Below are 111888 nucleotides of genomic sequence, written 5' to 3' on the forward strand. Positions count from 1 at the left end.
CCCACCAGCAGATAGGGCGGCTTCAGGCCGCTGCGTGCCAGAAGTTCGTGCTGCTCGGCGGCGATGGTGCAGGGGTCGCGCGGCGCGGCGGTGGCCGGCGTGCGGCCATAGCCGGGGCGGTCGGGGGCGACGACGGTCAACGCGCCGGCCGGCAGCGCCGCCCGCACGCGCTGCCAGACGCCCGAGTCGTCGCCCAGCCCGGCCTGCAGCACGACAACGGGGCCGGTGGCAGCCTCGGGCGGCGGCGCATCGCTGGCGCAGGCGGGCAGCAGCAGGCAGGCGAGCAGCCGGGGAACGGTGTGGCTGGGTTTCATGGGCTGCAGTGGAACGCATGCCACCCCATGGCCAGCCAAAGACGCAGGCACCGGGCCGCGGTCACCGGGCCTGCCCGAGGTAGGCCTGCAGCCCGATGCGCCCGGCGCGCATGACACGCCGGTGGTTCCAGCGGAACAGCGGCGCGAGCACCGGCGCCAGCCAGCGCAGCAGCCCCGGCGGCAGCGTCACGCGCCAGACGAAGGTCACGTCCGTGTGGCCGCCGGCCGCGGGCGCGGCCTGCTTCATCAGCCAGATGCCTTCGCCGGCCAGCGTGCCGCCCGCGCGCGCGCGCAGCCGCTCCTCGCGCACCACCTCGGTCACCTCCAGCGCCAGGTGCAGCCGGTAGCCCAGCCCGGTGCGGAAGTGGATTTCCTGCACGCGGCCGACGCCGGCCGCGTCGCCGTCGCGCAGCCTTCGCACGTCCACGACGCCGGGCCACCAGCGGGGCCAGTGCTCGGTCTGGGTGATGGCGCGCCAGACGGCTGGCACGGGGGCGTCCAGGCGCCAGTGGCTGACGAGGTCGAAGTAAGCGGTCTGGGACATGCAGCAGGAATACGCCCGGGATGGTCAGCATGGATGCCGCAGGCTACGCTGCATCCACAATTCTTCACGCTGCGTAGAGCTTCTCATGCCGTCGACCCCCGCCACCCCCGCCCAGGCCCGCGCCATCCGCCGGCGCCTGCTGGAGCGCGTGGCCGACACCGACGACAGCCACCTGACCGTGCCGCCCGGCGCGGCTGGCTGGCAGCCGTTCGGGGACGGCGTGCAGATCAAGGTGCTGCGCGAGCACGGCGGCCTGCTCAGCTACCTGCTGCGGCTCGCGCCCGGCGCCCGCCTGGAGGCGCACCGCCACCCGGCGGACGAGGAGTGCGTGGTGCTGGACGGCGTGCTCAAGGTCGGCAGCCGCACCGAGGTGGGGCCGGGCGGCTACCACCTGGCGCGCGCCGGCAGCCTGCACGCCGCGATCAGCACCGACACCGGGGCGACCCTCTTCCTGCGCGGCGCCGAGCCGCACGCGGACCAACTGCTGGTGTGAGGTTTGACATGGCCTATCCGCAACCGACCGAGCCCGACGAGCCGCTGCCCGAGGCCGCGCTGCTGTTCGACGCCGACCCGGACGACGGCGAGCCGCCGGACGCCGATGCGCAAGCTTCCGGCGCCGGCCCGGCGGCGCGCCTGGCCGGCGGCCCGACGCCCGAGGACGGCCAGCTGGAGGCCTGGATCGCGGCCATCGTCGACCACGACGAGCGCGCGCTGCTGGCGCTGTACGAGGCCACGCTGTCGCGCGTCTACGGCCTGGTGCTGCGGCTGGTGCGGCGCACGCAGCTGGCCGAGGAGGTGGCCGAGGAGGTGTTCTTCCAGGTCTGGCGCCAGGCGCCGCGTTTCGACGCCGCGCGTGGCCGGCCGCTGACCTGGCTGCTGGGCATGGCCCGTTCGCGCGCCATCGATGCCATCCGCCGCGAGGCGCGCTTCCAGCACGAGGAGCTGGACGACGAGACCGCGCCCGCGTCGGCCCCGACGGCCGAGTCGGGCGACGAGCTGCTGGCCGTGGCGCAAGGCCATGCCGAGCTGCACCGCGCGCTGCTGCTGCTCAAGCCCCAGCCGCGCCAGCTCGTCGCGCTGGCGTTCTTCAACGGCCTGTCGCACGAGGAGATCGCCAGCCAGACGCAGCTGCCGCTGGGCACCGTCAAATCCCAGATCCGCCGCGCGCTGATCACGCTGCGCGAGGCGCTGGGCGACACTGGCGCCCACGCGCTGCCAGCCTGAGGGGGCCGCCATGACGACGAAGCCCACCACCCCTGAACCCCAAGACGACGACCTGAGCCCGCTGCTCAGCGAACCCTTCGCCAGCGCCTGGGCCACGCCGGCGCCGGGCCTGCCCGGCCGCATCGGCGAGCGGCTGGGCGGGCGCCTGGCCCGGTCGCTGCGGGCCGAGCAGGGCATGTGCACGGTGCGCCGGCGCCAGTCCGAGCCGCACCCGCTGGCCGACGGCGTGCAGCAGCGCTGGCTGTACCGCGCGCCGGGCGACCGCGTGCTGCGCCCCGGCGAGCCGCGGGCCGCCAGCGTCGTCGAGCTGGCCGCCGGCGCGCAGTTCACGCTGCCGGCGGGCGGGCCGCGCGAGTTTTTGGTGTTGCGTGGCAGCGCCGACGTGGACGGCGAACGCCTGAGCCTGCGCGACTTCCTTGTGCTGCCGGCCGGCAGCACGCCGCGGCTGCACAGCACCGACGGCGCCCATGTCTTCGTGCGCGAGGCCGGCGGCGCCGGGGCCGGGCGCACGCTGGTGCGCGACCGCGAGGCCGGCTGGCCCGAGTTCGCGCCCGGCATCCGCCGCCGCGTGCTGTGGACGGCCGGCGGCGAGGCGGCGCTGCTGTACCGCGCCGACCCCGGCGCCGCCGTGCCCGGCCACAGCCACGGCCACGACGAGGAATGCCTGATGGTGCAGGGCGAGCTGTTCCTGGACGACCTGCTGCTGCAGCAGGGCGACTACCAGCTCGCGCCGGCGGGCACGGGCCACCGCATCACGCAGACGGACACCGGCGTCATCATCTACGCGCACGGCGACCTGGATCTGCAGTTCAACGGGACTTGAGCGGCATCAACGGCGGTTAGGCCGGCCTTTTCGGCCTTTATCCGGCCTTCGATTGGCCGAGCCCCCGGCACCATGGCGGCACACCAGAAGTCCGCCGAGGTCATCATGAATCAGCCCCCACGCTCACTCCGTTCGCTGCCCCCCGCGGGGGTGTGTCAGCACCTTCGGACGGCCGGGCGGTGCTGACATGCTCATCCCGCTGCACCTGATTCCCGTCCCCTCCGACGAACCCCGCGGCCTGGGCGACCCGGGCCATGCGTGGCAGGGCGACGGCGGCCTGAAGATCGCGCCGGGCGTGCACCTGGGCGACATCCGCGCGCTGGGCCTCACGGTGCATGGCGCCACCAACGGCCCGGTCAGCACCGCCAGCCTGCTGCGCTTCGGCCAGCTGATGAACGACGCCGGTCTGGCCATCAACCCCACCCGCATGCTGTACGACCGCCACTACGCCTACGAGCGCCTGGCGGACGGGCATGGCAGCGATCACCCCGGCCTGCGGGAACTGGCGCTCGACTTGTTCGAGGCCTACCAGTCGGCCGGTGAGTGGATCGGTCTCGCGCATTGATGCCCCTCGTCCAGCCGCGCGGCGCTGGACGCGCGCGCGGCTAGCCGGTCCCCCGAGGGGACGGCGATGCTTGCCGGATTGACCGGCAAGCGTCGCCACAGGCGGGCCGGCTTGGGGCGGCCCGGCGCTCGGCCCGCCAACGCGGGAAAGGTGGTTGAGGCCACCTCAGGGGTTTCCCGAGGCCGAAGCCTGTCTTTCCGCACTCGGGGGCGCGGGTCGTCCCGCAGTACGCTCGCGGTTTCGTCTTTTTGCCGAACCGCTCCATGAACCGTCACTCCTTCTCGCTGCTGGCCATTGCCGCGGCGCTGGCCACCACCGCCGCCCATGCCGACGAAGGCATGTGGATGCCCAAGCAACTGCCGCAGATCTCCAAGGCGCTGAAGGCCGGCGGCCTGGCTCTGGACCCGGCCAAGCTCAACGACCTGACCGCCTTCCCGATGGGCGCCGTCGTCTCGCTGGGCGGCTGCACGGCCAGCTTCGTGTCGCCGCAGGGCCTGGTGGTCACCAACCATCACTGCGCCTACGGCAGCATCCAGTACAACTCCAAGCCCGACCGCGACCTGCTGAAGAACGGCTTCTACGCGACGACGCTGGCCGACGAGCTGCCCGCCGCGCCCGGCAGCCGCATCCTCGTCACCGTCGACATGAAGGACGTGACGGCCGACATCCTGAACGCCAAGACCACGGCGCTGACCGGCAAGGCGCGCACCGACGCCATCGAGGCGACCGAGAAGAGCCTGGTCGCCGCCTGCGAGGCCGACGCCGGCCACCGCTGCAACGTCTATTCCTTCTTCGGCGGCCTGCAGTTCCAGCTCATCAAGCAGCTGGAGATCCGCGATGTGCGCCTGGTGCACGCGCCGGCCACCGGCGTGGGCCTGTTCGGCGGCGACGCCGACAACTGGATGTGGCCGCGCCACACCGGCGACTACAGCTTCTACCGCGCCTACGTGGGCCCGGACGGCAAGCCGGCGGACTTCAGCAAGGACAACAAGCCCTACGTGCCCAAGCACCGCCTGCAGGTCGCGTCGCCCAAGGCCAGCCCGCTGAACGAAGGTGACTTCGTCATGGTGGCCGGCTACCCGGGCCGCACCAACCGCCACCGCCTGCCCACCGAGGTCGACTTCGCGTTCGGCTGGCAGCAGCCGGCGCAGTCCAAGGCCATGGGCGAGTCCATCGCCATCATCAAGGCCGAGACCGCCAACCGCCGCGACGGCGAGATCAAGATGGCCGCGCGCATGCAGGGCCTGCAGAACTACTACAAGAACCTGGAAGGCCAGCAGCAGAGCTACGACGGCAGCGACATCCTGGCCCGCAAGCAGGCCGAGTTCGCCAAGCTGAAGGGCTGGGTCAACGCCGACGCGAAGCGCCAGGCGAAGTACGGCGCCGACGTGGCCGCCACCGAGAGCCTGCTGGCCGAGCGCCAGGGCATCGTGCGCAGCGAGCTGCTGATGAACTTCATGGCCCCGTCCATGCTCAACGCCGCGCGCCAGCTCTATGAAGTCGCGCTGCAGCGCGCCAAGCCCGACGCTGCGCGCAAGAGCGGCTACCAGGACCGTGACCTGCCGCGCCTGAAGGCCGGCCAGCAGTCGCTGGACCGCCGCTACGACGAGCAGACCGACAAGCGCCTGGTCGCCCACTTCCTGGCGCAATACCTGGCCCAGCCGGCCAACACGTTGAACGCCGCCTGGCTGAACGCGCTGGGCCTGAAGGCCGGTCAGGACGAGGCCAGCATCCGCGCGCAGCTCGACCCGCTCTACGCCGGCAGCAAGCTGTCCGACACCGCCACCCGCATGAGCTGGCTGGACAAGGACGTGGCCGCCTTCAAGGCCAGCGACGACGCCTTCATCAAGGCCGCCGTGGCGCTGTACGAGGACGACGAGCGCCGCGAGACCCGCGACAAGGAGCTGGCCGGCAAGCTGCAGAAGGCCTATGCCGGCGTGCAGCAGGCCATGATCGACTACCACGCCAGCCGCGGCGAGGCCGTCTACCCCGACGCCAACAGCACGCTGCGCATCAGCTTCGGCAAGGTGCAGGGCCGCGACACCGGCCGCGACGGCGAGACCTGGAAGGCCTTCACGACGGTCAACGGCATCGTCGCCAAGCACAAGGGCCCGGACGAGGCCGGCGGCGAGTTCAATGCGCCGGCCGAACAGCTGGCCGCCATCAAGGCGCGCAACTTCGGCGACTACCTCGTCAAGTCGCTGAACTCGGTGCCGGTGAACTTCCTGTCCACGCTGGACACCACCGGCGGCAACTCCGGCAGCCCGGTGCTGAACAAGAAGGGCGAACTGGTCGGCCTGCTGTTCGACGGCACGCTGGACGCGGTGATCTCGGACTGGGACTTCAACCCCAAGATGGTCCGCAGCATCTGCCTGGATTCGCGCTACATGCTGTGGCAGATGAGCACCGTCGACAAGACGACGCGACTGCTCGATGAGATGGGAGTCAAGTAAGCCGCAGCGCCCCAAGAAAAACGCCTCCTCGGAGGCGTTTTTCTTTCATGCGGGCCGAGCGCCGGGCCGCTCCCAAGCCGGCCCGCCTTGGGCGATGCGCAAGCGGCTCGATGCCGCTTGCATCGCCGTCCCCTCGGGGGACCGACCAGGTTCGCCCGCGTTCAGCGTGGCGAGACTGGGCGAGGGGCTACTCTTTCGCGACTGCTTCGACCTGGATGCGAAGGTTGACATCCATCTTGAAGCCCCAGTCCTTGCCCGCGCTCAGGCCGAAATCGTCGCGGTTGAACGTGCCGGACGCGTCGGCGCCGCAGAAGTCGCGCTTGAGCATGGGGTGCGGGATGCACTTGAGCTGGTGGATGGTCAGCGTCAGCGGTTTGGTGCGGCCGTTCAGCGTCAGCTCGCCCACCAGCCTGGCGGGCAGGGCGCCTTCGAAGCGGCCCTTGAACGTGGCGGTCGGGTTCTTCTCGACGTTGAAGAACTTGTCGCCGCGGGCCCAGGCGTTCATCGCGTCCAGGCCGAAGTCGATGCTGGCCAGGTCCATCTGCACGTCCACGCTGCCGCTGCCGGCGGCCTTGTCGTAGACGATGGTGCCGCTGCTCTTGTTGAGCTTGCCACGCCAGTACGACAAGCCCATGTGATCGGCCTCGAAGCTGGGGTAGGTGTGCGTGGGCTCGATGTCGTAGGCGACCGGCGCGGCCTGCGCGAGCGAGGCGGCCAGTAGGGCGGCGGCGAGGGCGGGTGTCTTCATCGTGGGTCCTGGGTGAGGTGGGGATGGCTGACACTATGACGAAGCGGGCCACCCGATTTCGACAGGAGCCATCATCGCCGCCACAAACTTCCGCCCACTGCTCGCCGTGCTGACGCTGGCGCTGTCCGCCTGTGCGCCGCTGGCGCCCCAAAAGACCGCCGAGCCCCCCGCCGAAAAGCGCTACACCGCGGCCGAGCTGCTGGCGCTGCAGCCCGCCGACCTTGCCTGGCCGGCCGCGTCCGCCGATGGCGAGCGCGCGCTGCGCGAAGCAGCGCTGGCCGACATCCGCGCGCGCCTCGCGCTGCCGCCCGGTGCCGGGCGCGACGCAGCGCTGCCGAAGCTGTTCGACCTCGTCGCGCAGTACAACGCCGAGATCGAAACCGCGCGACCGCTGCTGCTGCAGGCGCTGCCCACGCTGGGCCCGCGCGATCCCGAGTTCCAGCGCGCGTTGCTGACAGCTGCCCACACGCTGTACGCCGCCGACGCCGCGCCGCTGATCTGGCCGCTGCTGCCACAGCTGACGGCGAGCAAGCCCTTCGCGATTGCCGCCTACACGCTGCTGCAGGCCGACGCCGGCTACGGCGAGCGGCTGCGGGTGCTGGTGCCGCAGCAGTTCCCCGGCTGGGCCGATGACCCGCGGCTGACCGCGCTGATGCGCCGTCTGGAGCCCTCGGCGGCCGCGCCGCCGCCGCTGCCCGAGTTGCTCGCCGCGCCGCTGCGGCCCGGCTTCCCGGTCATCGTCAGCCTGCAGCGGCCGGGCCGCCAGCAGATGGGCCTGGCGCTGGTGCGCGCCGCCGATGGCCGCTTCGTGCGCGATGCCACCGGCCAGCTGTTCACGTCGCTGCAGCTCGCGCTGGCGCGCAGCGGCCTGCCGGGCACGATCACCAACGGCAACACGCCGCAAGGCCTGTTCACCATCACCGGCGCCGGGCTCGCCACCAACCCCAACATCGGCCCCACGCCCTACCTGCACAGCAAGCTGCCGGTGGAAGCCACGCCAGCCGAGTTCGAGCATGCGGACGGCGCCGCCGCGGACTGGACGCTGGCCGTCTACGACAGCTTCCTGCCCGCCAGCTGGCGCGGCTGGGCGCCGTTCCAGGAAGCCTGGCTGGCCGGCCGCGCCGGGCGCGACGAACTCATCGTGCACGGCACCACGATCAACCCCGCCTACTACGCCGGCACGAGCTACTTCCCCGGCACGCCGCAGCAGGGCTGCATGATCTCCAGCGAGACGTGGGACCCGGCGACGGGCCGGCTGCTGGCCAGCGGCCAGCTCGCGCTGGCCCAGGCCTATGCCGCGGCCGGCGCGCGGCAGGACCTGGCCGGCTACCTGATCGTCGTGGAACTGCCCGGCCAGGGCGCGGTGACGCCTACCGAGGCGCTGGCGCTGGTGACGGCGGCCGGCCGCTGAGGCAGGATGCGGCGATGCGCACCGCCACCACCGCCGCCCTGTTGCTGATGCTCGCCACGCTGGCCCGTGCCGCCGACGCGCCACCGGGCCTCGTGGCCAGCGCGGACGGCACGGAGTTGCTGGACGCCGCCGGCGGCCAGGCCTGGTCGCGCTGCGTGGAGGGCATGCACTGGGACGGCCGCGCCTGCCAGGGCCAGCCGGCGCTGTTCACGCATGCCGAGGCGCTGGCGATGGCGCGGGCGCGCAGCGAGGCCGACGGCCGCGCCTGGCGCGTGCCGCGCGTGCCCGAGCTCAAGCATTTCGCCGACCGGCTGGCGCATGCGCCGCAGCGCACCACGCTGGCCCCGGCCGCACCCGCGGGCTGGTACTGGAGCAGCACCGTGCGCATCGACAGCGAGTCGGTGAACCCGTACGCCTACCGCAACGTGCAGCGCGGTGCGACCGAGACGCAGACCAGCCGGCTGGTGGTGCAGGCCGGCTGGGCGGTGGACCCGCGCAGCGGCGAGGTGCGCGGCGACATGCCCAAGCGTGAACGCCTGCCGCTGAGGCTGGTGCGCAGCCTGGCGCCTTGAGCCGATGGCCCCGCGCTGACAATGCGCGGCCATGGACGTGCTCAAGACCTTCGCGCTGTTCGTCGCCACCGCGGTGGCCGAGATCGTGGGCTGCTACCTGCCGTACCTGTGGCTCAGGCAGGGCGCGTCGGCCTGGTTGCTGCTGCCCGGCGCGGCCAGTCTGGCGCTGTTCGCGTGGCTGCTGTCGCTGCACCCGACGGCCGCCGGTCGCGTGTACGCGGCCTATGGCGGCGTCTACATCGGCGTGGCCATCGTGTGGCTGATGCTGGTGGACCGGGTGAAGCCCACCACGACGGACTGGGTGGGCGTGGCGATCTGCCTGGTCGGCATGGCGGTCATCATGTTCGGGCCGCGCCCGGGCTGATCAACGCACGAAGGCCATCTCGCCGTACTCCCAGCGCCAGGGCACGCCCGTGTCGCCGAGGATGAACTCGACCAGCCGCGGGAACGCGCGCTCGGCGCGCACGTCGTTGGCGAGGATGACGACGCAGCGCTTGCCCGCCTTCACACAGACCCAGGTGTTGCCGGTGGCGTCGTCGTGCCCGCCCTTGTAGAAGCCCGGCCCCTGCGGCCCGCTGAAGGTGATGACGCCCAGGCCTGCAGCCAGGTCGGCGCGGCGCTCGGCCGGGGGCAGTTCGGGCTGCAGCGTCGGGAACTGCGAGGCCGTCGTGATGGGCAGCTGCGGTGACGTCAGCGCCGCCGCGCCGGCCGTGGAGAGGCCCACGCCGTTGATGTAGGCCGCGGCCATGCGGGCCATGTCGGCAATGGTGGTGTCCATGGAGCCCGCCACGCGCACCTTGCTGCGTTCGTCGTGGGGTCGGGGCTTGCCGCTGGCGGTCCAGCCGTCGGCGAGGTTGGGGCGGAAGTCGCTGCGCCAGATCAGGCTGGTGCGGTCCATGTCCAGCGGCGTGAAGAGGCGGCGCTGCATCTCGGCGCCCACGTCCAGCTTCAGGCCGCGCTCCAGCACGAACTGCAGCAGGATCAGCCCCTCGCCCGAGTAGGCGTAGCGCGTGCCGGGGTCGAAGTGCATGCGCAGCCGGCGGTCGGGCTCCAGGAACGCGAAGTTGGCGAAGCCGCCGCTGTGCGTCAGCAGCATGCGCGCGGTCAGCTGGCGCCAGCGCGGTTCGTCCGCGAGGTGCTGCCAGGGGCCGGACCTGGGGTCGGCCGGGTAGTCCGGCAGTGGCTGGTCCAGGTAGCGGGCCAGCGGTCGGTCCAGGTCCAGCCAGCCTTCGTCCACCAGCTGCATGACGAAGTGGCCGAACACGGCCTTGGTCAGCGAGGCGCCGTACATGACGGTGTCGGTGTCCAGCGGCTCGCCGGCTGCGTTGCGCTTGCCGTAGGCGGCGACGTGGACGACCTGCCCGGCGTTGATGACGGCCACGGCCAGGCCCTGTGCCTGCGTGGCGGCCATCAGCCGCGCAGCCTCGGCATCGATGGCCGCGCCGGCGGGCAGGGCTGGCGGCGCGGGCTGGGCCAGGGCGGACAGCAGCGGCAGGGCGGCCAGCAGGCCGGCAAGTCGGGTCAGGTGCATGGAACCTCCGGGGCAAGGAGCCTAACGGCTGGTCAAATGCGGCGTCTATGCCCGACCTTCAGCTTGTTCAGCCCACCTTCGAAGTCGCCGACGAACTGCTGCGCTTCGAGACCGACAACCGCGCGTTCTTTGAGGCCCGCATCAACTCACGGCCGCCCGGCTACTACTCGCCCGACGGCGTGCGCGCCGCGATCACCCTGGCCGAGCGGGAGGCTGCCGAGGACAAGGGCTACCAGTTCCTCGTGCGCACCGCGGCGGGCGAGCTGGTGGGGCGCGTGAACCTCGCCGGCGTGAAGCGCAAGCATTTCCAGATGGCCGACCTGGGCTACCGCATCGCCGAGTCGGCGGGCGGCCAGGGCTATGCCAGCGAGGCGGTGCGGCTGGTGCTGCTGCGCGCCTTCGGCGAGCTGGGGCTGGTGAGGATCGAGGCCAACGCGCGCGTCGGCAACGAGGGCTCGATCAAGGTGCTGCTGCGCAACGGCTTCCGCGAGTTCGGCCGGTCCACGCAGAGCTTCGAGCTGGGCGGCGTGTGGTACGACCGCCTGCATTTCGAGCGGCGCGCGTGAGCGCGGCGAGGCTGTTCAGGCCACGGGGTAGGTGCCCGGCTTGAGGATGTCCCGCGTCACGTTCGCCAGCTGCGTGTGGCCGCAGAAGGCCATCGTCACGTCCAGCTCCTTGTGCAGCATCTGCAGCATCTTGGCCACGCCGGCCTCGCCCATCGCGCCCAGGCCGTAGACCATCGCGCGGCCCACCATCGTGCCGCGCGCACCCAGCGCCCAGGCCTTCAGCACGTCCTGGCCGGCGCGGATGCCGCCGTCCATCCAGACCTCGATCTGGCTGCCGACCGCGGCCACGATGGCGGGCAGCGCGTGGATGCTGCTGGGCGCGCCGTCCAGCTGCCGGCCGCCATGGTTGCTGACGACGATGGCGTCGGCGCCGGCCTGCACGGCCAGCAGCGCGTCCTCGACTTCCATGATGCCTTTCAGGATCAGCTTGCCGCCCCACTTCTCCTTGACCCAGGCGACGTCGGCCCAGGACAGGCGCGGGTCGAACTGCTCGTTGGTCCAGGCCGACAGCGAGCGCATGTCGCTGACGCCCTTTACATGGCCCACGAGGTTGCGGAAGGTGTGGCGCTTGGTGCCAGCCATGCCCAGGCACCAGCGCGGCTTCGTGGCGAGGTTGATGATGTTGGCCAGCGTCGGCCGCGGCGGCGCGGTGAGCCCGTTCTTCAGGTCCTTGTGGCGCTGGCCGATGACCTGCAGGTCCAGCGTCAGCACCAGCGCCGAGCACTTGGCGGCGCGGGCGCGTTCGATCATGCGGGCCATCGCGTCGCGGTCGCGCATCATGTAGAGCTGGAACCAGAACGGCGCCGACGTGTTCTCGGCGATGTCCTCGATGGAGCAGATGCTCATCGTGCTCAGCGTGAACGGGATGCCGAACTTCTCGGCCGCGCGCGCCGCGTGGATCTCGCCGTCGGCGTGTTGCATGCCGGTCAGGCCCACGGGCGCGATGGCCACGGGCATCTTCGCGTCCTGGCCGATCATCTTCACGGCCGTGCTGCGGCCTTCCATGTTGACGGCCACGCGCTGGCGCAGCTTGATGGCCTGGAAGTCGCTCTCGTTGGCGCGGTAGGTGGTTTCGGTCCACGAGCCGGAGTCGGCGTAGTCGTAGAACATGCGCGGCACGCGTTTCTCGGCGAGTTGGCGCAGGTCTTCGACGCAGGTGATGACGGGCATGGCGGCAGGCTTCGTGAACGAGGCCGAGATGCTAGGCCGGGCGCGCCGGCGCGGCGCCGGAAAAAACCTCAGGCGCCGGCGGAAGAGTTTTCCGCGTCCAGCGCGCGGCAGTGCTGCTGCAGCCAGGCCGCGAAGGCCTCGGCCGCCGGGCTGGGGCGGTGGATGAGCAGCCCGTAGTGCCGCTCGGCCGGTACCGTCAGCGCGAACGGCTGCACCAGCCGGCCCTCGGCCAGTTCGTGGCGCGCCAGGCTCAGCCGCGCCAGCGCCACGCCCTGGCCCGCCAGCGCGGCCGCCAGCACCAGGCCCAGGTCGACCAGGCGCGGGCCGTCGTCCGGCTCGGCGGCATCGGCCAGCCCCGCGGCGCGCAGCCACGGCGCCCAGGGCTGCAGCGGCGTGCGCAGCAGCGGCAGCGCGAGCAGGTCGGCCGGCGTCTGCAGCGGCGCATGGCCGGCCAGCAGCGCCGGCGAGGCCAGCGGCGTCAGGCGGTCGTGCAGCAGCACCTGCGCGGCGGTGATGTCGCCCGGCACGGCGCCGTGGCGGATCTCGACGTCGGCGCCCGCGTCGCCCTCGGCCAGCAGCGGCACCGACAGCGTCAGCTCCACCTCCACGTCCGGCTGCGCGGCCGTGAAGCTAGGCAGCGCCGGCACGATGAGCTGGCGCGCGAACGTCGGCGTGGAGCTGACGCGCAGCCGCTCGCGGCGCGGCCCGGCGCGCTGGTGCAGCGGCATGGCCTGCAGCAGCGCCAGCGCCTGGCGCACCTGGGGCAGGTACTCGTGGCCGGCGGGTGTCAGCGCCAGGCCGCGCGGCGGCTGGCGCAAGAAGAGGGGCTGGTCCAGCCGCTCCTCCAGCCCGGCCACGCGCTTGGCGACGGCGCTGGCGCTCAGCGCCAGCTCGGCGGCGGCCGCCTCGAAGCTGCCGCTGCGGGCCACCGCGTCGAAGGCGAGCAGCGCGTCGAGCGACGGCAGGCGGATGGGGCGCTGAGGCATGGCGCCATCGTAGCCAGGGCCCGCGGGCCGCGGCGTCAGAAGGTCAGCGTCGTGGGGCCGGCGTCGCGCGACGGCGGGCGCAGGTACTGGCCCAGCGTGCCGGCCATCGCGGCCATGACGCCGGCGGCCAGCAGCCAGGGCTGGGTCTTGCCGGCGTTGCGGTCCGGGCGCGGGCGCGGCTTGGCGACGGCCTGCACCAGCAGCAGTTCCTGCTGGCGCTCCTGGATCAGGAACACGAGCCGGTTGGGGTCGGCAAAGCGCTGTGCCAGTGCGCGCACGGCCTTCAGCTCGCGCTGCTGCACGCGCACGCCCTGCGGGCGCAGCGCGCAGCCCAGCGTGCGGGAGCGCAGGTACAGCGCCTTGGCGGCCAGGCGGTCCGGCACGCAGCCCACGCCGGCGTACAGGCAGCTGGCCAGGTTGAACGTGGCCTCGGCATGGCCCGCGGCTGCCGCGGCGATGTAGGCCGACAGGCCCCGGCCCTCGTCCGAAGGGCCGCCGCGGCCGGTCATCAGCACGCGGCCGAACTGGAAGCGTCCGATGGCGCTGCCCTTGGCCGCCGCCTTCTCCAGCAGCACGCGCGCCTGCACGGGGTCGGCCGGCATGCCCAGGCCCTCGAGCTGGCACAGGCCCAGCATGGCCATCCCGTCACGGTCGCCGCTCTCGGCCGCAGCACGGAACCAGCCGACCGCCCGCTTGTAGTCGGGCGACGCGGCATGGAACAGCACCATCCCCTGCTGCAACGGGTTGACGGGCGGCGTGGTGAGGGACTTCAGCTGCAGGGTGGGGCCGAAGCCGGGATCTCGGGAGTTCATCCGGTAGCAAACCAGTGGCACGGGGGTATCCCTAGATTCTCGGGCAAGCGCATGACCTGGCCTCGCCGGCCCGGCGCTGTTGCGACTTCTTGTTTCCCCTTTGATTGAGCTCGGGCGTGAAATAGTGCACGCTTTTCTCGGGGGGCGGCGGCTCGGCAGCTTGCAGACCCGCCCAAGCGCTCATCGGCATGAGTTTTTCAGCTGCGGTGGCGCATCAATACCGGCTTGAGCAGCCACGCGATCACCCCCAGCAGCAGCACGACGAAGCCCAGCCTGAGCGCCGCGCCGATGGGGCCCACCAGTGTTGCGGGCACCCAGGCTGCCAGCAGGTTGTGCAGCTCGCAGAACAGCCAGCCGCGCCGGACGGGGCAATCCTTCAGCGGCAGCGCGCCGGCGTCGTGGATCGCCAGGCCCTGCGCAGCCAGCATCCACAGCAGGGGCGCCAGCACGATGACGGCCAGCACGCGCACCGCCGGACCGATGGCGCTGCCATCACGGCGCAGCGTCGGCAGGCCGCCCTCGCGGCCGTCGGGGTACAGCGGCTTCATCGTCCGGCCGGCGCCTGCCACAGTTCCACCTTGTTGCCCTCGGGGTCGATGACCCAGCCGAACTTGCCGAAATCGGACTCGTCCACCTTGTCCAGCACGTTGCAGCCTTCGGCCCGCAGCGCCGCCAGCAGCGCGTGCAGGTCGGCCACACGGAAATTGACCATGAACGGCGCGGTGCCGGGCGCCATGTAGTCCGTGTCTTCCTTGAACGGGCTCCAGATCGTCGTGCCGGTGGGGCTGTCGTCCGCCCAGCGGAACACGGCGCCGCCCCAGTCGGTGACGTCCAGCCCGAGGTGCCGGCGATACCAGTCGCCCAGCGCCTGCGGGTCCCTGGCCTTGAAGAAGATGCCGCCGATGCCGGTGACGCGTTTCATGAAAGCTCCTGCGGGTGGGTGACGCGCAAGCGTACCCGCTCGATGCGGCCGACGGCGGGCGGTCAGCGCGGGGTGCCGAAATCCTGCGTCCAGTAGGTGCGGTAGCTGTTGTTGGCGTTGCCGGCCACGCAGGCCACGCCGATGTCCCGGTAGGCGGCGTTCATCAGGTTGGCACAGTGGCCGTCGCTCTTCATCCAGCCGTCCACCACCGCGGTGACCGTGCCCTGGCCGGCGGCGATGTTCTCGCCCACGCCACGCCAGGCGTAGCCGGCCGCAGTGACGCGGGTGCCCACGGTGCTGCCGTTGCTGCCGGTGTGGCTGAAGAAGTTGCCGGCCACCATGTCGTCGCTGTGCGCGACGGCGGCCTGCGTGAGCGCCGCGTTCCAGACCAGGTCGGGCGCGGCGGGAAAGCTGCCATTGGCGCCGCAGGTGGCGCCCTTGCGCCGGTAGGCGTTGACGGCCGCCAGCATGTCGGCCTGGAAGCCGGGCAGGTTGCAGCCGGTGCGGGTGCCGGCGGCCACGGGTGTCGTGGGTGCAGGCGAGGCGGTGGCCGGTGACGAGGGGGCCGGCGCGGCTGGCGATGCGGCCGGCGTGCTGCCGGTGGTGGCGCCCCCACCACCGCCGCCACAGGCGGTGAGCAGCAAGGCCAGCGGGAAGACGGTGAGCGGCGCGGTGCCGAGGCTACGGAGTGAACGCATGGGCGCGCAGCGTCGCACGCCGCGCCTGGGGGCCGGTTACCGTTTGCAGCGACGCAGGCGCCGCTGCAACAACCCCACACAACATGGCGGGCTAACGTTCAAAGTGACGAAGTACGCGGTACTTGATGGTGTTCGCCGTGGCCGCTAGCACTTCAATACGTGCGCCTTTGTAGCCCACTGTGCTTTCACTTGCGTCATATGACACTTCATGGGAAAGAGCGGGCTTGCTCTGATCATTGCTGTGCTGGCGATACACGAACCGCAATGTATTGCCTAAACGGCCGGCGTAGACAAGCTCTTGCTTGAAGTAATGCGACTGCGGGTCCACGTAGTCTGCGGGTTCGACTTTCAATGGGCCAGAGTTGAGGATGGCTTTGCCGACTAGATCACACACACCAAACGTGTTGGGCATGAAGACGCTGTTGTCGGCCTTGTCGAAGCAGAGCTTGAAACCCCGCAGTTTTGGCGCGTCTGCACTGGGCTGGGCAATAGCGAAAGTGGAAATTCGCGGGCCTGCATCGATTGGTTGCAGGACTTGCGGTGGTATCTCCTTCCTGCTGTTTGGAGTCAGCCCCCATGGCTCGACGACGCGGAGACTGCGTTTTGCACTGCCTTGTTCAAACGACAGCAGCGATGAGCCTACGTCCTCGGTTTGGATAGTCTGCAGTTCAGGCTTGCTGATGCTTTTGTGCTCAATGAGGACAGGTGCGTGGGTGGCGCAGCCGGCGAGTGCGAGTAACAGTGCCAGCGGCACGAATGGAATCTTTTTCATGCATCGAATGAATCGTTAGGGCGTGCATTGTGTGGGATGGTGACTGCGCGTCTGGTCACATATCCCACCACGATGGCAGCAGCGCGCGCACGTCGGGCCGGCGAAAGCGCTGGTCCAGCAGCCAGACGTAGCCCTTGTCGTCCACCGAGCGCAGCACGCGGCCGGCGGCCTGCACGACCTTCTGCAGGCCGGGTACGAGGTCGGCGTAGCCGTGGTCGGCGCCGAACATCGCGTCCAGCCGCTCGCGGAACTGATCCTGCAGCGGCGACACCGGCGGCAGGCCCAGCGTGGCGATGAAGGCGCCGATGAGGCGGGTGCCGGGCAGGTCCACGCCCTCGGCGAACGCGCCGCCCAGCACGGCGAAGCCGACGCCGTGGCCGCCCTCGACGAAGCGGTCCAGGAAGCCGCGCCGCGCCACCTCGCCCATCGCGCGGGCCTGGCTCCATTGCGGCACGTGCGGGTGGCGCAGCGCCAGCCGCTGCGAGGCCTGCTCCAGATAGTCGAAGCTGCTGAAGAAGGCGAGGTAGTTGCCCGGGTGCTCGGCGAACTGCGTGGCGATGACGTCCACCAGCGGGTTCAGCGACGCCTGGCGGTGCTCGTAGCGCGTGGACAGCGGCGCCACGCGCACGGTCAGGTGCTCGGGCGGGAAGGGCGCGGGCACGTCGATCCACGCGGTGTCTTCCGGCAGGCCCAGCAGGTTGCGCGGGTAGTCGGGCGGGCCCAGCGTGGCCGAGAACAGCGTGACGCTGTGCAGCCCCTCGAAGCGCTCCTTCAGGAAGAAGCCGGGCACGATGTTGCGCACCGACAGCAGCACGTCGGTCGTGCCGTCGTCGTCGTCTTCCAGCAGCGAGAGGTTGACGGGGGCGTCCAGCGGGGACGGCTGGCGCGTGGCGGCGCTGCGCTGCAGGTCGCACAGCGAGTGCGTGTCCAGCCGGTCCAGCAGGCGCTGCAGCCCCAGCACGTCGAAATAGAACTCCAGCAGCGGGCCCACGTCGAGCGGGTGGTTCTGCACATGCTCGCCCAGCGCCGTGTTGACGCGCTGCAGCGCCTCGGCCAGATCGTCGGGAATGGTCTTCAGCGGCTGGTAGTCGGCCGGCTGCGCGCGGGCCAGCGTGGCCAGTTCGCGGGCCAGCCGGCGCAGCGGCGGCTGCAGCACCTTGGGCGCGTCAGCCACGGCGCTGCGGACGCGATCGAGGCTGAGGCCGGTGCTGTACATGTCGCGCGCCCGGTCGACGAGGTTGTGTGCCTCGTCCACCAGCAGCGCGAGCTTCCAGCCCTGCGCCTGCGCCAGCCCGTAGAGCTGGCCGTGGGGGTCGAAGGCGTGGTGCACGTCGCCGACGACGACGTCGGCCCAGCGCAGCAGCTCCTGGCCCAGGTAGTAGGGGCAGACGCCGTGCCTGAGCGCGATGCGGCGCTGCGTGGGCGCGTCCAGCCAGCCGGCCTGCACGGCCTCGGCGCGGGCGGCGGGCAGCGCGTCGTAGAAGCCGTGGGCCAGCGGGCAGGCGTCGCCGTGGCAGGCCTTGGTGGGGTGTTCGCAGGCCTGCTCCTTGGCCACCAGCGTCAGCACGCGCAGGGCGCCTCGCGGCGCGCCGTCCGATGCCGCGCTGGTCGGCGCCGCCTCGCGCAGCGCGTGCAGCGCCTCCAGCGCCGTGATGCGGCCGGTGCCCTTGCAGGTCATGTAGCCGATCTTGTCGAGCCGCTGGCCGGGCATGGCGCGCAGCAGCGGGTACAGCGTGCCCAGCGTCTTGCCGATGCCGGTGGGCGCCTGCGCCAGCAGGTGGCGGCCGTTGGCGGCCACGCGGTAGACGGCTTCGGCCAGCAGGCGCTGCCCCGGGCGCAGCTCGCCGAGCGGGAAGGGCAGGGCGGAGAGGCTGGCGTCGCGCGCGCTGCGGTGCGCGGCCTCCTGCGCGGCCCAGGCCTCGAACTGCGCGCAGCGCGCCTCGAACGCGGCCTGCAGCGCGGTGGCGGTGAACTTGTCGCGCAGCACGGTCTCGTTCTGCGTGTCGGCGTCCACGTAGACGAGCGCCAGCTCCAGCTCGGCCAGCTCGCGGTCCGCGGCGATGAGCGCGCCGTAGGTCTCCAGCTGCGCCCAGTGCAGCGCGCGGCGGTTGTCGGGGATGAGGTCCACCGGGCCGCGGATGGTCTTGATCTCCTCCAGCCGGTTCACGTCCGCCTCGTAGCCATCGGCCCGGCCGCGCACGCGCAGGTGGCCGTGCACGGCTTCCAGCGGCAGCTCGATCTCGTAGCCGGGCGAGCGCCGCGCCAGCACGGCCAGCTGCATGGCCTGGCCCTCCAGCGCCGTGGCGGACGGCGTGAAGCGCCGGTCCAGGCTGCCGCGCTTGGCGGTGAACTCGCACAGGCTGCGGACGGAGACGGTGTAGGTCCAGTCAGCCATCAGAAGAGCGACAGGTTCTCGCGCTGCGGTTCCTTCACGCGCTCGATGGCTGCCGTGGGCGGCGGCACCTCGCTGGCATGCACGAGGTTGCCGATGCGCACGCCCATCAGCCGCAGCCGCTTGTCGAACTTGACGCGCTTGAGGCACAGGCCCACCGCGTGGCGGATGTCGGCGGCGCTGCTGATAGGGATCTTGACGGTCAGGTCGCGCGTGACGGTGACGAAGCCCTCGAAGCGCAGCTTGATGCCCACCGTCTTGCCCGCGTAGCGCTTGCGCGCGAGGTCGCCGGCCAGGCGCTCGCACAGCTCGTCCATGATCTGGCCCAGCAGCACCTTGTCGTGCCGGGCGCTCAGGTCGCGCTCGAAGGTGGTCTCGCGGCTGACGGACACGGGCTCGCTGTGCGTGACGACGGCGCGGTGGTCGCGCCCGTGCGAGGCGTTGTGCAGCCACGCGCCGTAGCTCTCGCCGAACTGCTCGATGAGCCAGCGCGGGTCCGCCGCCGCGATGTCGCCCACCGTCTCCAGCCCCAGCTTGACGAGCCGGTCGCCGGCCTTGGGGCCGATGCCGTTGATCTTGCGCACGGCCAGCGGCCACACGCGGGTGGGCAGGTCGTCCATCGTCAGCACGCTGATGCCATCGGGCTTGTCCAGCTCGCTGGCGATCTTGCTGAGCAGCTTGTTGGGCGTGATGCCGATGGAGCAGGTCAGCCCCGTCGCGCGGCCCACCGAGTTCTTGATCTCGCGCGCCACCGCCTTCACGCCGCCGAGCGGATCGTGGCCCACGGCGTCGCGCACGCCGGGCACGTCGGTCAGGTCGATGTAGATCTCGTCGATGCCGCGGTCCTCGATGACCGGCGCCACCTCGGCCACCGCCGCCTTGAACAGGCGCGAATACTTGCGGTAGCTGTCGAAGTCGGCCGGCAGCAGGATGGCGTCGGGCGCCCGCAGCGCGGCCTTCATCAGCCCCATGGCCGAGAACACGCCCAGGTCGCGCGCCGCGTAGGTGCTGGTGGTGACGACGCCGCGGCCGGTGTAGTCGCGCAGCTTCGAGTAGCGCCAGCTGCCGTCTTCCAGCTGCTGCGGCGCGTCGGCACGGCGCCCGCCGATGACGACCGCCTGGCCCTTCAGCTGCGGATAGCGCAGCAGCTCGACGGACGCATAGAAGGCATCCATGTCGAGGTGGGCGATCCACCGGTCGGGCAATAACATGGCCTCGATTGTCACTGGGAATAAAGACAGTTTCTGGCAGGGTGGTCAGAATGCGCCGACTCCACGACAGAGACGCCCGATGCGCACTGCGCTGCTGTTCCTTGTTTGCGCGCTGCTGGCCGCCTGTGCCGGCACGCCGCTGAACCCGCCCCGCAACAAGCCCGCCGTGGCCCAGCCGCAGCAGCGCGTGGCCGGCGCGCTGGACTCCGACGTGTCCGTGGCGCTCAGCTTCTCCGGTGGCGGCCTGCGCGCGGCGGCGTTCGCGCACGGCGTGCTGGAGGGCCTGCGCGAGCAGCCGTCCGTGCGCGGGCGCAGCCTGCTGGATGAGGTCAGCTTCATCACCAGCGTGTCGGGCGGCTCGCTGACGGCGGGCTATTTCGGCCTGCACGGCGCCGAGGGCATGCGCGAGTTCCGCGACAAGGTGCTGATGCGCGACGGCGAGGCCGGCCTACGCTTCAGCCTGCTGAACCCGACCAACCTGATGCGGCTGCTCGCCGGCGGCCTGAACGACCGCAGCAACTTCAGCGACTGGCTGGAGAAGGACGTCTTCAAGGGGGCCACCTTCGCCGACATGTTCCGCCACCAGCGCCCGGTCGTCTGGATCAATGCCAGCAACACGCAGTACCGGCTGGCCTTTCCGTTCCACGAGCGGGCGTTCGACGCGATCTGCAGCGACCTGGCCAGCTTCCCGGTCTCCGAGGCAGTGGCCGCGTCCATGGCCGTGCCGCTGTTCTTCGCGCCGGTCGTGCTGGAGAAGTTCCCCGAGGCCTGCCACACGCCGTTGCAGGGCGGGCCGGTGAACCGCGGTGCGCAGCGCGACGACCAGTACCGCCTGCGCCTGGCGCTGCAGCGCGCGCTGAAGGAGTTCCGCGACCCTCAGGCCGGCCGCTACCTGAAGCTGGTGGACGGCGGCGTGACCGACAACCTGGGGCTGGTCAGCATCCTGCAGAGCCGCGTGCTGATGAACACGCCCTACGGCCCCATCACCGAGCAGGACGCGGTGACGATGCGGCGGCTGCTGTTCATCGTCGTCGACGCCGGCCAGGGCCCCAGCGGCGACTGGAGCCGCCAGGTCACCGGGCCGTCGGGCGTGGACATCGCGACCGCGGCGGTGGACACCGCCATCGAAAGCACGATGCGCATGAGCTACGCCTACTTCGTGCCCATGGTGCGCGCCTGGGAGCGCGACATCGTCACCTACCGCTGCTCGCTGCCCGCCGAGCGCAAGGCCGCGATGCTGACGCTGAACCCCGACTGGCGCTGCGAGGACATCCGCTTCGAGGTGACGCAGATCAGTTTTGCCGACCTGCCCGAGGCCGAGGAGGCCGCCCTCAACGCCATCCCGACGCGGCTGAAGCTGCCCGCCGAGCAGATCGACCGGCTCATCGCCGCCGGGCGTCAGGCGGCGGCGGCGGACGCGGTCGTCAACCGCTTTTCAGCGGCGATGCGGCGCGGCGAGTAGGGGCTGCGAACGCGGCCCATTGCCACGGTGTTGGCGGGCCCTCACCACAGCCCGTGCACCTGCGGCGCGATGCGGCGCCGGTACAGGTCCGCCAGCGCGTCCATCAGCGGCGCGGGCAGCGCGGCCAGGTCGGCGGCGCTGACGTTCTCGTCCACCTGGGCCGGCGTGCGGCCGCCGGGGATGGCGGTGGTGATGGCTTCGAACATGAGGATCCAGCGCAGCGCAAGCCGCGCCATGCTGACGCCCTCGGGCAGCAGCCGGCGCAGTTCCTCGACGGCAGCCAGGCCCTGCTCGAAGTCGACGCCCGAGAAGGTCTCGCCCTTGTCGAACGCCTCGCCCTGGCGGTTGAAGCCGCGGTGGTCATCGGCGGCAAAGGTGCTGTCGCGCGTGAACTTGCCCGACAGCATGCCGCTGGACAGCGGCAGCCGCGCCAGCACGCCCACCTGCGCCGCCTGAGCGGCGGGCAGGAACACCTCCGCCGGCCGCTGGCGGAACAGGTTGAAGATGATCTGCACCGACTGCACGCCGGGGAACTTGATCGCCGCCATGGCTTCGTCGATGCGCTCGACGCTGACGCCGTAGTGGCGCAGCTTGCCCTCGCGCACGAGGTCGTCCAGCGCGCCGAAGACCTCGGGCATCGTGTAGACGGCCGTGGGCGGGCAGTGCAGCTGCAGCAGCTCGATCGTGTCGGTGCCCAGGTTCTGCAGGCTGCGCTCGATGAAGGGGCGCAGGTCCCGGTAGCCGTCGGCCACGTGCGGGTTCAGGCGGCGGCCGGCCTTGGTGGCCACAACGAACGGGTCGCTCGGCCGCTCCTGGCGCAGCCGGGCCAGCAGGCGCTCGCTGTGGCCGTCGCCGTAGACGTCGGCCGTGTCGAAGAAGTTCACGCCGCGGTCCAGCGCGCGGTGCAGCGCGGCAAGAGCGGCCGTGTCGTCGGTGTCGCCCCAGGTGCCGCCGATGGCCCAGGCGCCGAAGCCGATGGTGGAGACGTTCAGGCCGGTGCGGCCGAGGGAGCGGTAGAGCATGTCAGATGCCGGTGAGTCCAAAAGAAAACCGCGCGCCGGCAGGGCGCGCGGTTGTCAAATGGTAGCGCGAACAACAGACCCGCGCAGGGCCTGGGTTCAGAGCACTTCGGACGCGAAATCCGCCAGCCGCGAGCGCTCGCCGCGCGCCAGCGTCACATGGCCGCTGTGGGCCCAGCCCTTGAAGCGGTCCACCGCGAACGTCAGGCCGGAGCTGCCTTCGGTCAGGTAGGGCGTGTCGATCTGCGCCAGGTTGCCCAGGCAGACGATCTTGGTGCCGGGGCCGGCGCGCGTGATCAGCGTCTTCATCTGCTTGGGCGTCAGGTTCTGTGCCTCGTCGATGATGACGAACTTGTTCAGGAACGTGCGCCCGCGCATGAAGTTCAGGCTCTTGATCTTGATCTTGCTGCGCACCAGGTCGTTGGTGGCCGCGCGGCCCCATTCGCCGGCGGACGAGCCGCCCTTGGCCAGCACTTCGAGGTTGTCGTCCAGCGCGCCCATCCACGGGCCCATCTTCTCTTCCTCGGTGCCGGGCAGGAAGCCGATGTCCTCGCCCACCGGCACCGTGACGCGGGTCACGATGATCTCGCTGTAGCGGCGCTCGTCGAACACCTGCGCCAGCGCGGCAGCCAGCGTCATCAGCGTCTTGCCGGTGCCGGCCGTGCCGGTCAGCGTGATGAAGTCGCAGTCCGGGTCCATCAGCAGGTTCAGCGCGAAGTTCTGCTCGCGGTTGCGCGCGGTCACGCCCCAGACGGCATGCTTCTGGTGGCCGTAGTCCTTCAGCGTCTTCAGCACCGCCGTCTTGCCGGTGATCTCGGTGACCTTGGCGTACAGCGGCGTGGCGCCGGGCGCCTCCAGGTAGACCAGCTCGTTCACCAGCAGCGTGGGCACCAGCGGGCCGGAGATCCGGTAGAACGTCGTGTTGCCCTGCTGCCAGCTCTCCATGGTCTTGCCGTGGCGCTCCCAGAAGTCCGAGGGCAGGGCCTGGACGCCGGTGTAGAGCAGGTCGGAGTCTTCCAGCGTCTTGTCGTTGCGGTAGTCCTCCGCCGGCAGGCCCAGCGCGCGGGCCTTGATGCGCATGTTGATGTCCTTGGACACCAGCACGACTTCGCGGTCCGGGTGCAGGTTCTTCAGCGCCTGCACGACGCCGAGGATCTGGTTGTCTGCCTTGCCCTGTGGCAGGCCTTGCGGCAGCGGCGTGTCGATCAGCTGGGTCTGGAAGAACAGCTTGCCTTCCGCCTCGCGGTGGCCGGTGCCGGCCAGCGGCAGGCCCTTGGCCATCTCCTCGATGGAGCTGCTTTTCAGGCTGGCGGCGAGCTGGTCCAGCTCACGGCTGACCTGGCGCACGTTGCGGGCGACCTCGGTCATGCCCTTCTTGTGCCCGTCCAGCTCCTCGAGCGTGATCATGGGCAGGTAGACGTCGTGCTCCTCGAAGCGGAACAGCGACATCGGGTCGTGCATCAGCACGTTGGTGTCCAGCACGAACAGCTTGGCGGCCTCGGCCGGCTTGCGCGTGCGTTTGGGCGCGGCGGCCCTGGCCGGGGCCTTGCTGGCCGTCTTGGTTGGCAGTGCCGGCTTGGCGGCCGGGGCGCCGGCCGCGGGGGTGGGGAGGCGCAGCACTTCGGCTGTCGGGGCCGCGACCGGCACAACCGGGGCAGCGGCGGGCGCGGCCTTGGGTGCCGCGCGGGATTTGCTGGGGGTCAGAGTGGCCGAGTAAGCGGTGGCATCGAGGCGGCTGGCGCGTTGTGCAGGAGGCTTGGGCAGTGGCATGTACGGCGTGTCGGCGGCAGGTGAACCCCACGCTCACCAGGCGTCAGAAAGCAAAAAGCCGCACAGGATGAGTGCGGCTTTTTGATCTGAGGCATGGATGCGACCCGGGGCATGAGCCGATTATGCACATCCCGCGGGTGCCCGCGATGTCGGAGCGCAACGCGGTTAGGCGGCTTCCTTCTTCAGGCCCTTCACAGCCTTCAGCACCTCGTCGACATGGCCGGCGACCTTGATGCCGCGCCATTCACCCACCAGGATGCCGTTCGGGGCGATCAGGAAGGTCGAGCGCTCGATGCCCTTGACCTTCTTGCCGTACATGATCTTGTTCTTGACCACGCCGAACATGTGGCACAGCTTCTCTTCGGTGTCGGCGATGAGCTCGAACGGCAGTTCCAGCGCCTGCTTGAACTTGTCGTGCGAGACCATGTTGTCGCGCGACACGCCGAACACGACAGCGCCGGCCTTCACGAAGTCCTTGTGGCGATCACGGAATTGCATCGCTTCGGTGGTACAACCCGGCGTGTTGTCCTTCGGATAGAAGTACAGCACGACCGACTTGCCCAGGAAGGCGTTGGCGGTGAACTTCACGCCGCCGGTGGCTTGAGCCTCAATTTCCGGCAGGGGTTTGTTGAGCGCAGGCGTCATTGGGGGGTGCGGCAAGTTGTGCTCGCGGGGTCCCCGGTTCGTGAATCGTTCCGTGAAGACCTTCACGGAAGCAATCTACGCGGGCGCCCGCAGGCAATAGCCGCTCATTATAAGGCCTCGCCTACGCTCGGCGGCCGGAGGTCATCCCTCGATCAGCAGTGCCGCCAGCACGTTGCGGCCTTCGCTGGCCAGCACGTTGTAGGTGCGGCAGGCGGCGGCGATGTCCATCACTTCGAAGCCGATACGCGCTTCGACCAGCCCGCGCCACAACGCCGGGCTCGGGAAGCGCAGCTTCGCACCGCTGCCGAAGACGACCAGTTCGGGATTCATCGCCTTGATTGCTTCGAAATCCGCGGGCCGAAGTTCCTCGAAGCGCGAAGGCGCCCAGGGCTGCACGTCGCCCTTCCAGGGGACGAGAACGCTGGCCGTGTGAGGCCGGCCGTTGACCCAGACGCCCTGGGTGTCGTGGCGGGAAATGGTGTTGCCGCCTTGCGGCTCGTCGAGCTGAAACTTCATCGGAAAACGCTGGGCTGAGGGCCGGGCGGGAGTGTCGCCCAGAACGGCGCTTCCCATGCCCCGGCCCTTAAACTTCGGGGTTCCCCTTGCTATGCAGCCTTCGCTGCGCCGGAGCCCCCTTTTGAAGCCCATCGCCAAGTCCAGCAAGCTCGCCAGCGTCAGCTATGACATCCGCGGCCCGGTGCTCGACAAGGCCCGGCAGATGGAGGAAGAGGGCCAGAAGATCATCAAGCTGAACATCGGCAACACGGCCGTGTTCGGCCTGACGCCGCCGGACGAGATCGTGCAGGACATGATCCGCAACCTCAGCGACGCTGGCGGCTACACCGACAGCAAGGGCCTGTTCGCGCCGCGCAAGGCGGTGGTGCACTACACGCAGCAGAAGGGCGTCAAGGGTGTCACGGTGGACGACGTCTACCTCGGCAACGGCGCGTCCGAGCTGATCCAGATGGCCATCAACGCGTTGGTCAACGACGGCGACGAGATCCTGATCCCCGCGCCGGACTTCCCGCTCTACACGGCCGTCGTGGGCCTGTCCGGCGGCCGCCCCGTGCACTACCGCTGCGACGAGGGCGCCGGCTGGCTGCCCGACCTGGCGGACATCGAGAGCAAGATCACGCCGCGCACGCGCGGCATCATGGTCTGCAACCCGAACAACCCGACCGGCGCGCTGTACCCCAACGACCTGCTGCTGGGCATCATCGAGCTGGCGCGCCGGCACCAGCTGGTCGTCTTCGCCGACGAGATCTACGACAAGACGCTGTACGACGGCCACACGCACACCAGCATGGCGTCGCTGGCCGACGACGTGCTGTTCATCACCTTCAACGGCCTGTCCAAGAACTACCGCAGCTGCGGCTACCGGGCCGGCTGGATGGTCGTCAGCGGCGAGAAGCGCCATGCCCGCGACTACATCGAGGGCCTGAACATGCTGGCCTCGCTGCGGCTGTGCTCCAACACGCCGGGCCAGTTGGCGATCCAGACGGCGCTGGGCGGCTACCAGAGCATTGACGACCTCGTCGCGCCCACCGGCCGGCTGTGCCGCCAGCGCGACCTGGCCTATGAGCTGCTGACGCAGATCCCCGGCATCAGCGTCGTCAAGCCCAAGGCGGCTCTGTACATGTTCCCGCGCCTGGACCCCAAGATGTACCCCATCGCCGACGACCAGCAGTTCGCCTACGAGCTGCTCGCCGAGGAGAAGGTGCTGATCGTCCAGGGCACCGGCTTCAACTGGCCCGAGCACGACCACTTCCGCCTCGTCTTCCTGCCCAACGTGGACGACCTGCGCGAGGCCATCGGCCGCATCGAACGTTTCCTGGGTGGCTATCGCCGCCGTCACTCTTCCTGATTTCCGTTGTCTGAAAGCTCTGCAATGAAAGCGATTCAAGTCGGCCTGATCGGCCTCGGCACCGTCGGTGCCGGCACCTTCAACGTGCTGCAGCGCAACCAGACCGAGATTCGTGGCCGCGCCGGCCGGGGCATCGAGATCGCGATGGTCGCGGCCCGCAATGCCGAACGCGCCAAGGCCTACCAGGCCATCGTGGGCGACGCCGTGCCCTGCACGGGCGACGCGCAGCAGCTCGTCAACAACCCGGCCATCGACATCGTCGTCGAGCTGATCGGCGGCATCGAGCCGGCACGCACGCTGGTGCTCCAGGCGATTGCCAACGGCAAGCATGTCGTCACGGCCAACAAGGCGCTGCTGGCGCTGCATGGCACGGAGATCTTCGAAGCGGCGCGCGAGAAGGGCGTCGTCGTCGCGTTCGAGGCGGCCGTGGCCGGGGGCATCCCCATCATCAAGGCGCTGCGCGAAGGGCTGACGGCCAACCGCATCGAGTGGATCGCCGGCATCATCAATGGCACGACGAACTTCATCCTGTCCGAGATGCGCGGCAAGGGCCTGGACTTCGCCACCGTGCTGAAGGAAGCCCAGCGTCTGGGCTACGCCGAGAGCGACCCGACCTTCGACATCGAAGGCGTCGATGCCGCCCACAAGCTGACCATCATGAGCGCCATCGCGTTCGGCGTGCCGGTGCAGTTCGACAAGGCCCATGTGGAAGGCATCTCCAGCCTGCAGGCCACCGACATCAAGTATGCCGAGCAGCTCGGCTACCGCATCAAGCTGCTGGGCATCACACGTCGTCGTGACAACGGCTTCGAGCTGCGCGTGCACCCGACGCTGATCCCGTCGACCCGCCTGATCGCCAACGTCGAGGGTGCGATGAACGCCGTCGTCGTGCAGGCCGACGCCGTCGGCACGACGCTGTACTACGGCAAGGGCGCCGGCGCCGAGCCGACGGCCTCGGCCGTCGTCGCCGACCTGGTGGACGTGACCCGCCTGGCCACCGCCGACCCCGACCATCGCGTGCCGCACCTGGCCTTCCAGCCCGATGCGATGAGCGACACGCCCGTGCTGCCGATGGCCGACGTGCAGACCGCCTTCTACCTGCGCCTCGTCGTCGCCGACCAGGCCGGCGTGCTGTCGCGCATCACCACCATCCTGGCCGAGCACGACATCTCCATCGACGCCGTGCTGCAGCGCGAGTCCGCCGAAGGCGAGCGCCAGACCGACCTCATCATCCTGACGCACGACACGTCCGAAGGCCGCATGAACGAAGCGCTGGCCAAGATGCAGGGCCTGCCGACCGTGCTGGCGCCCATCGTCCGTATCCGCAAGGAAGAACTGGCCTGAGGCCGGACATCGACATGAAGTACATCAGCACCCGCGGCGACCAGACGGAGCGCGGCTTCTCCGACATCCTGCTCGAAGGCCTGGCGCCCGACGGCGGCCTCTACCTGCCCAAGACCTACCCCCAGGTCGACGCCGCCACGCTGGCCCGCTGGCGCGGCCTGGCCTACGCGGACCTCGCGTTCGAGATCCTGTCGCTTTACATCGACGACATCCCGGCCGACGACCTGCGCGCCATCACGCGCCGCGTCTACACGGCGGAAGTCTTCGGCTCCGAGCAGATCACGCCACTGACCTGGCTGGGCGACCACATCGCGCTGCAAGGCCTGTCCAACGGCCCGACGCTGGCCTTCAAGGACATGGCCATGCAGCTGCTGGGCGCCTTGTTCGAGTACGAACTGGGCCGCCGCGGCGAGACGCTGAACATCCTGGGCGCCACGTCCGGAGACACCGGCAGCGCGGCTGAATACGCGATGCGTGGCAAGAAGGGTGTCAAGGTCTTCATGCTCAGCCCCAACGGCCGCATGAGCCCGTTCCAGCAGGCGCAGATGTTCAGCCTGCAGGACGCCAACATCCACAACATCGCCATCGACGGCGTGTTCGACGACGCGCAGGACATCGTCAAGGCCGTGTCCAACGACCTGGCCTTCAAGCGCGAGCACCGCATCGGCACGGTCAACAGCATCAACTGGGCGCGGCTGCTGGCGCAGGTCGTCTATTACTTCGCCGGCTACTTCCAGGCGACGAAGACGAATGCCGAGAAGGTCAGCTTCACGGTGCCGTCGGGCAACTTCGGCAACGTATGCGCCGGCCACGTCGCGCGCCAGATGGGCCTGCCCATCGGCCGCCTCGTCGTCGCCACGAACGAGAACGACGTGCTGGACGAGTTCTTCCGCACCGGCAACTACCGCCCGCGCGGCACGGCCGACACGCACGAAACCTCCAGCCCGTCGATGGACATCTCCAAGGCCAGCAACTTCGAGCGCTTCGTGTTCGACCTGCTGGGCCGTGACGGTGCGCGCGTGAAGCAGATCTTCAGCAGCCCGCAGTTCGCGTTGACGGGCGGCGAGCATGACGCGATCGCCGGCTTCGGCTTCAGCTCCGGCCGCAGCACGCATGCCGACCGCGTCGCCACCATCCGCCGCACCTACACCGAGCACGGCATCGTCATCGACCCGCACACGGCCGACGGCCTGAAGGTCGCGCTGGAGCAGCATGACCCGGCCGTGACCATGCTGGTGCTGGAGACGGCGCTGCCGGCCAAGTTCGCCGCCACCATCCACGAGGCACTGGGCATCGAGCCGCCGCGGCCCGCGGGCCTGGAAGGCATCGAAGACCTGCCCAAGCGCGTCAAGGTCATGCCGGTCGATGTGGAGCAGGTGAAGGCCTACATCCACGCCCATGTCTGAGCCCCGCAAGCCGCTGATCCCGCTGGACGACGCGCTCGCGTCGCTGCTGGCGCAGGTCACGCCGCTGGCCGGCACGCAGGCGCTCGCCACCGCCGAGGCCCGCGGCCGCGTGCTGGCGGTCGACCTCGTGTCGCCGGTCGACGTGCCGCCGGCCGACAACTCTGCGATGGATGGCTACGCTTTGCGCGCGGCCGATGCCGCCATGCTGCTGCCGGTCACGCAACGTATTCCCGCCGGCAGCGTGCCCACGCCGCTGGCCGCCGGCGAGGCGGCACGCATCTTCACCGGGGCCCAGGTACCGCCCGGCGCCGACACCGTCGTCATGCAGGAGCACACCGAGCTGGTGGACGGCCAGGTGCGCGTGACGCAGCCCGTCACCTCCGGCGCCCATGTGCGCCGCCGTGGCGAGGACGTGCGCGCCGGCGCCGTCGTGCTGCCGGCCGGCACGCGGCTGGACGCCGTGTCGCTGGGCCTCGCGGCCACGGCCGGCGCGGCGCAGCTGACCGTCACGCGTCGCCCGCGCGTGGCCGTGTTCTCGACCGGCGACGAACTCGTCATGCCCGGCGAGCCGCTGCCGCCCGGCGCCATCTACAACTCCAACCGCTTCACGCTGCGTGCCCTGCTCGAAGGCCTGGGCTGCGAGGTCGTCGACCTCGGCATCGTGCCCGACAAGCTCGACGCGACCCGTGCCGCCTTGCGTGATGCCGCCTCGAAGGCCGACGTCATCCTGACCTCCGGCGGCGTGTCCGTCGGCGAGGAAGACCACCTGCGCCCCGCCGTACAGGCCGAGGGCGGGCTGGACCTGTGGGCCATCGCCATCAAGCCCGGCAAGCCGTTTGCGCACGGCCGCGTGGGCGAGGCCCATTTCATCGGCCTGCCGGGCAACCCGGTGTCCAGCCTCGTGACCTTCCTGGTGCTGGTGCGCCCCTTCCTGCTGAAGCTGCAGGGCGCCTCGCGCCTGGTGCCGCGGGGCTACCGCATCCCCGCCGGTTTCGACTGGCCCAAGCCCGACAAGCGCCGCGAGTTCCTGCGCGTGCGGCTGGACGAGGACAGCGGCCTCGCGCTGTTCGGCAACCAGAGCAGCGGCGTGCTGACCTCGGCGTTCTGGGCTGACGGCCTGCTGGACAACCCCGCAGGCCAGGCCTTCGCCGCCGGCGACGCGGTGCGCTTCATCCCGTTCGCGGAGCTGCTGTCGTGACGATCACCGTGCGTCTGAAGTTCTTCGCGTCGCTGCGCGAGAAGCTTGGCGAGGGCGAGGCACTGGCCTTGCCCGCAGGGAGCACCGTCGCTGCGGCGCGTGAGGCGTTGCGTGCGCGCGGCGGCATGCATGCCGAGGCGCTGGCGCCCGGCCGTGCGGTGCGTTCGGCGCTGAACCAGAAGATGTGCGCCGACTCCGCGGCGCTGGCGGACGGCGACGAGCTGGCCTTCTTCCCGCCGGTCACGGGCGGTTGAGCGCGTGGACGGCCTGCACCTGACGGCGGATCTCCGTGGCGTCGACCCGGCGCTGCCGTTGATGCGCGATGCGCAGGCGCTGTCGGCGCTGTGCCGCGGCGCCGTCGCGCAGTCGGGCCTCAGCGGCGTCGCCGAGCTCTTTCATCGGTTCGGTGCCGTCGACGAGCAGAGCGGCATCACCGGCGTCGTGCTGCTGGCCGAGTCCCACCTGGCCATCCACACCTGGCCCGAACTGGGCGGCGTGACGCTGGACGTCTACGTCTGCAACTACGGGGCGGACAACAGCGCCAAGGCCGAGGCGCTGATGGCGTCACTGATCGCCGCTTTTGCGCCGGGCTCGATCCGCCGTCAGAGCCTGACCCGCGCCGCCGCGCCGACGCCGGCCGTGTAGGCCTCCTCGAACACCGAGTACCCCGCCAGGTCACTGTGCGCGAACACGACGCGGCCGCGGGCCTCGTTGAGTGCAGCCAGCGCCGCCGAACCGCGCAGGCCCGGCGTCGGGATGCTCATCGCGTGGCCGAAGCGGCACAGATCGATGCGCTCGACCTTGGCCGGCAGATCAGGATGAGTCTTCGCCATGTCTTCAACGACGACCTGGGCCCAGTGCTGCCAGGGCTGCTTCAGCAGCTCGCCGCGCTGCGCGGCGGGCAGCGCGAAGTAGGCCGTCAGCAGCGGCGCGCGCGGCGTCGGGTCCAGCGACTGGTGGCGGGCGTCCACGTAGCCCAGCGCCGTCGTGCCGTAGCGCACGTTGTCCCAGGCCGGCGGCGCGCCGGGGCGGGCCAGCAGCGGTTCACGCAGCGCGAGGTTGGCCGTCAGCCACGGCGCGTAGCGGAGTTGGCCCGCGGCCTGGCGCAGCGCGTCGGGCGGCGTGGCCAGCAGGCGGCTGGCGATGAACAGCGGCGTGGCCATGACGACGGCGCGGGCCTGCCAGCGTTCCGGCGCGCCGGTGGCCTCGTTCCAGGCCAGCAGTTCGACGCCGTGCTTGCCCTCCGTCACGCGCAGCACGACGCGGTCCAGGTGCAGGCGATCCCGCAGCGGCTCGGCGAGGCGGGCAGACAGCCAGCCGTTGCCCTCGGCCCAGGTCAGCACGGGCTCGCGCTCGCCGGCCTCGTCGCCCGGTGCGTGAAAGCCGTGGCGGCTGGCGAAGTAGTGCAGGCCGGCCCAGGCCGACACGCCGTCGGCGTTGGCGCCGAAGTCGTCGCGGCAGCAGTAGTCGAGGTACCAGCGCAGCCGCGTGTCGTTCAGGGCGGCGCGGTCCAGCCAGGCGGCGAAGGTCTGGGCGTCGAGCTCGGCATGGGCAGCCGTCCAGCGTGCGCGTCGGGTCGGCATCGCAAAGCTGGCGTCGCGCTGGGCCTGGCCGACGAGCGTGGAGAAGCGCCGGTACTGCTCACGCGTCGTGCCGTGCTCGGCCGGCGGCAGCAGGCCCTCGTGCCATTCGCCGTCGATGAACAGCCGCTCCTGCGGGCTGTGGCACAGGTGGCGCTCGTCCCACTCGGTGCGGCCCAGCACCTGGCGCGACAGGCCCAGCTCGGCGAGCAGTTGCGACACCTCGTGCGCGTCGGCGCCGGGCAGCGGCAGGTAGTGGGCGCCGAGCGGGCAGGGCAGGCCGGCGACGCGGTGGCCGCGGCTGTTGCCGCCAGCCTGGTCTTCGAGGTCCAGCAGTGCGATGTCGCCGATGCCGCGCTGGCTCAGCGCCCGCGCGCAGGCCAGGCCGGCGATGCCGGCGCCGACGATGAGCACATCGGCCCGGCGCAACGGCCCGTCGGCCCTGGGCAGTTCGCCGCGCAGCCGGTGGCCGCGCTCCGGGTGCGTGCCCACCCAGCCGCCCTGCAGCGCCGGTGTGTCGGGCGTGCAGCCGCCTGCGAGCAGGCCCAGCGGGCCGAGCAGAAGCGCGCGGCGGGGCAGACCTGGCGTGGAGGCGGGGCGTGTGGTTGATGGGCGCAAGGGCGGCAGCGTAGCAGCGGGCGAGCCCGGCTCGGCCTCACTCGGTTGGCGATGTTATGGTCCTGCCGCCGTCGGTGGCCCATCTCCCACCTTCTGAAGAAGACGCCTTCCCGCATGCAAGCTTCCTCTGCCCGGTCTTCCGTCTGCTGCCGCATCGTGCGCGGGCTGGCCGGCCTGATGTTCGCGGGATTGCTGGCGGGCCCGGCCCGTGCCGAGGCGCTGCGGCTGCCACTGGATGCCGCTGCGCGCGGCGCGCAGGCGCTGCCCACGCTGCTGCGTGCGTCGCTGCTGGAGTACCAGGAACTGCTGCCGCATGTGCGCCGGATGCGCTGGGGCGGCATCACCGGGACCGGCGTCAACGAGATGGTCTGGAACCCGGTGACGGTGAAATTCCTGGCGGCGTGTGAAGCGCAGGCCGCCGACTGCCGGCCGATGCTGATCGCCCAGTTGCAGACGATGAACCGCGCCGTGCGTGAGCTGCCCGCCGAGAGTTCCGGCACGGCGGCCGTCATGCTGAGCGCCATTTCCGACTTCTGCAGCAGCTTCCCTGCCGGCGCGCAACGGCCTTTCGAGGTGTGCAAGCTGGACCAGCGGCTGTACGAGGCGGCGCAGAGCTGGCTGGCGGAAGGGCAGGAATATCTCTTCCTGCATTACCTGCGGGCCTACAACGTCACGCGCGAACAGTACCTGGCGTGGCTGAAGAAAGAGGGCCATGCGGAGCAGGCCTCCACGGGCGGCGGGCTGCCGGAGGTGGCGCCGTGGTTCAGGGCGGAGCTGCTCGAGCAGGGGGGCTCGCTGAACGGTGCCCGGCAGAGCTGGATGCAGGTCTACATGCTTGCGGCCCAGCACCCTGCCAGCGCCCTGGGCCGCGTCTCGGCGCTGCATCTTGCGCGGTTGTCCTGGCGCCTGGGGGACGCCGACATCGCCGAGGACTTCGAGCGCGTCTATGCCGAAATGCCGCCAGCCGGCGCGGTCGGCTGCGGCGAGCTCAGCCTGCGCTGGCGCGCCGACATCGCCCGCGACCGTGCGCGGCTGCAGCTGCCTGCAGGGTCGGTCGAACGACTGCAGGCGCTGATGCGGCAAGGCTGCGGCTACACGGCGCCGGTGCTGGACCTGGTGAGCGATGCGCTGCTGCACGCGGACGGCCCTGGAGCCGAGGGGCGCGCCATGCTGCGCGCGCTGCTGGACGCGGCCGTGGGCGGCTGCAGCCCGGAGCGCTGCTCCAGCTTCCGCGCGCCGCAGCTGCATGCGTTGCAGGCGCTGCTGCGTGGCGCACCACCGGCCTGGCGGGAGCTGCTGAAGGAGCGCATCGATGGCAATGACCTGGAAGGCTCGCGGCCCGAGTCGGAGCTGAGGCTGGACTGGGCCATTGGCGCGACGCTGCTGCGCGAACCGGCACTGCGCGAGCAAAGCCTGGCGTTGCTGCGCCAGGTGCAGGACCAGGTCTTGCTGCGCGCGGGCGCGACCCGGCTGCCGTCTTTCGCCGAGCAGCGCAACTTCGCCCGCTTCGACGGCCTGCACCGTCTCGCCGCGCGCGCCGCAGTGGAGCAGGGGCAGCGGCTGGACGTTTCGGCCTCCGAAGGGCTGCGCGCGCAGACGCTGCTGAGGCGACTGCGCGCGCAGAGCCTGCGCGAGCAGTTCAAGGGGCTGCGCGATGCCGAGGCCGATGCGCGCCTGCAGCAGCAGCGGGCCGATGCCCAGAGCCTGCGTGCTGCGGCAGCCTCGTTGCCGCTGGGGGCCAGGCGGCTGTTCCAGGTGTTGGCCGAAGAGCTCGACGCGATGGCCGAGCTGGGCCACCTGGAGGCGCTGGCGGTGCGGCGTCTGTCGCCCCGGGACCGCGAGAACCAGTGGTTGTCCAGGGCAGTCGGCACGGGGCCGCTGGAGCAGCTGGAGCAGGCCGAGATGGTCAAGAGGCTTGCACCGGTGGGCGAGGGTGACAGCCTGTCGCCGGGCGACGCTTACCTCAGCTGGCTGGAGGTGCCGGGCGGCTTCGTCGCGACGCTGCTGCTGAACCTCGTGCCCGGCGAGGTGCCGCTTTTTTCCAACCACTTCATCGCGCTCGACGCGGAGCAACGCGGTGCGCTGCTGCTGTATCGCAAGCTTCTGTTCGCGGGGGAGGCTGCAGAGGCGCAGGGCCTGAGCCTGCGTGGCCGGCCGATCTGGCGCACGGCGGACGGCCGCTACGTCGTGGCTGCCGAGGCGCCGGACGGCGCCCGCCGCGTGCCGGACCTCGCCTCACTGGGGCGCGAGGTGTCCGGCTGGCTGCTGGCGCCGCTGCCGGCGGCGCTGCGCGAGGCCAGGCGCCTGATCGTCAGCCCGGATGGCGCGCTGACGCAGTTGCCCTTCGAGGCGCTGTGGTTGGGCGAGCGCCAACTGGTGGTGCAGATGGACGTGGGCTATGTGCAGTCGCTGGCCGTGCATGCCGAGCTGAGCCGGCGCGCCGCGCGCCCGCGCACGGAGGCGCCGCGCCTGCTGTCCATCGCCGACCCGGTCTACCGCGCCGTGGCGCCCGAAGACGGCGCCTTGCCGGACTGGATGGCCGAACTGGAATGGACGCCGTTGCCCGGCACCCGCAAGGAGTCGGCGGCGCTGCTGCCCCTGTTCGCGAAAGGCAGCCGGCAGTTGCTGGGCAAGGCGGCGGCACGCGACAGCCTGCTGGACCTGCAGCGCCGCGACGAGCTGGCCGGCTTCGACGTGCTGCATTTCGCCACGCACGGCTATGTGGACGAGCAGCGCAGCGCACTGGTGCTCAGCATGGGCCCGAAGCTGCCGCAGGCCTATCTGCAGGACGGGGACATCGCGGCGCTGAAGCTGCGCTCCGACCTCGTGCTGCTGTCCGCCTGCGAGACCGGCCTGGGCCGCACCGAGAGCGGCGAGGGCGTCATGGGCCTGCCCTATGCCTTCATGCTGGCCGGCAACACCAACACGCTGATGACGCTGTGGCCCATCGACGACGAAGGCACGTCGGTGTTCATCCCGGCCTTCATGGCCAAGGTGCGCCAGGGTGGCATGGACGTGATCGCCGCGCTGACCGCCACCAAGCGTGAATTTGCCGCGGGCCGCCATGGCGACGCGCTGCGCGACCCGCGCATCTGGGCAGCATTCGTCCAGTACGGCGTGCCGCTGAAGCTGCAGCGCTGATGGCTGCTCATTTCACTGAAAAGGGAGATCGCCCGATGAACCTCCAGCCCCTGCGTCTCCTGCTGCCGATGCTGATGGCGCTGACGCTGTCGCCGGCCTCCGCGCTGGACCTCGTCACTGCCGAAGAAGCTGCCCGGCCTGACGCGCCCTTCGGCACGCGTGGCGTCACCCGCGGGCCGCGCATCACGCAGGAGCTGCCGGCCAAGGACGGTGCGGCCGTGCGCGCGCCGCTGCAGCTCAAGGTCGGCCTGAAGGCCATGGGCGGCGCGCGCATCGACGTGTCGACCGTGCAGGTGACCTACCTGAAGAAACCGTCGGTGGACCTCACGCCGCGGCTGCGTGCCGGCATCGGCGACAGCGGCATCGCGCTGGACGGCGTCACGGTGCCGCCCGGCCGGCATCGGCTGCTCGTGCGCGTGGCCGACAGCGAAGGCCGCGAGTCGGAGACCGTGGTGCAGCTCGACGTTGCCGCGCCGTGAAGTGCCCCTACTGCGTCAGCCAGATCGACGAACAGGCGCTGGCATGCCCGCACTGCACGCGCGACCTCTTCCTGTTCACGCCGCTGCTGGCTCGCCTGCAGGCGCAGGAGACCGCGCTCGAAGCGGCGGTGGCGCGCGTCGCGGCGCTGGAGTCCGGCGCTGCGCCAGCGCTTGACGGGGCGCCCGCACCGCCGCAGGCCGACGCCGCCGCGCTGCCGGCCTGGGCCGTGCTGCCACCCGCCTTCGTGCTGCTGCTCATTGCGCACTACGTGATCGTCATGGCGCTGGACCTGCCGACGCTGTGGCTGCGCCTGGCGTCGCTGGCCATTCCCTTGCCCTTCGGCTACCTGCTGCAGCGGGGCGGCGCCCGCAGCGTGCTGCGCAATCTGCTGCTGGCGGCCGTCACTGCCGCGCTGGCCGTGCTCGGCATGAGCGCCGTGGTGGCCTGGGTGGACGGTGCCACCGTGCTGCCGGCCAATGCGCGTGAGCTGCGCGAGTTCGGCTACTACGTCGTCAGCATCCTGCTGAGCCTGGTCACCGGCATGGTCGTCGCCCGTTCGCAGGCGCCGCTGCGGCAGGGCCGCTGGCTGACGCGTGCCGCCACGACCGCCTGGGGCGCCGCCCGCGACCCGGTCGCGCTGCAGAAGCAGCTCGATGCTCTGCGCAATCTGGGCGTCACGGTCGTGGCCACCGCCACGGCGCTCGGCTCGGTCGCGAGCGGGCTCAAGGGCGTGATCGGCAACTGAGGTCGGCATCGGCGCTCCCGTCTTGCGGGCCGAGCGCCGGGCCGCTCCCAAGCCGGCCCGTCATGGCGATGTGCTTGCCGGTCGATCCGGCAAGCATTGCCGCCCCCTTGGGGGCTGAGGCCGGACACATGGCGCCCAGTGGGCGGCATGTGCCTGCCGAAGGGCTGCGGCACTGCCGCAGCGCGGTCTGCAAGACCGACCGGACGAGCCCGCGTTCAGCGGTGCAAGGCTGGGCGAGGGGTCAATGAACCCTGCCCCATTCCGCCTCGAACTCCTGCACCAGCACCTGGTTGGAGAGCCGGTTCACCTCGGTCGGCACGCGGGCCATGTCGGGCGGGAAGTCCAGCAGCGCCGGCAGGCTCTGCACGCTGACGAAGCGCAGGCCGGGCGGGAAGGCCGTGGGCAGCCGGAACGGCCGGCGCGACGCGAGGATGAAGCCCCATTCGCCGAACGACGGCACGTGCGCGTGGTACGGCGTCGTCGTCAGGCCAACCGACTCGATGGTCGTCGCGACCGTCCAGAAGCTGCGCCGCGCGATCAGCGGCGACGTCGTCTGCACGACGGCGTAGCCGCCCGCGCTCAGGTGGTGGTCCACCAGCTCGTAGAAGCTGGCCGTGTAGAGCTTGCCGAGTGCGAAGTTGGACGGGTCGGGGAAATCGATGACGATGACGTCGAACGTGTCCGTCTGCTGTTCCAGCCAGCCGAAGGCATCGGTGTTGACGATGCGCAGCTTGGGCGACGACAGCGCGTGGCCGTTCAGCGCGGCGAGTTTGGGCGACTCGCGGAACAGCGTGGTCATCAGCGGGTCCAGCTCCACCAGCGTGACCTGCTCGACGCTGGGGTACTTCAGGATCTCGCGCACGGCCATGCCGTCGCCGCCGCCCAGCACCAGCACGCGCTTCGGGGCGCCGTGCGCGGCCATCGCCGGCTGCACCAGCGCCTCGTGGTACCGGTACTCGTCCTTGGAATGGAACTGCAGGTTGCCGTTCAGGAACAGCCGCGTGCCCGCGCGGCCGTCGGTGACGACGATGCGCTGGTAGGCGCTGCTCTGCTTGAAGACGATGTGCTCGCCGTAGAAGCGGTCCTCGGCCCAGGTGGTCAGCTGCTCGGCGCCCAGCAGCGCGCCCAGCAGCAGCGCGGCGGACAGCGCGCAGGCCGTGGCCATGGCCGTGCGCGCGCGCAGCTCGGCGCGGAACAGCCACAGCGCCCACACCGCCACGGCCACGTTCAGCAGCCCGAAGGCCACGCCGGTGCGCACCAGGCCGAGGTGCGGCACCAGCACCAGCGGGAAGGCCAGCGCCACCAGCAGTGCGCCGAGGTAGTCGAAGGTCAGCACCTGCGACACCAGGTCCTTGAGCCCGTAGCGGGCGCTGAAGTGGCGCCGCAGGATGCGCATGACCAGCGGGATCTCCAGCCCCACCAGCGTGCCCACCAGCAGCACCAGCGCATACAGCAGCACGCGGAAGACCGTGGCCTCGCCCGGCGGCAGCAGGCTGTGCACGGCGAACAGCGCCGCCGGCATCAGCCCGCCGACGACGCCCACCAGCAGCTCCACCTGCAGGAACACGCCGACGAGCTGGCGCTCGACGAAGCGCGACAGCCACGAGCCCAGCCCCATCGCGAACAGGTAGACGCCGATGACGGTGGAGAACTGCAGCACCGAGTCGCCGAGCAGGTAGCTCGCCAGCGCGCCGGCGGCGAGCTCGTAGACCAGGCCGCAGGCGGCGATGAGGAACACGCTGGCGAGCAGCAGCACCTCGGCCAGCGAGACGCGGGCGGCGGCGTGGTCGGCGGTGTCTGTGTCGGTCAAGGCGCGGGCGGCGTCAGCGTGACGGAGAAGGCCAGCCGCTTGCCGTCCGGGCTGGCGGCGATGTTGCGCACCGCGCCGCCCAGTTCGGGCAGCTCGGCGAAGGGCTGGAAGGCGCTGCCGGGCTTGCCGTCCCAGCGCAGGAACAGGTGGCCGCGCGCCATCAGCAGCGAGCCGTCGGGCAGCCAGGCGAAGTACTGCGGGCGGTTGGCGGGCTTGTCGCCATCGGGCAGCGGCGGTGTCTCGACGAGCACCAGCGGCTTGTCGTCGCCCACGCCCATCGCGGCGATGACCCAGCGCTTGGCGTCGGTCTGGTCGACGAAGCTGGCCCGGCCATCGGGGGCGCGGCCCAGCGAGCGGCCGGGCTTGGCGGTCAGCAGCTTCTGCTGGCCCGTGCTGCGGTTGATCAGCACGGCGCGGTGGTCGTTGCGGTCCGGCACGTCGTCGACGAGGAAGGCGGCGACGAGGTCGGGCGTGATCCACGCGTGGTAGCCGATGCGCTTCGTCGGCACGACGGGCGCGACCGGCTTGCCGTCCCAGCCGAAGCGCCACAGCGACGGCTCGTTCATCTCGATGCCGTAGGCCGGGTCCGCGGTGACGACGCGGATGGCCGAGAAGCCGCTGCCGTCGGCCAGCGGCGTGGGCGAGTAGAGGTTCTCGGTGGTCGCCGTGACGGCCGTCGTCTGGCCGCTGGCGAGGTCGTGGCGGTAGATGTTGTTGGAGCCGGTCCGGCCCGACGTGTAGACGACGGCGCCGCCATCGGGCGTGAAGGCCGGCTGGAAGTTGCTGCCCTTGCCCGGCGTGATGTTGCGGGCGTCGGTGATCCTGCCGGCGGCGAGGTCCAGCCGGGCGACGAAGACGGCAACATCGGGCGGCGCGTCGGCGGCCCGGGTGGGCAGCGCGAGTGCCAGGAGCAGGGGCGGGAGGAGGCGGCGGACGGAAAAGCGCATGGCAGGCCTGGGCAGTCGTTCAGCGGGCCGCGAGTGTCGGCTAGAACGACACCGGCTCCGGCAGCGCCTTGCTCCAGTGGAAGATGTCCCAGCCGGCGCGCAGGCCGCCGGTGGTGAACGGGTCGGTGGCGATCAGCGCCTCGACGGCGGCCTTGTCCGGCGCGCGCACCACCCACAGCGCCCCCACGGCCGTGGCCTCGGGCGTCTCGCGCAGCGAGCCCGCCACGCGCACCGCGTCACGGTGCGCGGCCACCCATTCGAGATGGGCCTGCAGCAGCGCGCGGCGCAGCTCCCCGGTGCCGGGCCGGTCGTGGAAGCGGATCGCGAACAGCGTCCAGTCTTCGTGGGCGTTGGAGGTCAGCGCCGCGAAGTCGTGTTCAGCCATGGATGGCCGCGGCCACGATGTTACCGATGGAGATGCACATCGCCCCGACGACGATGGCCAGCGCCAGGTTCTTGTGTTCCACCAGCTCCTCCCACAGCTTGTAGGGGGTGATCTTGTCCACGACGATGAAGGAGATCCAGAAGATGACGACGCCGATGACGGCGTACATCGTCGTGCCGAGGATGACTTCCGGCTTGAGCCAGTCGAGGGTCATGTTGTTCTCCTGAGTTGTCGCGTCACTTGTGGCCGCCGCCACCGCTGCTGTAGCCGCCGTAGCTGCCGCCGCTGTTGCCGATGTAGCTGCCGCCGCCGCTGCGCGCGGTGGCGCGGCATTGTCGGTACTCGTTGCTGGTTTCGCCGAAGCTGTCCTTGTAGCGCTGGCAGTCGTCGCTGCTGCACGCCCGCAGCAGCGCGAACAGCAGCACGATGAGGAACAGGCCGATGACGATGTTGCGCAGCAGCGTGCCGCCGCTGTTCTTGAAGGCCGACGCGTCGCGCGTGAACTGCGCGGCCGGCGCGCTCAGGCCGAAGGCCTTCTGCACCGTCGCGGCGTCCAGCGTCTGCCCGGCGCTCCAGGTGACCTCGCGGCCCTGCTGCTCGCGGCTCAGCAGGTACTGGCCGTCCTTGCTGGCGTAGTCGGTCACGCGGACGCGGTCGTCCAGCTTCACGGGCCAGTAGAACTCGCCCAGCACATGCGTGGTCTTGGCCTGGTAGGTCCAGCGCTCGTCGTAGGCGCGGCTCTGCCAGCTGGCGCCGCCGCGCGCGAGCGCCGGCGCACCGGTCAGCGTGCGCACCAGGCTCCAGCCCTCGCGCGTGTCGACGAGGAAGGCGAAGCCGGCCATCCGGTTGTAGAGCAGGTACTCGCGCCAGAAGCTCTGCTCGTCGTCGCCGTCCTCGGGCAGGTCGCAGCGCTCCTGGTAGCCGACGACGGTCCAGCCCTGCGGTTTCTCGCCGGCCAGCGCCAGCGTGCCGGTGCGGCCCAGCGGAATCAGCGGCGGCGCGCCCACCGGCTGGGGCGTGAAGCCAAGCGCCTTCGCATCACCCTCCGGCAGCTCGACGACGGCCTGGCACTGCGCGCAGGCCATGCTCCGGCTCTCGGTGAGCTTGGGTTCCAGCGGCGCGCCGCAACTGGGGCAGGCGATGGACCGACCCTTGAACTTGGCTTCGGCGACGGACTCGCCCTCGGCCGTCGTGCGCAGCCCCTGCAGCGCCAGGTCGGCCAACTGCACGCGGCGGCCCACGGACCAGACGACGCTCCGGTCCTGCCGGTATTCCAGTGAGCCGACCTCGTCGCGCTCGTTGCGCAATTCGACGACGCGGCCGGCCTGCGGTGCGCGCGGCAGCTCGCCCTCGGCGGCGCGCACGGTCGCCTCGACGACGGCGGCGACCTGCCAGCGCTGGCCCGCCAGCGTCAGCGGCAGGCCGACCTGGGGCTCGGGCGGTGGCAGTTCGTCCAGCGGTGCTTCCAGGCTGAGGACGAACTGGCCGTTGTCCTCGCTGAGCCAGCCCACGCGCTGCTGCTCGCCGGCCTCGAACAGCAGATGCCATTCGTTCCAGTTGCCCAGCTCCGAGCCGCGCTGCACGCGCCCCACGACGGCGAAGCCGGTACCCGCCCAGCGTCCGGTGGCGCCCAGCTGCAGCGGCGAATAGTCGTCGAAGATCTCGGCGCTCTGGCCGATGCGCGAGAGCGTCTCGCCGTCACGCAGCAGCGTGCTGCGGCAGAAGCCGCAGACGGCGCTGGCCGACGCCGCGCTGGCGAAATCGACCGGTGCGCCGCAGTTGGGGCAGGCCGCCCGCCAGCGGCGCTGTGACTCAGCCAAGTTTCTTCAGGAGATCCGCCTTCTTCGCGGCGAATTCCTCGTCGGTCAGGATGCCCTTGGCCTTGAGGTCGCCGAGCTTCTCCAGCAGCGCGACGATGTCGTCGGGCTTGCTGGCGGCCGGCGCGGGTGCGGCGGCGCCGACACCGGCCAGGCCCTGGCCCAGCGTCTGCGCCAGCGTCTGGCCCAGCGCCACGCCGGCCCCCAGGCCGATGGCCTCGCCCGCGATGCCGCTGCCGCCACCGGCGGCGCCCTTGGCCATCTCGGGCAGGGCCTGCGCGGCCTGGTACTGCATGAACTGGCCCATGTTCTGGCCGATGATGCCCATGCCGATGCGCTGGTCGAGGATCTTCTGCAGCTCTTCGGGCAGCGACACGTTCTGCATCGTCACCGACAGCAGCTCCAGCCCCAGCGCCGCGAAGGCGGTCGACGTGGCGTTCTTCAGCGCGTTGGCGAACTCGATCTGGTTGGCCGCCAGGTCCAGGAACGGCGTGCCGCTGCCGGCGACGGCGTCGCTGATGTGCTGCAGCATCAGCCCGCGCAGCTGGCCTTCGAGGTCGGCCACGGTGTAGCGCTCGCGCGTGCCGGAGATCTGGCTGTGGAAGGTCTTGGGGTCCTGGATGCGGTAGGCGTAGTTGCCGAACGCGCGCAGCCGCACGGCGCCGAAGTCCTTGTCGCGGATCGTGATGGGCTGGCTGGTGCCCCAGCGCTGGTCGATCTGCTGGCGGGCGCTGAAGAAGTAGACGTCGCTCTTGAAGGGCGACTCGAACAGCTTGTCCCAGTTCTTCAGGTAGGTCAGGACCGGCAGCGTCTGCGTCGTCAGCTTGTGGGTGCCGGGGCCGAAGACGTCGGCCACCTGGCCTTCGTTGACGAACACGGCGACCTGCGACTCGCGCACGACGAGCTGGCCGCCGTTCTGGATTTCCATGCCGGCCATCGGGAAGCGCCAGGCCAGCGTGCCATCGCCGTCTTCCGTCCACTGGATGACGTCTATGAACTGTTTCTTGATGAAATCCATCAGGGCCATGTCGTTACCCGCGAGCGGTCAATTGAGAGAGTTGGCAGCGAGTATCGGGCGGCGGCCGGGGCCGGCCTGTGCCAAACAGGTGAATCTCACCGCATGGGGAGGTGAGAATCTGTGTCATGCCCAGAGTTTGCATCCAGACCGAGGACTTCGACCTCGGCGCCGAGACGGCCGCGCTGCGCCGTGAGGACGGCGGCGTCGGTGCCGTCGTCGCCTTCGTCGGCACCGTGCGCGAGCACAGCAGCGGCCAGGCCGTCAGCCGCATGGAGCTGGAGCACTACCCCGGCATGACCGAGGCAGCCATCGAGGCAATGGTGGACGAGGCGCTGGCGCGGTTCGACATCCGGGCCGCGCGCGTCATCCACCGCGTTGGCGTTCTGGAGGCGCGCGACCAGATCGTGCTGGTGCTCGTCACCAGTGCCCACCGCGGCCAGGCCTTCCAGGCCTGCGAGTTCCTGATGGACTACCTCAAGACCCAGGCACCGTTCTGGAAGAAGGAGCACACGCCGGCAGGCGCCCACTGGGTGGACGCCCGCGTGGCCGACGACGAGGCGCTGGCGCGCTGGGGCATCGCTGCCGGGAACGCGGCATGAACGCGCTGGCCGTCTCGATCGGCGCCGCGCTGGGCGCCCTGACCCGCTGGCAGGCAGGCCTGTGGTTGAACACCCGCTGGATGGGGTTCCCGCTGGGCACGCTGCTGGTCAACATCGTCGGCGGGCTGCTGATCGGCATGGCGCTGGAGTGGTTCGGTCGTCAGCCCAATGAGGTGTTGAAGCTGCTGCTGGTGACCGGGTTCCTCGGCGGGCTGACGACGTTCTCGTCGTTCTCCGGCGAGTCTCTCGCGCTGCTTCAGCGGGGCGACTTCGGCCTGGCGCTGGCGCACACGCTGGCCCATGTGGCGGGCTCGCTGGCCGCGGCAGCGGCGGGCTTTGCGCTGATGCGGCTGGCGGCCTGACCTGGCACGGCGCCAGCGCCCAGCCGGTGGCTGGCTAGCTGTTCTGGCAGTGCGCCGTGGCCGGTGCGACGGACACCCCGGCGGCGAGGGCAACCTGCAGAGTGCCGGCGGCGGGTGGCGTCAGCATCACGGCGGCGCTGCGCCACAGCCAGCCCACCAGCTGGGCCTGGCGTCGCGCATGCGTCTTGGCCAGCAGCTGCTTGACATGGCCGCGCACCGTGTTGCCCTGCACGTGCAGGCGGGTGGCGATGTCCTCGCAGCTCAGGCCCTGCGCCAGCAGCAGCGCGACGCGCAACTCGGCGGCCGTGAGGCCGAACATCTGGCGAAGCAGCTCGGCGTCCAGCTGCGGCCGGGCGCCGTCCATCAGGTGCAGCCACAGCCGGCCCGCGCTGGCGCGTTCGAGCACCAGCGTCAGCGGAGGCTGCCCGGGGCGGTGCAGCGCCAGCCCGCGCCGGGGCGGGCTGCCGGCCACCCGCAGCGCCTCCGCCGCGGCCGCCAGCGCGCCCGGCTGGCGTGGCAGCTCCAGCCGGCCCAGGCGCAGCGCCAGCAGCCCCGGGTGGGCCTGGATCAGCGCGATGGCGCTGGCCTCCGCGCCGGCCACGCCGAGCAGCGGGTCCAGCAGCATCGAGCTGGCGCCCGGGGGGCGCTCGGGCGGGGAGCAGGGCAGGGGCGGGAGGTGGTCGGTCATGGCGCGTGCAGCTTCGCCGGGTCGGCGTTACTGGGGCGTTACTACCAAGGGCCTTTGTCGGGGCCTCGGCTGACAATCTCCGCGCCCGTCGCCCGCCCGCCGCCCATGTCCGCGCTCCCGCCCGACACCGTCCGCCTTCGCCTGCTGGGCCAGCCCGCGGTGTTGGCCGCAGCCCGGCCGCCGCATGCGCTGGAGCGGCGCGACGCGGCCTTGCTCGCCTGGCTGGCCTGGCAGGGCGCCGCGGCCCGGCAGGAGTTGGCGCGGGCGATCTGGCCCGAGCTGGCGCCCGCGCAGGCGCTGGCCAGCCTGCGGCAGCGGCTGTTCCGCCTGCGTCGCGCGCTGGGCGTGGAGCTGGTGCTCGGCAAGGAGCGGCTGGCGCTGCACCCGGCCGTCGCGCACGACCTCGCCGCCGAGCTGGCCGACGTGCCGCAGCGGCCGGACGAGGAGCTGCTGAGCGGGCTGGACTACGGCGACCTCGCCGGCCTGCACGAGCGCGTGGAAGCCTGGCGGGCACGCTGGCGCGCCGAGGCCGAGGCGCGCGGCGCCAGCCGCAGCGAGGCGCTGGAGGGCCAGGGCCGGCTGGCCGAGGCGCTGGGCTGGGCGCAGTCGGTGGTGCAGGCCAACCCGTTGAGCGAGCATGCGCACCGGCGCGTCATGCGGCTGCATTACCGGCGCGGCGACCGGGCCGCGGCGCTGGCGGCCTACGAGGCCTGCCGCGTGGCGCTGCGCGACGGGCTGGCCGTGGCGGCCGGCGACGAGACGCAGGCGCTGGCCCGGCTCATCGAGCGCAGCGAGCCGCCGCGCGCACTGGTGCCGGTGGATGCCGGCATGCCGGCGGCCTTGCAGGCGGCGCTGCGCCACCCGCCGCAGTTGGTGGGGCGCGAGGCCGAGTGGGCGCGCATCGCGCAGGCCCGGGCGGCCGGGCAGTGGGTGCTGCTGGTGGGCGAGGCGGGCATCGGCAAGTCGCGGCTGGCCGAGGAGGTGCTGCGCGCTGCGGGCGCCCGGGCGCTGTGGCTGAAGGCCCATGCGGGCGATGCGGACACGCCGCATGCGCTGCTGGCGCGGGCCCTGCGGTCTGTGTGGCGAGCGGCGCCCGCGCTGCCCGACTGGGCGCGTGCCGAGCTGGCGCGCTGGTGCCCCGAGATGGGCGAGCCCGCCGCGGGCCACGTGGAGGCGCTGCGGCTGCAGCAGGCCTGGGCCGCACTGCTGACGGCCGACGGCGGCACGGACGACGTCGTCATCGACGACCTGCAGTGGGCGGATGCCGCGTCGCTGGCCTGCCTGCTGGGAACCGCGGCCACATCAGGCCACAACGGGCCCGGGCTGCTGATGACCTGGCGCGGCGGCGATGCTTTGCCCGAGGGCGTGGTGGCCCGGCTGCCCGCCGGCGACGGTTGCCGCATCGACCTGGCGCCGCTGGACGGCCCGCAGGTGGAGCGCTTCGTCGACACGCTGCAGCTGCCGGCCGACGACGGCGCCGCGTCGCGCGGCCGCCTCGCCGCCGAGCTGCTGCGCCGCACCGGCGGGCGGCCGCTGTTCATGCTGGAGCTGCTGCGGGCGGGGCGCGGGCGGCTGCCGCCGCCTGGCGCGGCCGAGGCGGGCGCGCCGGCCGGTGCGTTGCGCGAGCGCATCGCCGCGCGGCTGGCCGGGCTGTCGCCCCAGGCGCTGCGGCTGCTGCGCGTGGCGGCGCTGATGGAGGGCGGCTACACGCTGCCGGCCGCCGCCGCCGTGCTGGGCCTGCACCCGGTGGACCTGGCCGACCCCGTGCAGGAGCTGGCGACCGCCCAGCTGCTGGGCGACGAGGGCGTGGCCTTCGACCTCGCGGCCGAGACGGTGCGGGCCACGCTGCCCGACGCCGTGGCGCGGCTGCTGCACCCGCTGATCGCCGACGTGCTGCAGGCCCAGGGCGGCGCGCCGGCCCGCGTGGCCTGGCACTGGCAGGCGGCGCAGCGCTGGCCGCAGGCCGCCGTGCAGTACGAGCGCGCCGCCGAGCTGGCGCGGCAGGCCGCGCGCCGTGCCGAGGAACTGCAGCTGCTGGACGCGGCCCTGGCCTGCCACCGCGAGGGCGGCGACGCGCGCGGCGAGTTCCGCGCCGCGCTGCTGGCGGCGGCGGCCTCGATGTACGCCGAGGCGCCGGAGCGCATCGAGCAGCGGCTGCAGGCGCTGCGCGCGCTGGCCGACGGCGACGCCGAGCGCCTGGCGGTGGACGTGCACGAGGCCAAGCTGCGGCTGGTGCAGAACACGCCGCTGGCGGCGCAGGAGCCGGCGCGGCGGGCCGTGGCGCTGGCGCAGCGCCTGGGCGATGCGAGCGCGGCGCTGGCGGCGGCCGGCTGGCTGGGGCTGGCGCTGGCGCTGACCCGGCAGGTCGACGCCGGCCTGGCCCGGTTCGACGCCGCCCAGGGCGGCGCCAGCGGCACCGAGGCGACCTGGGCGCGGCGTGACTTCCGCGGCGCGCAGGGCTACGCGCTCGTCGTGGCCGACCGCTATGAGGCGGCCTTGCAGCCGCTGTCGGAGGCCGCCGAGCTGGCAGAGCTGATCGGCGACCTGGGCGACGCGCAGGACCACCTCAGCAACCTGGCCGTCGCGCTGCAATACCTGGGGCGTGCTGACGAGGCGCTGGCCTGCCTGGAGCGGTCGCGCGAGTTCTGGCGCCGCATGGGCCGGCCGGAGGGGCTGGCCCAGGCCGCCAACTTCGTGCACACCGCCACGGCCTTCATGCAGGCCGGCCGCTTCACGGAGGCGCTGGAGCTGCTGGAGTGGTCGCTGCAGCAGTTCCAGCGTGGGCAGGCGGCGGAGTGGGAAGTCACCGTGCGCCAACGGCTGGCGCGGCTCTTTCTGCGCGTGGGCCAGTTCACGCGGGCGCGGCAGGTGCTGGGCCGGGCCGGCGAGGGGCCCGATGTCGGCAAGTGGTTGGCGCGCCAGCGCCTGCTGGCCCTGCTGGCGGCTGCCGAGGGGCGCTCGGGCCTGGCGGTGCTGCTGGCGGCGGCCGAGGCCTTGCCGGCGGAACCCAACCAGCCGGACCGGCTGATGTTCGAGTTCGCCATCGCCGCGTTCGAAGCGCCGGCGGCGTCGCTGGCGTTGCACGAGCGCCTGGCGGCCGGCCTCACCGAGGCGATGGCGCCGGCGCGCATGCGGGCGCTCATCGGCCGTGCCGACGCGCTGCGCCGGCTCGGGCGCGGCGACGAGGCGGCCCGCAGCGCCCGCGAGGCCGTGGCGCTGAGTGCGCGCACCGAGCCACTGGACCTGGACGCGCCGAGCTTCTGGTGGATGACCTGCGAGGCGCTGCGGGCGGGTGGGGACGAGGCGGGTGCCGCGGCCGCGCTGCGCGAGGGCTGGCGCTGGCTGGAGGTCGCGCTGGCCCACCTTCCCGCCGCGTTCCGCCCCGGCTTCGAGACCCGACATGACGCCGTCCGGCAGCTGCTGCAGGAACGGCAGCGCCCGGGCGCGGTCTGAGCTCTTCGGCCGGGCGGTCGCTCATGCCTTGATCCAGCGCAACTTGAAAAGCGGACAAGGGCGCCCACTTGGTTTCGCAACCGGAGGACCCATCCATGCGAGCCGACAAGTTCACCACCCGTTTCCAGGAAGCCCTGGGAGAGGCGCAGAGCCTGGCCCTGAGCCGTGACAACCCCTACATCGAGCCCGTCCACGTGCTGTCGGCCATGCTGGCCCAGGACGACGGGCCGCGCGCGCTGCTGGAGCGCGCCGGCGTGAAGTCGCCCGCGCTGAAGACGGCGCTGGACGGCCTGATGGCCGGCCTGCCGCAGGTCAGCGGCGCCGGGCAGACCGTGCAGGCGGGGCGCGACCTCGTCGCGCTGCTGCAGGCGGCCGAGAAGGAGGCCGGCAAGCGCGGTGACCAGTTCATCGCCAGCGAGATGTTCCTGCTGGCGCTGGCGGACGCGAAGACGGACCTGGCCGGCGTCGTGCGCGGCCACGGCCTGACGCGCAAGGCGCTCGAAGCCGCCATCGAGTCGGTGCGTGGCGGGCAGAAGGTCGACAACGCCGAAGCCGAAGGCCAGCGCGAGGCGTTGAAGAAGTACACGCTGGACCTGACCGAGCGCGCCCGCCTGGGCAAGCTGGACCCGGTCATCGGCCGGGATGAAGAAATCCGCCGCGCCATCCAGGTGCTGCAGCGCCGCAGCAAGAACAACCCGGTGCTGATCGGCGAGCCGGGCGTGGGCAAGACGGCCATCGTCGAAGGCCTGGCGCAGCGCATCATCAACGGCGAGGTGCCGGATTCCCTGAAGAACAAGCGCGTGCTGGTGCTGGACATGGCGCTGCTGCTGGCCGGCGCCAAGTACCGCGGCGACTTCGAGGAGCGGCTGAAGGGTGTGCTGAAGGAAGTGGCCCAGGACGAGGGGCAGACCATCCTGTTCATCGACGAGATCCACACGATGGTGGGCGCCGGCAAGGCCGAGGGCGCCATCGACGCCGGCAACATGCTCAAGCCCGCGCTGGCGCGCGGCGAGCTGCACTGCATCGGCGCCACCACCTTGGACGAATACCGCAAGTACGTCGAGAAGGACGCCGCGCTGGAGCGGCGATTCCAGAAGGTGCTGGTGGACGAGCCCAGCGTGGAGGCCACCATCGCCATCCTGCGCGGCCTGCAGGAGAAGTACGAGGTGCACCATGGCGTGGAGATCACCGACCCGGCCATCGTCGCCGCGGCCGAGCTGAGCCACCGCTACATCACCGACCGCTTCCTGCCCGACAAGGCCATCGACCTGATCGACGAGGCCGCCGCCAAGATCAAGATCGAGATCGACTCCAAGCCCGAGGCCATGGACCGGCTGGACCGCCGCATGATCCAGCTGAAGATCGAGCGCGAGGCCGTGCGCAAGGAAAAGGACGAGGGCTCGCAGAAGCGCTTCGCCCTCATCGAGGAAGAGCTGCTGAAGCTGCAGCGCGAGTACGACGACCTGGAAGAGATCTGGACCGCCGAGAAGGCGCAGGCCCAGGGCTCGGCGCACGTGAAGGAAGAGATCGACCGCATCCGCCAGCAGATCGAGGAACTCAAGCGCAAGGGCGACTTCAACAAGGTCGCCGAGCTGCAGTACGGCAAGCTGCCGGGGCTGGAGAAGCAGCTCAAGGAAGCGCAGGACAAGGAAGCCAGCAAGGTGGGCGGCAACAAGCCGCAGCTGCTGCGCACGCTGGTGGGCGCCGAAGAAATCGCCGAGGTCGTGGCGCGTGCCACGGGCATCCCCGTCTCCAAGCTGATGCAGGGCGAGCGCGAGAAGCTGCTGCAGATGGAAGGCAAGCTGCACGAGCGCGTGGTGGGGCAGGACGAGGCCATCCAGGCCGTCTCCGACGCGATCCGCCGCTCACGCGCCGGCTTGAGCGACCCGAACCGGCCGCTGGGCAGCTTCCTGTTCCTCGGCCCCACGGGCGTCGGCAAGACCGAGCTGTGCAAGGCGCTCGCGGGCTTCCTGTTCGACAGCGAAGACCACATGGTGCGCATCGACATGAGCGAGTTCATGGAGAAGCACTCGGTCAGCCGCCTGATCGGCGCGCCTCCCGGCTACGTGGGCTACGAGGAAGGCGGCACGCTGACCGAAGCCGTGCGCCGCAAGCCTTACTCGGTGCTGCTGCTGGACGAGGTCGAGAAGGCGCATCCGGACGTGTTCAACGTGCTGCTGCAGGTGCTGGACGACGGCCGCCTGACCGACGGCCAGGGCCGCACGGTGGACTTCAAGAACACGGTCATCGTGATGACGTCCAACCTCGGCAGCCAGCACATCATGGCGCTGGCGGGGCAGGGCGAGGACGTCATCCGTGACGCGGTGTGGGGCGAGGTCAAGAGCCACTTCCGGCCCGAGTTCCTGAACCGCATCGACGAGACCGTCATCTTCCACGCGCTGGGCGCCGAGAACATCAAGGCCATCGCCAGGATCCAGCTGCGCCAGCTGGAGGCACGCCTGGAGAAGCTGGAGATGAAGCTGGACGTGTCCGAGGCCGCGCTGGACGAGATCGCCAAGGTCGGCTTCGACCCGGTGTTCGGCGCCCGGCCGCTGAAGCGGGCCATCCAGCAGCGCGTGGAGAACCCGCTGTCCCGGTTGATCCTGGAAGGCAAATTCGGGCCGAAGGACGTGATCCCGGTGGACGTGGACGGCAGCGAGTTCTCGTTCGGCCGGGTCGTTCACTGAGGCCCGCGCGGCCGGCCACGGGTCAGACCGTGGTCGGCGCGTCGCTTTGCAGCGACTTGTCGACTTCGACGCGGTTGCGGCCGGCTTCCTTGGCGCGGTAGAGCGCCTCGTCGGCGCGCTGGAGCGCACCGGCGGCCGGCAGGCCCGGCGGGGCCAGCGCCACGCCGAAGCTGGCCGTCACGTCGATGCGGCCGGCCGAGCTGTTGATGCCGCTGGCCTGCACGCGGTCGCGCAGCTTCTCGGCCAGGCGCGCTGCGTCGCGGATGCGCGTGCCTTGGCAAGCGATGAGGAACTCCTCGCCACCCCAGCGCCCGAACACGTCGCTGGCGCGCAGGTTGGCCGCCACGACGGCGGTGACGCGCTTGAGCACCTCGTCGCCGCAGTCGTGGCCGTGGCGGTCGTTGACGTGCTTGAAGTGGTCGATGTCCAGCATCACCAGCGTCATGCCCTGGGCGGCTTCCTCGAAGTCGTCCAGCGCCTGCTCCAGCCCGCGGCGGTTGAGCACGCCGGTCAGTTCGTCGATGGTGGCCAGCCGGCGCAGACGGTCCTGCTCGATGCGCAGCAGCCGCGTGCGCACGGTCAGCGCGTCGATCTCGCGCTGCTGGCGGTGGTGGCTCTGGCGCAGCTGCTTCCAGCCGTGCAGCGCCATCAGGCCGGCCGCCAGCAGCCAGGTGCACAGGATGCCCAGGTAGACGCGGTCGCGGCCTATCCATTCACCCTTGAACGTCAGGCGGCGCAGCTGCAGCTCGTGCTCCTGGCCGGCCAGGTCGGACGGCAGGTCGATGGACAGCGCGGTGGCGTTCTCCAGGCCCGGGCGGTTGTACTCGCGCGGCAGGTTGAACTGGTGAACCCACCACTCGGGCACGGTCAGTTCACCGAGCTCCAGCGTGATGGGCCCGGCGATGTCGCGCGGCCGCAGGTTGACGGAGTGCATGCGCGAGCTGTTGCCGTCTTCCAGCTTCGAGAAGCGCGGGTCGAAGTTGCGGATGGCCACGCGCACGAACGGTGACGGGCCCCGGTAGGCCAGCTCCATCTCCAGCGTGTCGAAGCGGCTCAGGTCCACGCCGCGCGTGGCGTCGTCGCCGGTGAGGCTGAAGGTCAGGCCGCAGGGCTGGTATTTGTCGAAGCCGGTGTAGCGGCAGCGCCAGTGCAGCTGCGCGGCATCCACCCACTGCACCGGAGGCTGGTCCTGCGCGTCGCCGGGCTGCATCAGGAACAGGTTGCTGACGGCGCCGGGAGCGGTCAGTTCCAGCGTGCGGGCCGGCAGCAGTTCCACGCCGGCCAGCGCCGCCAGCGTCAGCGCGATTGCGCCCAGCAGCAGGGTGGGGGGGCTCAGGTCGGGGCGCACGCAGCTCGGTCGACGATCGTGGTGCCGGCCACTTTAGGGCCTGCGCGCGGCGGCGTCAGCGCACGAACTGTCACCGGCTGTGGCATCGGTCACCACAGCGAGCGGTGGTCCTCGGTCACGCCCAGCAGATCGGTCACGGCGCGGCCCTTCACGGTGCCGGCAAAGGTGCCCACCGGCTGCACGTAGCGGCTGGCGGCGACGCCCAGGTGCTTGTTCGCCGCGCGGGCGCCCTCGGGCGTGAAGACGAGGTCCAGCAGGCCGTCGTCGGTGCGCACCCGCCAGGCGCTCAGCGGGCGCGTCGCGTCGAAATCGAATTGCGCCGCGCCCAGCGGCGTGGGCCGGCCGTCCAGCCACAGCACGTTCTCGTGGTGGCCGAAGTAGCCCTGCTGCAGGTTGAAGCCGACGCCCGGCCCATGCGCGCTGGCCCAGCGCCAGGCGGTGTCGCGCGCCAGCAGGCCGTTGGAGGCGTCGACCGCGCCCCAGGCGCCGTCCAGCGCAAAGCGTTGGCCGCCCGCCTCGGCATGGCCGCGCACGGGCAGGGCGGTGGTCTTCTGCGTCGCATGCACCAGGCCGCCGGCGATAGGGCCGATGGCCAGCAGCGGCGGCGCCATGGCGGCGAGGTCCAGCTCGGCGTCGATGCGCAGCGCGCGCGTGGCGACCTGCAGCTGCAGCCGCCCGCCCGCCTCGCGCAGCGACAGCCGCGCGCCGGGGCCACGGAACCACGCGTCGGCGCCGGTCAGCGGCGCGTCGCCCACCCGGGCCTGCAGGCCGGGCAGGCCGTCCTGGCTCCAGTCGGCCCGCAGCGTGCGGGTCTGGCGGTCGAACAGGTAGGCGAAGGCGCTGGCGGCCCAGCCGACGTCGACGATGGCGACGCCGATGAACACGGCGTCGTTGCCGAGGCCCACGTAATGCCAGCGCTTGTGATGCAGCCGCCGCCACAGCCAGCCCGGGCGCGGCTTCAGCGCCGACCAGTCGATGGCCGGGATGCTGCCGGTGTAGCGGCCGTGGGCGGGGGCGCCGTCGATGACGACGGTGTCGGGAGCAGGAGTCATCGTGCGTGCTGCCGGCGCCATTGCAGCGGCGCCTGGCCGGTCCACTGCCGGAAGGCGCGCGTGAAGGCGCTTTGTTCGGAATAGCCCAGCAGCAGCGCCACCTCGGCCAGCTCGACGCTGGCGTCGCGCAGATAGGCCTCGGCGAGCTGCTGGCGCGTCTGGCCCAGCAGCGTCTGGAAGCTGTGGCCGTGGTCGGCGAGGCGGCGCTGCAGGCTGCGCGGGCTCATCTGCAGGCTGTCGGCCAGGTCGGCCAGCTGCGTGCGGCCGCTGCGGATCAGCCCCACCAGCGCCTGGCGCCACACGGCCACCGGCCCGGTCACGGCGGCCACCTCCTGCAGCAGGCTTTCGGCCTGCGCGTCCAGCAGCGCCAGCAGCGCAGCATCGGCGCCGCGCAGCGGCAGTGCGAGGTCGCGCGTGGCCAGCATGACGCGCGTGCTGGGCTGGCCAAAGCGCACCGGGCCGCCGAAGAAGTCTTCATACGGCCGCACGTCGGCCGGCCGCGGGTTGACGAAGTCCACCGCCAGTGCACGCACCGGCCGGCCGGTGAACTCGCGCGTCAGCTGCATCAGCGCGGCGATGGCGGTCTCGTCCACCAGCGCGCCGGGCCGGCCGCGCTCCACGCCCCATTCGATGCACAGGCCCTCGGCGCAGGGGCGCACCTGGGCCAGGTTGACGTCGTAGATGGCGCGGTGGTGGCGCTCCAGCCGCTGCAGCGCCTCGGCCAGCGTGCTAGAGGCCAGCGCCGCGAAGCCGACGATGCCGAAGTGCCGCGGTGCGATGCCGCGCGCCAGCCGCAGCGTGAACGTCGCCTTGGGACCGGGGTCCAGCTCGCGCGCCCGCTGCAGCAGCGCCTGCCAGCGCTTCAGCGCAACGAAGCGCTCGGTCGGCGCCGGCGGCTCGCCCAGGTCGGCGGCACGGCCCAGCGCCGCCAGGTGCTCGAAGAGCAGCTGGACATAGCTGGCGGCAACGCGGGTGTCATCCATGGGGCCGAAATCATCCCGCGGCGGTGCGTGGGCGCCGCTGCGGGATCACCCCAGGCCTGGCGCGATCCGTCAAAAACTCGGGGTTTGCCGTCAAGAAGCCGCGGCGGTTTGGCGCCAACATCGCGGCATGGACTGGCTGCTCGACCTCTACCAACGCCATTTCGACTGGCGCGACCTGACGCTGGTGATGCTGTCGCCGATCTTCATGATCGCCATCGCCAGCGAGGCCTGGCGCTTCCGCAAGACCGGTGTGTTCGACCTCTGGGACAGCTTCGACAGCCTGAACAGCGGCGGCAGCTACCTCGTCACCGACCTGGTGCTGCTGACGGTGCTGGTGCTGCCGGCCATGGGCTGGGTGTACGACCACCGGCTGTTCACCGTGGACGTGACGCCGCTGCGCTTTCTCGGCCTGTTCCTGTTCGTCGAGTTTCTCTATTACGGGTTCCACCGCGGCAGCCACCGCATCCGCTGGTTCTGGTGCGCGCACGTCGTGCACCACGGCTCCGAGAAGATGAACTTCGGCACCGCGCTGCGGCAGAGCTGGTTCTACCCCGTCGCCGGCAACTGGCTGTTCTACCTGCCGGCCGTGGCCCTCGGCTTCGAGCCACGCTGGGTGCTGTTCGCGCTGTCGCTGAACCTGGGCTACCAGTTCTTCGTGCACACGAGCTGGGTGGGCAAGATGCCGGCGTGGTTCGAGTTCATCTTCAACACGCCGTCGCACCACCGCGCCCACCACGGCCGCAACCCGCAGTACATCGACAAGAACTTCGGCGGCATGCTGATCGTGTTCGACCGCCTGTTCGGCACCTTCGAGCCCGAGGACGCGCCGGTGGACTACGGGCTGGAGCACCCGTTCTACACGCACAACCTGTTCTGGCTGAACGCGCATGAGTGGCGGTCCATGTTCCGCGACATGGCGCACGAGAAGACCTGGGGCCTGCGGCTGGCCCACCTGTGGAAGCCGCCGGAATGGCGGCGCCACTCCAACGGCTTCAGGGAGTGATCAGGGCTTCAGGTGGCGGTCCAGGAAGGCCGCCATGCGCTCGGCGAAGTCCACGCGGTTCTTCACGACGCTGAAGCCGTGGCCCTCGCCGGGGTAGGTCACCCACTCGGGCTCGTTGCCGGCGGCACGCAGCGCGTCGCGCATGCGCTTGCCGTGGGCCAGCGGCACGCGCAGGTCGTCCTCGCCGAAGGCCAGCAGCACCGGCCGCTTCAGCCGTGCGGCCTGCTTCACCGGCGAGTTGGCGACGATCATGTCGGCGTCCTTCACCGCATCGCCCACCATGTCGGGCAGCTGGTATTGGCGGCCGGCCTCGGGGATGTCGTCGCGCACCCACCAGGAGCCGCTGACGTAGAGGTCCAGGTCGGTCACCGCCACCCAGGCCACGCCGCACTGGTAGAGGTCGGGGTCCTTTATGAGGCCCATCAGCGTGCTGTAGCCGCCGTAGCTGGCGCCGGCGATGCAGGCCTTGCCGCCGGCGATGCCCTGCTGCTGCGCCCACTTCAGCGCGTCGGCCACGTCGTCCTGCATGGCCTGGCCCCATTGCTTGAAGCCGGCCTTGTAGTGCGCATGGCCGTAGCCGGTGCTGCCGCGGAACTCGGGCTCGATGACGACGTAGCCACGCGACGCCAGGAACTGGCCCCAGGGCCGCCAGCCCCACACATTGCCGCGCACCCAGGGGCCGCCATGCACCAGCACGACGGCCGGCAGCGGCCCCGTGGCGCCAGGGCTGCGCGTGACCCACACCGGCAGGTCACGGCCGTCGCGGGCCGGGATGCGGTGGAAGTCCATCGTCGCCATGTCGGCGGGTTTCACGTCGTTGCGCACGCGGCCGACGGCGCGCCAGGGCTTCTCGCCCTCGGGTGGTCGGGCCTGGTAGACCCACCACTGGCCCGGGTCGCGGTCGCTGAAGCTGCGCACCAGCGCGGTCATGTCGGCCTCGCCGCAGCGGCGGCAGTCGACGCGGTTGATGCGCCCGGGCAGGCGCGCGTCGGCCTCGGCCTGCAGCGCCCTGAGTGCCGGGTGGAACCACACGGTGGTCTCGCCGTCGGTCGTGAGGCGCACGCCCAGCGCCGCGCCGCCGCCCTCGTTGAGCAGCTTGCCCCAGAAGTCGAAGCCCGGCGCCGTCACGACGGGCTGGGGCTCCGGCGCGCCGCGCGCGAAGTCGTAGCGGGCCAGCACCACCTGCTGGTCGCGCCCCGGTGTGCGCGTCACGTAGAGCTGGCCGGCGTCGTCGACGGAATGGGGGGTGAACGGCGCCTTGAACAGCGGCGTGTCGTAGAGCTGGCGCCACGCGGCGTCGCCCGGCCCGCGCCAGTGCGCGCCCCGGCGGCCCTCGTACTGCGTGACGGCCACGCGCAGCTCGCCGCGGCTGTCGGTGAGCCAGTCGACGGTGTGGGGCGGTGCCTGCGTCTCGACGCTGCGCGTGCGGCCCGTGCGGGTGTTCAGCCACAGCGGCGACGCGACGCGGCTTTCGTCGGTGCTGATGTGGGCGACGAGTACCTCGTCGCCGGCCTCGGCGCCGGCCTGCGGCGCGGGCACGCGCAGCAGGCGGTGGTTCCAATCCAGCAGGCGCTCGTTGCGGTTGGTGCCGTCGGTGACGACGGGCTTGCCCATGCGGCGCACCAGCTGACGCATGTCGCGGCCGTCGGGGTTCACGGCGAACAGGCCTGGCAGGCCGTTGGGGCGGCCGCTGCCGTCGGACAGGTCCTCGACGCCGAACACCAGCCGGTTGTCGTTGACCCACTGCACCTGCGTGATGTCACCGTCCGAGAACTGCGCCGTGCGCATGACCTTGCCGTTGCCCAGGTCGAACACCGCCAGCCCCACGCGCTTGAGTCCCTTGGCCGACGTCAGGGCCAGCAGCCGGCCCGAGGGGGACAGCTGCACATCGACGAGGTCGGGGTCCTTGAAGAACACCTCGGCGGAAGGCGGCGCGGCCAGCGCGCAGGCGGTGGACAGCAGAAGGCCGGCAACGACGCCGGCCAGGCGATGCAATGGGTTCACGGTCTCCTCCACGGCTGTTTCTCTGACAGCGTTGACAGCGGCGCGAGCATAGGCCCGGCGCGCCGGGGCAGCGCGCGACGACGTGCTTATTTCCCCTCGCCGGATTGCAGGTGCCGGGCCAGGAAGGCGGCCACGCGTTCGGCGAAGTCGACGCGGTTCTTCACGACGCTGAAGCCGTGACCCTCGCCCGGGTAGGTCACCCACTCGGGTGGATTGCCCGCTGCAGCCAGCGCTTCGCGCATGCACTTGCCGTGGGCCAGCGGCACGCGCAGGTCGTCCTCGCCGACGGCCAGCAGCACCGGCGCCTTGAGTCGAGCCGCCTGCTTGACCGGCGAGTGGGCGGCGATCATGTCGGCGTCCTTCACCGGGTCGCCCACCAGGTCAGGCAGGCGGTACTGACGTCCCGTGTCCGAGATGTCGTCGCGCACCCAGAAGGAGCCGCTGACGTACAGGTCCAGGTCGGTCACGGCCACCCAGGCCACGCCGCAGCGGTAGAGGTCGGGGTCCTTGATGAGCCCCATCAGCGTGCTGTAGCCGCCGTAGCTGCCGCCCGCGATGCAGGCCTTGTTGCTCGCGATGCCTTGCTGCTGGGCCCACTTCAGCGCGTCGGCGACGTCGTCCTGCATGGCCTGACCCCATTGCCGGAAGCCGGCGCGGTAGTGTGCGTCGCCATAGCCGGTGCTGCCGCGGAACTCGGGCTCGATGACGACGTAGCCGCGTGACGCCAGGAACTGGCCCCAGGCGTGCCAGCCCCACACGTTGCCGCGCACCCAGGGCCCGCCATGCACCAGCACGACGGCCGGCAGCGGCCCCGTGGCCCCAGGGCTGCGCGTGACCCACACCGGCAGGTCGCGGCCGTCGCGGGCCTGAATCCGGTGGAAGTCCATCGTGGCCATCTCGGCGGGCTTCACGTCGTTGCGCGCGCGGCCCACGGCCCGCCAGCGTTCCTCGCCCTGGGGCGGTTGGGCCTGGTAGACCCACAGCTGGCCGGGGTCGCGGTCGCTGAAGCTGCGCACCAGCGCCGTCATGTCCGGCTCGCCGCAACGGCGACAGTCGATGCGGTTGATGTGATCAGGCATTCGCGCGTCGACCTGCTGCTGGAATGCCTGCAGCGCGGGGTGGAACCACACCGTCGTCTCGACATCCGTGATCAGGCGCACGCCCAGCGCCGGCCCGCCGCCTTCGTCGAGCAGCTGGCCCGTGAAGCTGAAGCCCGGTGATTCGATGAGGGCCTGCGGATCAGGGGCACCGCGTTCGAAGTCGAAGCGCGTCAGCACACCTTGCTGATCTGTCCCCAACGTCCTGGTCACGTAGAGCCGGCCGGCCGTGTCCACGGAGTGCAGGCCGAAGGGCGGGTTGAGCAGGTCGCTCTCGTACAGCAGCCGCCAGTCCTGCTGGCCCGGGCCGCGCCAGTGCGCTGCGCGGCGGCCGGCGTGTTCCGTGATGGCCACGCGCAGCTCGCCGTGGCTGTCGGTCAGCCAGCCGGTGGTGTGCGCCGGCGCGTTGGCGTGGGCCTTGCGCGTGATGCCGGTGCGGGTGTTGATCCACAGCGGCGTCGCGATGCGGTCGGCGTCGATGCTGATCTGCGCGATCAACACCTCGTCGACGGCCACATCGGCGCGCGGTGCGGGCACGCGCAGCAGCCGGTGGTTCCAGTCCAGCACCCGGTCGAGCTTGCCAAAGCGGTCCTTGGCCGATGTCAGGCCGGTGCGGCGGATGAGCTGCCGCATGTCGCTCCCGTCGGGGTTGACGGCGAACAGGCCGGGTTGCCCGTTGGGTCGCCCGCTGCCCTCGGAGACATCCTCGATGCTGAACAGCAGGCGGCCGTCATTGACCCAGCGGACGCGCGTGACGTCGGCGTCGGCGAAATGCGCGGCGCGCGACAGCTTGCCGCTGCCGAGGTCGAACACCACCAGCCCCACGCGCTGAAGGCCGCGCGCCGTCGTGATGGCCAGTTGCCGGCCCGATGGCGACAGCTTCACATCGGTGACGTCGGCGTCCTTGAAGAACGCCGCCGCCGGCGGCGGCGCGGCCTGGGCGCCGGTGATGGACAACAGCAGGGCAGCGATGACGCCGGCGCAGTGATGGCGGATCTTCAGCACGACTTTCCTTGAGGCGCCCTGGCCGGGCGCGTGTTGTGGCGATGGGTTTGAGCGATGGGGTTCAGCGTGCCGGCGGGGCCTCCGCACCGCCCAGGTGCCGGGCCAGGAAGGCCGCCATGCGTTCGGCGAAGTCGATGCGGTTCTTCACGTCGAGCAAGCCATGTCCTTCATCCGGGTAGGCCACCCACACCGGCGGGTTGCCTGCCTCGCGCAGCGCGTCGCGCAGCCGTTCCCCGTGGGCCAGCGGCACGCGCCGGTCTTTTTCGCCGACGGCCAGAAGCAGCGGCGCTTTGATGCGGGCCGCCTGCCGCGCCGGTGAGTTCGCGGCGATCAGCGCCGCATCCTTCACCGGGTCGCCCACCATCTCGGGCAGCGTGTGTCGGCGCGCCATGCTGGAGGTGTCGTCGTCCACCCGCCACGAGCCTGCCACGAGCAGATCGAGGTCGGTCACTGCCATGGAGGCTACGCCGCAGCGGTACAGCTCGGGGTGCTTGATGAGCCCCATCAGCGTGCTGTAGCCGCCGTAGCTGGCGCCGGCGATGCAGGCCTTGTCGCTGGCAATGCCTTGCTGCTGCGCCCAGCGCAGCGCGTCGGCCACGTCGTCCTGCATGGCCAGCCCCCACTGCTTGAAGCCGGCGCGGAAGTGGTTGTCGCCGTAGCCCTCGCTGCCGCGGAACTCGGGCTCGATGACGACGTAGCCGCGCGACGCCAGGAACTGGGCCTCGCCGTTCCAGCGCCAGTCATTGCCGCGCACCCACGGGCCGCCGTGCACCAGCATGACGGCGGGCAGCGGCCCCTTGGCCTGCGGGCTGCGCGTGATCCACACCGGCAGGTCCCGCCCGTCGCGTGCCTTGATGCGCTGGAAGTCCAGGCTGGCCATCTCGGCGGCCTTGACGTCCTCGCGCACGCGCCCCACGGCGCGCCAGGGTTTCTCGCCCGCGGGCGGCCGGGCCTGGTAGACCCACAGCTGGCCGGGCTCGCGGTCGCTGAAGCTGGTCACCAGCGCCACCATGTCGGGCTGGCCGCAGCGGCGGCATTGCAGGCGGTTGATGCGCCCGGAAAAGCGCGCATCGGCCTCGGCCTGCAAGGCCTTCAGCGCCGGGTTGAACCAGACGGTGCCTTCGCCGTCCGTCGTCACGTGCACGCCCAGCGCGGCGCCCTCGCCATCGGTGACGATGTGGCCGACGAAGTCGAAACCCGGCGCCGACACCAGCGGCTCCTTCTCCGGCGCGCGCTTCGCGAAGTCGTAGCGCTTGAGCACGCTCTCGCCGCCGCGCCCGACGGACTGCGTGACGAACAGCTGGCCGGCGTCGTCCACGGCCTCGATCTGGAACGGCAGCGCCATCACGCTGCTTTCGTACAGCGGCTGCCAGTCGTCGCTGCCGGGCGCGCGCCAGAAGGCGCCGGCGCGGCCGGCATTAAGCGTGTGGGCCACGCGCAGCTCGCCACGGCTGTCGGTCTCCCAGGTGACGGTGTGCGGCGGGCCGATCACGTCGACCGCCCGCGTGCGGCCCGTGCGGGTGTTCACCCACAGCGGCTTCTGCGCCCGGCGTTCGTCGAGTGCGAACCAGGCCAGCAGCACCTCCTCGTTGGTGTCACCGGCACGCGGCGTCGGCACGCGCAGCACGCGGTGGTTCCAGTCCAGTAGCCGTTCGTTGCGGCCGGTGCCGTCGGTGATGCCCGGCGCCCATTCCCGCCTCACCAGCTGGCGCAGCTGGCTGCCGTCGGGGTTGACGGCGAACAGGCCCGGCGCGCCGGTGTTCATCGCGCTGCCGTCGGACGGGTCCAGCACACTGAACACCAGCCGGTTCTCGTTGACCCACTGCACGCGCCACACGTTGCCGTCGTAGAACTGCGCGGCGCGCACGGACTTGCCCGTGGCGAGGTCCACGACGGCCAGGCCGGCGTGCTTGGCGCCGCGCGACGTGGTAACGGCCAGTTGCCGCCCCGACGGCGACAGCTGGGCCTCGCCGATGTCGGGGTCGCGGTAGAACAGCTCGGCCGGCGGCGGCGCAGCCTGCGCGAGGGTGGCGGTCAGCAGCAGGCCGGCGATGGCGCGGCCCCAGCGGTGGGCAATCGTCATGACAATCCTTCGGGTGCAGCACGCGGTCTGCACGGTCGTCGAGTTACGGCGCCGTCTTCGCGCCGTCGGTCAGCAGGTGCCGGGCCAGGAAGTCCTCGGTCCGGCGGGCGTAGTCGGCGCGGTTCTGCCACAGGCCGAAGCCGTGGCCTTCGCGGGCGTAGGTGACCCAGACCGGCTCGTTGCCGGCCTCGCGCAGCGCGCGGCGCATGCGTTCGCCGTGGGCCAGCGGCACGCGCTTGTCCTCCTCGCCAAACACCAGCATCAGCGGCGCCTTGATGCGGGCGGCGAGATTGACCGGCGAGTGGGCGGCGATCATCGCGGCGTCCTGCTCGGGGTTGCCGATCAGCTTGGGGAGGTGGTACGAGCGGGTCAGGCTGGAGGCGTCGTCCGCCACCCACCAGGAGCCGCGCACCAGCAGCTCCAGGTCCGTCACCGCCAGGCCCGCGATGCCGCAGCGGTACAGCCCGGTGTCGTTGGCCAGGCCCATCAGCGCGCTGTAGCCGCCGTAGCTGTTGCCGACGATGCAGGCCTTGTCGCTGGCCAGGCCCTGCTTCTGCGCCCAGCGCAGCGCGTCGGCCACGTCGTCCTGCATGGCCTGGCCCCACTGCTTGAAGCCGGCGCGGTAGTGCGCCTCGCCATAGCCGGTGCTGCCGCGGAACTCGGGCTCGATGACGACGTAGCCGCGCGACGCCAGGAACTGGGCCTCGGCGTTCCAGCGCCACAGGTGGCCGCGCAGCCAGGGGCCGCCGTGCACCAACACGACGGCGGGCCGCGCGGCCTTGCCGTGGGCGGGCTGCGTGACCCACACCGGCAGTTCCAGCCCGTCACGGGCCGCGATGCGGTGCAACGACAGGCTGCCCATGTCGTCGGCGCGGATGTCGCCGCGTGCCCTGCCCACCAGCTGCCAGGCCTTGCCGTCGGTCGCGCCGCTGCGGTGCACCCACCATTCGCCGGGCTCGCGGTCGCTGTAGGAATGCACCAGCAGCACCATGTCGGGCTGGCCGCAGCGCCGGCAGCTGATGCGGTTGATGCGCCCCGGCAGCGTGGCGTCCACGTCGGCCTGGACGGCTTGCATGCGGTCGGTCAGCCAGGCGGTGGACTCGCCCTCGGCCACCACGCTGAAGCCACGCAGCCGGCCGTCCTCGTTCAGCCGCAGCGCGCCTCGGAAGTCGAAGCCGGGCGTGACCACCAGCGCCTGCTCGGCCGGTGCGCGGCGCTCGAAGTCGTAGCGGGTCAGCACGGCCTGGCCGGCGGCGCCACGGCGCTGCGTCACGTAGAGCGCGCCGTCGGCGTCCACGGCCGTCACGCCAAAGGGGGCTTCGTCGACGAGGCTTTCCTGCAGCGGCTGCCAGTCGTCGCCGCCGGGCTGGTGCCAGTAGGTGGTCTGGCGGTTGCCCTGCACGGCGATGGCCACGCGCGGCTCGCCGAACGGGTCGGTCACCCAGCGCACCACGTCGGCCGGCGGTTGCGCCACGGCGCTCCGCGTGCGGCCGGTCAGCGTGTTCAGCCACAGCGGCGTGACGGTGCGCTGCTCGTTCACCGTCACGCGGCCCACGAGGACTTCATCGCCCGGCTGGCCGCCGCGGGTGAGCGGCACGCTCAGCAGCCGGTGGTTCCACGTCAGCATGCCGGCGCTGCCGGCGTCGTTGACCTGGCGCGTGCCGAAGTTGCGCACCAGCTGCAGGGGCTTGCCACCGTCCGCATTGACGGCGTACAGGCCGCGTGCGCCGATGGGGCGGTCGCTGCCGCTCTCCAGCCCCTGCACGCTGAACACGAGGCGCTCGTCGTTGACCCAGTGCACCTGGGCGACGTCGCCGTCGTGGAACTGCGCGACGCGCCGTGGCTGGCCACCGGCCTGCACGTCGAACACCAGCAGCGACGCATGCCGGGCGCCCAGCGCCCCGGTCATGGCCAGCCAGCGGCCCGACGGCGACAGCTGCACGTCCTGGATGTCGGCGTCGCGGTAGAACGCCTCGACGGGCGGCGGCGCGGCCTGCGCGAGGGTGGCGGTCAACGAAAGGCCGGCGGCGAGGCCGGCCCAGAGGATGAACTGCTTCAAGAATCTCTCCCTGGATGCTGCGTGCGTCTGCGCAGCGGCGGGAGGATAACGGCCTAGTTGCCGGCCGCCGGCGCCAGGTGCCGGGCCAGGAAGGTCTCCATGCGGCGCGCGAAGTCCAGCCGGTGCTCGGGCTTGCTGAAGCCGTGGCCTTCGCCCGGGTAGCTGACCCACTCGGGCGGCCGCCCCACGGCGGCCAGCGCGTCGCGCATGCGCTTGCCGTGCGCCAGCGGCACGCGCAGGTCCTCCTCACCGTAGGCCAGCAGCAGCGGCGCCTTCATGCGGGCGGCCAGCTTGACGGGCGAGTTGGCGGCCAGCATGGCGGCGTCCTTGGCCGGGTCGCCCACCATGTCGGGCAGCGTCAGGCGGCGCGCCATGCCGGTGTCGTCGGGCACCCACCAGGAGCCCTGCACCAGCAGCTCCAGGTCGGCCACGGCCACCCAGGCGATGCCGCAGCGGTACAGGTCCGGGTCCTTGGCCAGGCCCATCAGCGCGCTGTAGCCGCCGTAGCTGGCGCCGGCGATGCAGGTGCGGTCGCTGGCCAGGCCCTGCTTCTGCGCCCACTTCAGCGCGTCGGTCACGTCTTCCTGCATGGCCTGGCCCCACTGCTTGAAGCCGGCGCGGAAGTGGTCGTCGCCATAGCCCAGGCTGCCGCGGAACTCGGGCTCGATGACGACGTAGCCGCGCGACGCGATGAACTGCGCCCAGTTGTTCCAGCGCCAGGCCGTGCCGCGCATCCACGGGCCGCCATGCACCAGCACGACGGCCGGCAGCGGGCCCTGGGCGCCGTCGGGCCGCGTGACCCACACGGGCAGCTCGCGGCCGTCGCGGGCGGTGATGGTCTGCAGGTCCAGCCCGGCCATCTGCTTCGGGTCCACCGCCTCGCGCACGCGGCCGATGGCGCGCCACTTGGGCTCGCCGGCGGCGGGCTGGCCCTGGTAGAGCCACAGCTTGCCGGGGTCGTGGTCGTTGTACGAGTGCACCAGCGCCATCATGTCGGGCTGGCCGCAGCGGCGGCAGTCGATGCGGTTCAGGCGTCCGGGCATGAGCCGGTCGGCCTGGGCCTGGAACTTCTTCATGCCCTCGTCCAGCCAGACGCTGACGTCGCTGTCGGCGCGCGCGTTCACGCCCAGCTGCCGCGGGCCGTCCTTGACGAACTGGCCGACAAAGTCGAAGCCCGGCGTGCGCACCAGCGGCGGGTCGGCGGGTGCCTTGGCCGCGGCGTCGTAGCGGGCCAGCACGCTGTGGCGTTCGCCCTTGGGCACGTGGCTGACGTACAGCGTGCCGTCCGGGTCCACGCTCTCCAGCTTGAACGGCTGCTGCAGCACCGGCGTGTCGAACAGCGGCTGCCATTGCGACTGGCCGGGCGGCAGCCAGTGCGCCTGCACGCGGTCGCCGTTCAGCGTCAGCACGGCGCGGGCCTCGCCGCGGCCGTTCAGCACCCACTGCACCACGCCGGCGGGGGCGCCGGCGGCGGAGAAGCGGCGCGTCATGCCGGTGCGCGTGTTGACCCACACCGGCGCCTGCGTGCCGCGGCCGTCCAGGCTGAACTCGGCCAGCAGCGCCTCCTCGCCCGGCTCGCCGGCGCGGGCCTCGGGCACGGCCAGCAGCTGGTGGTTCCACTCCAGCACGCGGTCGTCGCCGTCGCCGGTGTTGATGAAGGCGCGGCCCGTGCGCTTGACCAGCATGCGCAGGCGGCTGCCGTCGGCGTTCACCGAGAACAGGCCCGGCGCGCGCGTGGGCATGCTCATCTCGGTCAGGTCCACGAGGCTGAACAGCAGCCGCTCCTCGTTGACCCAGCTGACGCGCGCGACGTCGGCCGTGGCCGACTGCGTGGCGCGCGTGAGCTGGCCGCCGGGCGCCAGGTCCAGCACCACCAGGCCCACGCGGCCGGCGCCCTTGGCGGTGGTCAGTGCCAGCCGCTTGCCCGACGGCGACAGCTGCGCCTCGCCGATGTCGTCGTCGTTGAAGAACACCTCGGCCGGCGGCGGCGCGGCGCGGGCGGCGCCCAGCGCGAGGGCCAGCACGGCGAGGGCGCCGGCGTGGCGCAACCAGGTTGTCTGCACGTTGTCTCCTGCGTTTGATAACGCTGTCATTTTTCGCGCAGCATAGGGTCGGAACCGGCGCAGCCTGGGTGCTTGATCCGGCAATCCTCACGTCGCCGCAGCCGATGCGACGCTGCGGGACAATGCCCGGCCATGAGCGGCGCACGGCCGCCCGGAGCCGCTCGCCTCGGAGTGCGAAGCACGGAGATCCCTGAGTTGACTGCTGCTACCCCGGACGACGCCCCCGTCGTCATCATCGGCGCCGGCCTGGCTGGCCTGACCGTGGCCCTGCACCTGGCCGATACCGTGCCCGTCGTCGTGCTGGCCAAGCGCGAGCTGACCGAGGCCGCCACGGCCTGGGCCCAGGGCGGCATCGTCGGCGTGCTGGGCAGCGACGATTCCATCGACAGCCATGTGCGCGACACGCAGGACGCCGGTGCAGGCCTCGTCGACGAGGGCACGGCCCGCTTCATCGCCGAGCGCAGCGCCGCGGCGGTGGGCTGGCTGGTGGCGCAGGGCGTGCCCTTCACGCCCGACGACACCGGCCCCATGGGCCTGCACCTGACGCGCGAGGGCGGCCACGCGGTGCGCCGCATCGCCCATGCGGCTGATGCCACCGGCAAGGCCATCCACGATCAGCTGCTGGCCGTGGCCCGCCGCCATCCCAACATCAAGCTGTGCGAACGCTGGATGGCGCTGGACCTCATCACGTCGCGCCATGCGCAGCGCGACGAGCCGCCGCGCGTCTACGGCGTCTACGCGCTGGACATCGACACCCAGCGCGTCGAGACGCTGGCCGCGCGCGCCGTCGTGCTGGCAACCGGCGGCGCCGGCAAGGTCTACCGCTACACGACCAACCCGGACACGTCGACGGGCGACGGCATCGCGATGGCCTGGCGGGCCGGTTGCCGCGTCGCGAACATGGAGTTCATCCAGTTCCACCCGACCTGCCTGTACCACCCGCAGGAGCGCAGCTTCCTCATCACGGAGGCGTTGCGAGGCGAGGGCGGCCACCTGAAGTTGCCCGACGGCACGCGCTTCATGGCCGCGCACGACGAGCGCATGGAGCTGGCACCGCGCGACATCGTCGCCCGCGCCATCGACTTCGAGATGAAGAAGCACGGCCTGGACCACGTGTGGCTGGACGCCACGCACCTGGGCGAGGCCTTCCTCATCGAGCATTTCCCCACCATCCATGCCCGCTGCCTGAAGCTGGGTATCGACATCGCGAAGCAGCCCATCCCCGTCGTGCCGGCCGTGCACTTCACCTGCGGCGGCGCGGTGACGGACCTGGCCGGCCGCTGCGACCTGCCGGGCCTGTACGCCGTGGGCGAGACCGGCTACACGGGCCTGCACGGCGCCAACCGGCTGGCCAGCAACTCGCTGCTGGAATGCGTGGTGCTGGGGCAGACCTGCGCCGGGGACATCCTGGCGCAGCCGGTGCAGCCCGCTGCGCCGCTGCCGGCCTGGGACGAGAGCCAGGTCGAGAACGCCGACGAGCAGGTCGTCATCGCGCACAACTGGGACGAGCTGCGCCTGCTGATGTGGAACTACGTCGGCATCGTGCGCACCACGAAGCGGCTTGAGCGTGCGCTGCACCGCATCGAGCTGCTGCGCGGCGAGATCGACGACTACTACGGGTCGTTCCGCGTCACGCGAGACCTGCTGGAGCTGCGCAACCTCGTCGACTGCGCGGAACTCATCGTCCGCTCGGCGCTGATGCGCCATGAGAGCCGCGGCCTGCACTACAGCCGCGACTACCCGCAGACGCTGCCGGTGAGCTTCCCGACAGTCCTGATCAGCGAGCGACGAAGACGTTGACCCCTCGCCCAGTCGCGCCACGCTGAACGCGGGCGCGCCTGGTCGGTCCCCGCGGGGACGGCGATGCTTGCGGCGTCGAGCCGCAAGCATCGCCAACCGGGCCGGCTTGGGGCGGCCCGGCGCTCGTCCCGAATACGGCGCTACTCACCGTTCTCCGGCGTTTCGGCAGCCGGCCGCCCGCGCTTGGGCGCCGGGCTGGATGCCGGCTTGATGCCGCGCCGGGCCAGCGCGTCGCGCAGCAGGTACTCGATCTGCGCGTTGGCCGAGCGCAGCTCCTGCGCGGCCAGGCGCTCGATCTGCGCCCACAGCGCGGGGTCCAGCCGCAGCGCGAAGCTCTTCTTGTCGGGGCTGGCCATGCCTGTGCCTCAGCCTGCCGCCAGGCGGTCGCGCAGCAGCTGCGCCAGCCGCTGCGGGTCCCGCGTGCCCAGCCGCAGCCGCCGGCCGTCGCGCAGCGTCAGCCGCACGGCCTGCGTGCCGCTGCTGTTGTAGAGCATGCCTTCGCCCGTCGTGCGGATGCCCCAGCCCTCGAACCAGCTGCTGCGCGCCGGCTCGACGGTGACGATGTCGTCCAGGTCCACCCGCCAGCGCGGCCAGCCCAGCCAGCCGTAGTGCCAGCGCAGGCTGTCGCCGCGCAGCTCGGTCACGAGGCGGCCCAGCAGCAGCAGGATCAGCGCGCAGATCGTGAACACCAGCACCGGCGTGACGGCGTGGGCGGACTCGTGCACCTTGACGGCGAACATGGCGACACCGGCCAGGATGGGCAGCATCAGCCACATCGGCTGGGCCTCGCGCCACACCAGCTCGTCGTTGCGCGAGGTGCGGCGCCGCACGGGAAGCGGTGCAGCCACCGGCGCGCGCCGGCCGAAGTGCCGCTTGAAGGCCACCAGCCACGCCAGGAAGGCGAGCCCCAGCGCCACGCCGCCGGCGATCCACGCGGCGTCCGGCAGCTGGGGCCAGTCGGGATGGGCTCGCAGCAGTTCGCGACCGTGTACCCCGGCGATCAGCAGCGCCAGGCCCAGGCTCAGCACCGCCAGCCGTTCGTCCAGCTGCGCCAGCGTCTGCTCGCGCCGCTCGGGCGCCAGCCAGTAGTCCTTGTCGGGCAGATTCACCAGCGCGGGCGCGTGGCGTGCCGCCAGCAGCGCCGCGCGGATGGCCAGCCAGGGCAGCACCACCGCCGTGCCCAGCATCAGCGCCATGTACTGGTGCCGCGGCAGCGCGTCGTGCGGCGCGCCCACCAGCTCGGGCAGCCAGGGCCAGGTGGCCAGCATGAAGGCCAGCAGCGCCAGCCAGGCCAGGTCGACGACGCGTCGCATGGCCCGCGCCTCAGCTGTACAGCGTGCCAGTGTTGACGATGGGCTGGGTCTCCTTGTCGGAGCACAGCACGACGAGCAGGTTGGACACCATGGCCGCCTTGCGCTCGTCGTCCAGTTCGACGATCTCGCGCTCCGACAGCCCGCGCAGCGCTTCCTCCACCATGGTCACCGCGCCCTGCACGATCTTCTTGCGCGCGCTGATGATGGCCTCGGCCTGCTGGCGGCGCAGCATCACCTGCGCGATCTCGGGCGCGTAGGCGAGGTGGGTGATCTTGGCGTCCAGCACCGTCACGCCGGCCTGCGCGCAGCGCTCCTGCAGCTCGGCGATCAGCGCCTTGACGACCTCGTTCTGGCCGGCGCGCAGCGTGGTCTCGTCGGGGGCCAGGTCTTCACCCTCGTCGTAGGCGAACTGCGTGGCCAGGTGGCGGATGGCCGTCTCGGCCTGGATGCCCACGTAGGTCTCGAAGTCATCGACCTCGAACACCGCCTTGGCCGTGTCCTGCACGCGCCAGACGACGGCGGCGCTGATCTCGATGGGGTTGCCGCGCTTGTCATTGACCTTGATGGCCGGCGCGTTCAGGTTGCGCGCGCGCAGCGAGATGCGGCGCTTCAGCGTCAGCGGGTTGGCCCAGCGCAGGCCTTCGGTGCGGTCGGTGCCGACGTAGCGGCCGAACAGCGTCAGGATGCGCGCCTCGTTGGGCTGCTGCATGTACATGCCGGCCAGCACCAGGATGCCGCCCACGAGCACGGGCACGCCTGCCAGCGCGAACCACGGCCGCCCCTGGATGGCCAGCGCCATGACGGCGAAGCTGCTCGCGATGATGGCCAGCCCCGCCAGCAGCCCGGCGTAGCCGTTGGCCGTGGTGGCGCTGATCTCTTGCCGTTGTCCGTCCTTGTGCATCACGAGTCTCCCGTAAAAGTGATATCACTTTAATTGCATGTTGCAGCCTTGGCTAGGGGGATGGACGTAAAAAAGCCCGCAGGCTGCGGGCTTGTCGGGGAAGGGCGGTGCGCCTACTTGCGCGCCCGCAGCGCGGTGCGCGCCTGCACGAAGTTGAAGGCATACGACACCGCCTCGCTGATGGCGTTGTCGATCTCCAGCCGCTCGTGCTCGGTCAGGTAGAAGCTGAAGTCCACCTCGTGGCGGATGTAGCGCGGCGGCAGGCGGTTCAGCGCCACACAGGCCACGTCGCACAGCAGGTCGTTGCTGTCGGCGAGGTCGGGGAAGTCGGCAGCGGCATCCATCACCGCGGCGAAGACTTCGCGCTCATGATGGTTGTAGAGGGAGCTGAAATCGGCGGGCATGGTGGGCCTCCTCGCGGGGATGTGGGCGGTCGGTGATGCCCGGAGTTATAGCGCGATCAGGCCGCGCCGATGCCCGGGGTCATGCCCGAGGTTTGCGCCTTGCGCGCCGCCGTGAAATCCAGCATGCGGTTGATGCAGCGCTGCGCCTTCACGCGCGTGGGCTCGTCGACGTGGATTTCCGGCTGGCCGCTTTCCAGGCAGTCGACGAGGTTGGCCAAGCCGTTCATCGCCATCCACGGGCAGTGCGCGCAGCTCTTGCATGTGGCGCTGTTGCCGGCCGTGGGGGCTTCGATCAACACCTTGCCCGGCGCCAGCTGGCGCATGCGGTGCAGGATGCCGTTGTCGGTGGCGACGATGTAGGCCGGCGCGTTGCCGTCGACGACGGCCTTGATGAGCGCCGACGTGGAGCCGACGACATCCGCCTGCTCGACGACGCTCTTGGGCGACTCGGGGTGCACCAGCACCAGCGCGCCGGGGTGCTGCTCGCGCAGGATCTCCAGCTCCAGGCCGCGGAACTCGTCGTGCACGATGCAGGCGCCGTTCCACATCAGCATGTCGGCGCCGGTCTGCTCCTGGATGTAGCGGCCCAGGTGGCGGTCGGGCGCCCACAGCACCTTCTGCCCCTTGGCGTGCAGGTCCGACACGATCTCCAGCGCGCAGGAGCTGGTCACCATCCAGTCGGCGCGGGCCTTCACGGCGGCGCTGGTGTTGGCGTAGACGACGACCTGGCGGTCCGGGTGCGCGTCGCAGAAACGCGCGAAGTCGTCGGCCGGGCAGCCCAGGTCCAACGAGCAGGTGGCGTCCAGGTCGGGCATCAGCACGCGCTTCTCGGGGCTGAGGATCTTGGCCGTCTCGCCCATGAAGCGCACGCCGGCGACGACCAGCGTCTGCGCGGCATGGTCGCGGCCGAAGCGGGCCATCTCCAGCGAGTCCGACACGATGCCGCCGGTGGCCAGCGCCAGGTCCTGCAGCGGGCCGTCCACGTAGTAGTGGGCCACGAGCACGGCGTTGTGTTTCTTCAGCAGCGCGGCGGCACGCTCGGCCAGCGCGTGGCGCTCGGGCGCGGTCAGCGGCGCGGGCACCTTGGCCCAGGCGTGTGCGGTGGAGCAGGTGCCGGCGGCATCCTGGCGGGTGTAGTCGAAGAGGGTCTGTTCCATCGGTGCCATGCGAGAGCAGCCCGGATTATCGGGTTTCGGCCGGCGCTAACGCCTGTGTCAGCCCAAGGCCTTATCGTGCGCTCCGACGTGAGATCGAACGACTTCAGGGAGTGAAGCATGAAGGGTGATTGGCATCGTCCGCTGCGGCGGGGCGTGGCACTCGTGAGCCTGGCGCTGGGCCTGTCCGGCTGCGGCGGCGGGGGCGGCGGCAGCGCCGGTGGCGGTGAACCGGCGCCCGTCCCGGTGCCGGCCAGCGAGGTGCCGCTGGCGCTGACGGCGCAAAACGTCGTGCCGGCGGCGTCGGTGGCGGTGGCCTATCCCGAGATCGCGCTGATGTTTGCACAGCTGGCGCAGGACTGGGCCGACACGCTGGAGCGCACGGCCGGCATCGCCGGCACCGGCCCCTGCGACGGCGGCGGCACGCTGGGCCTGCAGTTGCTGGACCGCGATGGCAACCACGTGCCGTCGGCGGGCGACCAGCTCACCGTCACGCTCAGCCAGTGCTATGTGCGCGTGCTGGACGACGTCTTCGACGGCACGCTGACCGTGGACCTCACCGCGCCGGCCGCCGACGTGCGCCGCGCCGGCACCGTGCGCTTCGGGCCGCGTTTCGTCACCGGCACCGCCACCACCATCCAGCTGCAGGGCGAGATCGGCTTCGAGACCCGCGGCGATGCGCTGGGCCACGGCGTGCGCGCGCTGTCCACCGCCACGCCGCTGACGCTGACCGTGACCGACGGCAGGACCAGCGCGCAGGACAGCATCACGCAGCTGGACGCGCGCAAGGACGTGCGGCGCGACACCGCCCGCATCACCAGCAGCTGGAAGCTGCGCATCGCCAGCAACATCCTGGGCGGCAGCCTGCAGGTGTCCACGGCGACGCCGTTCTCCGGCTGGTTCAGCCAGACGCCCGACGCCGGCCGCATCGACGTGGCCGGCGCGGGCTCGGCCTCGGTGCAGGCGCTGACGCCGCTGCTCGGGCTGACGGTGCAGCTGGGCACGGCCACCAGCGTGGTCGCGCCGGTCGACGTCGCCACGGGCTACCTGTGGTGGTCGGGCTTCACGCCGGCTGGGCAGGGCGCGCGTGGCTACGACATGAAGGATGCCGGCCCCAACAACTTCGCCGTGCTGCAGCAGCCGGACGAAGGCCCGCGGTCGCAGACGGCGACGCTGGCCTGGCAGTTCTCGCGCCCGCTGGCCGGTGCGCCGCTGACGGCCACCTTCCAGCGCACCGGCCAGACCACCAGCGGCTACGACTGGACGCCCTACGAGATCCCGGCCGACGTCAGCGCGCAGGGCGCCTACGTCAGCCTCAAGCCGCGCACACCGCTGCAGCCGGGCATCAGCTACCGGCTGCTGTGGTCCACGCCGGACCCCGTGGACGCGACCGGCGCCGCGGCGCATTTGAAGGAGCTGGTGTGGACGGTGGCGGACTCCATCACCGCCAACGCCGGCGGCGCGGCGCCCCGGCTGCTGCTGGGCAATGCTGCCACGCTGGCGCTGGATGGCCGCGCGTCCAGCTCGGCCAACGGCGAGCTGACCAGCGTCGCGTGGCGCCAGGTGTCGGGGCCGGCGCTGCGCATCACCGGCGCCACGACGCTGACGCCGACGCTGGCCATTGCTGCGGGTGCCGGCGACGGCGGCGTCGCCGAGCTGGAACTGGAAGTGCGCAACGCCGCCGGCGAGCTGGACCGCGACCGCGTGCAGGTCACCGTGGCCAACGACGGCCAGCCGTTCCGGCTCATCACCTACCAGCTGCCCGGCGCGGCGCCGGTGGTGCGGCTGGACAGCGGCCCGGCGTCGTCGTCCAGCAGGGCGGCGATCTACCTGGTGGACGGCGGGCGCCAGGTGCTGGATGTCAACCTGGTCTTCCCACGCCTGCTGGCCGGCCAGCCCGGCGCCTGGGCTGCGGGCCAGGCAACCGCCGTCGATGGCACGGTGGCTATCGCCAACCTGATCGATACCGCGGGGCTGCCGTCGGGCTGCACGGCCACCGGCAGCTGGACGGTTGCCGAACTGGTGACGTCGCCCGTGTCGGCCACGCAGCTGTCCGTCGACCGCCTGGCGCTGGACCTGAGCTACAGCTGTGGCGGCATCGGCCCGATCAAGGTGTCGGCCCGCGTCAACAGCAGCCGCGCGCTGCCGTGACGCGCCGGGTCAGGGCAGGCGGATCCAGTCGCCCTCGTTGGCGCGCACGGTGTTGGCGCGGCCGTTGTCGCGGCGGTAGGTCACGGTCAGCGTCTTGCGCGCGCCCGGCGCCGGGTCGATGCCCAGCAGCTCGTTGCTGACCTCGGCCTCCAGCCGGTCGCCGCGCACCCGCGCGCGCAGCGCCTCGCTGACGTCTGCGCGGCGGTTGCCGCTGCCGTAGCTGGCGTTGTCGATGACGAGGCGGCTGCCGCCCGGGCGCTGCGGGCCCCAGCCGTTGTCGTTGCCGCCCCAGTTGCCGCCGCCCCAGCCGATGAACTGCGCGCCGTCGACGACCATGTTCTCGCGGTACTCGAACACACGCTCCTGGCCGCCGCGCTCGCGCGTGACGATGCGCAGCCGCTTGGTCTGGCCGGGATCGGGGTCGATGCCGAAGGTGTCGTTGCCCAGGCGGAAGCGCTGGTCGCGCCGCGCCAGGTCGCGCAGCCGGTCGGTCACGTCCACCTCGCGCTGGCGCGTGCCGTAGGTGGCGTAGCGGATCGTGAACTCGCCGCTGTCGCGGCCGTCGTTGCCGTGCCAGCCGTTCGAGCCGCCGGCGTTGCCCCAGTTGCCGCCGCCCCAGCCGACGAACTGGTTGCCGTTCACCCAGTCGCGTTCGCGGTACTCGAAGGTGCGCTCGCGGCCGCTGCGGTCGCGGGCGAAGATGCGCAGCGTCTTCGTGCGGCCGGGGTCGGGGTCCATGCCGAAGACGTCGTTCTCCAGCCGGAAGCTTTGGTCGCGGCGGGCCAGCTCGCGCAGCCGGCCGGTCACGTCGGCATGGTTGGCCTCGGTGCCGTAGCGGGCGTGCAGGATGACGAATTCCCCGTCGTCATCGTCGCGGGCGGCGGCCGGCCCTGTCAATCCGGCCAGCAGGCCGGTGATCAGGGTGCTGCCGGCGCCCAGCATGCAGTGGCGTCTTCTCATGACGGTTCTCCTTGTTGTCGTCGTTGCGAACAGGATCGTCGCATGCCGGCACAACGCGCTCGCCCGCCGCCGCGCGGACGGCGGGGCGCGAGCCCGGGTAAGGGGAGGTAACGCCGCCGCGGCCGTCAGCGCGCCGGCGGGGTGGGCCGGCCGCCCAGCAGGTACTCCCGGGCCAGCGCGCGCGCCCGGTGCAGCCGGCTCTTCACGTTGGCGCGCGTGAGGCCGGTGCGGGCGGCGATCTCGTCGATGGTCAGCTCCTCGACGTCGCGCAGCAGCATGACCTCGCGGTAGTGCTCTGGCAGCGACTCCAGCGCCGCCACCAGCTCCCGCCGCAGCCCGGGCTCGTCGTGCGAGACCAGCCACTGCGCCAGCTGCTCCTCGTCGTACGGGTCGTAGCGCAGCGCGACGCGGCCCAGCCGCCGGCATTCGCGCTGCACCAGGCGGATGGCCCAGCCCGAGAACGCGGCCAGCACGCGCAACTGCGGCAGCTTGCGCGACACGATGAGCAGCGCCTCCTGCACCGCGTCGTCCACGTCGCTGAGCAGGCAGTGCTGCTGCGCGTAGCGGCGGATGTCGGGGCGGCTGATCTTCAGCAGCTGTTCCAGCGCCTGCGGGTCGCCGCCGTGGGCGGCGGCGAGCAGCGGCTGGTGGTGGGCGGGGAGTGCCACGTCTATTTGAGTTTGCGGCCGACCATCGCGCACGCCGGGCAGTAGCCGAACAGGCCCGACAGCACCAGCCCCGCCGAACTCGCCGCGATCAGCCAGCCGGTCGCGCCGCCCACCATCACGACGCCCGCGCCGGCCACCGCCGCGCCCAGCACCACCCGCAGCACGCGCTCGGCGGGCGGCACATTCTTCACGTAGACCATTTGCAACTCCAAGTGTTCGAGGACGACCCTCGGAAGCTAAGAGGCAGCGGCGGACGCAAAGGATTCGCGGTGGCGAAAATTTTTCAGGCCTCAGCAAAAAAACGGCTCGGCGGCATGCCCACCGTGCGGGTCACCATCGCCGTGAACGCGCTGGCGCTGGCATAGCCCAGCTCGGCGGCGATGTGGCTCATGGGCCGACCGCGGGCGGCCAGCGTCAGCGCGTGGGCCAGCAGCAGCTGCGAGCGCCACTGCGCAAAGCTGGTGCCCAGCTGCTCGCGGAACAGCCGGCTCAGCGTGCGCGGGCTGTAGCCGGCCTCGGCGGCCCAGTCGTCCAGCCCGGCATGGCGGCCCGGTTCGCGCAGCATCGCTTCGCAGAGCTTGCGCAGCCGCGCGTCCTGCGGCAGCGCCACGCCCAGCGCCAGCGGGCGGGCACGGCGCAGCTCCACCAGCATCAGCTGCTCAATGCCGCGGCGCCGCTCGGCGTCGTCCGGCGTCTCGGCCGGCGCGGGGTCGGGGTCGCCGGGCAGGGCAGCCACCAGCTCGCGCAGCAGTGGCGACACCTCCAGCACCCGGCCCACCGCCCAGGCCTCGCCGGCCAGCAGGTCGGGGCCGAGGTAGAGCGTGCGCAGGTCCGCCTGCTCGATGGCCGTGACGGCGTGCACCAGCCCGGGCGGGATCCACACCGCCCGCGACGGCGGCACGATGTAGGTGGAGGCCTCGGTGCTCACGCGCACCGCGCCGGTCATCGAGAACACCAGCTGCGCCCAGTCGTGCCGGTGTGGCTGGATGTCGGCCAGGTGCTCCAGCAGCCGCGACTTGGCGCGCAGCGGCCGCTCGGCCGTGGGGGCGAAGCGCTCGGGGGCGAAGGCGGGGAAGCTCTGGCGGCTGGCCATGGCTGGATTTCGATAGAACTTGACGAACCATCGTAACCGAGCCGGTGCGGGCGTCCCCAGAATGGCGCCGATGGATACCGCCCTCCCAGCCCTCGACGCCGGCCGCCAGCGCCGCAGCGACATCACGACGATCTCCACCATCGGCGTGGCCCACGGCACGTCGCACTTCTTCCACATGCTGCTGCCGCCGCTGTTCCCGGCGTTCATCCAGGCCTTCGGGCTGAGCTATTCGGAGCTGGGCCTGCTGGTGACGACCTTCTTCGTCATCTCGGGCGCCGGCCAGGCCGCGTCGGGCTTCATCGTCGACCGCATCGGCGCGCGGCCCGTGCTGTTCGCGGCGATGGCCAGCTTCTTCCTGGCGTCGGTGGCCGCAGGCCTGGCGCAGGGTTTCGGCGGGCTGATGCTGGCCGCGGCGCTGGCCGGCGTGGGCAACGCGCCGTTCCACCCGGCCGACTTCACCATCCTGAACAAGCGCGTGTCGCAGCCGCGGCTGGGCCATGCGTTCTCCGTACACGGTATCAGCGGCAACCTGGGCTGGGCGTTCGCGCCGGTGTTCTCCATCGGCATTGCCGAGGCCACCGGCAACTGGCGCTTCGCCTACGTGGGCACGGCGCTGGTGGCGCTGGCCGTCATGGCGCTGCTGTTCTGGCAGCGCTCGGCCATCGACGACCGCCAGGGCTCCTGGGGCCACGCCAAGCCGGCGGCCGGCGCGAAGGTCGAGCACCCGATGGCCTTCCTGAAGCTGCCGTCGGTGTGGCTGTGCTTCTCGTTCTTCTTCTGGAGCACGGCGGCGCTGTCGGCCATCCAGAGCTTCGCCAGCCCGGCGCTGCGCCAGATGTACGGCCTGCCGCTGTCGCTGACGGCCTACGTCGTCACCGGCTACATGCTGGCCGGCGCGGCGGGCATGGTGTGTGGTGGCTTCCTCGTTGCCCGGGCTGAGCGGCTGGAGCGCACGATCGCCATCGCGCTGGCGCTGGCGGCCGCGCTGCTGCTGCTGACGGCCACCGGCTGGCTGCCGGGGCTGCTGGCCGCGGCGGTGGCGGCGCTGGCGGGCTTCGGCACCGGGCTGGCCGGCCCGTCGCGCGACATGCTCATCAAGCGCGCCGCGCCGCCCGGCGCCACGGGCCGGGTCTACGGCACTGTCTATTCGGGGCTGGACATCGGCTTCGCGCTGGCCGCGCCGGTGTTCGGCGCCATCCTGGACCACGGCATGCCGCGCGGCGTGTTCGCCGGCTCGGCGCTGGCGCTGCTGCTGGGCGTGGCGTCCGCCGGGCTGGTGGGGCTGGGCCTGGCGCGCCGTTCGACGGCGGCCACCGCGGCGGCCTGAGCGCCGCCCCATGCCGTCCACGTCGCACTGGCTGTTGTTCGCCGCCGCGGCGTTGCTGATGGCCGTGACGCCGGGGCCCAACATGGTCTACCTGATCTCGCGCGCCATCTGCCAGGGCCGTATGGCGGGCGTCATGTCGTGGCTGGGCGTGGTGCTGGGGTTCACCGTGCACATGGTGTGCGCGGCGGTGGGGCTGACGGCGCTGTTTCTGGCCGTGCCGCTGGGCTACGAGCTGCTGAAGCTGGCCGGTGCGCTGTACCTGTTGTGGATGGCCTGGCAAGCGGTGCGGCCCGGTGCGCGCTCGCCGTTCGAGCCGCGGCCGCTGCCGCCCGAGCGGCCGGCGCGGCTGTTCACGATGGGGCTGTTGACGAGCATCCTCAATCCCAAGGTGGCCGTGTTCTATCTGTCGGTGCTGCCGCAGTTCGTCTCGCCTGAGGGCGGCCCGGTGCTGTTGCAAAGCCTGGTGCTGGGCGGCACGCAGGTGGGCATCGGCGCGTCGGTGAACCTGGGGGTGACGCTGTGCGCGGCCGGCATGGCGCGTTGGTTTGCGCGCAACCGCTTCTGGCTGTCAGTGCAGCGCTACGTGATGGGCCTGGTGCTGTGCACACTGGCCGTCAGGCTGCTCGGGCAGCAGCGCGGCACGGTCTGACAGCGACCGGTGCCTGCCGGCCCTACCATGCGCGCCACCGCCCGCTTCCGGGCAGACCCGCCGCGCCGCATGAACTTCAAAGACTTCGTCACTTCGCCCCGGCTCGAGAACAACGCCTTTCTCGCGCTGCTGGTCGCGGTCAGCCTCGCGTTCGTCTGGATCCTGCTGCCCTTCGGTGGCGCGGTGTTCTGGGGCGCGGTGATCGCCATCGTCTTCATGCCCGTGCATGCCCGGCTGCTGCGCCGCTGGCCGCAGCGGCCCACGCTGGCGGCGTTGGTGACGCTGTCCCTCATCGTGTTCATCGTCGTGCTGCCCATGGCGCTGCTGGCCACGATGCTGGTGAAGGAGGGGGCGGCGCTGTACCAGCGCGTGCAGTCCGGCGAGACCAACTTCGTGCGCTATTTCGAGCAGGTGGTGGCCGTGCTGCCGGGGTGGCTGCATGACCTGCTGGCGCATTTCGGGCTGACCGACTTCAACGAGTTGCAGGCCCGCATCACCGATGCCGTGGCGCGCGGCAGCCAGGCGATCGCGACGCAGGTCTACAGCGTGGGCCAGAACGCGCTGGACCTGGTCGTCGGCTTCTTCGTCATGCTGTACCTAGCGTTCTTCCTGCTGCGCGACGGCATGGCGCTGAGCCGGCGCATCCGCGCCGCCGTGCCGCTGGCGCCCGAGCACCGGCGGCAGCTCGCTGGCAAGTTCATCACGGTGATCCGCGCCACCGTGAAGGGCAACATCCTCGTGGCCGCCACGCAGGGGGCGCTGGGCGGGCTGGCGTTCTGGTTCTTCGGCATCAAGGGCGCGCTGCTGTGGGCGGTGATCATGGGCTTCCTGTCGCTGCTGCCGGCCATCGGCGCGGGGCTGATCTGGCTGCCGGTGGCCGTCTACTTCCTCGTCACCGGCGCGGTGTGGCAGGGCGTGGCACTGATCGCCTACGGCGTACTGGTGATCGGGCTGGTGGACAACGTGCTGCGGCCCATCCTGGTGGGCAAGGACACGCAGATGCCCGACTACCTGGTGTTGGTCTCCACCATCGGCGGCATGGCGGTGTTCGGCATCAACGGCTTCGTCATCGGCCCGGTCATCGCGGCGATGTTCATGGCGGTGTGGGACCTGTTCGCGACGGCCCGCGAAGAAGCCGCCGCGTCGGAGGGCTGAGAGATGTCCACGCCGTTTCGTGCAGCCGTGGTGGTGGCGGTCTGCCTCGCCGCAGGGGGGCTGGCCTGGCACAACCGGGCACAGTTGCAGGCCTGGGCCGGGGCGGCGCAGTCGGCGGCCGCGCCGGCCGCGGGGCCGCTGCGCAAGTGCGTCAACGGCCAGCAAGTGACGTACACGAACGCGGCCTGCCCGGCCGGGCACAAGGAGCAGGCCGTGACGGCGCCCCCCGTCAACGTGGTGCCGGCCACGCCGGTGCCCAAGCCGGCGCAGGCGGCCGGCAGCGGGCCGCTGCTGCACCAGGTGCTGGACGTGAAGCAGGACACCACGCTGAAGGACAAGATGATGGAGCGCGCGATCGACGGCGGGCGCTGACGGCCGTGCCGGCTAAAGTCTCTACATGACTAGACAAGAGACATCCCCCCGTCTCGCCGGCCACAAGCTGGTGGAGGCGCTGATCGCGCAGGGCGTCACCGATGTGTTCGGCGTTCCTGGTGAGAGTTACCTCGCCGTTCTCGACGGCTTCCACGAGCACGGCGACAAGATCCGCTTCGTCGCGTGCCGCCAGGAGGGGGGCGCGGCCTTCATGGCCGAGGCGCAGGGCAAACTGACCGGCAAGCCCGGCATCTGCTTCGTCACCCGCGGCCCCGGCGCGACGAACGCCAGCATCGGCCTGCACACGGCCTTCCAGGACAGCACGCCGATGATCCTGTTCATCGGCCAGGTCGCCAGCGACCAGCGCGACCGCGAGGCCTTCCAGGAGGTGGACTACCGCCAGATGTTCGGCCCCGGCACGCTGGGCATGGCCAAGTGGGTGGGCGAATGCCACGACGCCGAACGCCTGCCCGAGTACGTTGCGCGCGCCTTCCACACCGCGATGCAGGGCCGCCCCGGCCCCGTGGTGCTGGTGCTGCCCGAGGACATGCTGACCAAGCCGATCTCGGCGCCCGTCGTCGCGCCCGCGCGACCCGCCGAAGCCGCGCCCACGCCGGCCGCGCTGGCCGAGCTGCGCGAGCGCCTGGCCGCCGCGAAACGGCCGCTGGTCATCGCCGGCGGTGGCGGCTGGACGCCCGAGGCGACCACGGCGCTGCAGTCGTTCGCCGAAGCCTGGCAACTGCCGGTGGGCTGCGCGTTCCGCTTCCAGGACCTGTTCGACAACGCGCACCCGAACTACGCCGGTGACGTCGGCATTGGCATCAACCCGAAGCTGGCGGCGCGTGTGAAGGACGCCGACCTCATCGTCGCCATCGGCCCGCGCCTGGGCGAGATGACGACCGGCGGCTATACGCTGCTGCAGGCACCGCGGCCGGCGCAGCAGCTCATCCACATTCACGCCGGCGCCGAGGAGCTGGGCCGCGTCTACACGGCCGAGCTGCTCATCAACGCGAGCATGAGCCAGGCCGCGCCGGCGCTGGCCGCGCTGATGCCTCCCGCCGACATTGGCTGGCGCGACTGGACCGCCGCCGCCAACGCCGACTACCGCGCCAACCTGCAGCCCACGCCGGTGGCGCCGCTGGACATGGCCGAGGTCATCCACCTCATCGACGCGAAGCTGCCCGAGGGCACCATCTTCACGAACGGCGCCGGCAACTACAGCGGCTGGCTGCACCGCTTCCACCGCTACACGGCACTGCACCGCTTCGGCAAGACGCAGCTGGCACCGACCTCCGGCGCGATGGGCTACGGCGTGCCGGCTGCCGTCGCGGCGGCGCTGCTGCAAGACCGCTGGGTCGTCAACATCGCCGGTGACGGCGACTTCCTGATGACCGGCCAGGAGCTGGCCACGGCCACCGGCTACGGCGCAAACAAGCTGCTGGTCGTCGTCGTCGACAACGGCACCTACGGCACCATCCGCATGCACCAGGAGCGCGAGTACCCCGGCCGCGTGTCGGGCAGCGACCTGTTCAACCCCGACTTCGCCAAGCTGGCCGAGGCCTTCGGCTTCGTGGCCTTCAAGGCCGACAGCACCGAGCAGGTCGGCCCCGCGCTGGACGCCGCCATCGCCGCGGGCAGGCCGGCGTTGCTGCACCTGCGCCTGTCCAGCGATGTCTCCACGTCGCGCTCCACGCTGACCGCCATCCGCGCGGCGGCGCAGCAGCGCCTGGGTGGCTGAGGCACAATGCGGCCGCGATGAAGAACCCCGCACGCCAGCAGCGCAGTACGCCCACCGCCGACACGGTGGCGGGCCTGCGTGCGGCCGTGGCCATCCAGCGCCCGGCCGCAGACTCCTGAGCCCGGCGATCTCCGTTTCTTCCCTTCATCTGCGCAACCTCGATCGCCGGGCCCCCATGCCGCGCGATGCCGTGCCGCCGCCGCCCCTGTGCCTTGGGCGGCATGGCACTGATCGAGGTCTGCGATGCCTTCCTTCCCCGCCTCCGTCGATGCTGGCGAGCGCCTGCTCAGCGAGCTTGACCACCGCCGCCTGAGCCGCCTGCCGGATGCCTGCGGGCATCCGCCGCTGCAGGACCTGCTGGACGCCGCCGAGCTGCTGCCACCGCGGCAACTGCCCGCCGACGTCGTGTCGATGAACTCCGAGATCGAGGTGCTGGGCCCGCGGCCCGGCCAGCAGCAGCGGCTGACGCTGTGCTACCCGGCCGACGCCCGGCCCGAGCAGGGCCGCATCTCGGTGCTGTCGCCCGTGGGCCTGAGCCTGCTGGGCCGTGCCGTGGGCCAGCGCGTCAGCTGGCAGGCCGGCCGTGCCAGCGGCCAGCTGCTGATCCAGGCGCTGCCCTACCAGCCCGAGGCCCGCGGCCACTTCGACCGCTGACAGCCGTTTCTTCCACGCATCCAGCCCGCCACCGGCCGGCTGGCGGCCGCCCCTGCGCGGCGCATTGCTCCGAGGTTTCTCCCATGCAAGCTTCCATCCTTCTCGTCACCGACTTTTCCCAGGCCGCCGAGGCGGCCGCGCAGCGCGCCGTGCTGCTGGCCCGCCAGCGCGGCGGCGAGCTGCTGCTGGCCCATCTGGCCGCCAGCGGCCCGCCCGACGTGGCCGAGCGCCTGCCCCGCTACGCGGCCATGCTGGCGCGCCGCCACCGTCTGCCCGTGCGGCTGCTGGGGTCGGCGGATCTGCCCGAACTGCGCCGCCTGGCCGCCGCCCAGGCCGGCCTGCTGGTGATGGGCTGGCCGCCGCCCGCCCCGGGCCGCTGGCCGGGCGCGGCCAGCCTGTTCGCCGCCCGGCTGCTGTGGCGGCTGGCGTGCCCGCTGCTGGTGGTGCGCGGGCCGGCACGGCACGCCTATTCACGCCTGCTGGTTGCGCTGGGGCCGGCACCGGCACCGGCGCCGGCCGCCGGCCTGCTGCGCGTGGCCGCCGACATGGCACCCGACGCCGAGCTGGAGCTGTTCCACGTCATCGACACGCGGCAGGAGGCCCATCTGCGGGCGGCGGAGGCCAGCTGGCGGTCGCTGCGCGAATACCGCGAGGCGCTGGACCTGCACGGCCAGCGCCACCTGCGGCGTCTCAGCGGTTCGCTGGACGTGCGCCGCAACCGGCTGATGTACACGCTGGGCCGGGGCGACCCGGCGCAGCAGATCCTCGTGCAGCAGGAGGATGGCCGCGCCGAGCTGGTCGTCACGGGCCGGGGCCGGCGGCCGGCGTGGCAGGAGCTGCTGCTGGGCAGCACCGCGGGGCGGCTGCTGAGGCACCTGCGCTGCGACCTGCTGGTGTGGCCCGAGCCGGGTGACGCGCGGCCCTGCCAGAATGCGGCGCATGCAAGAAGTCGCCTTGGAACTCCGCGGTGAGTACATCGAACTGGACAAGCTGCTGAAGGCCACCGGCCTGGCGGACAGCGGCGGCCAGGCCCGCGCGCTGATCACGGCCGGCGAGGTGACGGTGGATGGCCAGGTGGAGCTGCGCAAGACCGCCAAGATGCGCGCCGGCCAGGTGGTCGAGTTCCGCGGCCAGCGGGTGCGCGTCACCGCCCCCGCCTGACGCAAGCACGGCCCCGCGGGGCCTCCGGGCAGACCCGCTCCCCCGTTCGGGTGGCCTCAGGGATTGCCCCGCGTTGACCGGGTCGACTGAAAACGAAACACTGTTCCAACTGTTCGCCGACCACGGGATATCCACGGGCACCGCCGGGTGACCGTGCCCGGGCCGGCTGGGGCAGTGCAGGGCGCCTGCTGCGCCCGCTTTCCCTGAGTCCCCCCGCGAGCCGGTGCCGCGCGGGCCTCACACCCCTCACGGCCTGCCGCCGGTTCCACCGCTCCCTGATCGCCTGACGCTGCGCGGCCGACCCCTGACGGGCCGGGCGCCGGGCGGGCTCGCGCCTGCACGCCACGTTGACGACGGCAGGGAGCGGCATGCACGACCCACCACAACGATGGCGCGCCAACACCGGTGCGCCCAGGAGACAAGCCATGACCCCACGCATGCCCGCCCGGGGCCTGCTGGCCTCGTCCATCTCGCTCGGCCTGCTGGCCGCGTGCGGCGGCGGCCAGGACGCAGCGCCCGACGCCACCGCCAGCGCCTTGCAGGCCGCCCAGCCGGCGTCGGCCAGCCCGCTGGCCGCCGTGGTCGCCACCGACGGCCCCACGGCCCGCGCGCTGGCGGCCCGCGAGCCGCGGCCCATCACGCCGGCGCCTGCGCCGGTCATCGACGCCGTCACGCTGACCGATACCAGCGCGCCGCTGCTGTTCGACGTCGGCACGCGCAGCTATGCCGCGCCCACGACGATCAGCGGTCTGCACAACCCGGCCAACTACCGCGCCGCGCCGCGCCTGCCGGCCTGGCAGTTCGCCACCGTGGACCCGACCAACGGCCAGCTGACCTTCGAGCGCGAGACCGCGCCCGACATCGGCTGGCATGGCCAGTCGCGCAAGGGCAAGGTGAGGGTGACGGGCGGCGCGTCGGCGGCGGCCCATCGCGTCTACACCGTGTTCAACAAGGAGCAGCTGCTGGCGGCGCTGCGCGAGGCGAAGAACGAGCCCAAGATCATCCGCATCGTGGGCCACATCGACTTCCGCTGGCGCGACAACAACACGGTGTTCGAGGAGTACACCGGGTTCCTGGATCAGAAGAACGGCGGGTCGTTCTCCATCCCGTCGAACACGACGCTGGTGGGCATCAACGACAGCAATGGCCGCCCGGCGCGCATCACCGGCACGCAGATCCTGATCGGCATCGAGGCCGCCACGACGGCCGCGGGCGCCGAGGCGGATTTCAAGAAGTGGGTGGCCGACGGCAAGGACCCGGAGGCGTTCCCGACCTGGACGCGCAACATCATCGTGCGCAACCTCGCCATCGACACGCCCTGGGACGTGAACCCCGAGGACAGCGACAACGCCTACATGGACGGCATCGCCGTCACGCGCGGCCAGCAGATCTGGATCGACCACGTGTCGATCAGCGACGGCGACACGCCCGACTCGCTGGCCAGCGACACGCGGCATGACGGCGCGCTGGACATCATCCGCGGCAGCGACTACGTGACCGTGTCCAACAGCGTCTTCAGCAAGCACCACAAGACCACGCTGGTGGGCAATGGCGACTCGGGCCGTGCCTGGAGCGACGCCGGCCGCCTGCACGTGACGATGACGGGCAACTGGTGGGACCACCCCTACAGCCGGTTGCCGCTGGTGCGCTTCGGCCAGCTGCACATGTACAACAACCTCGTCACCGGCAGCACGACGACGGACGACGCCGACCGGAAGTTCGGCTCCGGGCTGGATGTGCGCTACCAGTCCGACGTCCTCGCCGAGAGCAACTTCTACGAGTTCACCGGCCTCAAGCCCAAGGAGGTCTGCGGCAAGCTGGCGGGCGGCAAGCAGGCCCTGAGTTTCCGCAGCTCGGGCCACCGCTTCATCAGCGACAAGGACGACGCCGGCAAGCCCATGACGGGTGCCATCGACATCGAGCTGCAGGGCTGTGATGACCTGCCGGTGGCCCAGAACTGGGTGCCGCCGTATGCCTACACGCTGCGCAGCGCGGACGCGGCGCGCGGTGCCATCCAGGCCTTCGCGGGTGCCGGCCGGCTGGGGCTTTACGCGGCCAGTGGCCCGGTGCCGGCGCCGCTGCCCAGCTCGCCGGCCCCCAGCCCGGTGCCCACGCCGCCGGCCCCCGCGCCGACGCCGACGCCGGCCCCGCCCGCGCCGACCCCCGCGCCCACGCCCAACCCGCCGCCGTTGATCCCGGGCACGGCCTGCACCGCCACGCTGCCCTGCGGCGACGGCAGTGGCGAGGCGGTCATGAGCCCGCTGGTGACCGCCGTGGTGCCGGCCACCAGCTACGTGCAGGCGACGGGCACCTACACGCTGTCGGGCGCGGGGGCGGTGGCCTCCGGCACGTCGTATTCATTCAGCACCAAGTACACCGCGCTGATGGGCGACTTCACGTTCACTGCGCGCGTCGTGCGCCAGGGCGGCAGCGGCTCCGGCGGGCGCGCCGGCGTTGTCGCGATGGACGGCCTGGCCGGTGCCCCCGCCTATGCCTGGACCGCCCGCTACGCGTCCACCGGCGAGATCCGCGCGGCCACCAACGGCAACAACCGCTCCAACCTGTCGGGCTTCGACGCGTCCACGCCGCCGGTCTGGGTGCGCGTGCAGCGGCGCGGCAACGCGGTCTATTCCGCCGCGTCCAGCGACGGCGTGACCTGGGCCGAGAAGACCAACTACAGCACCACCGCCACGACGCTGTACGTGGGCCTGGCACTTTCGTCGGGCAGCAACAACACGGTCACCACGGCCGATTTCGACAACGTGACCGTCGTCGGCGGCGGCCGCTGACCGGCGATCAAGGAGCAATGCCATGAAGAAGTTCAACCTCATCACGCTGGCCGCCGGGCTGGCCCTCACGCTGGGTAGCGCCGCGGCGCAGGCCGCCGCCGTCGGCGAGATCGGCTACGGCTCGCTGAGCGGGCCCGTCGTCACGTTCTCCGAGCTGGCCGACGGCAGCGTCATCGACGGGCTGCTGACCAGCGGCGGCGTGCAGTTCGGCGAGCGCTTCGCCGGCCAGGAGCTGGCCGTCACCAAGGCGCCGCGGCCGGACGCCGTCGCGCAGGACTGGTTCGACGACCTTTCCTTCGGCCGCCCCACCGCCGGGCTCACGCTGCTGGCCGGTGCGGCAGGCGCCAACCTGGGCACCTATGACTACGGCGGCGAGTCCGGCGTGGCGCTGTTCGGCATGGGGCCACAGGCGGGCAACGCCGAAGGGCTGGGCGCCGTGTCGGCCCGCTTCGCCGCGCCGGTGACGGCGCTGGGCCTGCAGTTGCTGGACGCCCACGGCGGCAGCATCACGCTGAGCCTGTACCGCCTGGACGGCAGCCTCATCGAGCAGGTGGACCTCAGCGGCCGCAGCGATGGCTTCTATGCCTTCGCCCGCAGCGGTGGCGTGGCCGACATCGCCGGCTTCTCGCTGACCAACGTCGATCCGTACTACGGCGTGTCCATCGACAACCTGCGGCTGTCGGCCGCGCCGGTGCCCGAGCCCGGCAGCTGGGCGCTGATGCTGGCCGGCCTGGTGGCCGCGGGTGGCGTTGCGCGGCGTCGGCGGCGCTGAGAGGGCCCGGGGCCGCGCGCCAGCGTTGAGCGAGCGGGCAGGCCGGCCCGCCCGGCGGGCAGCGCGGCTGGCTTCAGCGCAGCAGTTCCAGCAGCCGGTCCAGCCCGCCGTCGTTGATCGCGACGCGGGCGGCTTCGCGCACCTTGGGCTTGGCGTGGTAGGCCACCGACAGGCCGGCCGCGCCCATCATGGGCAGGTCGTTGCTGCCGTCGCCCACGGCCATGGCCTGGTCGGGCGTGCAGCCGATGGCCTCGCAGCACTGCAGCAGCATGCGGCGCTTCTCCTCGCCGTCGCAGATGTCGCCCCAGTCCTGCATGACGACGCGGCCGGTGAGGGCGCGGTCGGCGATTTCCAGCTCGTTGCTGCGCACGAAGTCCATGCCCAGCTCGGCCGCGACGAAGCGCGTGAAGAACGTGAAACCGCCGGAGACGAGCACGAGCTTGAGCCCGGCCGCCTTCAGCGCCGCGCAGAGTTCGCGGGCGCCGGGGTTGAACGTCAGTCGTTCGGCCAGCACGCGGTCCAGCACGCTGGCGGGCACGCCTTGCAGGATCGCCAGCCGCCGGCGCAGGCTGTCGCGGAAGTCGGTGATCTCGCCGCGCATCGCGGCCTCGGTGATGGCGGCGACTTCGTCGCCCTTGCCGGCCAGCGCGGCGATCTCGTCGATGCACTCGATGCTGATGAGCGTCGAGTCCATGTCGAAGGCGGCGAGCTTGAAGTGGCTGAGCGGCGGCAGCGCGGGGCCGTCGCGCAGGACGAGGCCGGGAGCAGTGGGGGAGGTCACAGGGCGGGAAGAGGCGGGCAGACGATGCCCGCCATTATCCCGGCGCGGTCAGCCGCGGCGGCGCGCCGCCAGCAGCGCCAGGCCGCCCAGCAGCAGCGCAGCGCCGGCGGGTTCGGGCACCGGGACGGTCTGCAGGCTGAGCTGCAGGAAGTCCGTGGCGGCCAGGTTGAGGCCACCCATGCGCACCGACACGCTGTGCGCTGTGAAGCTGATGCGCGCCGGGTTGAAGCCGGCGAGGCTGGTGTCGGCGACGGTGACACCGGTGATGACGGTGCCGCTGTCGTACAGCCGCTCGAACGTGAAGCCGTTGATGGCCAGGTTGTCGAAGCTGGCCGTGGCGCCGCCTGCGCCGACGTAGGCGTAGCGGATGCCGTGGTCGCCGATGTCCACCGTCTGCGTGGCGGCCTGAAGCACGCTGCAGGCCTGGGCGCCGCCGGGGCAGGTGAGCTCCACGCCGGGGCCGACGACGACGCTGTCCAGCGTGTGCCAGACCTCGTCGCCCTCGTAGTCGTAGCGCACGTCCACCGTGGTGCCCAGCAGGCCGGCGGCCAGCGCCGGCAGAGGCAGCAACGCGAGCGAGGCAAGCAGGGTCTTCATCGCAATCTCCGGTTTGGCGACGAAGTCTAGGCAGCCGATACGGCCGCCGCAGTCCCTAGCTTGCCTTCACCGGCTGGCCCAGCAGCCTCAGCACCTCGCGCACCGCCTGCGCGCGGTCCTGCGGGCTGGACAGCTGCTTCTCGATGCGCAGCTTCTCGTTGCCCACCAGCTTGATGTTGCGGTTCTTCTGCACCAGCTCGATGACGCGCATCGGGTCGATGGGCGGATTGGGGCGGAAGTTGAGGTTGATCAGCCCCGGCGCGGCGTCCACCTTGATGACGCCGTAGGGCTTGGCCAGCACGCGCAGGCGGTGCAGGTCGAACAGCGTCTGGCCCTGCGTGGGCAGCTTGCCGAAGCGGTCGGTGATCTCCTCCAGCATCGCGTCGATCTGCTCCGGCTTCTCGGCCGTGGCCAGGCGCTTGTAGAGCGAGAGCCGCACCTGCACGTCGCCGCAGTAGGCGTCGGGCAGCAGCGCCGGCGCGTGCAGGTTGATCTCGGTGTTGGTGGAGAACGCGCCGGTGGGCGAGAGCAGGTCGGGCTCGCGACCTGACTTCAGCGCGCGCACGGCCTCGCTGAGCATGTCGTTGTAGAGCTGGAAGCCCACTTCCATCATGTTGCCGCTCTGGTTGTCGCCCAGCACCTCGCCGGCGCCGCGGATCTCCAGGTCGTGCATGGCAAGGTAGAAGCCTGAGCCCAGTTCCTCCATGGCCTGGATGGCGTCCAGCCGCTGCGTGGCCTGCTTGGTCAGGCCCTGCAGGTCCGGCACCATCAGGTAGGCGTAGGCCTGGTGATGGCTGCGGCCGACGCGGCCGCGCAGCTGGTGCAGCTGCGCCAGACCGAACTTGTCGGCGCGGGCAATGATGATGGTGTTGGCGCTCGGCACGTCGATGCCGGTCTCGATGATGGTGGAGCACAGCAGCAGGTTGTGCTTGCCGGCGACGAACTCGCGCATGACGCGCTCCAGCTCGCGTTCGGGCATCTGGCCGTGGGCGACGACGATGCGCGCCTCCGGCAGCAGTTCCTCCAGCTTCTGGCGCCGGTTCTCGATGGTCTCGACCTCGTTGTGCAGGAAGTAGACCTGGCCGCCGCGCTTCAACTCGCGCAGCACGGCCTCGCGGATGGTGCCGCTGCTCTCGGCGCGTACGAAGGTCTTGATGGCCAGGCGGCGCTGCGGCGCGGTGGCGATGACCGACAGGTCGCGCAGGCCTTCCAGCGCCATGCCCAGCGTCCGCGGGATGGGCGTGGCCGTCAGCGTCAGCACGTCGACCTCGGCGCGCATGGCCTTCATCGCCTCCTTGTGGCGCACGCCGAAGCGGTGTTCCTCGTCGATGACCAGCAGCCCCAGCCGGTTGAACTTGACCTCGGCGGACAGCAGCTTGTGCGTGCCCACGACGATGTCGATGGAGCCGTCGGCGATGCCTTCCATCGCCGCCTTGATCTCCTTGGCCGAGCGGAAGCGGCTCATCTCCGCCACCTTCACCGGCCAGGCGCCGAAGCGGTCGGCGATGTTCTGGTAGTGCTGCTCGGCCAGCAGCGTCGTCGGCGCCAGGATGGCGACCTGCTTGCCGCCCATCACGGCCACGAAGGCCGCACGCAGCGCCACCTCGGTCTTGCCGAAGCCCACGTCGCCGCAGACCAGGCGGTCCATCGGCTTGGGCGAAATCATGTCCTGGATGACCGCGTGGATGGCCGCGCGCTGGTCGGGCGTTTCCTCGAAGCCGAAGCTCGCGGCGAAGGCCTCGTAGTCATGGCCCGAGTAGCGGAAGGCGTGGCCTTCGCGGGCGGCACGGCGTGCGTAGAGGTTCAGCAGCTCGGCAGCCGTGTCGCGCACCTGCTCGGCGGCCTTGCGCTTGGCCTTTTCCCACTGGCCGGAGCCCAGCTTGTGCAGCGGCGCTTCCTCGGGGGACACGCCGGTGTAGCGGCCGATCAGGTGCAGCTGCGCCACCGGCACGTACAGCGTGGCCTTGTCGGCGTACTCCAGGTGCAGGAACTCGCTCTTCTGCCCGTCGCCCAGGTCGATGTTGACCAGGCCCTGGTAGCGGCCGATGCCGTGGTTGATGTGCACGACCGGGTCGCCCACCTTCAGCTCGGACAGGTCCTTGATCAGCGCGTTGACGTCGCTGACCTGCTCCTGCTTGCGGCGCCGGCGCGTGGTGGGCGTCGTCGCGAACAGCTCGGTCTCAGTGATGAGCTGGACGGGCTGTTCCGGATCCACCCAGAAGAAGCCGCTGGCCAGCGGCGCCGCGGTGATCGCGTATTTCTCACCGACATGGTCCGGGGCCCAGAACTCGGCCAGGTCCTTCACCGACGGCGGGTCGATCTTGTGGTCGCGCAACTGCTCCAGCAGGCTCTCGCGCCGGCCTTCGCTTTCGGCCACCAGCAGCACGCGGTGCGGCGTGCTCTTCAGGTGGGCTTCCAGCCGCGCCATCGGCTCCTGCGTGCCGCGCTCGACGCTGACGTCGGGCAGCGGCCGCGCGAAGTCGACGGGCTCGGCGCCGCGCACCGACAGCACCGCGTGCGGCTTGGTCAGGCCGAAGAAGTCCTCGGCGGTCAGGAAGATCTCGCCAGGGGCCAACAGCGGCCGCTCGGGGTCGTGCTGCAGGAAGCGGTGGCGCTCCTTGGTGTCGGTCCAGAAGCGCTGGATGGCCTCGTCGACCTCGCCGTGCAGCGCCAGGCCGGCCGTGTCACCCAGGTAGTCGAAGACGGTGGCCGTCTGTTCGAAGAAGATGGGCAGGTAGTACTCGATGCCGCCCGAGGCCACGCCTTCGCCGATGTCGCGGTAGATGCGCGACTTGGTCGGGTCGCCGTCCATCTTCTCGCGCCAGCGGTTGCGGAAGGCCTTGCGCGCCGCCTCGTCCATCGGGAACTCGTGGCCCGGCAGCAGCCGCACGGCCGGCACGGGGTAGAGGCTGCGCTGGCTGTCGGGGTCGAACACGCGGATGGAGTCCACCTCGTCGCCGAACAGGTCCACGCGGTAGGGCACGTTGGAGCCCATCGGAAACAGGTCGATGAGGCCGCCGCGCACCGCGTATTCGCCGGGCTGCACGACCTGGCTGACGTTGGTGTAGCCGGCCAGCGTCAGCTGCGAGCGCAGCGAGGCCTCGTCCAGGCGCTGCTTCTGCTTGAAGTTGAACGTCGTGCCGGCCAGGAAGCTGGGCGGCGCCAGGCGCGCCAGCGCCGTGCTCGCCGGCATCAGCACCACGTCGATGCTGCGGGTCTTCTGCGACTGGATCAATTCCCACAGCGTCGCCAGCCGCTCGGAGATCAGGTCCTGGTGCGGGCTGAAGCTGTCGTAGGGCAGCGTCTCCCAGTCGGGGAACACGGCCACCTTCAGCTCGGGCGCGAAGAACTTCAGCTCGTCCTCCAGCCGCTGCGTGTCGCCCGGCTCGGCGGTGAAGATGGCGGCCAGGCGGCCGGCGTCGCGCTGCTGCTGCACGAAGCGCGCGAGCAGCAGGGCGTCGGCGGAGCCGAGGGGGCGGGGGTGGGTGAACTTCTTGCCGGGCTGGATGGCCGGCAGCGAGGGCAGCGTCATGGCGGTCTACAAACGACAACAGCCCCGGAGCGGGGCTTGCCGGGATTTTAGGGAGGCTTGCCGCCCCCTGCCTTTTGGATTGATGACAGCGGCATGGCAGCATGGCGGCCTTCCCACCCGGAGATCTCATGCGCCGTCGTCACGCCCTGAGCCTGCTGGCCACCAGCCTCGCCCTCAGCCTTCCCGCCTTTGCCGCGTCTCTCGAAAGCCAGCGCTTCCACGAGTGGCTGCAGGCCGACTGGGAGCTGACGCTGCAGCGCCAGCCCTTGCTGGCCACGTCGCTGGGCGACCCGCGCTACAACGCGGAACTGCCCGACACCACCACCGCCGCCTACCGGGCTCAGGCCCGGCGTGAACTGCAGCAGCGGCTGAAGGCACTGGCCGGCTTCAACAAGGCCAGGCTGGACCCCAAGGACCGCGTCTCCTACAGCATGCTGAAGCTGGACCTGGCGCAGGAGCTGGCCGGCGAGCGCTTCCCGGAGTGGATGCAGCCCATCAGCCAGATCGGCGGCCTGCCCAGCTTCCTCGCGCAGATGGGCACGGGCCAGTCCATCCAGCCGTTCAAGACGGTGAAGGACTACGACGACTGGCTGGCCCGGCTGGCCAAGGCCGCGCCGCAGTTCGACGGCCTCATCGCCAACATGCGCGACGGCCTGAAGGCCGGCGTCACGCAGCCCAAGGCCGTCATGGACAAGGTGCTGCCGCAGCTGACCTCGCTGGCCGTGGCCGCCCCCGAGAAGAGCCTGTTCTGGGGCCCGATCAAGGACTTCCCCGACACCGTGCCCGCCGCCGACCGCGAGCGCATCACCGCCGCCATGCGCCAGTTGCTGGCCACGCAGGTGCTGCCCGCCTACGGCCGGCTGCTGGCCTTCGTGCGCGACGAGTACGCACCCAAGGCCCGCGCCAGCACGGCGTGGTCGGCGCTGCCCAACGGCAAGGCCTGGTACGCGCATCGGGTGCGCCAGTCCACGACGGTGGCGCTGTCGCCCGACGAGATCCATGCCATCGGGCTGAAGGAAGTCGCCCGCATCCTGGGCGAGATGGAAGGCGTGCGCCGGCAGGTCGGCTTCCAGGGGGACCTGAAGGCCTTCTTCAAGCACCTCAACGACGACCCGAAGTACTACTTCACTAGACCTGAGGACCTGCTGGCCGGCTACCGCGACCTGCAGAAGAAGATCAACGGCCTGACGCCCAAGCTTTTCGACATCCATCCCAAGGCCGACTACGAGGTGCGCGAGGTGGAGGCCTTCCGCGCCGAGAGCGCGGCTGGCGCGTCTTACCAGGAGCCGTCGGCCGATGGCTCGCGCCCCGGCGTGTTCTACGTGAACACCTTCAACCTGAAGGCCCAGCCCATCTTCGGCATGGAGACGCTGTCGCTGCACGAGGCGTCGCCGGGCCACCATTTCCAGATCGCCATCGCGCAGGAGGACAAGGAACTGCCCGCGTTCCGCCGCTTCGGCAGTCACTACACGGCTTACGTCGAAGGCTGGGCGCTGTACGCCGAGAGCCTGGGCAAGGAGCTGGGCCTGTTCACCGACCCCTACCAGTGGTACGGCCGCCTGTCGGACGAACAGCTGCGCGCGATGCGGCTGGTGGTGGACACCGGCCTGCACCACAAGGGCTGGAGCCGTGAGCGGGCCATCCAGTACATGCTGGACAACTCGTCCATGGCCGAGAGCGACGTCGTCTCCGAGGTCGAGCGCTACATCGTCTGGCCCGGCCAGGCGCTGGGCTACAAGATCGGCCAGCTGGAGATCACGAAGCTGCGCGCCGAGGCCGAGAAGGCGCTGGGCGCGAAGTTCGACGTGAAGGGCTTCCACCGCGTCGTGCTGACCGCGGGCCAGGTGCCGCTGCCGGTGTTGCGCGAGCTGGTGCAGGGCTGGGTGGCGCAGCGCAAGGCGGGCTGACCTCGCGCCTCCCGCGGGCGGCGGGTTTCCGCCCCTGGCGGGCGCTGGCGACGGAGATTCGGCGGGAATCCGCCGCTTGGGCGGCGGTGGCAGCGTCCCTGCCCTGGGGCGGCGCGCTGCACCACGCTGGCACGCAAGCTGCTCATCCTGGGGCACACAACCCAGGAGACCGCCCCATGTCAGCGACCTTTCCAACGAGCACGGCCCGGCCCGCCGCGGCGTCCGACGCCATCGACTTCAAGCGCGTCAAGGCCATCTTCGTCGGCTCCATCGGCAACCTCGTCGAGTGGTACGACTTCTACTGCTACGCCGCCTTCTCGCTGTACTTCTCGTCGGCGTTCTTCCCCAGCAGCGACCCGGTGGCGCAGTCCATGTCCACCGCGGCCATCTTCGCGTTGGGCTTCTTCGTGCGACCCATCGGCGGCCTGCTGTTCGGCTACATCGGCGACCGCCATGGCCGCCGTCTGGCGCTGATGCTGTCGGTGCTGCTGATGTGCGCTGGCTCGCTGCTGATCGCCTGCGCGCCCACCTACGCGTCGGTGGGCGTCTGGGCGCCGGCCATCCTGCTGATGGCGCGTCTGCTGCAGGGCCTGAGCCTGGGCGGTGAGTACGGGTCGAGCGCGACCTACCTCTCCGAGATGGCCACGTCCAAGCACCGCGGCTTCTATGCCAGCTTCCAGTACGTCACGCTGATCGGCGGCCAGCTGGCGGCGCTGGTGGTGCTGCTGGTGCTGCAGAACTTCGTGCTGGACACGGCCGAGCTGAAGGCCTGGGGCTGGCGCATCCCGTTCTTCATCGGCGCGGGCCTGGCCATCGTTGCGCTGATCATGCGCTCCGACCTGCCCGAGACGCAGGCCTTCCAGGCCGAGAAGCAGCGCAGCAAGGACCGCATGGGCGGCTTCAAGCTGCTGATGCAGCACCCGCGCGAATGCCTCATCGTCATCGGCCTGACGATGGGCGGCACGCTGGCCTTCTACGTCTACACGACCTACATGCAGAAGTTCCTGAAGCTGTCGGTGGGCCTGACGGACGCGCAGACCACGGCCGTGTCGGCGGGCAGCCTCGTGTTCGCGGCGCTGCTGCAGCCGCTGTACGGCGCGCTGTCGGACCGCATCGGCCGCAAGCCGCTGCTGCTGGGCTTCGCCATCCTGGGCACGCTGTTCACGGTGCCGCTGCTGACGGCCATCCGCCACGCCCAGGGCCCGTGGGAAGCCTTCGGCCTCATCGCCTGCGCCTGGCTCATCGTCAGCGGCTACACGTCCATCAACGCGGTCGTGAAGGCCGAGCTGTTCCCGGCCTCCATCCGCGCCACCGGCGTGGGCGTGCCGTACGCGATCGCGGTGTCGGTGTTCGGCGGCAGCGCCGAGTACGTGGCACTGTGGTTCAAGCAGCAGGGCCTGGAGAGCGGCTTCTATTGGTACGCTACCGCGGTGATCGCCTGCTCCTTGATCGTCTACCTGCTGATGCGTGACACGCGTCGGCATTCGAGGATCGATGAGGAAGCTTGAGCCCCCCGCCCAGTCTTGCGTCGCTGAACGCGCGCAAGTCTGGTCGGCCCCCCGAGGGGGCGGCGATGCTTGCGGCATCGAGCCGCAAGCACATCGCCAGGCGGGCCGGCTTGGGAGCGGCCCGGCGCTCGGCCCGAATACATAGTCCATGCACGAAAAACCGAAGCCTCCCCGCTGGCAACGCAGCCTCGCGCTGCTGCTGGCGGTGGCGCTGGGCGGCGCGGCGGTTGCCTACGCCGCGTGGCGGGTGTCGCTGGACCTGGCACTCGCGCAGACGCAGGGCGACGCCCAGCGCCATCTGCGTTTCGTCGCCCATGAGCTGACCGGTGCGCTGGACAAGTACGAGGCGCTGCCGCAGGTGCTGGCCCGCCACCCGGCGCTGGCCGGCCTGCTGGCCGATCCCGCGTCGAACGGGCGCGTGGCCGAGGTCAACGCGCTGCTGGCAGACGTGGCGCGCGATGCCGCCGCAGCGGCCATCTTCCTCATCGATGCGCGCGGCCTGACGCTGGCTTCCAGCAACTGGCGCGACCCCCAGACCTTCGTCGGCCAGAACTACGCCTACCGGCCGTACTTCCGCGACGCGATGGCGCGTGGCAGCGGCCACTTCTACGCCCGCGGCTCCACCACCGGCACGCCGGGCTACTTCATCGCCCACCGCCTCGGCGGTGCGCATGCCGGCGTGCTGGTGCTGAAGGTGTCGCTGGACGAGATGGGCGCCAACTGGGCGCGCAGCGCCGGCGAGCTGATGCTGGCCGATGCGCGGGGCGTGGTCTTCCTGGCCAGCCGGCCGGAGTGGCAGTACCGCACGCTGCAGCCGCTGAGCGCGGCCGTGCGCGCCGAGCTGCGCGACACGCAGCAGTACGGCGACCTGCCGCTGGCGCCGCTGTCGCGTGAGCCGTCGCGCGTGTCGACGGCGCTGCGCGTGGAGCGCATCGCCACGGCGAGCGCGAAGCTGCGCGCCCTCGTCACTGAACAGCCCGTCGACGGCCGCGGCTGGACGCTGCTGTCCTTCACCGAGATCCGCGGCGCCGAGCAGATCGCCACCGGCCGCGCCTGGGCGGCCGCGCTGGGCTGGGTGTCGCTGCTGCTGGGGCTGGCCTACCTGCAGCTGCGCCGCCGCCGCGCGCGCGAGCGCCTGGCCGCGCAGGGCGAGCTGCGCGCGGCCTACGACAGCCTGGAGACGCGCATCAAGGAGCGCACGCGCGAGCTGCAGGCGCGCGTCGACGAGCTGAACCGCACCGAACGCACGTTGCGCGCGACGCAGGACGAGCTCGTGCAGGCCGGCAAGCTCGCCGTGCTGGGCCAGATGGCCGCGAGCATCACGCACGAGATCAACCAGCCGCTGGCCGCGCTGCGCGCGCTGAACGACAACGCCCGCGTGTTCCTCGAACGCGGCATGCAGGCCGATGCCGAGGGCAACCTCGAAGCCATCGATCAGCTGACGCAGCGCATCGCCGCCATCGTCGCGCAGCTCAAGGGCTTTGCCCGGCGCGACGAGCTGCGCGTGCAGCCGGTGCCGGTGGCCGCGGCCTTCGAGGCGGCGGTGGCGCTGGTCAGCGCCGAGGCGCGGCGCCGGCGCGTGACGATCGCCTGCCCGCCCGTGCCCGACGGCCTGGCGGTGCTGGGCCAGCAGGTGCGCATCGAGCAGGTGCTCGTGAACCTGCTGCGCAACGGCATCGACGCCTGCGCCGAGCAGGGCGGCGGCACCGTCACGCTGCAGGCCGACGTGCAGGCGTCAACCGGCCAGGCGCTGCTGTGCGTCACCGACAGCGGCCCCGGCCTCAGCGACGACGTGCTGGCTCGCCTGTTCGAGCCGTTCTTCACCACCAAGCGTCGTGGCGACGGGCTGGGCCTGGGGCTGTCCATCTCGGCGTCCATCGCCAACGCGCTGGGTGGCTCGCTGCAGGGCGGCAACCGGCCCGAACCCGAGGGCGGTGGCGCGCAGTTCACGCTGCGCCTGCCGCTCGCCTGACAATCCCAGCGATGGCCTGGACCGACCCCACCGATGTGCTGCTCGTCGAAGACGACCGGCATGTGCTGCTCGCCACCACGCAGAGCCTGAAACTGGCCGGCCTGTCGACGCAGGGCGTCGAGTCCGCCGAGGCGGCGCGTGCGTGGCTGAAGCCGGGCTTCGCCGGCGTCGTCGTCTGCGACGTGCAGCTGCCCGGCGCCAGCGGGCTGCAACTGCTGCATCAGCTGCGCGAGCAGGACCCCGAGCTGCCGGTCATCCTCGTCACCGGCCACGGCGACATCGGCATGGCCGTGGAGGCGATGCGCGACGGGGCCTGGGACTTCATCGAGAAGCCGTTCTCCGCCGAACACCTCGTCGAGGTCGTGCGCCGCGCGCTGGCGCAGCGCCGCCTCGTGCTGGAGAACCGGCGGCTCAAGGCGCAGCTCGGTGGCGGCCCGGCCGACGGTCTGCTGGGTGCCAGCGCCGCGATGGAGCAGGTGCGCACGCTGATCCACACGCTCGGCCCGGCGCGGGTGGATGTGCTCATCCACGGCGAGACCGGCGCCGGCAAGGAAGTGGTGGCCCGCGCGTTGCACGCGGCCAGCGGCGCGCGCGGCGCCTTCGTCGCGATCAACTGCGGCGCGCTGCCCGAGACCGTGTTCGAGTCCGAGATCTTCGGCGCCGAGGCCGGCGCCTACACGGGCGCCAACAAGCGCCGCATCGGCAAGCTGGAGTTCGCCGGCGACGGCACGGTGTTCCTCGACGAGATCGAGTCCATGCCGCTGGCGCTGCAGGTCAAGATGCTGCGTGTGCTGCAGGAGCGCAGCGTCGAGCGGCTGGGCGCGAACACGGCGGTGCCGCTGGCCTGCCGCGTCGTCGCGGCGACCAAGGTGGACCTGCTGGCGCTGGCCGGGGAAGGGCGCTTCCGCGAGGACCTGTTCTACCGCCTCGACGTGGCCAGCATCGCGCTGCCGCCGCTGCGCCAGCGCCGCGAGGACATCCCGCTGCTGCTGGGCCACTTCTGCGCCCAGGCCGCCGAGCGCCTGCAACGCCCCGTGCCGGCGTGGACCGCGGCGCAGCTCGCGGCCTGGGCCGCGCGCGACTGGCCCGGCAACGTGCGCGAGCTGCGCAACTTCGCCGAGCGCTGGGTGCTGGGCCTCGTTAGTGAGTCACCCCCGCCGGCACTGCCGGCCCAGGGCACGGCACCCGCGGCATTGCCGCAGGCGCCGCTGGATGAAGCGCTGGCTGCCGTGGAGCGGCAGTGGGTCATCCAGGCGCTGCGGGAAAGCGGCGGCAACATCGCCAGGGCCGGCGAGCGCCTGGGCCTGGCCCGCAAGACGCTGCACGACCGCATCCGGCGGCTGGGCCTGGACGTCGACGCGTACCGCGGCTAGGCGGCGGCCGCATCGCGGCCGCGATGCGCCCAGCGGTACAGCAGCGGCAGCACCAGCAGCGTCAGCGCCGTCGACGACAGGATGCCGCCGATGACGACGGTGGCCAGCGGCCGCTGCACCTCGGCGCCGGTGCCGGTGGCCAGCGCCATCGGCACGAAGCCCAGCGACGCCACCAGCGCCGTCATCAGCACCGGCCGCAGCCGGGAGATGGCGCCTTCGTGCACGGCCTCGGCCAGCGGCCGGCCCTCGTCGCGCAGCGCGCGGATGAAGCTCAGCATGACCAGCCCGTTCAGCACCGCCACGCCCGACAGCGCGATGAAGCCCACGCCGGCCGAGATGGACAGCGGGATGTCGCGCAGCCACAGCGCCACGATGCCGCCCGTCAGCGCGAACGGCACGCCGGTGAACACCAGCAGGCCGTCGCGCACGTTGCCGAACATCGCGAACAGCAGCAGCGCCACCAGGGCCAGCGCCAGCGGCACGACCAGCTGCAGCCGCGCGGTGGCCGACTGCAGCTGCTCGAAGCTGCCGCCCCACTGCGTCCAGTAGCCCGTGGGCACCTTCACGCGCTGGGCCAGCAGCGCCTGCGCCTCGGCGACGAAGCTGCCGACGTCGCGGCCGCGCACATTGGCCGTCACGACGACGCGACGCTTGCCGTTCTCTCGGCTGACCTGGTTGGCGCCGGGCTGCAGGTCGAACGTCGCCACTTCGCCCAGCTGCACATGGCCGCCGGACGGTAGCCTGATGGGCAGCCGCTTCAGCGCGTCCAGGTCGCCGCGGAGGCTGTCCGGCAGCCGCACCAGCAGGTCGAAGCGCCGGTCGCCCTGGAACACCGCGCCGGCCTCGCGGCCCGCGATGGCCGTGGCCACGGTGTCCTGCACGTCGGCCAGGCTCAGGCCCAGCCGCGCAATGCGGTCCCGCGCGATGTCCACGGTCAGCACCGGCAGGCCGGTGGTCTGCTCCACCTTCACGTCCTGCGCACCGGCCACGCCCTGCAGCGCCTGCGCGATCTGCGCGGCGGTGGCCTCCATGACGGCCATGTCGTCGCCGAACACCTTGACCGCCACGTCGCTGCGCACGCCCGAGATCAGCTCGTTGAAGCGCATCTGGATGGGCTGCGTGAACTCGTAGTTGTTGCCCGGCAGCTTCGCGGCCAGCGCCTGCAGCCGCTCCACCAGCTCGGCCGTGGGCAGCCGGGGCTCGGGCCATTCGCTGCGGGGCTTGAGCATCACGTAGGTGTCGGCCACGTTGGGCGGCATCGGGTCGCTGGCGATCTCGGCCGTGCCCAGCTTGGAGAACACGCGCGCCACCTCGGGTGCTTCCAGCAGCGTGCGCTCCAGCTCCTGCTGCATGCCCACGGCCTGCGTCAGCGACGTGCCGGGGATGCGCATCGCGTGCAGCGTGATGTCGCCCTCGTCCAGGCTGGGCACGAACTCGCTGCCCATGCGCGTGGCCATCAGCGCGCTCAGGGCCACGGCGACGCCGGCCGCCGTCAGCACCAGCGCGGGGTGGGCCAGCGTCCAGCCCAGCAGTGGCGTGTAGCCGCGCCGCGCCCAGGCCATCAGCCGGTTGTCCTTCTCCTCGACCGGGCCGGTCACCAGCAGCGCCACCGCGGCCGGCACGAAGGTGACGGACAGCAGCAGCGCCCCCAGCAGTGCGATGACCACCGTGTAGGCCATCGGGTGGAACATCTTGCCCTCCACGCCGGCGAGCGCAAAGATCGGCAGGTACACCACCATGATGATGAGCTGGCCGTACAGCAGCGGCCGGCGCGCCTCGCGGGCCGCGGCGAACACCTCGGCAAAGCGCTCGTCGCGGGTCAGCAGCCGGCCGGCCGTGGCCTGCGCATGCCCCAGCCGGCGCAGGCAGTTCTCGACGATGACGACGGCGCCGTCGACGATGAGGCCGAAGTCCAGAGCACCCAGGCTCATCAGGTTGGCGCTGACCTTGCCCGCCACCATGCCGCTGAACGTGAACAGCATGGACAGCGGGATGACCGCCGCCGTCAGCACCGCCGCGCGCAGGTTGCCCAGGAACGCGAACAGCACCGCGATGACCAGCAGCGCGCCTTCCAGCAGGTTGGTGCGCACGGTGCGGATGGCCTTGTCGATCAGCGTCGTGCGGTCGTAGACCGTCTGCGCGATGACGCCCGCGGGCAGGCTGCGGTTGATCTCGTCCAGCCGCTGGCCCACGGCCAGCGACACCTCGCGGCTGTTCTCGCCCATCAGCATGAACACCGTGCCCAGCACCACCTCGCGGCCGTTCTCGGTGGCAGCACCGGTGCGCAGCTCCTGGCCGAAGTCCACCTCGGCCACGTCGCGCACGCGCACCGGCACGCCCTGCGCGGTCGTGACGACGATGTCGGCGATGTCGTCCAGCGTCTTCACCTGGCCCGGCGCGCGGATCAGCACCTGCTCGCCGCGCCGCTCGATGTAGCCGGCGCCGACGTTGGCGTTGTTGCGCTCCAGCGCCGTGACCACGTCGGCCAGCGTGAGGCCGCGGGCGGCCAGTCGGTCGGGCCAGGGCGCCACCTGGTACTCGCGGGCAAAGCCGCCGATGGTGTTGATCTCCGTCACGCCCGGCACCGTGCGCAGCTGCGGCTTGACGATCCAGTCCTGGATCTCGCGCAGGTCCGTCGGCGTGTAGGGCGTGCCGTCGGGCTTGAGCGCGCCGGGCTTGGCCTCCACGGTCCACATGGTGATCTCGCCCAGGCCCGTGGAGATGGGCCCCAGCGTGGGTGTCAGCCCCGCGGGCAGCGCGGCCCGGGCCTGCTGCACACGCTCGGCCACCAGCTGGCGGGCGAAGTAGATGTCGGTGCCGTCCCTGAACACGACGGTGACCTGCGACAGCCCGTAGCGTGACAGTGAGCGCGTCTCCTGCAGCCGCGGCAGGCCGGCCATGGCCGTCTCGATGGCGACGGTGACGCGCTGCTCGGCCTCCAGCGGCGAGTAGCCCGGCGCCTCGGTGTTGATCTGCACCTGCACGTTGGTGATGTCGGGCACGGCGTCGATGGGCAGGCGCTGGTAGGCGGCCACGCCGGCCAGGGCCATGCCCAGCACGGCCAGCAGCACGCCCCAGCGCTGCGCGATGGCGAAGCGGATGAGTCTTTCGAACATGATGGGTTCCTCAGTGCTCGTGCGAGGCCTCGGACTTGCCGAGCTCGGCCTTCACGAGGAAGCTGTTCTTCGCTGCGTAGCGCTCGCCGGCCGCGAGGCCGCTCACGATCTCGACATGCCGGCTGTCGGCGCGCCCGGTCTGCACCGGCAGCGCGTCGAACTGCTGGCCACGCCGCGCGAACACGACGGCGCGGCCCTCCAGCGTCTGCACCGCGTCGGCACTCACGGCCACCGCCACGTCCGCCTCGCCGTGGCTCAGCGTCACGTTGACCGGCAGCCCCGGCCGCCAGACGCCCTGGGGGTTGGGCAGCACCAGCCGCGCCGTGGCGCTGCGGCTCTGCTCGCCCACCAGCGCGCCGACATAGCTGAGCCGGCCTTCGCCTTCCGCGTCGACCGCCGCGGCCTTCACGCGTGCGGTGGCACCGGTCTGCAAACGTGCCAGGTCTTGCGCGGGCACGATCAGCTCCACCCACACGCTGGACAGGTCGGCCAGCTGGAACACGGCGGCGTCCTCCTTGACCGCCTCGCCGACGCTGATCCTGCGGTCGACGATGACGCCGGCGATGGGCGCGCGGATTTCCAGCTGCGCCAGCCCTTGCGTGCCGGTGCTTGTGGAGGCACCCAGTGCCGCGAGCTTCTGGCGCTCGCGTTCGGCGGTGATCTCGGCCTCCTGCAGCGCCTGGCGCGCGGCCAGGTAGTCCTGCTGTGCGGAGATCTTGTCCTCCCACAGCTTCTTCTCGCGCTCGTGCGTCTGGCGGGCCAGCGCCAGGCGCTTCTCGGACGCCAGCGCCTCGGCGCGCTGGTCGGCCAGCGTCGGGCTGGTGATGACGGCCAGCACCTGGCCGCGCTGCACGCGGTCGCCGGCGCTCACGCGCACGGCCTGCACGACGCCTGCCAGCCGCGGCGTGACGACGACGCTGCGGTCCTGGTTCAGCTTCACCTCGCCCAGCAGCGCCAGCGTGCCGGCGATGCGCGCCGGGCCCGCCGTGGCGAGCTGGATGCCGTTGTGGCGCAGCTGCTCGTCGGTGATGCCAGCGCGCTGCTGGGCTTCAGCGTGCGCGGCCGGCGCGGAGGCGGCGGGCTGGGGCTTGTCGTGATCGTGGTCGTGGTCGTGATCTTCCTTGGCCGTCTCGGCGTGGTCATGGTCATGGCCGCCCGCGCCGGGCGTGCCGCCGCGCAGGATGGCCGCCCCGGCGAGCAGCCCGAGGGCCAGCACGGCGGCGATGGCCAGCTTGTTCTTCGTGTTCATCATCAATCCTTGCTGTCTTGGGGGGCGCGGCCCAGCAGGCGCGCCAGGTCGGCGGCGGCGCGGTGGGCGTCGGCGGTGTGTTGCAGTTGCTGGCGGCGCAGCTGGACCAGGCTGCGCTGCGCGTCCAGCACGTCCAGGAAGGCGAACTTGCCCAGCTCGTAGCCCTTCAGCGCGGTGTCGTAGGCGGTCTGCGCGACGGGCAGCGCGTCGTCGGCCAGCAGCCGCGCCTGCTCGCGGCTGGCGCGCAGCCGCTCGGCGGCGGCGGCCACGTCGGCCTGCAGCTTCAGCGAGGTGGCGGTCAACGCCTCGCGGGCCTGGTCTTCGCGGCGCAGGGCCTCCAGCAGGCTGCCCTGGTTGCGGTCGGCCAGCGGCAGCGGCAGCGAGAAGCCGATGACGGCCTGCGTGCGGCCCAGCTCGGCGTCGCGCTTGGCGCCGACGGTGACCGTGACGTCGGGCGTGCGCCGGGCGCGCTCGCCGTCGGTCAGTGCCTGGCGGCGCGCGATGTCCAGCCGCGCGATCTGCAGCGCCGGCGCATCGGCCAGCCAGGCGGCCAGCTGTGCCTCGGACGGCTGGGCGGGCAGGGAGCCCGCATCGCCCTCGGCATGGGTGACGGCCTGCGGGCCCTGGCCCCACAGCGCGGCCAGCCGCGCGCGGGCCAGCTGGCCTTCGCTGAGGGCCTGGGCCAGCTCGGCACGGGCCTGCGCCTCGGCGACGCGGGCCTTGGCCACCTCCAGCGGCGGCACCTTGCCTGCCTGCAGGCGCTCGTCGGCGGCGCCCGCGGCGTCCTGCGCCAGCTTGACGCCGGCCTCGGCCAGCTGCCGTTGCGCCTCGGCGCCCAGCAGCTCGAAGAAGGCCGTGGCCACGGCCGCGCGCACATCGGCCTGCCGGGCGGCCAGCGCCACGGCCGCCTGCTCGCGGGCCTGAGCGGCGGCGGCCTGGCGCGCGGCGCGCTTGCCGCCCAGCTCGATGGCCTGGCTCAGCTGCACGGTCGTCGTGCGCGTGGCGGCGCGGGTGTCCTCCAGCAGCACGCCCAGCTCGGGGTTGGGGCGGGCGCCGGCCTGCGCTTCAGCGCCTTGCAGCGCCTGCAGCTCCAGCCGCGCATGTGCCAGGTCGGGGTTTTGGGTCAGGGCCAGGGCTTGCGCCTCGGCCAGCGTGATGGCGTCGCAGACGCCGGGGGCCAGCGCGAACAGCAGCGCTGGAAGAAGGAATCGCATCGAACTCTCCGGTGATGGAACAACGGCAGGCGGTTCGGCGCGTCAGGCACCCGGCGGGTGCCTCGCTTCAACAACGGGAAAAGGGGAGGGAAGCGGCGCGCCGACTCAGGCGCGCAGCCAGTTGGGGCGTTCCAGCCCCGGCGGGATGTGGGACTTTGGCCGCAGCACCTGCGCCGGCGCGGGTGCGGGCTGCTGGGACCCCGTCAGGCGGCCTGCGTCGGCCAGCGGCGTGGCGCAGCCGGTGTGGTGGCAGTGGCAATGGCCGGCGGTGTCGCAGACCGGATGGGCGTCGGTTGATGCCGTCGCGTGCGCCGCCTCGCCGCTCAGCACCGCGGCGTTCTGGCTGGCCAGCTCGTCCACGCAGCACAGCGCCGCACCGGCCCACGACAGCTGGGCTGTCACGAGCAGGGCGAGGAGGGCGAGGAACCAGCGGCGCATGGCGGCGGATTCTAGGAGAGCCGCCGCGCGGCAATCAGCTGGTGGGGCCTTCCAGCAGCGCGTCGCGCAGGTTGGCGTCGGCCGGCGAGCTGCCGAACCAGATGCGCAGCACGAAGGTGAAGAACTCGTCGTCGCCCACCGGCTCGCCCTGCGGCTGGCCCTGGATGTAGAACTGCGTGCCCTTGCCCGGCACGAAGTCCATCGTGAAGGTGTCGCCCGGCATCAGCTTGGGCTTGCCGGAGAAGATCTCGATGAGGCGCGTCGTCGCCAGCGTGTGGCGCGTGAGCTGCTGGCTGGGCGTGTTGTCGCTGATGCCGCGCAGGAACAGGCGCCCCAGCTCCGTGCCGGGCAGCTCGCGCAGCGCGGTGAACTGCAGCCGCTTGGGGCCCGCCAGCGCGAACAGGTCGGCGGCTGTCGTGACGCGCTTCGTCGTGTACAGGCCCATGTCGTAGGCCTTGAACACCAGGCGCACGCGCGTGCCCTTGCCGTTGAGCTGCAGCGTGCTGCCGCCCAGCTGCGTGGTGGCGTCGAACTTGCTGGTGGTGGGCGCGGCGGTGGCCTGCAGGCACAGCACCGTGCCGGCGATCAGGGCGGCGGTGCGGGCGTGGGTGGCCAGGGCCTGAAGCTGGGTCATGTCTCCTCCGATGGATGTCTTGTCGTCGTCGCGCCGATGCGGCCGGACGGATTCTGCGTGCACGGCCGCGGCCGGGAGTTACCTTTTGTGGTGGCTGTTCCCTGCGTCAGGCGTGAATCCTCACGACGCGCGCGGGCCGGCCCTTGGCCTCGCGGGCGCGCAGCTGGCCGCAACCGCCTTCCACATCCTGGCCGGCGGAGTCGCGCAGCTTGGTCAGCACGCCGCGCGCCGACAGCTCGGCCGCGATGGCGCGCGCGCGCTCCCAGCTGGGGCGCTGGAAGGGCAGGCCCTCGTTGCTGTTGAACGGGATCATGTTCAGCAGCCCGTAGCGGCCCTTGAGCAGCCGCACGATGCCGTCCAGTTCTTCCGGCCCGTCGTTGACGCCGTCCAGCAGCGTCCACTGGTACTGGATGGGGTAGCCGCTGGCGCGGGCATAGGCGTCGGCCGCGTCGACGAGTTCTTCGGGCGTGAGGCGCGGCGCGCGCGGCAGCAGGTCGGCGCGCTTGGTCGCATCCGTCGTGTGCAGCGACAGCGCCAGCGCCGGCTTCACGTCGGCCTCGTTCAGCGCGGCGAAGGCGCGCTCGTCGCCCACCGTCGAGAACACCAGCTGCTTGTGCCCGAAGCCGCCCTCGCGGCCCAGCAGCGTGATCGCGTCCAGCACGCTGGCGAGGTTGTGCGCGGGCTCGCCCATGCCCATGAAGACGACCTTCTTCAGCCGCGGGTTGCGGCGCCGCGCCAGCACCACCTGCGCGACGATCTCGGCGCTGCCGACCTGGCGGATCAAGCCGTCCACGCCGGTCATGCAGAACCGGCAGCCCACCGCGCAGCCCACCTGGCTGGACACGCAGACGCCATCGCGTGGCAGCAGCACGGTCTCCACCGTCTGGCCGTCATGCAGGCCCAGCAGCAGCCGCGCCGACACACCGTCGCCGCCGGCATGCTCGCTCTTCACGGCCAGCAGCCCGTCCAGCTCGGCGAACAGGCCCGGCAGCGTCTCCATGACGGCCTTGGGCAGCCAGCCCTGCAGCGGCTGCTTGCCGGCGTCCAGCGGCAGGTTCTGCACCCAGTGGCGCAGCACGCGGCTTTCATGGGTGGGGTTGGCGCCCAGCGCGCGCAGGCGCTGGCGGAGGTCGGAGATCAGCATGGAATCTTGGATTGTCCCTGCAGCCGCGCCGCCGCATCGGAATCGATGCTTCGACGGCCCCTATGCGTGCCCGCAAGTCGCAGCAGCGCGTTGCCTACCTGCTGCTCTAATTCCGCGAATGACTACAGACTTTCGTAGCGTGCGCTGCTATGCCCTGGTGCCTGCTGCCGGCGTCGGCGAGCGCTCCGGCGCCGGCATGCCTAAGCAATACGTCGAGATTGCCGGTAGGCCCATGCTGGCGCACACGCTGGCCGCACTGGCTGCTGTGCCGCGCATCGAGCAGACACTGGTGGTGCTATCACCGGCCGACGATCTCTTCGAGACGGCAGTGCCGGGGCACGCGGGCTGGGCTGCCCGCGTCGGCGGCGCCAGCCGCGCTGAGAGTGTGCTTGGCGGACTGTCCGAGCTGCGTCGCCGCGGCGTTCAGGACAACGAATGGGTGCTGGTGCACGACGCCGCGCGCTGCTTGCTGAGGCCAGAATGGGTGAATGCGCTGATCGATGCGTGCCTGCCTGACGCCGTTGGCGGATTGCTGGCGCAGCCCATCGCCGATACGTTGAAGGCGGGCGATGTCGACGGTCGCGTCACGTCTACCGTAGATCGCCGCGACAAGTGGGCGGCGCAGACGCCGCAGATGTTCCGGCTCGGCCCGGTGGAGCAGGCGCTCCGGGCCATGGGCGCTGTTGCGACAGATGAGGCTAGCGCAATCGAGGCTCTGGGTTTGGCCCCCAGATTGGTGCGCGCGTCGATGGCCAACTTCAAGGTCACGTGGCCGGAAGACTTTTCGCTCGCCGAGGCCTTGCTTTCACGTCACGGTGCTGAGGGCATGACCACGGCGTAGATCGTGTTGCCATGCCAGCGCAGCCAGACGGCGGCCGTGCCCACCGTACCGTGGGATTGGTGTGCCGGCTCGGCAGGCAAATCGCTTGCCGCCCAATCCGGCATCTCAAGGCCGGGCGGCAGGCGCCAGATACCAGGGCCGCGCGGGCCATTCGCGCCAGTGCTCAGCCCCATAGACTCATTCAGCCGTTGCCATTCCGCCTCATCGCCCGCGCCTACCAGGTAGTAGCCGGCGGGTTGGTGATCGGGGTCAGGTTGCCACGCGGTTACACGAGCCGACTTGATGAGTAATGCGCCGGTTGCGCCCATCAGTTGCGCCAGTTGCTGGGTCGAAGATCGTTCGAAGAACATGTGAGGCCTCTTTGTGTAGAGGATGGCTGCAGCTGTCGATGCAAAGGCAACAAGGGCCAGCCCGACACCCCGTCGACGCATCATCATTCGGCGTTGCCGAGTTGCGCGTCCATGCTCGCCAGTCGGTCTGGCACCGCTTTGGGAGCGCCCCCCACCCACTGCACGGAGGTCGAATCCTGATCTTGGGAAAACTCGACCTTCTCGCTTTGTATCTTGAACCCCTGGCCCGGCAGCGTGTAGTGAGCAAAGCGCGTTTTCACCTCGCCCTGAAAGCTGCGTCCGCCGGTTGAGAAATCCTTGGGGTCAAAGTCCCACTCGTCGTAGAAGCTCATCTTGCCGCTTGCCGTCCAGCTGCCGTCGGGCAGCACCGTGAGGTGGCCCTCGACGATGGCGGTGAACTGGCCCAGCGAGCCGTTGGTGAGTGCGCCCGCCAGCACGCCCTGCTTGAAGTTGCTGCCTGAACCGCTGGCCACGGAGCTGCTCAGCAGGGCCCTGAACGCAGAAGAACGCAGCAAGGTGATGTATGGGTTGCAATCCACCATTTCCTGCTTGGTCAGCGTTAGCGTCGCGCCGCGCCCGTACACGTAGTGGCGGACCAGCTTCTTCGGTAGGTAGTGATGGAAGAACGAGGCAAAGAACTCATAGGCCACCCGATTGCGCAGGTCCTCCGGGAGCCGGGCAATTAGCGCCAGTTGCGCTTCAAGGTCGTTTCCCAGTTTGCGCAGTTCCTGGCGGATAACTTCGCATGCGATGTCCACCGCGATGGGAAGCGACCGGGTCACAGCTCGTCGGGCCTCCTGCCGCAGCCAGTTCCGCAATTGATTCGCGATGGCGTCGGGGCCTGGCGGCAGGGATGCCGTGCGGGCCAGCGTGCCACTGTCCACGAGCAATTGAGTGATGCCGCCAAGAGGCGATGCAGACCGAAACCCTGACATGTCAGCTCCGTTCTAGGCCGCCAGATGTTTGAGTGTCGCAGCTCAGGGGCGGGGTGCGAATTACCACGTCGGCCCCAGCAGCAGATAAGCCGACGTCTGCCCGCCGCGTGTCGAGCCCAGTGCCAGGAAGAACGGCCCGAAGCGCGTGTCCACGCTGAGGAAGCCGCTGACGGCCTGTTGCCAGCCGTCGCGTGGCAGGTTGGAGAGCTTGAGCCCGGTGCCGGCGCCGACCGCGCCGGTCTCCAGCGAGAAGCCCACGCGCACCGCGCCGCCCAGGCCCACCGGCATCTCACCGATGCGCCGCGCCATGACGACGCGGGCCAGCACCATGTTCTCGCCCAGCAGCGAGCCGTCCGGCGTGCCCGACAGTCGCAGGTAGCCGCCCAGCGAGCGCGCCTGGCCGCGCTCGGCGTGCGCGAACTCGCCATACAGCTGGCCGGCCCACTCGCCGAGGCGGAAGGCCGTCAGGCCCAGCAGCGAGGCGTTGATGACATGCCCTTCGCCGCGCGGCCGCAGCCATTCGATGCGCGCCGTCGTCCACTGGCCGCGGCTGGGGAAGGCCAGCGAGTCCAGCGTGTCGGTGTGCAGCTCCAGGTATTGCTGGCTGTAGCTCTTGGACGCCCGCCCGCCGGTGATGATGGGCAGCACGACCTCGTCGCTGGCGCGCAGCCGGCCCAGCCCGAAACGCACGTCGCCCAGGCCGGCCACGCGGTGGCCCAGCTCCAGCTGCGCGCTGGTCAGGCTGCTGGACAGCCGCAGCGCGCGCTGGCCCTGGTAGAACACGTCGTTGGCGCCAGCCTCGTAGGCCAGCTTGGCACTGGCGAACCAGCGCGAGCCCGGGCCCAGCGGCTGGTAGAACTCGGTGTTGAGGCCGCGCGTGGTGCCGATGCGCGCCACGCTGCGCAGCTCGGCGCCCCAGCGGTTCAGCCAGTTGGCCACGTGCATGGCCACCAGCGAGTAGCTGCTCGCGTCGGCGAAGTCGCTGTACAGCTCCAGCCCCAGGCGCAAGCGGCTGGCGGCCCAGTCGGCCTCGGTGACCTTGAACTCGATGTTGCGCCGGCCGTCGCGGTCCTCGATCTCGGTCTCGATGCGCTCCAGGTCGCCGGTGCCGTCCAGTCGCTCCACGGCGCGCGCCAGCTCCGCACGGCCCACCGTGTCGCCGGGCTGCAGCGCGAGCTCGGCACGCAGCGCCTCGGCGTTGGTGCGGCGGGTGCCGCTGATTTTGATGTCGCCCAGCGGCAGCGGCGGCAGCGCCGACTCGGGCACGCCCAGGCGGCGGGCCTGCAGCGCGGCCTGCGCGGCGGGCGCGGCCAGCGTGGCCAGCCGCTCGCCCGCGGCCAGCGCGGCGCGCCGCCCAGTGGCCAGGGCCTCGTCCGCGCGCGAGAAATCCATGAACCCCATGCCGCCCAGGTCGGGGTCGATGACGATGTCCTGCGGCCGCAGCTCTTGCAGCGAGCGCTGCACGTTCTGCTCGGTCAGGATCTGCAGCATCTGGTTGGCCACCATGACGGCGCTGGTGATCTCGCGTTCCTCCAGCAGCGGCGTGCCGACGTTGACGGCGATGACGATGTCGGCGCCCAGCTGGCGTGCCAGGTCGATGGGCAGGTTGCGCACCAGGCCGCCGTCCACCAGCGGGCGGCCGTTCACGCGCAGCGGCGAGAACACGCCGGGCACGGCCATCGACGCACGCAGCGCCTCGAACAGCGGCGTGTCGGCCTGGTCCAGCATGGCGCCGGACAGCAGGTCGGTGGCCACCGCGCGGAACGGGATGGGCAGGCGGCGCAGCGGGTCGTCCATGCGTGTGGCGGGCAGCAGCGACGACAGCGTGGCCTCCAGTTGGCCGTTGCCGGCGGCCCCGGCGGGCAGCTGCGCGCCCTTGGCCAGGCTGACGCCGAACTCGATGCGCGAGGGCAGGCGCTCGTCGTCCTCGCGGCGGCGGATGGCCAGGCGCTCGCGTGCCGGGCGGTCGGCCAGGATGGCGCCCCAGTTGGCGCTCTTCACCAGCGCCTCCAGCTCGTCCACGCTGCGGCCCGACGCATAGGCGCCGCCGACGACGGCGCCCATGCTGGTGCCGACGATGAGGTCCACCGGCACCTGCAGCTCCTCCAGCACGCGCAGCACGCCGATGTGGGCCAGGCCGCGCGCGCCGCCGCCCGACAGCACGAGGCCTATCCGGGGCCTGGCAGTGGCAGCAGCGGCGGCTGGCGGTGCGGCGGGCGCGGGTGTCTGGGCCCAGGCGCTGGTGCAGGCCAGCAGCGCCAGCAGGGCGAGCGGTGAAGGGAGGGAGATGCGGAGCAGGGGTCGGCGCATGGCGCCGCACCATAGCAGGCGGCCATGACTTCAGCGCACGCCGAACTCGGCCAGGTCGCCGTTGTGGCGCAGCTTCTGCACGGCCTGCCGAAGCCGGTCGATGGTGGGGGCGGGCACTTCCAGGTTGCAGGCCAGGTAGCCATCGATGCGGACGGTGCTGAACAGCGCCTTGATGGGCGTGCCGCCCGCCGCGCTGGCGGCCGCCTCGGCCACGAGCTGGTGCGAGTACCAGTAGTCCACCCGGCCGGCCTGCAGCATCCGCAGCGCGCTGAGGGTGTTCGTCACTTCCTGGGCGGCCACGCCCTGCTCGCGCAGCTGCGCGGCCGTGACCGTCTCGCGCAGCACGACGACGGGCCTGCCGCGCAGCGCGCCCAGCTCCGGCGCCGCTGGCGCCGAGTCCGCACGGCCGTAGACGATGAAGTCTGCCCGCGAGACGGGGCTCACCCACTGGAAGCGGGCCTCCCGCTCGGGCGTGCGGGTCATGCCCAGCACGCAGCTGTTCGGCTCGACCAGCACGCTTTGCCAGGCCCGGGCGATGGGCAGGCTGGCGGCTTCCAGGCGGACGTCGCTCGCGCGGCCGAGCTTGGTGATCAGCGCGCCGCCGGGGCCGCCGATGCGCCCGTCTTCCGCCACGTCGAAAAGGCCGGGCACCGGGTACACCAGCATGCGCAGCGGCGTGTCGGCCGGCGCGCCGCCGAACGCGGCCGCGGCCCACAGGCCGGCCAGCGGGCTGAGCAGGGCGCGGCGGGCGGTCGGCATGGCGCGAGGTTAGCGCGTGGTGCGCCGCTTTGCGCGGACAATCCTGCGCATGATTTCCGCGACCGCCCTGCGCATCGGCGAAGGCTGGGACACCCACCAGCTCGTCACCGGCCGCCCGCTCATCCTGGGCGGCATCACCGTTCCCCACACCCACGGCCTGCTGGGCCATTCCGACGCCGACGCGCTGGCGCACGCCATCACCGACGCGCTGCTGGGCGCCGCCGCCTTGGGCGACATCGGCAAGCTGTTCCCCGACACGGCGGCCGAGTTCAAAGGCGCCGATTCCATGGTGCTGCTGGCCGAGGCCTACCGCCGCGTGCGCGAGGCGGGCTGGCAGCTGGTGAACCTGGACACCACCATCGTCGCCCAGGCGCCCAAGATGGCGCCGCACATCCCGGCCATGCGCGCGCGGCTGGCCGAGGTGCTGGGCGTGGACGTGGGGCAGGTCAACGTGAAGGCCAAGACGGCCGAGAAGATGGGCCCGGTGGGCGAAGGCCGCGCGATCGAGGCGCGCGCCGTCTGCCTGCTGGCAGCGGCTTCAGCGTAAGCCGAACTCCGCCAGTTCGCCGTTGCGGCGCAGCTGCGCGATGGCGGCGTCCAGCGCGGCGACCGCGGCCGGGTCGGAGGCCGGGTGGCAGCCCATGTAGAGGTCGATGCGGCCGAAGTTGTAGAGCTGCTTGGGCACCGGCCCGCCCTCGGCGCGGATGACGAACTGCGC

Annotated in this window: 98 protein-coding genes (2 of these 98 cut by a window edge); 42 read left to right on the forward strand and 56 right to left on the reverse strand. The window is 71.4% G+C overall.

Translation table 11 applies throughout. From position 1 onward, the window contains the following. Positions 1 to 314, reverse strand: the beginning of a protein-coding gene (locus tag AC1Q7O_RS03240; protein WP_492658442.1) for an alpha/beta fold hydrolase. It extends 439 nt beyond the left edge of the window; only the first 314 of its 753 coding nucleotides appear in the window; the start codon lies at positions 312 to 314; its stop codon lies off the left edge, out of view. A gap of 61 nt (positions 315 to 375) precedes the next feature. Then, a complete protein-coding gene (locus tag AC1Q7O_RS03245; protein WP_492658441.1) occupies positions 376 to 858 on the reverse strand; it encodes an SRPBCC family protein in 483 nt (160 codons plus the stop codon). 85 nt (positions 859 to 943) lie between these two features. Between AC1Q7O_RS03245 and AC1Q7O_RS03250 the strand changes: the two genes are divergently transcribed. The 5 genes from AC1Q7O_RS03250 (at position 944) to AC1Q7O_RS03270 (ending at position 5923) form a co-directional block, all read left to right on the forward strand. Beyond that, positions 944 to 1351: a cupin domain-containing protein gene (locus AC1Q7O_RS03250; protein WP_492658440.1), complete on the forward strand. Its 408-nt coding sequence runs from the start codon at positions 944 to 946 to the stop codon at positions 1349 to 1351. A gap of 8 nt (positions 1352 to 1359) precedes the next feature. After that, on the forward strand, positions 1360 to 2082 hold the full coding sequence (locus AC1Q7O_RS03255) for a sigma-70 family RNA polymerase sigma factor (protein WP_492658439.1): 723 nt from the start codon (positions 1360 to 1362) through the stop codon (positions 2080 to 2082). A 10-nt stretch (positions 2083 to 2092) separates the two neighbouring features. After that, positions 2093 to 2905 (forward strand): cupin domain-containing protein, encoded by an 813-nt coding sequence (locus AC1Q7O_RS03260; protein ID WP_492658438.1) that lies wholly within the window; start codon positions 2093 to 2095, stop codon positions 2903 to 2905. Between the two features lie 187 nt (positions 2906 to 3092). After that, positions 3093 to 3470 (forward strand): hypothetical protein, encoded by a 378-nt coding sequence (locus AC1Q7O_RS03265; protein WP_492658437.1) that lies wholly within the window; start codon positions 3093 to 3095, stop codon positions 3468 to 3470. A gap of 263 nt (positions 3471 to 3733) precedes the next feature. Continuing rightward, entirely contained in the window at positions 3734 to 5923 is a 2190-nt protein-coding gene (locus AC1Q7O_RS03270) for a S46 family peptidase (RefSeq protein WP_492658436.1), read from the forward strand. Between the two features lie 187 nt (positions 5924 to 6110). Here AC1Q7O_RS03270 and AC1Q7O_RS03275 read toward each other — a convergent pair whose 3' ends face one another. Then, positions 6111 to 6671: a YceI family protein gene (locus tag AC1Q7O_RS03275; protein WP_492658435.1), complete on the reverse strand. Its 561-nt coding sequence runs from the start codon at positions 6669 to 6671 to the stop codon at positions 6111 to 6113. A gap of 106 nt (positions 6672 to 6777) precedes the next feature. Here AC1Q7O_RS03275 and AC1Q7O_RS03280 point away from each other — a divergent pair, with 106 nt between their 5' ends. From AC1Q7O_RS03280 to AC1Q7O_RS03290, 3 genes are read left to right on the forward strand one after another with little or no spacing between them, the layout of a single operon-like run. Beyond that, the gene (locus tag AC1Q7O_RS03280; protein WP_492658434.1) at positions 6778 to 8082 is read left to right on the forward strand and encodes a hypothetical protein; all 1305 of its coding nucleotides are present in this window, start codon (positions 6778 to 6780) and stop codon (positions 8080 to 8082) included. 14 nt (positions 8083 to 8096) lie between these two features. Next, positions 8097 to 8654, forward strand: coding sequence for an Lcl domain-containing protein (locus tag AC1Q7O_RS03285; RefSeq protein ID WP_492658433.1), 558 nt, complete (start codon positions 8097 to 8099; stop codon positions 8652 to 8654). A gap of 31 nt (positions 8655 to 8685) precedes the next feature. Further along, positions 8686 to 9018 (forward strand): YnfA family protein, encoded by a 333-nt coding sequence (locus tag AC1Q7O_RS03290; protein WP_492658432.1) that lies wholly within the window; start codon positions 8686 to 8688, stop codon positions 9016 to 9018. Here the strand turns inward: AC1Q7O_RS03290 and AC1Q7O_RS03295 are convergent, their stop codons facing one another. Next, complete coding sequence (locus tag AC1Q7O_RS03295; RefSeq protein ID WP_492658431.1) at positions 9019 to 10185, reverse strand: serine hydrolase domain-containing protein; 1167 nt, start codon at positions 10183 to 10185, stop codon at positions 9019 to 9021. A 47-nt stretch (positions 10186 to 10232) separates the two neighbouring features. Between AC1Q7O_RS03295 and AC1Q7O_RS03300 the strand changes: the two genes are divergently transcribed. Further along, positions 10233 to 10751 (forward strand): GNAT family N-acetyltransferase, encoded by a 519-nt coding sequence (locus tag AC1Q7O_RS03300; protein WP_492658430.1) that lies wholly within the window; start codon positions 10233 to 10235, stop codon positions 10749 to 10751. Between the two features lie 15 nt (positions 10752 to 10766). Here AC1Q7O_RS03300 and AC1Q7O_RS03305 read toward each other — a convergent pair whose 3' ends face one another. The 9 genes from AC1Q7O_RS03305 to AC1Q7O_RS03345 all read right to left on the reverse strand — a co-directional run bounded on the left by AC1Q7O_RS03305 (position 10767) and on the right by AC1Q7O_RS03345 (position 19714). Continuing rightward, complete coding sequence (locus AC1Q7O_RS03305; RefSeq protein WP_492658429.1) at positions 10767 to 11921, reverse strand: alpha-hydroxy acid oxidase; 1155 nt, start codon at positions 11919 to 11921, stop codon at positions 10767 to 10769. 68 nt (positions 11922 to 11989) lie between these two features. Further along, positions 11990 to 12907 (reverse strand): LysR substrate-binding domain-containing protein, encoded by a 918-nt coding sequence (locus AC1Q7O_RS03310; RefSeq protein ID WP_492658428.1) that lies wholly within the window; start codon positions 12905 to 12907, stop codon positions 11990 to 11992. 35 nt (positions 12908 to 12942) lie between these two features. After that, complete coding sequence (locus AC1Q7O_RS03315; protein WP_492658427.1) at positions 12943 to 13719, reverse strand: tetratricopeptide repeat protein; 777 nt, start codon at positions 13717 to 13719, stop codon at positions 12943 to 12945. 197 nt (positions 13720 to 13916) lie between these two features. Further along, positions 13917 to 14267 (reverse strand): hypothetical protein, encoded by a 351-nt coding sequence (locus AC1Q7O_RS03320; RefSeq protein ID WP_492658426.1) that lies wholly within the window; start codon positions 14265 to 14267, stop codon positions 13917 to 13919. Beyond that, the gene (locus tag AC1Q7O_RS03325) at positions 14264 to 14641 is read right to left on the reverse strand and encodes a VOC family protein (RefSeq protein WP_492658425.1); all 378 of its coding nucleotides are present in this window, start codon (positions 14639 to 14641) and stop codon (positions 14264 to 14266) included. Before AC1Q7O_RS03325 ends, AC1Q7O_RS03320 begins: the two co-directional genes overlap by 4 nt. 62 nt (positions 14642 to 14703) lie before the next feature. Then, entirely contained in the window at positions 14704 to 15339 is a 636-nt protein-coding gene (locus AC1Q7O_RS03330) for a CAP domain-containing protein (RefSeq protein ID WP_492658424.1), read from the reverse strand. A gap of 91 nt (positions 15340 to 15430) precedes the next feature. Then, complete coding sequence (locus tag AC1Q7O_RS03335; protein WP_492658423.1) at positions 15431 to 16111, reverse strand: hypothetical protein; 681 nt, start codon at positions 16109 to 16111, stop codon at positions 15431 to 15433. A gap of 55 nt (positions 16112 to 16166) precedes the next feature. Further along, positions 16167 to 18506: an ATP-dependent DNA helicase gene (locus AC1Q7O_RS03340; RefSeq protein WP_492658422.1), complete on the reverse strand. Its 2340-nt coding sequence runs from the start codon at positions 18504 to 18506 to the stop codon at positions 16167 to 16169. Further along, a complete protein-coding gene (locus AC1Q7O_RS03345; protein WP_492658421.1) occupies positions 18506 to 19714 on the reverse strand; it encodes a DNA polymerase Y family protein in 1209 nt (402 codons plus the stop codon). Before AC1Q7O_RS03345 ends, AC1Q7O_RS03340 begins: the two co-directional genes overlap by 1 nt. A 79-nt stretch (positions 19715 to 19793) precedes the next feature. Between AC1Q7O_RS03345 and AC1Q7O_RS03350 the strand changes: the two genes are divergently transcribed. Next, a complete protein-coding gene (locus AC1Q7O_RS03350; RefSeq protein ID WP_492658420.1) occupies positions 19794 to 21176 on the forward strand; it encodes a patatin-like phospholipase family protein in 1383 nt (460 codons plus the stop codon). A 41-nt stretch (positions 21177 to 21217) separates the two neighbouring features. Here AC1Q7O_RS03350 and AC1Q7O_RS03355 read toward each other — a convergent pair whose 3' ends face one another. The 4 genes from AC1Q7O_RS03355 to AC1Q7O_RS03370 form a co-directional block, all read right to left on the reverse strand. Continuing rightward, a complete protein-coding gene (locus tag AC1Q7O_RS03355) occupies positions 21218 to 22198 on the reverse strand; it encodes an aldo/keto reductase (protein ID WP_492658419.1) in 981 nt (326 codons plus the stop codon). A 96-nt stretch (positions 22199 to 22294) separates the two neighbouring features. Continuing rightward, on the reverse strand, positions 22295 to 23965 hold the full coding sequence (locus AC1Q7O_RS03360) for a PhoH family protein (protein ID WP_492658418.1): 1671 nt from the start codon (positions 23963 to 23965) through the stop codon (positions 22295 to 22297). A gap of 165 nt (positions 23966 to 24130) precedes the next feature. Continuing rightward, positions 24131 to 24610: a peroxiredoxin gene (locus tag AC1Q7O_RS03365; protein ID WP_492658417.1), complete on the reverse strand. Its 480-nt coding sequence runs from the start codon at positions 24608 to 24610 to the stop codon at positions 24131 to 24133. 141 nt (positions 24611 to 24751) lie between these two features. After that, the gene (locus AC1Q7O_RS03370; RefSeq protein ID WP_492658416.1) at positions 24752 to 25183 is read right to left on the reverse strand and encodes an Mth938-like domain-containing protein; all 432 of its coding nucleotides are present in this window, start codon (positions 25181 to 25183) and stop codon (positions 24752 to 24754) included. Positions 25184 to 25247: 64 nt separating this feature from the next. Between AC1Q7O_RS03370 and AC1Q7O_RS03375 the strand changes: the two genes are divergently transcribed. From AC1Q7O_RS03375 to speD, 6 genes are read left to right on the forward strand one after another with little or no spacing between them, the layout of a single operon-like run. Then, the gene (locus AC1Q7O_RS03375) at positions 25248 to 26474 is read left to right on the forward strand and encodes a pyridoxal phosphate-dependent aminotransferase (protein ID WP_492658415.1); all 1227 of its coding nucleotides are present in this window, start codon (positions 25248 to 25250) and stop codon (positions 26472 to 26474) included. Positions 26475 to 26498: 24 nt separating this feature from the next. Next, complete coding sequence (locus tag AC1Q7O_RS03380) at positions 26499 to 27818, forward strand: homoserine dehydrogenase (RefSeq protein ID WP_492658414.1); 1320 nt, start codon at positions 26499 to 26501, stop codon at positions 27816 to 27818. 14 nt (positions 27819 to 27832) lie between these two features. Beyond that, a complete protein-coding gene (gene thrC, locus AC1Q7O_RS03385; protein WP_492658413.1) occupies positions 27833 to 29224 on the forward strand; it encodes a threonine synthase in 1392 nt (463 codons plus the stop codon). Continuing rightward, a complete protein-coding gene (locus AC1Q7O_RS03390) occupies positions 29217 to 30422 on the forward strand; it encodes a molybdopterin molybdotransferase MoeA (protein ID WP_492658412.1) in 1206 nt (401 codons plus the stop codon). Before thrC ends, AC1Q7O_RS03390 begins: the two co-directional genes overlap by 8 nt. Then, on the forward strand, positions 30419 to 30676 hold the full coding sequence (locus tag AC1Q7O_RS03395) for a MoaD/ThiS family protein (RefSeq protein WP_492658411.1): 258 nt from the start codon (positions 30419 to 30421) through the stop codon (positions 30674 to 30676). The genes AC1Q7O_RS03390 and AC1Q7O_RS03395 overlap by 4 nt, the downstream gene beginning before the upstream one ends. 4 nt (positions 30677 to 30680) lie before the next feature. Then, positions 30681 to 31067 (forward strand): adenosylmethionine decarboxylase, encoded by a 387-nt coding sequence (speD, locus tag AC1Q7O_RS03400; protein ID WP_492658410.1) that lies wholly within the window; start codon positions 30681 to 30683, stop codon positions 31065 to 31067. Here the strand turns inward: speD and AC1Q7O_RS03405 are convergent. Next, the gene (locus AC1Q7O_RS03405; protein WP_492658409.1) at positions 31025 to 32620 is read right to left on the reverse strand and encodes a flavin monoamine oxidase family protein; all 1596 of its coding nucleotides are present in this window, start codon (positions 32618 to 32620) and stop codon (positions 31025 to 31027) included. The genes speD and AC1Q7O_RS03405 overlap by 43 nt on opposite strands. 114 nt (positions 32621 to 32734) lie before the next feature. On the opposite strand from AC1Q7O_RS03405, the gene AC1Q7O_RS03410 reads away from it, so the two are divergent. From AC1Q7O_RS03410 to AC1Q7O_RS03420, 3 genes are read left to right on the forward strand one after another with little or no spacing between them, the layout of a single operon-like run. Beyond that, entirely contained in the window at positions 32735 to 35761 is a 3027-nt protein-coding gene (locus AC1Q7O_RS03410) for a CHAT domain-containing protein (RefSeq protein ID WP_492658408.1), read from the forward strand. A gap of 35 nt (positions 35762 to 35796) precedes the next feature. After that, entirely contained in the window at positions 35797 to 36240 is a 444-nt protein-coding gene (locus AC1Q7O_RS03415; protein ID WP_492658407.1) for a hypothetical protein, read from the forward strand. Beyond that, positions 36237 to 36986, forward strand: coding sequence for a hypothetical protein (locus AC1Q7O_RS03420; RefSeq protein WP_492658406.1), 750 nt, complete (start codon positions 36237 to 36239; stop codon positions 36984 to 36986). Before AC1Q7O_RS03415 ends, AC1Q7O_RS03420 begins: the two co-directional genes overlap by 4 nt. Before the next feature lie 241 nt (positions 36987 to 37227). Here AC1Q7O_RS03420 and AC1Q7O_RS03425 read toward each other — a convergent pair whose 3' ends face one another. The 6 genes from AC1Q7O_RS03425 to AC1Q7O_RS03450 are packed head-to-tail and all read right to left on the reverse strand — an operon-like array spanning position 37228 to position 42972. Beyond that, the gene (locus AC1Q7O_RS03425) at positions 37228 to 38796 is read right to left on the reverse strand and encodes a polyamine aminopropyltransferase (RefSeq protein WP_492658405.1); all 1569 of its coding nucleotides are present in this window, start codon (positions 38794 to 38796) and stop codon (positions 37228 to 37230) included. Further along, positions 38793 to 39743 (reverse strand): TolB family protein, encoded by a 951-nt coding sequence (locus tag AC1Q7O_RS03430; RefSeq protein WP_492658404.1) that lies wholly within the window; start codon positions 39741 to 39743, stop codon positions 38793 to 38795. The genes AC1Q7O_RS03425 and AC1Q7O_RS03430 overlap by 4 nt, the downstream gene beginning before the upstream one ends. A 40-nt stretch (positions 39744 to 39783) precedes the next feature. Beyond that, the gene (locus tag AC1Q7O_RS03435) at positions 39784 to 40128 is read right to left on the reverse strand and encodes a YciI family protein (protein WP_492658403.1); all 345 of its coding nucleotides are present in this window, start codon (positions 40126 to 40128) and stop codon (positions 39784 to 39786) included. Then, on the reverse strand, positions 40121 to 40342 hold the full coding sequence (locus AC1Q7O_RS03440) for a DUF350 domain-containing protein (RefSeq protein WP_394514318.1): 222 nt from the start codon (positions 40340 to 40342) through the stop codon (positions 40121 to 40123). The genes AC1Q7O_RS03435 and AC1Q7O_RS03440 overlap by 8 nt, the downstream gene beginning before the upstream one ends. Before the next feature lie 22 nt (positions 40343 to 40364). Continuing rightward, positions 40365 to 41948: a DUF4178 domain-containing protein gene (locus tag AC1Q7O_RS03445; protein WP_492658402.1), complete on the reverse strand. Its 1584-nt coding sequence runs from the start codon at positions 41946 to 41948 to the stop codon at positions 40365 to 40367. After that, positions 41941 to 42972: an SPFH domain-containing protein gene (locus AC1Q7O_RS03450; protein WP_492658401.1), complete on the reverse strand. Its 1032-nt coding sequence runs from the start codon at positions 42970 to 42972 to the stop codon at positions 41941 to 41943. Before AC1Q7O_RS03450 ends, AC1Q7O_RS03445 begins: the two co-directional genes overlap by 8 nt. A 116-nt stretch (positions 42973 to 43088) precedes the next feature. Between AC1Q7O_RS03450 and AC1Q7O_RS03455 the strand changes: the two genes are divergently transcribed. Both AC1Q7O_RS03455 and crcB read left to right on the forward strand, forming a co-directional pair. Beyond that, positions 43089 to 43562: a molybdenum cofactor biosynthesis protein MoaE gene (locus tag AC1Q7O_RS03455; protein WP_492658400.1), complete on the forward strand. Its 474-nt coding sequence runs from the start codon at positions 43089 to 43091 to the stop codon at positions 43560 to 43562. Next, a complete protein-coding gene (crcB, locus tag AC1Q7O_RS03460) occupies positions 43559 to 43924 on the forward strand; it encodes a fluoride efflux transporter CrcB (RefSeq protein WP_492658399.1) in 366 nt (121 codons plus the stop codon). Before AC1Q7O_RS03455 ends, crcB begins: the two co-directional genes overlap by 4 nt. Before the next feature lie 34 nt (positions 43925 to 43958). Here the strand turns inward: crcB and AC1Q7O_RS03465 are convergent, their stop codons facing one another. Beyond that, positions 43959 to 44612 carry a response regulator transcription factor gene (locus AC1Q7O_RS03465; protein ID WP_492658398.1) on the reverse strand — a complete coding sequence of 218 codons (654 nt, stop codon included), beginning with the start codon at positions 44610 to 44612 and terminating at the stop codon, positions 43959 to 43961. Positions 44613 to 44717: 105 nt separating this feature from the next. Between AC1Q7O_RS03465 and AC1Q7O_RS03470 the strand changes: the two genes are divergently transcribed. Further along, positions 44718 to 48065, forward strand: coding sequence for an ATP-binding protein (locus AC1Q7O_RS03470; RefSeq protein ID WP_492662662.1), 3348 nt, complete (start codon positions 44718 to 44720; stop codon positions 48063 to 48065). 95 nt (positions 48066 to 48160) lie between these two features. Beyond that, the gene (gene clpB, locus AC1Q7O_RS03475; RefSeq protein ID WP_492659076.1) at positions 48161 to 50752 is read left to right on the forward strand and encodes an ATP-dependent chaperone ClpB; all 2592 of its coding nucleotides are present in this window, start codon (positions 48161 to 48163) and stop codon (positions 50750 to 50752) included. 22 nt (positions 50753 to 50774) lie between these two features. Here the strand turns inward: clpB and AC1Q7O_RS03480 are convergent, their stop codons facing one another. The 3 genes from AC1Q7O_RS03480 to AC1Q7O_RS03490 form a co-directional block, all read right to left on the reverse strand. Then, positions 50775 to 52100, reverse strand: coding sequence for a GGDEF domain-containing protein (locus AC1Q7O_RS03480; RefSeq protein WP_492659077.1), 1326 nt, complete (start codon positions 52098 to 52100; stop codon positions 50775 to 50777). 89 nt (positions 52101 to 52189) lie between these two features. Beyond that, entirely contained in the window at positions 52190 to 53152 is a 963-nt protein-coding gene (locus AC1Q7O_RS03485) for a DUF2804 domain-containing protein (protein WP_492659078.1), read from the reverse strand. Beyond that, positions 53149 to 54135, reverse strand: a complete 987-nt coding sequence (locus tag AC1Q7O_RS03490; RefSeq protein ID WP_492659079.1) for an AraC family transcriptional regulator — start codon at positions 54133 to 54135, stop codon at positions 53149 to 53151. The genes AC1Q7O_RS03485 and AC1Q7O_RS03490 overlap by 4 nt, the downstream gene beginning before the upstream one ends. 127 nt (positions 54136 to 54262) lie before the next feature. On the opposite strand from AC1Q7O_RS03490, the gene AC1Q7O_RS03495 reads away from it, so the two are divergent. After that, positions 54263 to 55138 (forward strand): sterol desaturase family protein, encoded by an 876-nt coding sequence (locus tag AC1Q7O_RS03495; protein ID WP_492659080.1) that lies wholly within the window; start codon positions 54263 to 54265, stop codon positions 55136 to 55138. On the opposite strand, the gene AC1Q7O_RS03500 is transcribed toward AC1Q7O_RS03495, so the two are convergent. From AC1Q7O_RS03500 to AC1Q7O_RS03520, 5 genes are all read right to left on the reverse strand, one after another. Next, positions 55139 to 57142 carry an alpha/beta hydrolase family protein gene (locus tag AC1Q7O_RS03500; RefSeq protein WP_492659081.1) on the reverse strand — a complete coding sequence of 668 codons (2004 nt, stop codon included), beginning with the start codon at positions 57140 to 57142 and terminating at the stop codon, positions 55139 to 55141. It lies immediately after the preceding gene. A gap of 86 nt (positions 57143 to 57228) precedes the next feature. Then, positions 57229 to 59244 carry a S9 family peptidase gene (locus tag AC1Q7O_RS03505; protein WP_492659082.1) on the reverse strand — a complete coding sequence of 672 codons (2016 nt, stop codon included), beginning with the start codon at positions 59242 to 59244 and terminating at the stop codon, positions 57229 to 57231. Between the two features lie 61 nt (positions 59245 to 59305). Further along, on the reverse strand, positions 59306 to 61327 hold the full coding sequence (locus tag AC1Q7O_RS03510) for a S9 family peptidase (RefSeq protein WP_492659083.1): 2022 nt from the start codon (positions 61325 to 61327) through the stop codon (positions 59306 to 59308). A gap of 43 nt (positions 61328 to 61370) precedes the next feature. Beyond that, positions 61371 to 63386 carry a S9 family peptidase gene (locus tag AC1Q7O_RS03515; RefSeq protein WP_492659084.1) on the reverse strand — a complete coding sequence of 672 codons (2016 nt, stop codon included), beginning with the start codon at positions 63384 to 63386 and terminating at the stop codon, positions 61371 to 61373. 53 nt (positions 63387 to 63439) lie between these two features. After that, positions 63440 to 65449 (reverse strand): alpha/beta hydrolase family protein, encoded by a 2010-nt coding sequence (locus AC1Q7O_RS03520; RefSeq protein ID WP_492659085.1) that lies wholly within the window; start codon positions 65447 to 65449, stop codon positions 63440 to 63442. Between the two features lie 75 nt (positions 65450 to 65524). Between AC1Q7O_RS03520 and nadB the strand changes: the two genes are divergently transcribed. Continuing rightward, positions 65525 to 67249, forward strand: a complete 1725-nt coding sequence (gene nadB, locus AC1Q7O_RS03525) for an L-aspartate oxidase (protein ID WP_492659234.1) — start codon at positions 65525 to 65527, stop codon at positions 67247 to 67249. 140 nt (positions 67250 to 67389) lie between these two features. Here the strand turns inward: nadB and AC1Q7O_RS03530 are convergent, their stop codons facing one another. From AC1Q7O_RS03530 to nadA, 5 genes are all read right to left on the reverse strand, one after another. Then, positions 67390 to 67605, reverse strand: a complete 216-nt coding sequence (locus AC1Q7O_RS03530; RefSeq protein ID WP_394514281.1) for a type II toxin-antitoxin system antitoxin — start codon at positions 67603 to 67605, stop codon at positions 67390 to 67392. A 9-nt stretch (positions 67606 to 67614) separates the two neighbouring features. Then, entirely contained in the window at positions 67615 to 68562 is a 948-nt protein-coding gene (locus AC1Q7O_RS03535; protein WP_492659086.1) for a hypothetical protein, read from the reverse strand. Between the two features lie 10 nt (positions 68563 to 68572). Then, entirely contained in the window at positions 68573 to 69463 is an 891-nt protein-coding gene (locus AC1Q7O_RS03540) for an SPFH domain-containing protein (RefSeq protein WP_492659087.1), read from the reverse strand. Positions 69464 to 69576: 113 nt separating this feature from the next. Then, complete coding sequence (locus AC1Q7O_RS03545) at positions 69577 to 69867, reverse strand: late competence development ComFB family protein (protein WP_394514275.1); 291 nt, start codon at positions 69865 to 69867, stop codon at positions 69577 to 69579. Between the two features lie 56 nt (positions 69868 to 69923). Further along, a complete protein-coding gene (gene nadA, locus AC1Q7O_RS03550; protein WP_492659088.1) occupies positions 69924 to 71024 on the reverse strand; it encodes a quinolinate synthase NadA in 1101 nt (366 codons plus the stop codon). Between the two features lie 117 nt (positions 71025 to 71141). Here nadA and AC1Q7O_RS03555 point away from each other — a divergent pair, with 117 nt between their 5' ends. Beyond that, positions 71142 to 73172 (forward strand): hypothetical protein, encoded by a 2031-nt coding sequence (locus AC1Q7O_RS03555; protein WP_492659089.1) that lies wholly within the window; start codon positions 71142 to 71144, stop codon positions 73170 to 73172. A 9-nt stretch (positions 73173 to 73181) separates the two neighbouring features. Here AC1Q7O_RS03555 and AC1Q7O_RS03560 read toward each other — a convergent pair whose 3' ends face one another. The 4 genes from AC1Q7O_RS03560 to AC1Q7O_RS03575 all read right to left on the reverse strand — a co-directional run bounded on the left by AC1Q7O_RS03560 (position 73182) and on the right by AC1Q7O_RS03575 (position 75893). After that, complete coding sequence (locus AC1Q7O_RS03560) at positions 73182 to 74132, reverse strand: hypothetical protein (RefSeq protein WP_492659090.1); 951 nt, start codon at positions 74130 to 74132, stop codon at positions 73182 to 73184. A 125-nt stretch (positions 74133 to 74257) separates the two neighbouring features. Continuing rightward, positions 74258 to 74800: an RNA polymerase sigma factor gene (locus AC1Q7O_RS03565; RefSeq protein ID WP_492659091.1), complete on the reverse strand. Its 543-nt coding sequence runs from the start codon at positions 74798 to 74800 to the stop codon at positions 74258 to 74260. A gap of 2 nt (positions 74801 to 74802) precedes the next feature. Next, entirely contained in the window at positions 74803 to 75000 is a 198-nt protein-coding gene (locus AC1Q7O_RS03570) for a YgaP family membrane protein (protein ID WP_492659092.1), read from the reverse strand. Positions 75001 to 75083: 83 nt separating this feature from the next. After that, positions 75084 to 75893: an AraC family transcriptional regulator gene (locus tag AC1Q7O_RS03575; protein ID WP_492659093.1), complete on the reverse strand. Its 810-nt coding sequence runs from the start codon at positions 75891 to 75893 to the stop codon at positions 75084 to 75086. Between the two features lie 70 nt (positions 75894 to 75963). Here AC1Q7O_RS03575 and AC1Q7O_RS03580 point away from each other — a divergent pair, with 70 nt between their 5' ends. The 10 genes from AC1Q7O_RS03580 to AC1Q7O_RS03625 all read left to right on the forward strand — a co-directional run bounded on the left by AC1Q7O_RS03580 (position 75964) and on the right by AC1Q7O_RS03625 (position 86510). Beyond that, positions 75964 to 77220, forward strand: a complete 1257-nt coding sequence (locus AC1Q7O_RS03580) for an MFS transporter (RefSeq protein WP_492659094.1) — start codon at positions 75964 to 75966, stop codon at positions 77218 to 77220. A 10-nt stretch (positions 77221 to 77230) separates the two neighbouring features. Next, entirely contained in the window at positions 77231 to 77869 is a 639-nt protein-coding gene (locus tag AC1Q7O_RS03585) for a LysE family translocator (RefSeq protein ID WP_492659095.1), read from the forward strand. A 69-nt stretch (positions 77870 to 77938) separates the two neighbouring features. Next, positions 77939 to 79024, forward strand: coding sequence for an AI-2E family transporter (locus AC1Q7O_RS03590; RefSeq protein WP_492659096.1), 1086 nt, complete (start codon positions 77939 to 77941; stop codon positions 79022 to 79024). A 3-nt stretch (positions 79025 to 79027) separates the two neighbouring features. Further along, complete coding sequence (locus tag AC1Q7O_RS03595) at positions 79028 to 79396, forward strand: hypothetical protein (RefSeq protein ID WP_492659097.1); 369 nt, start codon at positions 79028 to 79030, stop codon at positions 79394 to 79396. A gap of 25 nt (positions 79397 to 79421) precedes the next feature. Continuing rightward, complete coding sequence (locus AC1Q7O_RS03600) at positions 79422 to 81134, forward strand: thiamine pyrophosphate-binding protein (protein ID WP_492659098.1); 1713 nt, start codon at positions 79422 to 79424, stop codon at positions 81132 to 81134. Between the two features lie 243 nt (positions 81135 to 81377). Further along, complete coding sequence (locus AC1Q7O_RS03605; protein ID WP_492659099.1) at positions 81378 to 81788, forward strand: GreA/GreB family elongation factor; 411 nt, start codon at positions 81378 to 81380, stop codon at positions 81786 to 81788. Positions 81789 to 81871: 83 nt separating this feature from the next. Beyond that, positions 81872 to 82759, forward strand: coding sequence for a universal stress protein (locus tag AC1Q7O_RS03610; protein WP_492659100.1), 888 nt, complete (start codon positions 81872 to 81874; stop codon positions 82757 to 82759). Next, positions 82728 to 82949 carry an RNA-binding S4 domain-containing protein gene (locus AC1Q7O_RS03615; protein WP_492659101.1) on the forward strand — a complete coding sequence of 74 codons (222 nt, stop codon included), beginning with the start codon at positions 82728 to 82730 and terminating at the stop codon, positions 82947 to 82949. The genes AC1Q7O_RS03610 and AC1Q7O_RS03615 overlap by 32 nt, the downstream gene beginning before the upstream one ends. 425 nt (positions 82950 to 83374) lie before the next feature. After that, positions 83375 to 85738, forward strand: a complete 2364-nt coding sequence (locus AC1Q7O_RS03620) for a pectate lyase family protein (protein WP_492659102.1) — start codon at positions 83375 to 83377, stop codon at positions 85736 to 85738. A 22-nt stretch (positions 85739 to 85760) separates the two neighbouring features. Beyond that, complete coding sequence (locus tag AC1Q7O_RS03625) at positions 85761 to 86510, forward strand: PEP-CTERM sorting domain-containing protein (protein WP_492659103.1); 750 nt, start codon at positions 85761 to 85763, stop codon at positions 86508 to 86510. Between the two features lie 73 nt (positions 86511 to 86583). On the opposite strand, the gene serB is transcribed toward AC1Q7O_RS03625, so the two are convergent. Genes serB through mfd form a run of 3 tightly spaced genes read right to left on the reverse strand, consistent with a single transcriptional unit; the run spans position 86584 to position 91420 of the window. Further along, positions 86584 to 87291 carry a phosphoserine phosphatase SerB gene (serB, locus tag AC1Q7O_RS03630; protein ID WP_492659104.1) on the reverse strand — a complete coding sequence of 236 codons (708 nt, stop codon included), beginning with the start codon at positions 87289 to 87291 and terminating at the stop codon, positions 86584 to 86586. A 48-nt stretch (positions 87292 to 87339) separates the two neighbouring features. Next, a complete protein-coding gene (locus AC1Q7O_RS03635) occupies positions 87340 to 87888 on the reverse strand; it encodes a PEP-CTERM sorting domain-containing protein (protein WP_492659105.1) in 549 nt (182 codons plus the stop codon). A gap of 55 nt (positions 87889 to 87943) precedes the next feature. Then, positions 87944 to 91420: a transcription-repair coupling factor gene (gene mfd / locus AC1Q7O_RS03640; RefSeq protein ID WP_492659106.1), complete on the reverse strand. Its 3477-nt coding sequence runs from the start codon at positions 91418 to 91420 to the stop codon at positions 87944 to 87946. A gap of 128 nt (positions 91421 to 91548) precedes the next feature. Between mfd and AC1Q7O_RS03645 the strand changes: the two genes are divergently transcribed. The 4 genes from AC1Q7O_RS03645 to AC1Q7O_RS03660 all read left to right on the forward strand — a co-directional run bounded on the left by AC1Q7O_RS03645 (position 91549) and on the right by AC1Q7O_RS03660 (position 98180). Next, positions 91549 to 93327: a DUF885 domain-containing protein gene (locus tag AC1Q7O_RS03645; RefSeq protein ID WP_492659107.1), complete on the forward strand. Its 1779-nt coding sequence runs from the start codon at positions 91549 to 91551 to the stop codon at positions 93325 to 93327. Between the two features lie 176 nt (positions 93328 to 93503). After that, positions 93504 to 94835, forward strand: coding sequence for an MFS transporter (locus AC1Q7O_RS03650; RefSeq protein ID WP_492659108.1), 1332 nt, complete (start codon positions 93504 to 93506; stop codon positions 94833 to 94835). Positions 94836 to 94983: 148 nt separating this feature from the next. Beyond that, entirely contained in the window at positions 94984 to 96807 is a 1824-nt protein-coding gene (locus AC1Q7O_RS03655) for a sensor histidine kinase (RefSeq protein WP_492659109.1), read from the forward strand. Positions 96808 to 96818: 11 nt separating this feature from the next. Further along, entirely contained in the window at positions 96819 to 98180 is a 1362-nt protein-coding gene (locus AC1Q7O_RS03660; protein WP_492659110.1) for a sigma-54-dependent transcriptional regulator, read from the forward strand. On the opposite strand, the gene AC1Q7O_RS03665 is transcribed toward AC1Q7O_RS03660, so the two are convergent. The 6 genes from AC1Q7O_RS03665 to AC1Q7O_RS03690 all read right to left on the reverse strand — a co-directional run bounded on the left by AC1Q7O_RS03665 (position 98177) and on the right by AC1Q7O_RS03690 (position 105975). Next, positions 98177 to 101296, reverse strand: coding sequence for an efflux RND transporter permease subunit (locus AC1Q7O_RS03665; protein WP_492659111.1), 3120 nt, complete (start codon positions 101294 to 101296; stop codon positions 98177 to 98179). The genes AC1Q7O_RS03660 and AC1Q7O_RS03665 overlap by 4 nt on opposite strands. Positions 101297 to 101306: 10 nt before the next feature. Continuing rightward, positions 101307 to 102545, reverse strand: a complete 1239-nt coding sequence (locus AC1Q7O_RS03670; protein ID WP_492659112.1) for an efflux RND transporter periplasmic adaptor subunit — start codon at positions 102543 to 102545, stop codon at positions 101307 to 101309. 2 nt (positions 102546 to 102547) lie between these two features. Continuing rightward, entirely contained in the window at positions 102548 to 103759 is a 1212-nt protein-coding gene (locus tag AC1Q7O_RS03675) for a TolC family protein (RefSeq protein ID WP_492659113.1), read from the reverse strand. A 105-nt stretch (positions 103760 to 103864) separates the two neighbouring features. After that, positions 103865 to 104197, reverse strand: a complete 333-nt coding sequence (locus tag AC1Q7O_RS03680) for a hypothetical protein (RefSeq protein ID WP_492659114.1) — start codon at positions 104195 to 104197, stop codon at positions 103865 to 103867. Positions 104198 to 104231: 34 nt separating this feature from the next. Beyond that, positions 104232 to 104831, reverse strand: coding sequence for a chalcone isomerase family protein (locus AC1Q7O_RS03685; RefSeq protein WP_492659115.1), 600 nt, complete (start codon positions 104829 to 104831; stop codon positions 104232 to 104234). Between the two features lie 106 nt (positions 104832 to 104937). Beyond that, positions 104938 to 105975 (reverse strand): RNA methyltransferase, encoded by a 1038-nt coding sequence (locus AC1Q7O_RS03690; RefSeq protein ID WP_492659116.1) that lies wholly within the window; start codon positions 105973 to 105975, stop codon positions 104938 to 104940. Positions 105976 to 106093: 118 nt separating this feature from the next. Between AC1Q7O_RS03690 and ispD the strand changes: the two genes are divergently transcribed. Further along, positions 106094 to 106816 (forward strand): 2-C-methyl-D-erythritol 4-phosphate cytidylyltransferase, encoded by a 723-nt coding sequence (gene ispD / locus AC1Q7O_RS03695; RefSeq protein ID WP_492659117.1) that lies wholly within the window; start codon positions 106094 to 106096, stop codon positions 106814 to 106816. Here ispD and AC1Q7O_RS03700 read toward each other — a convergent pair. The 4 genes from AC1Q7O_RS03700 to AC1Q7O_RS03715 all read right to left on the reverse strand — a co-directional run bounded on the left by AC1Q7O_RS03700 (position 106786) and on the right by AC1Q7O_RS03715 (position 111170). Continuing rightward, positions 106786 to 107166, reverse strand: coding sequence for a hypothetical protein (locus tag AC1Q7O_RS03700; protein ID WP_492659118.1), 381 nt, complete (start codon positions 107164 to 107166; stop codon positions 106786 to 106788). The genes ispD and AC1Q7O_RS03700 overlap by 31 nt on opposite strands. An 83-nt stretch (positions 107167 to 107249) precedes the next feature. Beyond that, positions 107250 to 108101, reverse strand: a complete 852-nt coding sequence (locus tag AC1Q7O_RS03705; RefSeq protein ID WP_492659119.1) for a hypothetical protein — start codon at positions 108099 to 108101, stop codon at positions 107250 to 107252. A 60-nt stretch (positions 108102 to 108161) separates the two neighbouring features. Then, positions 108162 to 110411 carry a patatin-like phospholipase family protein gene (locus AC1Q7O_RS03710; protein ID WP_492659120.1) on the reverse strand — a complete coding sequence of 750 codons (2250 nt, stop codon included), beginning with the start codon at positions 110409 to 110411 and terminating at the stop codon, positions 108162 to 108164. 30 nt (positions 110412 to 110441) lie between these two features. Beyond that, positions 110442 to 111170 (reverse strand): substrate-binding periplasmic protein, encoded by a 729-nt coding sequence (locus AC1Q7O_RS03715; protein ID WP_492659121.1) that lies wholly within the window; start codon positions 111168 to 111170, stop codon positions 110442 to 110444. A 49-nt stretch (positions 111171 to 111219) separates the two neighbouring features. On the opposite strand from AC1Q7O_RS03715, the gene ispF reads away from it, so the two are divergent. Continuing rightward, the gene (gene ispF / locus AC1Q7O_RS03720; protein ID WP_492659122.1) at positions 111220 to 111717 is read left to right on the forward strand and encodes a 2-C-methyl-D-erythritol 2,4-cyclodiphosphate synthase; all 498 of its coding nucleotides are present in this window, start codon (positions 111220 to 111222) and stop codon (positions 111715 to 111717) included. Here the strand turns inward: ispF and AC1Q7O_RS03725 are convergent. Further along, positions 111709 to 111888, reverse strand: partial view of a substrate-binding periplasmic protein gene (locus AC1Q7O_RS03725; protein WP_492659123.1) — the final stretch only. It continues 531 nt past the right edge of the window; the window shows 180 of its 711 coding nt (coding positions 532-711); the start codon falls outside the window, past its right edge; the stop codon is at positions 111709 to 111711. The genes ispF and AC1Q7O_RS03725 overlap by 9 nt on opposite strands.

It is taken from the genome of Roseateles sp. GW823-FHT07B05, from assembly GCF_058794515.1.

What these genes read in the sequence shown, in the direction of transcription:
- AC1Q7O_RS03255 (WP_492658439.1), top strand. Translation starts at nt 1,360, where the DNA reads ATGGCCTATCCGCAACCGACCGAGCCCGACGAGCCGCTGCCCGAGGCC.
- AC1Q7O_RS03610 (WP_492659100.1), top strand. Translation starts at nt 81,872, where the DNA reads ATGCAAGCTTCCATCCTTCTCGTCACCGACTTTTCCCAGGCCGCCGAG.
- AC1Q7O_RS03650 (WP_492659108.1), top strand. Translation starts at nt 93,504, where the DNA reads ATGTCAGCGACCTTTCCAACGAGCACGGCCCGGCCCGCCGCGGCGTCC.
- AC1Q7O_RS03380 (WP_492658414.1), top strand. Translation starts at nt 26,499, where the DNA reads ATGAAAGCGATTCAAGTCGGCCTGATCGGCCTCGGCACCGTCGGTGCC.
- AC1Q7O_RS03335 (WP_492658423.1), bottom strand. Translation starts at nt 16,111, where the DNA reads ATGAAAAAGATTCCATTCGTGCCGCTGGCACTGTTACTCGCACTCGCC.
- AC1Q7O_RS03340 (WP_492658422.1), bottom strand. Translation starts at nt 18,506, where the DNA reads ATGGCTGACTGGACCTACACCGTCTCCGTCCGCAGCCTGTGCGAGTTC.
- AC1Q7O_RS03675 (WP_492659113.1), bottom strand. Translation starts at nt 103,759, where the DNA reads ATGCGATTCCTTCTTCCAGCGCTGCTGTTCGCGCTGGCCCCCGGCGTC.
- AC1Q7O_RS03605 (WP_492659099.1), top strand. Translation starts at nt 81,378, where the DNA reads ATGCCTTCCTTCCCCGCCTCCGTCGATGCTGGCGAGCGCCTGCTCAGC.
- AC1Q7O_RS03415 (WP_492658407.1), top strand. Translation starts at nt 35,797, where the DNA reads ATGAACCTCCAGCCCCTGCGTCTCCTGCTGCCGATGCTGATGGCGCTG.
- AC1Q7O_RS03295 (WP_492658431.1), bottom strand. Translation starts at nt 10,185, where the DNA reads ATGCACCTGACCCGACTTGCCGGCCTGCTGGCCGCCCTGCCGCTGCTG.
- AC1Q7O_RS03330 (WP_492658424.1), bottom strand. Translation starts at nt 15,339, where the DNA reads ATGCGTTCACTCCGTAGCCTCGGCACCGCGCCGCTCACCGTCTTCCCG.
- AC1Q7O_RS03585 (WP_492659095.1), top strand. Translation starts at nt 77,231, where the DNA reads ATGCCGTCCACGTCGCACTGGCTGTTGTTCGCCGCCGCGGCGTTGCTG.
- AC1Q7O_RS03440 (WP_394514318.1), bottom strand. Translation starts at nt 40,342, where the DNA reads ATGACCCTCGACTGGCTCAAGCCGGAAGTCATCCTCGGCACGACGATG.
- AC1Q7O_RS03495 (WP_492659080.1), top strand. Translation starts at nt 54,263, where the DNA reads ATGGACTGGCTGCTCGACCTCTACCAACGCCATTTCGACTGGCGCGAC.
- AC1Q7O_RS03435 (WP_492658403.1), bottom strand. Translation starts at nt 40,128, where the DNA reads ATGGCTGAACACGACTTCGCGGCGCTGACCTCCAACGCCCACGAAGAC.
- AC1Q7O_RS03485 (WP_492659078.1), bottom strand. Translation starts at nt 53,152, where the DNA reads ATGACTCCTGCTCCCGACACCGTCGTCATCGACGGCGCCCCCGCCCAC.
- AC1Q7O_RS03510 (WP_492659083.1), bottom strand. Translation starts at nt 61,327, where the DNA reads ATGACGATTGCCCACCGCTGGGGCCGCGCCATCGCCGGCCTGCTGCTG.
- AC1Q7O_RS03285 (WP_492658433.1), top strand. Translation starts at nt 8,097, where the DNA reads ATGCGCACCGCCACCACCGCCGCCCTGTTGCTGATGCTCGCCACGCTG.
- AC1Q7O_RS03535 (WP_492659086.1), bottom strand. Translation starts at nt 68,562, where the DNA reads ATGCGACGCGTCGTCGACCTGGCCTGGCTGGCGCTGCTGGCCTTCATG.
- AC1Q7O_RS03345 (WP_492658421.1), bottom strand. Translation starts at nt 19,714, where the DNA reads ATGTTATTGCCCGACCGGTGGATCGCCCACCTCGACATGGATGCCTTC.
- AC1Q7O_RS03575 (WP_492659093.1), bottom strand. Translation starts at nt 75,893, where the DNA reads ATGGCCAGCCGCCAGAGCTTCCCCGCCTTCGCCCCCGAGCGCTTCGCC.
- AC1Q7O_RS03555 (WP_492659089.1), top strand. Translation starts at nt 71,142, where the DNA reads ATGAAGGGTGATTGGCATCGTCCGCTGCGGCGGGGCGTGGCACTCGTG.
- AC1Q7O_RS03275 (WP_492658435.1), bottom strand. Translation starts at nt 6,671, where the DNA reads ATGAAGACACCCGCCCTCGCCGCCGCCCTACTGGCCGCCTCGCTCGCG.
- AC1Q7O_RS03570 (WP_492659092.1), bottom strand. Translation starts at nt 75,000, where the DNA reads ATGGTCTACGTGAAGAATGTGCCGCCCGCCGAGCGCGTGCTGCGGGTG.
- AC1Q7O_RS03245 (WP_492658441.1), bottom strand. Translation starts at nt 858, where the DNA reads ATGTCCCAGACCGCTTACTTCGACCTCGTCAGCCACTGGCGCCTGGAC.
- AC1Q7O_RS03465 (WP_492658398.1), bottom strand. Translation starts at nt 44,612, where the DNA reads ATGACCGACCACCTCCCGCCCCTGCCCTGCTCCCCGCCCGAGCGCCCC.
- AC1Q7O_RS03365 (WP_492658417.1), bottom strand. Translation starts at nt 24,610, where the DNA reads ATGACGCCTGCGCTCAACAAACCCCTGCCGGAAATTGAGGCTCAAGCC.
- AC1Q7O_RS03360 (WP_492658418.1), bottom strand. Translation starts at nt 23,965, where the DNA reads ATGCCACTGCCCAAGCCTCCTGCACAACGCGCCAGCCGCCTCGATGCC.
- AC1Q7O_RS03320 (WP_492658426.1), bottom strand. Translation starts at nt 14,267, where the DNA reads ATGAAGCCGCTGTACCCCGACGGCCGCGAGGGCGGCCTGCCGACGCTG.
- AC1Q7O_RS03305 (WP_492658429.1), bottom strand. Translation starts at nt 11,921, where the DNA reads ATGCCCGTCATCACCTGCGTCGAAGACCTGCGCCAACTCGCCGAGAAA.
- AC1Q7O_RS03310 (WP_492658428.1), bottom strand. Translation starts at nt 12,907, where the DNA reads ATGCCTCAGCGCCCCATCCGCCTGCCGTCGCTCGACGCGCTGCTCGCC.
- AC1Q7O_RS03660 (WP_492659110.1), top strand. Translation starts at nt 96,819, where the DNA reads ATGGCCTGGACCGACCCCACCGATGTGCTGCTCGTCGAAGACGACCGG.
- AC1Q7O_RS03370 (WP_492658416.1), bottom strand. Translation starts at nt 25,183, where the DNA reads ATGGGAAGCGCCGTTCTGGGCGACACTCCCGCCCGGCCCTCAGCCCAG.
- AC1Q7O_RS03300 (WP_492658430.1), top strand. Translation starts at nt 10,233, where the DNA reads ATGCCCGACCTTCAGCTTGTTCAGCCCACCTTCGAAGTCGCCGACGAA.
- clpB (WP_492659076.1), top strand. Translation starts at nt 48,161, where the DNA reads ATGCGAGCCGACAAGTTCACCACCCGTTTCCAGGAAGCCCTGGGAGAG.
- mfd (WP_492659106.1), bottom strand. Translation starts at nt 91,420, where the DNA reads ATGACGCTGCCCTCGCTGCCGGCCATCCAGCCCGGCAAGAAGTTCACC.
- AC1Q7O_RS03645 (WP_492659107.1), top strand. Translation starts at nt 91,549, where the DNA reads ATGCGCCGTCGTCACGCCCTGAGCCTGCTGGCCACCAGCCTCGCCCTC.
- AC1Q7O_RS03655 (WP_492659109.1), top strand. Translation starts at nt 94,984, where the DNA reads ATGCACGAAAAACCGAAGCCTCCCCGCTGGCAACGCAGCCTCGCGCTG.
- ispD (WP_492659117.1), top strand. Translation starts at nt 106,094, where the DNA reads ATGACTACAGACTTTCGTAGCGTGCGCTGCTATGCCCTGGTGCCTGCT.
- AC1Q7O_RS03560 (WP_492659090.1), bottom strand. Translation starts at nt 74,132, where the DNA reads ATGAGAAGACGCCACTGCATGCTGGGCGCCGGCAGCACCCTGATCACC.
- AC1Q7O_RS03685 (WP_492659115.1), bottom strand. Translation starts at nt 104,831, where the DNA reads ATGACCCAGCTTCAGGCCCTGGCCACCCACGCCCGCACCGCCGCCCTG.
- AC1Q7O_RS03620 (WP_492659102.1), top strand. Translation starts at nt 83,375, where the DNA reads ATGACCCCACGCATGCCCGCCCGGGGCCTGCTGGCCTCGTCCATCTCG.
- thrC (WP_492658413.1), top strand. Translation starts at nt 27,833, where the DNA reads ATGAAGTACATCAGCACCCGCGGCGACCAGACGGAGCGCGGCTTCTCC.
- AC1Q7O_RS03595 (WP_492659097.1), top strand. Translation starts at nt 79,028, where the DNA reads ATGTCCACGCCGTTTCGTGCAGCCGTGGTGGTGGCGGTCTGCCTCGCC.
- AC1Q7O_RS03700 (WP_492659118.1), bottom strand. Translation starts at nt 107,166, where the DNA reads ATGTTCTTCGAACGATCTTCGACCCAGCAACTGGCGCAACTGATGGGC.
- AC1Q7O_RS03665 (WP_492659111.1), bottom strand. Translation starts at nt 101,296, where the DNA reads ATGTTCGAAAGACTCATCCGCTTCGCCATCGCGCAGCGCTGGGGCGTG.
- AC1Q7O_RS03490 (WP_492659079.1), bottom strand. Translation starts at nt 54,135, where the DNA reads ATGGATGACACCCGCGTTGCCGCCAGCTATGTCCAGCTGCTCTTCGAG.
- AC1Q7O_RS03580 (WP_492659094.1), top strand. Translation starts at nt 75,964, where the DNA reads ATGGATACCGCCCTCCCAGCCCTCGACGCCGGCCGCCAGCGCCGCAGC.
- AC1Q7O_RS03355 (WP_492658419.1), bottom strand. Translation starts at nt 22,198, where the DNA reads ATGCTCTACCGCTCCCTCGGCCGCACCGGCCTGAACGTCTCCACCATC.
- AC1Q7O_RS03470 (WP_492662662.1), top strand. Translation starts at nt 44,718, where the DNA reads ATGTCCGCGCTCCCGCCCGACACCGTCCGCCTTCGCCTGCTGGGCCAG.
- AC1Q7O_RS03430 (WP_492658404.1), bottom strand. Translation starts at nt 39,743, where the DNA reads ATGCGCTTTTCCGTCCGCCGCCTCCTCCCGCCCCTGCTCCTGGCACTC.
- AC1Q7O_RS03590 (WP_492659096.1), top strand. Translation starts at nt 77,939, where the DNA reads ATGAACTTCAAAGACTTCGTCACTTCGCCCCGGCTCGAGAACAACGCC.
- AC1Q7O_RS03635 (WP_492659105.1), bottom strand. Translation starts at nt 87,888, where the DNA reads ATGAAGACCCTGCTTGCCTCGCTCGCGTTGCTGCCTCTGCCGGCGCTG.
- AC1Q7O_RS03250 (WP_492658440.1), top strand. Translation starts at nt 944, where the DNA reads ATGCCGTCGACCCCCGCCACCCCCGCCCAGGCCCGCGCCATCCGCCGG.
- AC1Q7O_RS03325 (WP_492658425.1), bottom strand. Translation starts at nt 14,641, where the DNA reads ATGAAACGCGTCACCGGCATCGGCGGCATCTTCTTCAAGGCCAGGGAC.
- AC1Q7O_RS03715 (WP_492659121.1), bottom strand. Translation starts at nt 111,170, where the DNA reads ATGCCGACCGCCCGCCGCGCCCTGCTCAGCCCGCTGGCCGGCCTGTGG.
- AC1Q7O_RS03410 (WP_492658408.1), top strand. Translation starts at nt 32,735, where the DNA reads ATGCAAGCTTCCTCTGCCCGGTCTTCCGTCTGCTGCCGCATCGTGCGC.
- AC1Q7O_RS03690 (WP_492659116.1), bottom strand. Translation starts at nt 105,975, where the DNA reads ATGCTGATCTCCGACCTCCGCCAGCGCCTGCGCGCGCTGGGCGCCAAC.
- nadA (WP_492659088.1), bottom strand. Translation starts at nt 71,024, where the DNA reads ATGGAACAGACCCTCTTCGACTACACCCGCCAGGATGCCGCCGGCACC.
- crcB (WP_492658399.1), top strand. Translation starts at nt 43,559, where the DNA reads ATGAACGCGCTGGCCGTCTCGATCGGCGCCGCGCTGGGCGCCCTGACC.
- AC1Q7O_RS03270 (WP_492658436.1), top strand. Translation starts at nt 3,734, where the DNA reads ATGAACCGTCACTCCTTCTCGCTGCTGGCCATTGCCGCGGCGCTGGCC.
- AC1Q7O_RS03455 (WP_492658400.1), top strand. Translation starts at nt 43,089, where the DNA reads ATGCCCAGAGTTTGCATCCAGACCGAGGACTTCGACCTCGGCGCCGAG.
- AC1Q7O_RS03260 (WP_492658438.1), top strand. Translation starts at nt 2,093, where the DNA reads ATGACGACGAAGCCCACCACCCCTGAACCCCAAGACGACGACCTGAGC.
- AC1Q7O_RS03670 (WP_492659112.1), bottom strand. Translation starts at nt 102,545, where the DNA reads ATGAACACGAAGAACAAGCTGGCCATCGCCGCCGTGCTGGCCCTCGGG.
- AC1Q7O_RS03680 (WP_492659114.1), bottom strand. Translation starts at nt 104,197, where the DNA reads ATGCGCCGCTGGTTCCTCGCCCTCCTCGCCCTGCTCGTGACAGCCCAG.
- AC1Q7O_RS03530 (WP_394514281.1), bottom strand. Translation starts at nt 67,605, where the DNA reads ATGGCCAGCCCCGACAAGAAGAGCTTCGCGCTGCGGCTGGACCCCGCG.
- ispF (WP_492659122.1), top strand. Translation starts at nt 111,220, where the DNA reads ATGATTTCCGCGACCGCCCTGCGCATCGGCGAAGGCTGGGACACCCAC.
- AC1Q7O_RS03450 (WP_492658401.1), bottom strand. Translation starts at nt 42,972, where the DNA reads ATGGCCCTGATGGATTTCATCAAGAAACAGTTCATAGACGTCATCCAG.
- AC1Q7O_RS03600 (WP_492659098.1), top strand. Translation starts at nt 79,422, where the DNA reads ATGACTAGACAAGAGACATCCCCCCGTCTCGCCGGCCACAAGCTGGTG.
- AC1Q7O_RS03710 (WP_492659120.1), bottom strand. Translation starts at nt 110,411, where the DNA reads ATGCGCCGACCCCTGCTCCGCATCTCCCTCCCTTCACCGCTCGCCCTG.
- AC1Q7O_RS03350 (WP_492658420.1), top strand. Translation starts at nt 19,794, where the DNA reads ATGCGCACTGCGCTGCTGTTCCTTGTTTGCGCGCTGCTGGCCGCCTGT.
- AC1Q7O_RS03315 (WP_492658427.1), bottom strand. Translation starts at nt 13,719, where the DNA reads ATGAACTCCCGAGATCCCGGCTTCGGCCCCACCCTGCAGCTGAAGTCC.
- AC1Q7O_RS03290 (WP_492658432.1), top strand. Translation starts at nt 8,686, where the DNA reads ATGGACGTGCTCAAGACCTTCGCGCTGTTCGTCGCCACCGCGGTGGCC.
- AC1Q7O_RS03390 (WP_492658412.1), top strand. Translation starts at nt 29,217, where the DNA reads ATGTCTGAGCCCCGCAAGCCGCTGATCCCGCTGGACGACGCGCTCGCG.
- AC1Q7O_RS03540 (WP_492659087.1), bottom strand. Translation starts at nt 69,463, where the DNA reads ATGCACAAGGACGGACAACGGCAAGAGATCAGCGCCACCACGGCCAAC.
- AC1Q7O_RS03615 (WP_492659101.1), top strand. Translation starts at nt 82,728, where the DNA reads ATGCAAGAAGTCGCCTTGGAACTCCGCGGTGAGTACATCGAACTGGAC.
- AC1Q7O_RS03265 (WP_492658437.1), top strand. Translation starts at nt 3,093, where the DNA reads ATGCTCATCCCGCTGCACCTGATTCCCGTCCCCTCCGACGAACCCCGC.
- AC1Q7O_RS03705 (WP_492659119.1), bottom strand. Translation starts at nt 108,101, where the DNA reads ATGTCAGGGTTTCGGTCTGCATCGCCTCTTGGCGGCATCACTCAATTG.
- AC1Q7O_RS03625 (WP_492659103.1), top strand. Translation starts at nt 85,761, where the DNA reads ATGAAGAAGTTCAACCTCATCACGCTGGCCGCCGGGCTGGCCCTCACG.
- AC1Q7O_RS03545 (WP_394514275.1), bottom strand. Translation starts at nt 69,867, where the DNA reads ATGCCCGCCGATTTCAGCTCCCTCTACAACCATCATGAGCGCGAAGTC.